The sequence below is a fragment of the Phytopseudomonas daroniae genome, assembly GCF_004327275.1.
Classification (GTDB): domain Bacteria; phylum Pseudomonadota; class Gammaproteobacteria; order Pseudomonadales; family Pseudomonadaceae; genus Aquipseudomonas; species Aquipseudomonas daroniae.
The window spans coordinates 616899-730443 of the sequence record NZ_QJUJ01000001.1 but is presented as its reverse complement, the minus strand read 5'-3'; the positions used below and the strand labels follow the sequence as shown (position 1 = coordinate 730443).

Sequence of the window (113545 nt, the reverse complement as noted above, 5' to 3'; positions counted from 1 at the left end):
CAATCTGCCCGAGCAATTCGTCGCGCAGTTTTTCGCAGCCACTGGCATCGCCCCACACCGCGCGCAGGTCGAAGTAGATGGTCGAGGCCAGGAGGTTTTCCGGCGAGGCTTCGCGCACGAAACCGGCGAAGCGTCGCGACCACTCCTGGCGCGACAGACACAGCTGCGGGTTGCCGGCCATGATGTTGCCCTTGCACAGGCTGAACCCGCAGTGTGCCAGGCGCTGATTGATTTCCATGGCCAGGGGTAGCAGGCGGCCACGAATCGCCGCCGCCTCTGCGCCGTCTGTCGCCTCGAAGAGAATGCCGTTGTCCTGGTCGGTATGCAGGGTCTGTTCGCGGCGCCCTTCGCTGCCGAAACACAGCCAGGTGAAGGGTATGCCTGGGTCGCCCAGCTCCTCGAGGGTCAGTTCGATCACCCGGCACACGGTGTGGTCGTTGAGCAGGGTGACGATATGGGTGATCTGGCTGGCACTGGCGCCGTGGGCGAGCATGCGGTCGACCAGTTGGCGTATGTCTTCACGCAGCGCGGCGAGGGTTTCCACGCGGCCGGCGTGGCGGATGGTACGCGCCAGGTGCACCAGATCGACACGCTGCAGGGAAAACAGATCGCGCTCGGAGACCACGCCACACAGCTGGCCCTGTTCCACCAGGCAGACGTGGGCGATATGCCGTTCGGTCATGGCGATGGCGGCATCGAAGGCGCTGGCGCTCGGCGGCAGATGGAACGGCGCCTGGGTCATCAGGCTGCTGATCGGCTGCTCCAGCGAACTGCCATCCGCCACCGCGCGGCGCAGGTCACGCAGGGTGAAGATGCCTTGTGGGCGCAGGCCAGGGTCTACGATGACGATGCTGCCGACCTGTTGCTCGTGCATCAGCCGCACGGCCTTGCGCAGTGGCATCTCCGGTGCGCAGGAAATCGGCTGGCGCATGGCCAGCTCGCCGAGGCGGGTATCGAGCGAATATTGCGAGCCGAGGGTTTCCACTGCGCGCATCTGCACCTGCTGGTTGACCTGATCGAGCAGGCTGCTGACGCCGCGCAGGGCGAAATCCCGCAGTGACGTGGACTGCGCGAACAGGCGGACGAAGGCCGCCTTGTCGAGCAACAGGCAGAAGGTGTCTTCGGCGGCCAGGTGAGCGGTACGTGTCGCCCGCTCGCCGATCAGCGCGGCCATGGGAAAGCACTCGCCGCTGGTGATCTCGAAGGTGGTTTCCGTGCCGCGCCGTGCCGAGTGAGGACGCTGGCCGTGCACACGCCCTTGTTTGACGATGTAGAGGTGCTGAACCGGGCCATCGTCCGGGTGGACGATGGTGTCGTCCTCGCCATAGAAGCGCAGCTGACAATGCTCGACCAGGTAGGCGAGGTGGGCGGTATCCATCTGGTTGAAGGGCGGAAACTTCTGCAGAAACTCCATGGTGCCGTGGATGTTCTGCCGCACCGCGGTCTTGCCGGCCTGGACGAAGTCGTCCGCTGGTTTCATCGCTCGTTTCCTTTTTGTTCTTGTGGCGACATGGTGGCGGCCTGGGGCAGGAATCGACATAGGACGTAAGTCTAGGGTCTGTTCCTGCCACCTGCTTTTTATCGATTGTCACGAGATTGCAGCGGCCTGTCGTGAACCTCTGCGGTTGTTTGGCGTCCTGTTTTGTCTGGGACGTATTTTTAGAGCATCCGGATGGTTTCATTTTCGTTCCGGATACAGAGGAGAAGCATCAATGAGTGGCAACCTTCCTGGCCGGGTTCTGGCCCTTGGGCTTGGCATCATCCTGAGTTGCAGCGCCAGCGCGCAGCAGAAGCCCATCGAGCTTATCGGCATCAACGTGGCCGGTGCGGCATTCGCCAGCTCGCACATTCCCGGCAAGCACGGTACCAACTTCTTCTTCCCGCCACCCGGTTACTACACCAAGTGGCAGCAGAAAGGCATCAGCTGGATACGCTTCTCCATCCAGTGGGAGCGTCTGCAGCCCGAGGCCAACGGTGAGTTCGACGAGAGCTATGCCAGGCTTATCGACAAGACCCTGGCCGAGGCTCACCAGAGCGGTATCGAGGTGATGCTCGATGTCCACAACTACGGGCGTTACTACGGCAAGGTGATCGGTACCGACGACGTGCCAATCTCCGCCTATCAGAACCTGATGGAGCGTATCGCCGCACGTTGGGGCGACAATCCCGCGGTGTATTCCTATGACCTGATGAACGAGCCCTACGGTGCGGCCAACACGTTCTGGCCAGCGGTGGCTCAGGCAGGCATCGATGGGGTGCGCAAGCACGATTCGCGCAATGCCGTGTACGTGGAGGGGGCGCAATACTCCTCGGCGACCCAGTGGCCCAAACTCAACGATGCCTTGCTGGATCTGAAGGATCCGGCAGACAACATCGTCTATTCCGCGCATATGTACATCGATCCTGACAGCAGTGGCAGTTACCAGCAGGCCCTGGCCGCCGACCTCGATCCGCAGATCGGCGTCAAGCGCATCGAGCCCTTCGTCAACTGGCTGATCAAGCACAACAAGAAGGGCCATATCGGCGAGTTCGGCGTGCCGGCCGAGGACGAGAGCGGCCTGGTAGCGCTGGATCACACGCTCGCCTACCTGCAGAAGCATTGCATTCCCTTCACTTACTGGGCGGCAGGGCCGTCGTGGGGCAAGCACAAGCTGTCGATCGAACCGATCAAGGGCGAGGATCGCCCGCAGTGGGCGGTGCTACAGAAGTACCTGGGCGGCGGTAACTGCGCCAGCATCGGCCCGGGAACCTGAGCCTCGGCTCGATGCTCTGATCGGCGTGGCGGCATTCGAGTCGCCGCCACCTTCCACGCTGGACTTCATCTCAAGGATGCACGCATGACAAACCGCAATCTGTGGGTGGATTACGCCAAGGCCGTCGGCATCCTGCTGGTGGTCTATGGCCATGTGGTGCGTGGCCTGCTCAACGGTGGAATCATCACCGAGAACGTGGCCTTCCATGAGCTGGTGGACAGCATCATCTACACCTTTCACATGCCGCTGTTCTTTTTTCTGTCCGGGCTGTTCTTCTGGCATTCGCTGAACAACCGCGGCAGCGGTGGGCTGTTCTGCAACAAGATCGATACCATCTTCTATCCCTTCGTGCTCTGGTCGCTGCTGCAAGGCAGCATCGAAGTGGTGCTGGCGCGCTATACCAACGGCGGTGTGGGGATGGGCGAAGTGCTCGCGCTGCTGTGGTCGCCACGGGCGCAGTTCTGGTTCCTGTATGCGCTGTTCGCCGCCTTCTGCCTGGCGATTCTGCTCTATCGCCGTTTTTCCACCCGGGCCTTCCTGCCGTTGTTGGTACTCAGCGCGCTGTTCTACCTGCTGCAACAGTGGACGCCACGTGTCGCGGCACTGGTGTTCCTGGCGCAGAACTTCGTGTTCTTCGCCCTGGGCATCTGGTTCAACCAGATCCGTGACGGCATCGAGGCGCGCGCCTCGGCATTCGCGCTGGGCAGCGGCCTGGCCTTCGTCGTGGCGCAGTATCTGTTCCACGGCCCGCTTGGCCTGACCTATGCGGATCGTGGTGCGGCCTCGCTGGTCGTGGCCTTCATCGGCATTCTGTTCAGTGTCAGCCTGTGCATGGTGCTGGCGCGTCGACCGATGGATTGGGTGCTGACCCTGGGTGCGCTGTCAATGCCGATCTTCCTCATGCATATCCTCGCTGGCAGCGGCATGCGTGTGATGCTGAGCAAGTTCCTGGGCATCAACGACGACACCCTGCATATCGTCGCAGGCTGTCTGGCCGGGGTGCTGCTGCCGATCATCGCGGCGAAGTTTCTCGAAGCGCTCAACATCAATTGGCTCTACGAGACACCCAAGCGTTTCTCCGTTTACCGCTGGCAGCAGCGCCGCGTTGCGGTACAACCGGCAGGGTGACGCGCACAGTTTCGTAGGATAACTTAGGCGCCTGTTGTATATGGGAGCGTGTGGTGATTTCCGTGGCGCCGTAACCCAACCATTGGCGCAACGCCGACTATCGTCTGGCGGGTTACACGACGCGTCGAGAGCTGTGTTGTTTGGACGTCATGGGACATTGCGTCGCTAACCTGCGCGGCCCGACCCACCCTACGGGTTGTGCGCGGTTCCGTAGGGTGGGTTAGGCGCCTGTTTATATGGGAAGCGTATGGTGATTTCCGCGGCGCCGTAACCCACCATTGGCGCAACACCGGCTGTCGCCTGGTGGGTTACGCGACGCTTCTAGAGCGGTGTTGTTTAAAGTCGCGAGGCATTGCGTCGCTCACCTGCGCGGCCCGACCCACCCTACGGGAGGGTCTTCTGATCTGGAAAAAGAAAACCGCCGAAAGGCGGTTTTCTCTTTTCGCGGACGTTTAACGCGCCAGGCTGGCTTTCAGCTCGCGGCGGCGGCGGTGCAGCACCGGTTCGGTATAGCCGTTGGGTTGTTTGCTGCCTTCGAGCACCAGCTCCAGGGCCGCCTGAAAGGCGATGTTGCCGTCGAAGTCTGGCGCCATCGGGCGGTACAGCGGGTCGCCTTCGTTCTGCCGGTCGACCACTGGAGCCATGCGCTTGAGGCTTTCCAGCACCTGCGCCTCGTTGACCACGCCATGGCGCAGCCAGTTGGCCAGCAACTGGCTGGAAATACGCAGGGTGGCGCGGTCTTCCATCAGGCCGACGTCGTTGATGTCCGGCACCTTGGAGCAGCCGACACCCTGGTCGATCCAGCGCACCACGTAACCGAGAATGCCCTGGGCGTTGTTGTCCAGCTCGTTGCGGATTTCGGAGGCAGACCAGTCGGTGCTTGGCGCCAGGGGAATGCTGAGGATTTCATCCAGCGAGGCCGGCGTGCGCTTGGCCAGTTCGGCCTGGCGCGCGAACACGTCGACCTTGTGGTAGTGCAGCGCGTGCAAGGTGGCGGCGGTCGGCGAGGGCACCCAGGCGGTGTTGGCACCGGCCAGCGGGTGGCCGATCTTCTGCTCCAGCATCGCGGCCATCAGGTCGGGCATGGCCCACATGCCCTTGCCGATCTGGGCGCGCCCCTGCAGGCCGGTGGCCAGGCCGACGTCGACGTTGTTGTTCTCGTAGGCGCTGATCCACTTCTCGCTTTTCATGGCCGCCTTGCGCACCACGGCGCCAGCTTCCATGGAGGTGTGGATTTCGTCACCGGTGCGGTCGAGGAACCCCGTGTTGATGAACACCACGCGCTCGCTGGCGGCGGCGATACAGGCCTTGAGATTGACCGTGGTGCGCCGCTCCTCGTCCATGATGCCGACCTTGAGCGTATTGCGTGGCAGGCCCAGCACCTCTTCGACACGGCCGAACAGTTCACTGGTGAAGGCGACTTCTTCCGGGCCATGCATCTTCGGTTTGACGATGTACACCGAGCCGGTGCGGGTGTTGGCGCGGCTGGTGTTGCCATTGAGGTTGTGCAGTGCGGCCAGGCTGGTGCACAGCGCATCGAGAATGCCTTCCGGCAGCTCGTTGTCATTTGCATCGAGCACCGCCGGGTTGGTCATCAGGTGACCAACGTTGCGCACGAACAGCAGACTGCGTCCGTGCAGGGTCAGCTCGCCGCCATCCGGACGGGTGTAGACGCGATCCGGGTTCATGGTGCGGGTGAAGGTACTGCCTCCCTTGCTCACCTGCTCGCTCAAATCGCCCTTCATCAGGCCCAGCCAGTTACGGTAGACCAGGGTCTTGTCGTCGGCGTCGACAGCGGCCACCGAGTCCTCGCAGTCCATGATGGTGGTCAGCGCCGACTCCATCAGCAGGTCTTTCACACCTGCGGCATCGGTGCTGCCGATCGGGCTGCCGGCGTCGATCTGGATTTCGAAATGCAGGCCGTTGTGCTGCAGCAGAATGGCGATGGGCGCGCTGGCATCGCCCTGGAAACCAACCAGTTGGCTGGCGTCATGCAGCCCACTGATTTCGCCTCCCGCGAGGCTGATCAACAACTTGTCGCCTTCGATGCGATAGCCGATGGCGTCGGCGTGGGAGCCGGTCGCCAGTGGCGCGCTCTCATCGAGAAAGGCGCGGGCGAAGGCGATGACCTTGTCGCCGCGGATCTTGTTATAGCCCTTACCCTTTTCGGCGCCGGCCTCGAAGCTGATCGCATCAGTGCCGTACAGGGCGTCGTACAACGAGCCCCAGCGTGCGTTGGAGGCGTTCAGGGCAAAGCGCGCATTCATCACCGGCACTACCAGTTGCGGGCCGGCGAGGCGGGCGATTTCGTCATCGACGTTTTCAGTGCTGGCCTGTACTTGAGCCGGCTGCGGCAGCAGGTAACCGATTTCTTCCAGGAAGGCTTTGTAGGCGGCCGAGTCGTGCGGCTTGCCGGCCCGGTCGCGGTGCCAGCCATCGATCTGCGCCTGCAACTGGTCGCGCTTGTCGAGCAGGGCGCGGTTCTTTGGTGCCAGGTCGCGGAATACGGCATCGGCACCGGCCCAGAAAGCATCGGCACTGACACCGCTGCCGGGAATGGCTTCGCTATTGATGAAATCGAACAGCACCTTGGCGACCTGCAGGCCACCGACTTGAACACGCTCAGTCATCTCTCGCCTCTCTGCTTCGCTTAGCCACTGTATCGGCAGGGAACCCTCGGTGCTGCGCAGACAGACCATTGTCGGGGGGCCGTTGTTGACGGCTGCCCGGGTCGATGCGGCTTGTCTGGAGATGCTTCGTGAGCGGGGTTTTCCACAACCAGCAGGACTGGGGTTGAATTCATGTAGTGGTTTTTAACAGATACTACATGAACGAATCGGGAAAAACAGTCCAGAAATGGTCGGCGCTACCTTGGTCGTACTCCGGTCGCAAAGCCGCCGTGACGGAACTGCCTATACTGCAGACCATCTGCGAGGAATCGAACATGTCGATACGCGTCGCCGCAACTGCCGATCTCGACGACCTGGTGCCGCTGTTCGTGGCCTACCTGGATTTCTATGCCGTGGACAAGGCCGCATCAGAGGTGCGCGACTTTCTGGCGACGCGCCTCGAGCGAGGCGATTCAACGCTGTTCATTGCCCGTGACGAGCAAGGTGGCGCGCAGGGGTTCGTGCAGCTCTATCCGCTGTACGCCTCGCTGGCATTGCGCCCGAGCCTGTTGCTGAGCGACTTGTACGTTGCCGATCAGGCGCGTCGGCAGGGCATTGGCGAGCAGTTGCTGGACGCCGCCCGGCAGTATGCACTGAGCACTGGCGCCTGCGGCTTGCAGCTGGAAACGGCAAAGACCAACCTGGCGGCACAATCCTTATACGAGCGCCTCGGCTATGTCCGGGATGCGGTTTACCTTACCTACTGGCTCGACCTGAGTTGAGCAGCAACGACGAGGACGTGAGCATGGATCATCTGATACTGACCGTTATCGCCCAGGATCAACCCGGCCTGGTCGAGCGTGTCGCCCAGTGCGTGGCGAAGCATGACGGCAACTGGCTGGAAAGCCGTATGTCGCGGATGGCGGGGCAATTCGCCGGCATCCTGCGGGTGGACGTTCCGGCGGCTTCCCACGGCGCGCTGATGGAGGCACTGAACGAGCTGAGTGCCCAGGGCATTCGTGTGCAACTCGCTTCGGCTGGTGCCGAGCCGGATTGCACCTGGAAGTCGATCCATCTCGATCTGCTGGGCAATGATCGACCGGGTATCGTGCGCGATATCACGCGGCTGCTGGCGGATAACGGTGTCAATCTGGAAAGCCTGATCACTGACGTGACGCCCGCGCCCATGAGCGGCGAACCGCTGTTTCACGCACAGGCTATTCTGGCGGTACCTGAAGGCCTGCCGCTGAGTGCGCTGCAGACATCGCTGGAAACCTTGGCGGACGATCTGATGGTGGAGCTGAAGTTGCGGATGGAGGAGTAGGCGACCCGCCATGCCCGTGCGAGCCGGACATGGGGGATCAGGTACTGCCTGCCTTAGAACTCCAACTGTGCCGAGAAGGTCAGGGTGCGCGGTGCTCCGAGATAATGGCGACTCAGCCAATAGTCCTTGTCCGTCAGGTTGCTGACGTTGGCGCGCAAGGTCAGGCTATTGTCGGCCACAGGGACGCGGTAGCGAGCGCCGGCATCGAAGGTGGTGAACGACGGCAGGCTGTGCTGGTTGGCTTCATCGGCGTATTGCTTGCCTGTGTAGTAGGCGCCGCCAGTCAGAACCAGCCCGGGTACCGCGCCGATTTCGTATTCGGCATAGAGCTTGGCCAGTTGCGAAGCGACACTCACCGGTTTCTTGCCATCATTGGCGGCATTACCCGTCTTCTTCACTTCCGGATCCAGCAGGGTCAGGCCGGTGATGAGGGTCAGGCTAGGTGTTACCTTGCCGGTCAGGCCGAGTTCCAGACCGGTGTTCTCCTGTTTGCCGTCCTGGACATAGATGTTCTGGTCATTGGTGAAACTGTTCGGTTTTTCGATGTTGAACAGCGCTGCGGTCAGGAGTGCTTCTCCCAGTGCGGCCTTCACCCCAATTTCATATTGTTCGCTGACTGCCGGTGCCATAACCTGACCCGCATTGGCCGATGTGCTAGGAGCAATTCCGCCTTCCTGCAATCCTTCAATGTACGTCGCATAGGTAGTGAGCCATGGCTGGGGCTTGTATATCAGGGATATGTTGGGTGAAGTCTTGCTCTCGCTGTAGCTTTCAATCTCGGGCGCAAATCCGAACGCTTCTACCCAGACAAAATTGTCGCTGAAGGTCTTGATGCGTGTACGTGTCACGCCCAGCACGGACGACCACTGCTCGTTGAATGTAATCACGTCGCCAATCAACACATTATCGGATTGTGTGCGTGCCGAGAGGTGCTGGTCGCCATGTCCGACGGAATAAGGTGGTTTGGGTACTTGTGGGCGCTCACTGATCGGGCGGTTTCCAATTACCGAGCCGTACTGGTAATTCAGATCGATGTAATCTGTGTAGTTGCGCTCACGGGCGGTATTGCCCTGATAGCCAAGGGTTACCTTGTGGCCAATGCCGCCAGTATCGAAAACCGAGTCGAGAAACAGATAGCCCGAGGTTTCTTCCCGCTCTACCGGTGCGAAAGCATAGAGTTCCTGCACATAGGTATCCGGGTTGTAGAAACTGGGGCCGGTGTAGGTGTACTGGGTTTCGTTCAGGTCGTATGCGAGCGCGCCGCGCAGACTGAAGATATCGCTGAGCCTCCAGTTGAAGCGGCTGCCGACCCGCTTGTGTTCGCTATCTGAGAACGCCCACCGCTGGCTGTACAGCTCATCGTTCTTCAGGTCATTCGCATCCGGGCGATAGGCTTGGTCATCGAAATACCAGTAACTGGTCAGGCCACGAGTCTGGTTTTCTTTGTAGGAAGCATCGAACTGGATCTGCAGATCGTCGCTAACATTCCAGTCGAGCGCCAAACTGACCATCTGGCGACGGCGCTTCTGCATATCAATGGCGGTCTCACCGTCCTGGGTAAGCAGGTTTACTCGGTAGGCGAGAACACCCTGATCGTCGATCTTGCCGCCAAAGTCGCCGTGCAAGTAATAGTTCTCGCCGCCGGCATTGCCCAGTGTCACGCTGTTATAGCGTTCATAAGTTGGTCGTTTAAGAACATAGTTGACCAGGCCTCCCGGAGCTGCAGGGCCATACAGAAAACCGCTCAGCCCGGTGATGATTTCCAGGCGATCCATTTCTTCCACGAAATTGCCGCTGTCAGAGGCGTTGCTAAAACGCAGCCCATCGTTGGCAATGTTCAGATTGCCCAGGTCGCTGAAACCTCGGACGCTGACCGAGCTCGCATAGCCAGCAGTGGATGGAGAGGTGAACTGGGTGGAGGGGTTGAGCTTGAAGACATCGTCTATCGACGTTGCCTGGATATTGCGCATCAGGTCGCTGGAAACCACGCTTATAGAGTAGGGAGCATCCTGCAGGTTCATGCCGCCAAGCGCTCCGATGTTTTTCGCGTTAGTGGCCCGGTATCCGGAAGTTTCGCCGCCATCTGCGGAGACTGAACTGGCGCTGATGTTGGTCTCGGGCAAAGCCAGTGCGGCGTTGTCCGCTACCGGCTGCACGCTGTAGGTTCCGGCAGCGCCGGGTACCAGCATCAGGCCGGTACCGGAAAGTGCCTGGCGCAGGGCGCTGGCGGTGTCGAATTCGCCCTGTACCGGCTGTGCGCTCTTGCCGGCGGTCAGGCTCGGGTCGATGCTCAGCACCACGCCGGCCTGGCTGGCGATCTGGTTGAGGGAGCTGGCCAGCGGTGCGGCGGGCAACTGGTAGGTGCGCACGGCGGATTCAGCCGATTGGGCCTGGCTGAGTGCTGGCAGGCTGGCCAGCGCCAGGGCGGCGACCAGTATGCTCGGGCGGAACGGGGTACGGCTGAACATCGGCATCGCGAGCTGCTCCTATAGGGAAATGAGTCTCGATCTCCTATTGCCGAAGCAGATGCAGAAAGTGATAGGGCAGCCGCGAAAATATTTTTACTACGGCTTTTCCGCCTGCGGCACGATCCGGATCCACCAATCGGTGTAGCGCTCCACCCGTACCGGCAAGCTGGCCGGTAGGGCGGTCAAAGCCAGATCGCGATTGCGCAGCGGGAAGCTACCGCTGATGCGCAGGTCGGCGATGCTGTCGTCGACACCCAGGTGGCCGCTCTGATACTCGCCGAGGCGTTCCAGCAGGTCGGCCAGGCGCACGTTCTCCACTACCAGCATGCCGTGCATCCAGGCGTCGGCGGCTGGTGGTGCGGCTTGGCTGGCACCCAGGTTGTAGCTGTTCATCAGTACCTGTTGGTTCTGTTCGATCACGCGCTCGTCCGGGGATTGCAGCGGGTGCGCGGCTACAGCTGATTGCAGCACGATCAGGCGGGTGCCCTGGTCTTCCTCGCGCACCAGAAAGCGGGTGCCCAGGGGGCGCAAGGTGCCGTGCCTGGTTTCGACCAGAAACGGACGCGGATCGCCATGGGCGGTTTCCACGAGGATTTCGCCGCTGCGCAGGAACAGTCGACGCTCTTTGGGATTGAAATCGATATCCAGGGCGCTGCGGCTGTTCAGGCGCACCCGGCTACGATCCACCAGTTGCAGTTCGCGTTGTTCGCCGCTGGCGGTTCTTTCATCGGCCAGCCAGTCACTGAGCGGGCGCTGATGATTGAGCAGGCCAAGGCCCAGGGCGCCGACCAGCAGCACGCCAAGCAGACCGCCGACGTTACGCCGTTGGCTGGTGCGTTCAGGTCGTCGCAACAGGGCCTTGCGCGCAGCAGGAGCAGCTGCGACACCGAGTTGTTGATCCAGCCCGGTCAGTTGTTTCCAGGCACGTGCGTGCTCGGGGTCGGTGGCCAGCCAGCGTTGAAATTCCACTTTCTTCCGTTCGCTGGTCATGCCTGAGTCGAGACAGAGCTGCCAGTGGATGGCGGCTTCCAGTACACGATTGCTGACCGGCGCAGATGCGGCAATCATGCGGTCGGCTCTCCATACCGCGCGATGTAACACTGCCGCGCCGCCTGGGCGAGGTATTGGCGCACGCGCGAGACGGACACCCCGAGGCGCTCGGCGATCTCGGCGTGGCCAAGGCCGTCCAGACGGTTGTAGAGGAAGGCACTGCGCGCCTTGAGCGACAGCGTGCCGAGCAAACGGTCGATCTCGCGCAGGGCTTCGAGCACCAGCGCCTGTTCTTCGGGGCTGGCGTGCACGGCTTCGGGGGTATGACTCAGCTCTTCCAGATAGGCACGTTCGACGGCGTTACGGCGGAAGTGGTCGATCAGCAGGCCGCGAGCGATGGTGCCGAGCAGGGCGCGAGGTTCACGCAACTGCTGCAGGTCGGGCTTACCGAGTACGCGAACGAAAGTGTCCTGGCTCAGGTCTTCGGCCCGTTGCGGGCAGCTCAGGCTTTTACGCAGCCAGCCGAGCAGCCAGTCGCGGTGATCGCGATAGAGCTGACCAGTCAGTTGCTGATGCGTGGATTCCCCGACCGACACAGGTGGCTCCGCGAAAATAAAGCAATAATTATTCGCATATGATTGCAGGATGCAACTACGCCCTGCAATCGCTTGTGGTCGGTTTTGTATGGACGGTTCGTTATCGGCAAGTCTGCGCAAGCAGATTCTTGCCGACGACGTGATGCGTTAGTTCTTGCGCAGGGTCAGCCAGGCATCGACGCTGTACACCGCCAGGCCAGCCCAGATGAACAGGAAAGCGACCATCTTGCCCGGATCGAAATGCTCGTCGAAAACGAACACTGCCAGCAGCAGCACCAGGGTCGGCGCCACGTACTGCAGGAAGCCCAGGGTGGTATAGGGCAGGTGGCGTGCGGCGGCGTTGAAGCACACCAGCGGAATCAGCGTGACTGGCCCGGCCGCCATCAGCCACAGCGCCTCGCTGGTCGTCCAGAATGCCAGCTGGTTGCTCATGGCGGTGGGGTGCAGAAGAATCCAGCCGATGGCCAGCGGCAGCAGCAACCAGGTTTCCACCACCAGCCCCGGCAGTGCGGCAACCGGCGCCTTCTTGCGGATCAGGCCGTACGCCGCGAAGCTCAGCGCCAACGCCAGCGACACCCAGGGCAGGCTGCCGACCTGCCAAAGCTGCTGGGCAACGCCCGCGGCCGCCAGCCCGACGGCGACCCATTGCAGGCGACGCAGCCGTTCACCGAGGATCAGCATGCCGAGCAGTACGTTGACCAGCGGGTTGATGTAATAACCCAGGCTGGCTTCGAGCATGCGTTCGTTGTTCACCGCCCACACGTATACCAGCCAGTTGCCAGCGATCAGCGAACCACTAATGGCCAGCACCGCGAAGCGCTTGGGATGGTCGAGCAGCTCGCGTAGCCAGCCCGGATGCTTCCACACCAGCAATAACAGCGCGCCGAATACGGCAGACCAGAGCGCCCGATGGACGATGATTTCCAGTGACGGAACAGTCTGGATCGCCTTGAAATAGAGCGGAAAAAGGCCCCAGATGACATAGGCTGAGAGGCCCAGAATGTAGCCGCGGCGCAGATCTGCGGTGGCCATGCAAGTCCTTAACAAGGCAGTGGAGAGATGCACCATTCTAGTGCGATATTTGTCCGATCGTTCAGCTTTTTATTGCGGGTGCGACGCGCTTAAAACAGCTTCAACGGTTCTTCATTCAAGGCGGAAATCTGCTCGCGCAACATCAGGATCTGCTCACCCCAGTAGCGCTCGCTGCCAAACCACGGGAAGCTCGGCGGAAAGGCCGGATCGTCCCAGCGGCGTGCCAGCCAGGCGCTGTAGTGCATCAGGCGCAGGGAGCGCAGGCCTTCGATCAGCGGCAGTTCGCGGGGATTGAAGTCGTGAAACTCCTGATAACCGTCGATCAGCTCGGCGATCTGGCCAAGTCGCTCATGACGCTCGCCGGCGAGCATCATCCACAGATCCTGAATAGCCGGGCCCATGCGGCAGTCATCCAGGTCGACCATGTGAAAGGTGTCGTCGCGGCACAGCAGGTTGCCTGGGTGGCAGTCGCCGTGCAGGCGGATCGCTTGCACCGGGTTCTCCGCGAACAGTTGATCCAGACGCCCCAGCAGATCACGGGCCACCGACTCGTAGGCGGGCAGCAGGCTGCGTGGTACGAAGTTGCCTTCCAGCAAGGTAGCCAGGGAAGCGTGGCCGAAGTTGCTCACCTGCAGGGTTTCCCGATGAACGAACGGGCGTAGCGAGCCAACCGCATGCAAGCGGCCGAGCAGTTGGCCGAGGCGATAGAGCTGATCCAGATTGCCGGGTTCCGGCGCACGTCCGCCACGGCGCGGGAACAGAGAAAAGCGAAAGCCGGCGTGCTCGAACAGGGTTTCACCATCGCGCTGCAGCGGTGCCACCACGGGCACATCGCATTCGGCCAGTTCGGCGCTGAAGGTATGTTCCTCGCGGATCGCCGCATCGCTCCAGCGCTGGGGCCGGTAGAACTTGGCGATCAGCGGGGTTTCCCCTTCGATGCCTACCTGGTAGACGCGGTTCTCATAGCTGTTCAGCGCCAGCACACGGGCGTCGCTGAGGTAGCCCAGGCTCTCGACGGCATCCAGAACCAGATCGGGGGTGAGGGCGGCGAAAGGATGAGACATGGGCAGCTCCGTCGGTTGGCCGGAGAGTGTAACGCCTGGGGCGTTCGGCACGGCCACTATTCGTGCTCGTATCCTGATAGGTACATATCAGGTGAACCGGGCGGTGATCCGTTTTAGTCCACCAGTTGCGCTAGACCTGCGTCCCCAGCAACACATGACTGGCGGCGAACTGTGCGCGCACCGGGCTACCTACCAGCAAACCCTGCTTGGCGAGCTGCTCGGCGGAAGCCAGGGCGCACAGCGTTTGCCCGTTGGGCAGGGCGATGCGCACTTCGCTGGGGCCATCGGCCTCGACCAGAATCTGCTCGATATGCCCCAGTAGCTCGTTGAGGTCTACATCGGCTGCCAGGCTGGGCGGGCTGAGCTGCAGCCAGCCGGCCTTGATCAACACCATCAAGGGCGCGCCGGGCTGCAGTTGCAGATGCTGGGTGCTGCTGCGGGTGATCTGCGCCTGGATCGGCGAGCCGCCGGGCAGTTCGATGTCGATCAGGTCATTGCAGCCCTGGGGCTGGATCGCCCGCACCCGGCCGCTCAGCTGGTTACGCGCACTGGTGCGCAGCATCAGGCGGCCGAGCACCTGTAGGTCGGCATCATCTTCGGCGGCCTGCAGCACTTCGGTCTGAATCGCCTGCAAGCGCTGGTGCAACTGCAGCAGGCGTTCGCCAGCAGGCGTCAGCCGCGCGCCGCCACCGCCCTTGCCGCCCACGCTACGCGCCACCAACGGTTGGTCGGCCAGGTTGTTCAATTCGTCGATGGCGTCCCAGGCGGCCTTGTAGCTCATGCCCGCCGCCTTGGCCGCACGGGTGATCGAGCCCTGCTCGGCGATCTGCTCGAGCAGGGCGATGCGTTGCGGGCGGCGAGTGACGTGCTGGGCGAGCAGGGAGAGGGTGGTCATGGGCTGAACGGTGGTAGTCACGACGGTCGGCCACTGTGCGTGACGCTTCTGCCCTCGTCAATGATCGCCCGGTGCGGGTGTGCGAGCCAGGCAATAGACATCCACGCGCGCCGCGCCAGCCCTGATGAGCAGGCGTGCCAGTTGCCGCGCCGTGGCGCCGGTGGTCAGTACGTCGTCGACCAGTGCCACATGCCGCGCTTTCACCTGTGCTTTGGGGCGTACCGTAAAGGCGCCACGCAGATTGCGCTGGCGGGCTGCCGCATCGAGCTGCTGTTGGGCCGGCGTATCGCCGATGCGCCGCAACCAGTCGCTGTGCTGGGGTATCTGCAATGCCTGACCGAGCACCTGAGCCAGCATCTGCGCCTGGTTGAAACCACGCTGCCGCTGACGTTTGGGCGACAGCGGCACGGGCAGTAACAGATCTGGCCTGGGCAGCCCTTCGCTGAATGCATGCGCCAAGTGACGAGCGAGCAGATCGCCAAGCAGTCGGCCCACGGGCCAACGAGCCTGATGCTTGAAACGATTGATCAGCGCGTCCACGGGAAAGCCATAGCGCCATGGCGCTTCGACACGGCTGAAAGCCGGTGGGCGTTTCAGGCAGCCGCCGCAGGTCAATCCATCGACGGCAAGGGGCAGGGCGCAGACCTGGCAATGCGGGCCGAGCCATGGGAGCTCGGTATCGCATTCCGCGCAGAGCGGCAGGCGCGTGTCGATAGGATCATCGCAGAGCAAACAGGTTTGTTTTATTTTTAGCCAGTTGTAAACCTTGATAAAAGCATATGGTTGACAGTGCATGGCGCTTCCTTAACTATGCCGCACATCCGTGTTGGGTCTGCTTTCGACTGTAGCAGGCCGCCTGTAGATAAGGACTTGCCCCCATGAGCGCTAGTACCGCCGCCACCCTGCGTCACGATTGGAGCCTGGCTGAAGTCCGGGCGCTGTTCGAGCAACCGTTCAACGACCTGCTGTTCCAGGCCCAGACCGTGCACCGTGCGCACTTCGATGCCAACCGTGTGCAGGTCTCGACCCTGTTGTCGATCAAGACCGGCGCTTGCCCCGAAGACTGCAAATATTGCCCGCAGTCCGGCCACTACAACACCGGCCTGGACAAGCAGAAGCTGATGGAAGTGCAGAAGGTGCTGGAGGCGGCCGCCGAGGCCAAAGCCATCGGCTCGACCCGGTTCTGCATGGGCGCGGCCTGGAAGCATCCGTCCGCCAAGGACATGCCCTACGTGCTGAAGATGGTCGAAGGGGTCAAGGCTCTGGGCCTGGAAACCTGCATGACCCTGGGGCGTCTCGATCAGGAGCAGACCCGCGCCCTGGCCGAGGCCGGCCTCGACTACTACAACCACAACCTCGACACCTCGCCGGAGTTCTACGGCAACATCATCACCACCCGCACCTACAGCGAGCGTTTGCAGACCCTGGCCTATGTGCGCGAGTCGGGCATGAAGATCTGTTCCGGCGGCATCCTTGGTATGGGCGAATCTCTGGATGATCGCGCGGGCCTGCTGATCCAGTTGGCCAACCTGCCGGAGCATCCGGAGTCGGTGCCGATCAACATGCTGGTCAAGGTCGAGGGCACGCCGCTGGCCAACGAAGAGGACGTGGATCCCTTCGACTTCATCCGCATGCTGGCCGTGGCGCGGATCATGATGCCGAAATCCCATGTGCGGCTGTCCGCCGGGCGCGAGGCGATGAACGAGCAGATGCAGGCCCTGGCCTTTTTCGCCGGTGCCAACTCGATCTTCTACGGCGAGAAGCTGCTGACCACGGCCAACCCCCAGGCCGACAAGGACATGCAACTGTTCGCCCGCCTCGGCATCCAGCCGGAAGCGCGTGAAGAGCACGCCGACGAGGTGCACCAGGCTGCCATCGAGCAGGCGCTGGTCGAGCAGCGCGACTCGCGGCTGTTCTACGACGCAGCTTCAGCCTGACGCCGATCCTGTAGGAGCGAGCTCGCTCGCGAAGCGTTTGTCGCTCCTGACAGATTCGCCAGCAAGCTGGCTCCTACGAAAAGCCGACCATCACATGCCCTTCGATCTATCCACTCGCCTGGCCGAGCGTCGTGCCGCCGATCTTTATCGCCAGCGCCCCCTGCTGGGCACCCCGCAACGGCCACTGGTCGAGGTGGACGGACGCCAACTGCTGGCCTTCTGTTCCAACGATTACCTCGGGTTGGCCAATCATCCGCAGGTGGTCGAAGCCTGGCGCGCCGGCGCGCAACGCTGGGGCGTCGGTGGTGGCGCCTCGCACCTGGTGATCGGCCACAGCACGCCGCACCATGAACTGGAAGAGGCCCTGGCCGACTTCACCGGGCGACCCCGTGCGCTGCTGTTTTCCACCGGTTATATGGCCAACCTGGGTGCCGTCACGGCGCTGGTCGGCAAGGGCGACACGGTGCTGGAAGATCGCCTCAACCATGCGTCGTTGCTGGATGCAGGCCTGCTCAGCGGCGCGCGGTTCTCGCGCTATCTGCACAACGACACCGGCAGCCTCGCCACGCGTCTGGACAAGGCCGAGGGCAATACTCTGGTGGTCTGCGACGGGGTGTTCAGCATGGACGGCGATATGGCCGACCTACCGGCACTGTGTGCCGAAGCGCGGCGCAAGGAGGCCTGGCTGATGGTCGATGACGCCCATGGTTTCGGCACGCTGGGAGCCACGGGCGGTGGGGTCGTCGAACATTTCGGCCTGGGTGTGGATGACGTGCAGGTGCTGGTCGGCACACTCGGCAAGGCATTCGGTACCGCTGGTGCCTTCGTCGCCGGCAGCGACGATTTGATCGACACCCTGGTGCAGTTCGCCCGCCCATATATCTACACCACCAGCCAGCCGCCAGCGTTGGCCTGCGCCACCCTGAAGAGCCTGGAGCTGCTGCGCAGCGAGCATTGGCGACGTGAGCATCTGGCCGCGCTGATCAGCCGTTTCCGGGAGGGCGCAACCAGCATCGGCCTGGAGCTGATGGACAGCGATACGCCCATTCAACCGATCCTGATTGGCGACAGTGGCCGTGCCGTTGCCTTGTCCCAGGCGCTACGCGAGCACGGCATCCTGGTCACGGCGATCCGTCCGCCGACCGTGCCTGCGGGCAGCGCGCGCCTGCGCGTCACCCTGTCTGCCGCCCATGATCTCGCTCAGGTCGATCGTCTGCTGGAGGCACTCGCCCAGTGCTGGGCGCAACTGCCGGGAGAGCCTGGGTGATGGCTGAACGACTGATCCTGCTGCCTGGCTGGGGATTTGGCAGTGCGCCGCTGGAGCCGTTGGCCGACGCGCTTGGCTCGCATCTGCAGGTGCGGATAGAACCGTTACCAGGGTTCGCTCATGCGCAGGTCGAACGCTGGCTCGATGCGCTGGATGAGCGCCTGCCTCGCGGTGTCTGGCTGGGAGGCTGGTCACTTGGCGGCATGCTTGCCAGTCTTCTGGCAGTGCGGCGCGGCAAGGATTGTCCTGGCCTGCTGACGCTGGCGAGCAATGCATCTTTCATCGCGAACGAAGCCTGGCCCGAGGCGATGCCGGCGACCACTTTCACAGCGTTTTGCGATGCTTACGGACAGAACCCTTCCGCCACCCTCAAACGCTTCGCCATGTTGTGCAGCCAGGGCGCCGCGGATGCACGGGGGCTGTCTCGGGCGTTGATGGCGCAAGCAGGCGGCGCTGATTCCATGGCCGGGCTCGACCTGCTCGCCACGCTCGATACGCGATCCGCCTTACGGCATTTCGAGGGGGCGCAATTGCATCTATTCGCCGATGCGGATGCACTGGTGCCGGTTAGTGCTGCGGCGGCTGTGCAGACATTGCAGCCTGCGGCCGAGGTGCGCAGCATCGAAGGTGCGAGCCATGCTTTCGTTCTGGAACAGGCCGTAGAGGTGGCTGCCACGCTGATCCGGTTCATGGAGGCGCAAACGTGAACGAGCGCCCCGACAAACGCCGCGTGGCTGCTTCCTTTTCCAGGGCTGCCAGCAGCTACGACAGTGTGGCGGGCTTGCAGCGTGAGGTCGGCCAGCGCCTGCTGGAGCAACTGTCGGCGAGCCTGTCGCCAGAGCTGTGGGTCGATCTCGGTTGCGGCACCGGCTATTTCAGCCGTGCACTGGCCGGTCGCTTTCCCCACACCCAAGGCATCGCCCTGGATATCGCCGAAGGCATGCTGCATCACGCCCGTCAGGCGGGCGGTGCTGGGCAATTCGTCGCCGGTGACGCCGAGCAGCTGCCGCTGCGCGATCAGAGTTGTGATCTGATCTTCTCTAGCCTGGCGCTGCAATGGTGCGAGGATTTCCAGGCCGTGCTCAGCGAGGTGCGCAGGGTATTGCGACCGGGCGGCGTACTGGCGTTCAGCAGTCTGTGCGTCGGCACCTTGCAGGAGCTGCGCGACAGTTGGCAGGCCGTGGACGGCTTCGTTCACGTCAACCGCTTTCGCCGCGCTGAGGATTACCAGATGCTGTGCGCCGCCAGCGGTTTGCAGATAAACAGGCTGCAGGTTCGTGCGCACTGCCTCCACTACCCGGATCTGCGCAGCCTCACTCACGGCCTCAAGGCATTGGGCGCACACAACCTCAATGACGGTCGCCCCGCCGGGCTGACAGGTCGCGCGCGACTACGCGCGCTTGGCGATGCCTACGAACAGCGGCGCCAGCCAGAGGGATTGCCCTGCACCTATCAGGTCATCTACGGCGTACTGCAAAAGGAGCAACGCCCATGAGCGCGGCCTATTTCGTTACGGGCACCGATACCGAAGTCGGCAAGACCACCATTGCTGCCGGCCTGCTGCATGCCGCTCGCCGCGCCGGGCTGTCGACGGCTGCGGCCAAGCCGGTCGCCTCCGGCTGCCAGCTCACCACAGACGGGCTGCGCAATGACGATGCCCTGGCTCTGCTCGCGCAATGCAGCCTGCCGTTGTGCTATGCAGAGGTGAACCCGAAGGCGTTCGCCGCGGCCATCGCGCCGCATCTGGCGGCCCGTGATGACGGTGTACTGCTCGAGGTACCTGAGTTGAGTGCAGCAGTTCGGACGATTCTGGATAAAGGCGCGGACTTCACCCTGGTCGAAGGTGCTGGTGGCTGGCGCGTGCCGCTGAGCGGCACTGCCAATTTGTCTGACCTGGCTCGGGCACTGCAATTGCCGGTGATTCTGGTGGTAGGCGTGCGTCTGGGTTGCATCAACCATGCTGTGCTGACCGCTGAGGCTATCCTGGGTGACGGCCTGCCGCTGGCGGGTTGGGTAGCCAATATCGTCGACCCGCATGTCGCACGGCTGCAGGACAATCTCGACACCCTGAGCGAGCGACTGCCGGCGCCCTGTATCGGTCAGGTGCCGCATTTGCCATCGGCCTCGCCGGAGCAGGTGGCGCAGCATCTCGATTTATCGAGATTGATGCGATAAGAAGCTGTTCATATGCTGCAAGGCGGAAGCAGACGGTCGGTGACCTGCGTTGAACCATGGATCACGGCCTTCGGCCCCGGATTACGCCTGCGGCTAATCCAGGCTACGTTCGGCCACGACCTGTAGCTTGGATTAGCCCGTAGGATGGGTGAAACCCATCAATTTCCGATGGGTTTCACCCATCCTACGACTGTCCGCTTGCGCCACATAGCGTCCTGTCAGGCGACCCTTGATTCTGGCCCGCGAGATCGTGAACAGCTTCTAAGAAGCTGATTTATCCTCGATTTTTGGTTGTACGTTTTTTAAGCGGCTTCTGCTTAAATACATGCCATGAAGTTCCTGCAGCAGGAGACGTCCCATGCAGATTGCCCCCAGCGCCTTCAATGCTGGCATCAATACCATCCAATCCGGCCAGCGTCGCGTCGAGCAGGCTGCCGGTGACATCGCCAGTGCCCCCGTGACTGCCGAACGCGTGCATGCCAATGAGCCGTCCGCCGCCCGCTCCGATATAGCGGACAAGATGGTCGAGATGCGTGTCGGGCAATACGAAGCCCAGGCCGGCGCTCGTGTCGTGGCAACCGCGGATAAGGTGTTAGGCACCTTGATCGACGTCACCGCCTAGTGTCGCGACAACGGTCATATGTCGGCCAGGGTGGTCGATGTGCCCGAGGCGGCAACGGGGTATCGTAATGTGGAATGGCAGCCATAAGGGGCGGACGGTCGTAAGATGGGTGCAACCCATCGGCATTGATGGGTTTCACCCATCCTACGGTTGCTTTCGCCCCTTTGAGTGACCACTCAGCCGATCGCTCGGATACGACATTGATGTGTGACCCTACACCTATACCCGTGGGCCGGACGGCAAGCGCTATGCCACTGGTGGCGAGGTAAGTATCGACGTCGGGGTGGTAGCCAATGATCCACAGGCGACGCTGAGCAAGATGCAGATCGTGATACGGGCTGCCCTGGCGCCTGCCGAGCCCTCGGCACAGGATCGCAGTGTGGCCAGCCAGGCCCAGGCACAAATGGCGGTGGCGCGCGCCGAACTCGCCGCGATGCAGCGCAGCGAAGCTGAGGTGTCGAAGGCTCCCGCCGACGAAGAGGGCAAGGAAAGCGACGACCCGTCAGTCAGCTCTGTCGGCCAGGAAACCCGCCCGGTGCCCGCAGGCATCGCTCTCTACGCCATGTCCGCAACTGATCAGGCATCCTCCGGCTTACTCGATCTGCACGCCTGAACGATCGAGGGCGGGCCTTGACAGTGATTGGGCGTAAACGTATGTTTCAAACATGTGTTTGAGTCGGCTGCGCTGACAGCCGATTCCATATATGACCATTCTGCTAACGACCGCCTATCGGTCATCCCAAACATAAGAGACCACCCGCAGAGGTACCCGCTATGCCTGAATACAAGGCCCCCTTGCGCGACATCCGTTTCGTTCGTGACGAACTGCTCGGCTATGAAGCGCATTACCAGAGCCTGCCCGGTTGCCAGGACGCCACGCCAGACATGGTCGACGCCATCCTCGAGGAAGGCGCCAAGTTCTGCGAGCAGGTGCTCTCTCCGCTGAATCGCGTGGGCGATACCGAAGGCTGCACCTGGAGCGAATCCGGTGTGACGACGCCGACAGGTTTCAAGGAAGCCTACAAGCAGTTCGTCGAAGGCGGCTGGCCGAGCCTGGCGCATGATGTCGAGCACGGTGGCCAAGGCCTGCCGGAGTCTCTGGGTCTGGCCGTCAGCGAAATGGTCGGCACCGCCAACTGGTCGTGGGGCATGTACCCGGGCCTGTCCCATGGCGCGATGAACACCATCTCCGCCCACGGCACTCCCGAGCAGCAGCACATCTACCTGACCAAGCTGGTGTCCGGCGAGTGGACGGGCACCATGTGCCTGACCGAATCGCATTGTGGCACCGACCTCGGCATGCTGCGTACCAAGGCCGAGCCTCAGGCTGACGGTTCCTACAAAGTCTCCGGCACCAAGATCTTCATCTCCGCTGGCGAGCACGACATGGCCGATAACATCGTGCATATCGTGCTGGCTCGCCTGCCAGACGCACCGGCTGGCACCAAGGGTATTTCCCTGTTCATCGTGCCGAAGTTCCTGCCCAATGCCGAAGGCGGCGTCGGTGAGCGCAACGCGGTGACCTGCGGCTCCCTCGAGCACAAGATGGGTATCCACGGTAACGCCACCTGCGTGATGAATTTCGACGCAGCCACCGGCTACCTGATCGGCCCGCCGAACAAGGGCCTGAACTGCATGTTCACCTTCATGAACACCGCGCGCCTGGGTACTGCGTTGCAGGGGCTGGCCCACGCCGAAGCCGGCTTCCAGGGCGGCATCAAGTACGCCCGTGAGCGCCTGCAAATGCGCTCGCTGACTGGCCCGAAAGCGCCGGAAAAAGCGGCCGACCCGATCATCGTGCACCCCGATGTACGTCGCATGCTGCTGACCATGAAGGCGTTCGCCGAGGGCAACCGGGCGATGGTCTACTTCACCGCCAAGCAGGTGGACATCCTCAAGCACAGCCAGGATGAAGAGCAGAAGAAAGCCGCAGATGGCCTGATGGCTTTCCTGACGCCGATCGCCAAGGCGTTCATGACCGAGGTGGGCTTCGAGTCGGCTTCCCACGGCATGCAGATCTACGGCGGTCACGGTTTCATCAGCGAGTGGGGCATGGAGCAGAACCTGCGCGACTGCCGCATCTCCATGATGTACGAAGGCACCACCGGCGTTCAGGCCCTCGACCTGCTGGGCCGCAAGGTACTGATGACCCAGGGCGAAGCACTCAAGGGCTTCACCAAGATCGTCCACAAGTTCTGCCAGGCCAACGAAGGCAACGAATCGATCAAGGCATTCGTCGAGCCGCTGGCCAAGTTGAACAAGGAGTGGGGCGAGCTGACCATGAAGATCGGCATGGCCGCCATGAAGGATCGCGAGGAAGTCGGTGCCGCGTCGGTGGATTACCTGATGTACTCCGGTTATGCCTGCCTGGCTTACTTCTGGGCCGACATGGCGCGTGTCGCGGCGGAGAAGATCGCCACGGGCGAGGGTGACCAGGCCTTCTACAAGGCCAAGCTGCAGACCGCCCAGTTCTACTATGCGCGCATCCTGCCGCGTACCCGCACCCACGTTGCAACCATGCTGTCCGGCGCAAGCAGCCTGATGGACATGAACGAGGAAGACTTCGCGCTGGGTTACTGATAGCCCAGGCGTTGAAAGAACCGCGGCCCATCGGGTCGCGGTTTTTTTATGGCCTGCGGCCACCCTTCGAGCCGTCCGTCGCAAGCGACGTTGAAAATGGCCCCCGGCCATTCTTTATGACTTCATTCATCTGGAACACAGCTGCCCGGCGTGCAGGTTTGCGAGCACGGCGAAAAAGAGAGATCACGATGTGAGCTGATCCCGTGCGCCGCCAACTAAACACAGGCAAAATGCCAGTCTCTTTTCGGTCATTGCGGAGCTCGCCTTGTCGCGCCTAGCCGCCCTGCGCTTGGGACACTTTCTGCCGGCGTTGTTGTTGCTCGGTGGTGGATGGCTGGCTGCGACTCTGCCGAGTCTGACCGACTTCTTCACTTCGCTCTTCAATGTCCTGCCGACCCTGTTGTTGCTTCTAGGCGGCACCTTTTGCGTGGTCTATGGCCGGCAGCGCGAACTGTTCCTGCTATTGGTGCTCTACTTGGGTTATTTCGTGCTCGATGAGCAGGCCGATCATTACCGCGATTTCGGTCAGGTACGCGATGACGCGGCGCTGGTCTTTCACCTCTGCAGCCTGTTGTTGCCAGCGCTCTACGGGTTGTTCGCGCTGTGGCACGAGCGCACGCACCTGATCCAGGATCTGGTTGCCCGTGTGGCGGTGCTGCTGGCTGCTTGCGCAGTGGCCGCGGCGCTTGCGCGGCGTTTTCCACAGGCACTGGAGCAGTGGTTGTCGGTGATCCGCTGGCCCGCGCTGCATGCCGAGTGGATGAGCCTGGTGCAGCTGGCTTATCCGCTATTTCTGCTGGTCATCGTCGCGCTGCTGGTGCAGTACCTGCGCACGCCGCGGCCGGTGCACGCCGTGCAGTGTGTTGGCGTGATCGCCCTGTTGTGGATGCTGCCCAATACCTTTATCCAGCCCCATGCGCTGCAGGTGATGTCCAGTGTGGTGATGTTGATGATCGTCGTCGGCGTGGCCCACGAGGCTTACCAGATGGCGTTCCGTGACGAGCTCACCGGCCTGCCGGGCCGTCGTGCGCTGAACGAGCGGTTGCAACGGCTGGGGCGCAATTACGTACTCGCCATGGCGGATGTCGATCACTTCAAGAAATTCAACGATACCCACGGCCACGATGTCGGTGATCAGGTGCTGCGTCTGGTCGCCAGCCAGCTGCGCAAGGTCGGCGGTGGGGGCAAGGTATATCGCTATGGCGGCGAGGAATTCACCCTGGTGTTTCCGGGCAAGACCATCGAGCAGTGCCTGCCGCACCTGGAGGCGATACGCCAGGCCGTGGAGCAGTATCAGATTCAGCTGCGTGATCGGCAAAAGCGTCCCGGTGATGATCAGCTCGGCCGCCAGCGCCGCACTGGCGCTGGCGCCACCCATGTGTCGGTAACGGTCAGCATCGGCGTGGCGCAACGCGGTGACGAACAGCGCAGCGTGGAGGAAGTGCTCAAGGCCGCCGACAAGGCGTTGTACGGTGCCAAGAGCGCCGGGCGCAACTGCGTGAGCAGCCAGGTGCAGCGGCGCGGCGCAGTCAAGCTGAAGACTGATCGGGCCTGAATGACAGCGTGATCGATCAGTGGCTGATCGGTCACGACACGACCCTATGTGTCTGAAAAGTTGTTGGGCTAGACTCGGGGTCTGAACGTGCTACCGAGGACTTCCCATGGCCGATTATCAAGCTCCCCTGCGTGACATGCGCTTCGTGCTCAACGAGGTTTTACAGGTCTCAAAACTGTGGGCGCAGCTGCCGGCCCTGGCCGAGGTCGTCGATGAGGAAACCGCCAATGCGATCCTCGAGGAAGCGGGCAAGATCACCGCAGGCATGATCGCGCCACTGAACCGGGCGAGCGATGAAGAAGGCTGTTCCTGGGCCAACGGCGTGGTCACCACGCCAGCCGGTTTCATCGAGGCCTACAAGGCGTATGCCGAAGGGGGCTGGGTCGGGGTGGGCGGCGATCCGCAGTTCGGCGGCATGGGCATGCCCAAGGTGATTTCCGCCCAGGTCGAGGAGATGGTCAACTCGTCCAGCCTGTCGTTCGGCCTCTATCCGATGCTGACTGCGGGGGCCTGCCTGTCGATCAACGCGCACGCCAGCGAAGAGCTGAAGCAGGCCTACCTGCCGAACATGTATGCCGGTGTCTGGGCCGGCTCCATGTGCCTGACCGAGCCGCATGCCGGTACCGATCTGGGCATCATCCGTACCAAGGCCGAGCCGCAGACCGACGGCAGCTACAAGGTCAGCGGCACCAAGATCTTCATCACTGGTGGCGAGCACGACCTGACCGAGAACATCATTCACCTGGTGTTGGCCAAACTGCCCGACGCACCCGCTGGGCCCAAGGGCATTTCGCTGTTTCTGGTGCCCAAGTTCCTGGTCAAGGCCGACGGTTCTCTGGGCGAGCGCAACGCGCTGTCCTGTGGCTCGATCGAGCACAAGATGGGCATCAAGGCGTCCAGCACCTGCGTGATGAACTTCGACGGTGCCACCGGTTACATCATCGATGCGCCGAACCGCGGTCTGGCGGCGATGTTCACCATGATGAACTATGAGCGCCTGGGCGTCGGTATCCAGGGCCTGTCGACCGGCGAGCGTTCCTACCAGAGTGCCATCGAGTACGCCCGCGAGCGCATCCAGAGCCGCGCCCCGGGTGGTGCGGTGGCCAAGGACAAGGTGGCCGACCCGATCATCGTGCATCCGGACGTGCGTCGCATGTTGCTGACCATGAAGGCGCTGAACGAAGGCGGGCGTGCCTTCTCCAGCTACGTCGCCATGCAGCTCGACACCGCCAAGTACAGCATCGATCCGACCACCCGCAAGCGTGCCGAAGAGCTGGTGGCGCTGCTGACGCCGGTGGCCAAGGCGTTCCTGACCGATCTCGGGCTGGAAACCACCATTCATGGTCAACAGGTTTTCGGTGGGCACGGTTACGTGCGTGAGTGGGGCCAGGAGCAACTGGTGCGCGACTGTCGCATCACGCAGATCTACGAAGGCACCAATGGTATCCAGGCACTGGATCTGGTCGGCCGCAAGATCGTGGGCAGCGGTGGCGCTTTCTCCCGGCATTTCACCGATGAGATTCGCGCCTTCGCCAGCGCCGCGGATGCACCGCCTGCCGAGTTCAGTGGGCCGTTGTTGGCGGCGGTCGCCAACCTGGAAGAGCAAACGACTGCATTGCTCGAGCGTGCGCGTAGCAATCCCAACGAGATAGGCGCGGCGTCGGTGGAGTATCTGCATCTGTTCGGTTACACCGCCTACGCCTATATGTGGGCACTGATGGCCAAGGCGGCACTGGGCAAGGAAGGGCAGGATGATTTTTATGCCAGTAAGCTGGGCACCGCGCGTTTCTACTTCGCCCGTCTGCTGCCGCGCATTCATTCGTTGAGCGCGTCGGTGAGCGCCGGCAGCGAGAGCCTGTACCTGCTCGATGCCGAGCAGTTCTAAAGGCTGTAAGCCACGGCTCTACTGGTGTGCTGCATGTAGGCTATCGCTTACATGCAGTTCTGCCTTTGACCACTGTTGGCAGTTGCATGCGAAGCATAATCTTCATTCAGGGACTTGGCGCAGGAAGCGCACTGGACAGACAGGGATACGTGGGATGCTGCCAGGATGGCAAGCTGACAAGGATGTCAGGATACAGTCTGCAAAACCCCGCCTCGGCGGGGTTTTCTTTGTGCGGCAAACAAAAACCGTGGCGCCTGGCGATCTCCTGCAGGTAAACGATGGATTACACCTCCCCGCGTTCACCGTAAACCGGTAGGGCGTATTAGCCGAAGGCGTAATCCGCCGCAAGAAATCGGCATCACCGCGCACGCCCCCAAACAACAATATGCCCCGCATTTACGAGGCTCACTGCGGCTTCTGAATGACCCCGTCGAGCACCGAGCGCAACAGCTCCAGCGTCGCCTGCTGGCGCTGCGCATCACGAAATACCAAGCCGACTTTCAGCGGTACGCGTGGCTCGCTCAATGGCTTCCATAGCAGGCCCTGGTTGGCGTGCATCTGCCGGGCGCGACCGGGCAGTACGGTGGCCAGCGGTGTATGCATCAGGCTGTCGAGAATACCGCCCATGTGGTTCAGTTCCGCCTGGACCCGTGGCCTGCGGCCGAGCAGGGCCAATTGCTCCTGCCAGATCTGGCGGATGCGAAACTCCTCACCGAGTAGCAGCATGGGCAGCTCAGCGGCCTGGGTCAGGGACACCTTCTTGAACTCGCGCAGCGAATGGTTCTGGGGTATCACCAGTTGCAGTTCGTCTTCGTAGAGCTCCAGGCTGTGTAATCCCGGCTGACGCGGCGGCAGGAAGCCGATGCCGATATCCAGGCTGCCGGTCAGCAGGCGTCGCTCGATATCGATCCCCGACAATTCATAGATACGCACGATAAGATGCGGTTGAGCCTGGTGCAGGCGCTCCAGCAGCAGCGGCACGAGGCTGGCATTGACCGTTTGCAGCACGCCGATGGCCAGTGTGCGCGGCCCTTGCCCACGGAAGCCACGCAGGGCTTCCTGGGCGCGCTCCAGGCCATCGAGCAGCGGCAGCGCGTGGTTGTACAAGGTGTGGGCGGCCAGGGTCGGTAGCAGGCGTTTGCCGGTGCGCTCGAACAGGGCGACCTCCTGCTGTCGCTCCAGCTGACTGACCTGCTGCGAGAGCGCGGGCTGGGAAATGCTCAGGCGCTCGGCGGCCCGGCCAACATGGCCTTCCTCATAGAGTGCGACGAAATAGCGAAGCTGTCTGAAATCCATAAGTAGAGCTTATAGATAAAACTGGAAAATCGAAATGGCTGGCTATTGGCCTAACCCCATAATCTAGGATCTCCTAAGTTTCAGGGCGGCGGATAAGGTAATGAGCAGGCTGAGCGTGGCTGGGGTTTTCATAGGTAAAGCCGAAGATATTGGCGGCGGGCTGCGTAGCGCCATCGACAAGCGTCCGATCAGTCACCGCTTATGGTTATGGCCGCAGGGGTTGGGCAACGATGAGCAGGGCGACACGCGTTTTCATGGCGGCCCGGAGCGGGCCCTGCACCACTATCCGGCCGAGCACTACGCCCATTGGCGCGAGCGCTACCCGCAGGTCAGCTGGCAGGCGCCGGGCTTTGGGGAGAATCTCTCCACCCTGGGAATGACCGAGAGGCAGGTGTGCATCGGCGATGTGTTTCGCTGGGGCGACGCGCTGCTGCAGGTCAGCCAGCCACGCTCACCTTGTTATCGCCTGAGTCGGCGCTGGTCGTTGCAGCAGTTGCCGCATGAAGTGCAGGACAGTGGCCGCTGTGGCTGGTTCTACCGCGTGCTCAAGTCGGGTTTTGTCAGCGTGGAAAATCCTCTCGAGCTTTCCGAGCGTCCCTATCCGTCGCTGAGCGTGGCCCAGGCGGTGGCGTACTTCTTCCACACACCTCTGGAGCGTGAGGGGTTGCAGCAGTTGCAGATGTGCCCGGCACTGTCGGCACGCTGGCGTGAGCAGGTCTCACAGCGGCTGGCTTCTGGCCGCCTGGAAGACTGGTCGGCGCGCCTGCTCGGCCGGCCGTTGGAGGGCATCAGCGCATGAGTGACTACCGTATCGTGCTGTCACGCAACGGCTTGTTGCTGACCGAGATGAGCGTCAGCAGCGTCCGTTACGTCGAGGTCTGCCGCGAGTTGCGCCTGCGCTTTCCGAGCGACGAAGGATTCGAGCTGTACATCGAACGGCGCCGCGAGCTGCGCCGTATCCTCGAGCAGAGTTCCCAGGGGTTGCGCTTGCTGGGTGTCGAGTACCGCCATGAAGAGGTACCGCAGTGATGCGCGACCCACTAGCGAGCCTGCGTCTGATGAATACCGTGGTACGTCCTGAACAGATTTTCGTGCGGGGGCAGGGCTCCTGGCTGTGGGATGCCGACGGGCGCGCCTACCTGGACTTCACTCAGGGTTGGGCGGTCAACAGCCTCGGTCATAGCCCGACCGTGCTGGTGGAGGCGCTCAAGCGTCAGGCCGAACAACTGATCAATCCCGGGCCGGCGTTCTACAACCGCGGCATGCTCGAACTGGCTTCTCGCCTTTGTCAGGCCAGCGGCAGTGACCAGGCGTATTTCCTCAACAGCGGCGCGGAAGCCAACGAAGGGGCGATCAAACTGGCGCGCAAGTGGGGGCGGATTCACCGCGCTGGCGCCTCGGGCATCGTCACCGCGCGCCACGCTTTCCATGGCCGCACACTGGCGACCATGGCGGCCTCCGGCAAGCCAGCTTTCGAAGGCTTGTTCGCGCCGGTGATGCCGGGCTTCAGCAAGGTGCCGTTCAACGATCTGCAGGCGTTGGCGGCGAGCATCGATGACAACACGGCGGCGGTGATGCTCGAGCCGGTGCAAGGCGAGGCGGGCGTTGTTCCGGCTACGCTGGAGTACCTGCAGGGCGCCGAACGGCTGTGTCGTGAGCAGGGCGTGCTGCTCATCCTCGACGAGGTGCAGACCGGCATTGGCCGTTGCGGCGCATTGTTGGCGGAGGAGCTATACGGCGTGCGCGCGGATGTCATCACGCTGGGCAAGGGGCTCGGTGGTGGCGTGCCGTTGGCAGCGCTATTGGCCCGCGGTAACGCCTGTTGTTTCGAGCCGGGCGAGCAGGGCGGAACCTACCATGGCAACGCCCTGATGACGGCGGCCGGGCTGGCGGTGCTCGACACCGTGCTGGAGGCGGGGTTTCTCGAGCAGGTGCGGCAGGTAGGCGAGCATCTACGTGATGGGCTGTCGCGCCTGGCCAGGCGTCATGGCCACGGCGCGGTGCGTGGGCAGGGCTTGCTGCTGGCTTTGCCACTGGTTGACCTCGATGCCGGCGTGGTGGCTCGTGTCGCCTTCGAGGAAGGCCTGCTGATCAACGCGCCCCAGGCCGACTGCCTGCGCTTTTCTCCGGCGCTGACGGTCAGCTCCGGTAATGTCGATGAAATGCTGCGGCGCCTGACCCGGGCTTTTTCCCGCGCCAAGTGCATAGGGTTTGTTGACGTTTCAGCACAAGCCGCGTTGCCGCGAGAAATCTCGCCAGGCCGGGCGGCGATCCGCTAGGCGGAGGACGCCGGTAATGGTTGTTCCCTTGCCAAGTCCTCCAACAACGCATGGCGAGATTTCCCGCGCAACCTAGGCGGCCCCACCCGAAGGGCCGGGCCTGTTTTGCCGCGATGCGGCGTTTCTCGCTGACTCATTTAGCCAGCTAAACTTCGCAGCTCGTGCCTTGCCTCGCGGCAAAACGGGCTCCGGCGCGGTCGTGCTGAAACGTCAACAAACCCTAAACGATGGAGGTGGTCTGACATGCGTGTCGCGATCATTCAGCACGTGCCCTTCGAGGGGCCGGCGGCGATCCTGGACTGGCTGGCGGGTTATGCGGTACGGCCCGAGGTCTTCCTGCCTTATGAGGACGGTCGTCTACCTACGGTCGAGTGCTTCGACCTGTTGATCCTGCTCGGTGGGCCGATGAGCGTGCACGATGAGGTTTCGTTGCCCTGGTTGTCTGCTGAAAAGCGCCTGATCCATCAGGCGCTGATGGCCGGCAAACGCCTGCTTGGTATCTGCCTGGGTGGCCAGTTGTTGGCCGAAGCCCTGGGCGCGCCGGTTACGCGCTGCGCAGGCGCGGAGATCGGCTGGTGGCCGCTGGAAAAGCACGTCGATTCCAGCCGCTCGCCATTGGGGCGAATGCTGCCGCAGCGGCTGATGGCGTTGCATTGGCACGGTGAGCAGTTCGCCATTCCCAAAGGCGCGATTGCGCTCTATGGGTCGGCAGCCTGCGCTAATCAGGGTTTTGTCTGGCGCGAGCGCGCCGTGGCGCTGCAATGCCATCTGGAGAGTACGGCCGAAAGTGTCGAAGCCCTGCTGGCGCACTGTGCCGATGAACTGTCCCGCCCTGGTGCGGTACAGGATCGCGCCGCGCTGCGCGATGGCATTTCCCATGGGCGCTCGGCCAACAGCACGCTGTTTCGCCTGCTCGACTACCTCACGGGCGGCCATGCCCATCTCACCTGATCTACCGTCGGATAGGCTTCCTGGACGACATCTCCGGCACTATCACAATTCTTGGTGAGTGCGCCGCATGGTTGAGCAGCGCCCTGCAGCAGGACGGGAAGATATTCAGCTTCTTGGCAGGGAGCCTTGTCAGGCTCCCTGTTGGACGCACTCAGCCCTTGGCGGTCTTCTCGACCCAGGCGGCGTAGGCATCGATGAACTTCTGCAGGAACGGCTTGATGCTGTCGCCCAGCTTGCCGCTCTCATCGAAGAAGTTGCCTGCGCCACCCAGATAGGCTTCCGGTTGTTGCAGCAGTGGCATGTCGAGAAATACCAGCGCCTGGCGCAATTGGTGGTTGGCACCGAAGCCACCGACGGCACCCGGTGAGGCACTGAGCACGCCGGCCGGCTTGCCGCTGAATACGCTCTGCCCGTAAGGGCGCGAGCCCACGTCCACGGCATTCTTCAAGGGCGCGGGGATCGAGCGGTTGTATTCCGGGGTGACGAACAGCACGGCGTCCGCTGCCTTCACTTGAGCGCGGAAACTGGTGTAGGCCGCCGGTGCAGGATCGACGTCGATGTCTTCGTTGTACAGCGGCAATTCGCCAATTTCGACGATTTTCAGACTAAGGTTCTGCGGAGCCAGATCGGCCAGCGCCAAGGCGAGTTTACGGTTGATCGACGCCTTGCGCAGGCTGCCAACCAGTACGGCCACGTTATAGGTCTTGCTCATAGGAATTCCCTTGCGGAGGAGTGGAGCGGTTATAGACAGGCCAGAACACTATAGACGCCTCCGATCATCGTGTGAAAGCCCGCCGAAGACGCGTCGCAGGGGCCATGCGCGGCATCGCAGGCGGCCCGATTTTCCTTGAACCGGATGCCAATGGCGGAAGTCGATTGTCAGGTATCGCCCAGCCGGGCCAACCTCAATAGGACATACATCATGGATCTGATCCGCATTCTGATCGCCATTATCCTCCCTCCGCTCGGTGTATTCCTGCAGGTCGGCTTTGCCGGTGCCTTCTGGCTGAACATCCTGCTGACACTGTGCGGGTATATCCCCGGCATCATTCATGCGGTGTACATCATCGCCAAGCGCTGAAGTCCCAGCTGCTGCAGAAATCGGCGCCCGGTAGGGCGCTCTCACTCAAGGGCGAATATTTCCCGCTCCCCCGACAAGGGAAGCACTGGTTGGAGGGAGGGTTTTGCGGGTGACTGCGAGTCTGAAGGGGGCCGAGGCAAAGCGACGGCCTGACGAGCCACTGCGGAGTGTCAGGCCCGGCGCTGAGCCTTGAGCAAGCGCTCACGGCAGGCGCCGAGCCTTTTTAGTTGGCGTTGGAATTGGTTTATTTCCAGCAGTCCTTCCAGTCCTTGCTGCCGGTAACATCTTTTACGCCTGTTGCGGTCAGAGTCAGGCTGCCGCAGGCAGTGTCGTTGAACTTCTGTTCTGCGGTGAGGGTGTAGCCGCCGTCACCAGCGACTTCGTCGATAGACAGCTCATATTTTCCTGTTTCCGATGTGCTGCCATTCTTCAGGTTGAGCTTGTCCACGTCATCGGTGTACTCGTTGTTCTGCGCATAGTAACGCTCCTGTCGGGCGGCGACCTCGTTGAGGAACGCCTGGCCTTCGGTGCGGTTGCCGCGCTTGACGAATTCCTGATAACTCGGATAAGCGATCGCCGCGAGTATGCCGATGATCACCACGGTGATCATCACTTCGATCAGGGTAAAGCCGTTCTGGCGAGGGTAGTGGCTGTTGAGCACTGGATCATTCCTCTGTAGGTAATTGTCGCCAGGTTTGGCGGCCTTCCGTCAGGCCGGCGTTCACGGCGTAATCCTCGACGCCACTGGAGCTGTCGCCTGCGTTCACATAGATGCTGCCGCTGGAAATGCTGAAGTCGCCGCCGTCGAAGACAAAACCGGAAATGTTCGGGTCATATTCTCCGTCACCATCCAGGTCGAAGGTTGAATAAAGGGTGGCGCCGCCTGTCGTCGAATTGATTCCGTAGGCGCTACCGGTCAGCCCTGACTCGCAAGGGTCTTCGCTTGGGGTGATGGTGGTCAGCAGTTGGGTATTGCCGAGCATGCGCATGTTGTAGATCAGGCGCTCGCCGTCCTCGGGGAAGTCGATATACCAGCCCCATTGGTCAACATTGTTATCGGCCATGCCCTGGCCATCGTACCAGTCAATGGTGTTTTGGCTGAGACTGTATGCCTTCCTGCCATTGAAGGTCGTTGCGGTGAACTCCTGTTCTTGCAGGTCACTACGGCTTTTACCATCGCTCAGCGAACTGCTGGTTGCCTGTCCGGCGGTTTTACGATCCCAGATGCCATATATGCTTTGCTGATCGGTATTGTTCTTGTCGAGGATGGTCAGATAGCGTCCGGTGCCGAAGGTCACGATATAACCCAGACCGCTCGGGTGCCTGGTCAGCAGTGGTGCCGCGGTGACCGGCTGGCGCTTGCCATTTGCATCTCGGGCCACGTAGAGCGGCTTTCCGCCGAAGGAGACCTCGAGGTCATCTTTAGTGGCATCGGCGGTGAATGGGCTATCCACGCCGGTCTTGAGCAGGTCGAAGCGCCACAGGTTGCCGAGCAGGTCGCCGGCATAGGCGTAATCGACGATGCCGTCGTTGTTGATGTCGAAGCCCATCACGCGCGACAAGCCATTGGCCAGGCTGTCTATTCTTTCGTTTTCTTCCAGCTCCGGGGTGGCGGTCAGCTTCTGGATGACTTCGCCGGTCTCGATGTTGAGCACGAACAGTACGGCAGCATTGCTGCCACTGTCGTAACCGTTGGGAACCAGTGCGGCCCATTCGCCGGTGTGAAGACGAAAGAGGCCCGGGGTGGGTATGCTGTAGCCCATGTCCGAGTCATCCTCGTGACTGAATTCCCAGAGCAGTTCGGGGTTGTTCGGGTCGGTGACATCCAGAGCGAAAACGGAGCGGCCGCCAGCCCCCAGGCTGCCGAGCAGCACCTTGTGCCAGCTCCCATTCTCGAAGTACACGTCGCGCGCTACAGGAGAACCATCGACGAAGTACTGGTGCGGGGTGCCGCCTTCCTCGCCGTAGTCATCGGCGGTGAGGATCGGCAGGTTCTTGATTACCGCGCTAGGAATGAAGGCAAAGCGCTCCGTGCCGGTTACGGCGTCGAAGGCATGCAGCATGCCGTCATTGGCACCGACGTAGATCGTGGAGTGTTCTGCCTGCTCCGCCCTGAACGTGGCGTAGTTGTTGCTGCCTTCCAGAGCGTTGGCATTGCTGGTGGAATAGTTGGCGCCAGCGACCAGCAGTGGGGAGGAGTTGACGATATCGCCTAGCTTGCTGCCACGGATCTGGCCCACGCGTGATTCGCCGAGGGTATCGGTCGTGCCATTCGGGGCGGTGTTGAGCAGCGCTTGCTGAGCTTCGCTCAGATTGCTCCAGTTGAACGACGCCAACGTGCCATTCCGGGCGAATATGATATTCCGGCCGGCACCGGTCAGCGTTGTGTCGGTAGTCCATTCCCCATTGCCCTGTCCCGGGGTATTGGTGTTGATCTTGCTCAGCGTGCCGCTCCAGGGATCAACATCGAAGCTGGTGGTATAGGCAAAGGTGCCATCAGCTGTACTGCTGCCTTCCGTGCTGATCGTGGGTGAGGTGACGCTGCTGTTGCGCTTCACGATGTCATTGAAGGCACTGGTCAACTGATCCTTCAGGGTCAGGGCATTGGTCACCAGGAAGTAGTTGTCGGGATCGCCGCTCACATCGGAGGGAGTGCGTGCCGGCATACCGTATTTGGCCGCATACCACAGCGGATTGTTGAGCAGGGTGGCGCCTGGAGTGTTGGAGGGGGTAAAAGCGCGGCTGGCATCGGGCGGTAGACCGTTACACTCTGCGCTACCGGTGCGATTCGCCTCAATGGCGCACCAGCCTGGGTCGCGGCCTGGCGGCGTGTTGAGCTTGTAACGCACCTGGGCGGCGCAGTTATTTGCCTTGTTGTTGGTACCGTCGTTGGCGCGATTGTCTTTCAGGTCGCATATCTCCAGATAGACGCCGTCCTTGGTCGTTCCGGAAATCGCATAGCCCATATACTGATGAATACCGCCCGCGGCGTATTCCGACTTCAGTGTTATATCGAGTTGCCCTGAGCTATTGACGGCCAGGGTATAGAGGGCAATGGCATCCATATCATGGTCGGCACCCTGCTCCACATCTTCGTAGTTGATGCGGAATTGGGCGTATGGGCGTCCGCCATTGACGGTGGCGTCCTGGTCACTGCCTTGGGGGTCGGTATTGGCTATCTGCGCAACGTAATAGTCGACGATCTGGTTGGTAGGTTGGAAGTTGCTGGTGTTGCTGATCCCGCTGCCTCCCACCGATTTGGCAAAAGGCACCACGGTCACCGTGTTGCCGCCTACCGGGAACTCGATCTTCGGCAGGGGGGACGCCAGAGCGACCGAGTAGGTCATCATCTCCTTGTCGCCGCCGATTTTGTTGTTGGCGCCGAAGCGCGCCACCCCTGCGGAGTAATAGGTGCCCTGCTTGCTGGGTTCTTCGGGCGCCAGGCCGCGAACGGTGGACAGATTGGAGACCGTTTTGGCCGTTGGTGCGCTGTCCGCCACATTATTGGACTCGCCGATGAAGACGTTGCGGCTGCCACCGCCTTCGCTAGTCCAAATGGCATCGACTTCGGTGGAGACGTTGAGCCCTGCGATGGAGGGCGTGTCCTGGGCGCTGAGGTTGCTCCAGTGGCTGCCGGGAAGTTTGAAGTCGTAGGATGGGTTGATGTCACTGACCACGGTCATGACCGGAATGGCGCAGGCAGGGTAGTCGCCACCGCCTTGAGCTGCGCTTTTGTACGGGGCGACCCAGTTGGGCCGGGGCAGGGCAAGCGTTGTGCTGTCCTTGGCATTGGCACCGATGTCATAAGTGCCATGCGGGCCATTGGCACCGGCGAAGTAGCGCATGGTTTCGTACATCATTTCGCCAATGGGGTTGCCCCACATCGAACACTGGCCATCACTGATCGGGCCGTCGGTAATCCAGCCGCAATTGACGTTGTACTGTCTGTTTGTATCGAACTCAATGGTCTTGAGATTGTTGATGGTGGCGACTATGCCATCGGTTTTTATGAATCGACCGTTCCCGTCGATTTCCTGCGAAAAGCTGGCCATATTGCTGCGCAGGGTGCCGCCAGCGGTATTCTTGGCGTAGGAGCCGGTGAGCAGGCCGAAGTACATGCGATCGGCTTCGCCGAAGTCATGCAGGATACCGGTCGGCTTGCTTTTTCCATTCGAGTAGGTCTTGCAATTGTCTTCGAGCTTACCGTCGACGCAGGCAGCAACCCTTACACGTAGGTCGGTGATGGTTCCGCATGATCTCCGGGAGTTATCGCTACCGCGAACACAATCCGATCCTGCGACCGGCTGTTCAATCGATACCCATTCCCAGATACGGAAGGTGCTGTTTTGGATATAGCGCAGCAGGGGATGCTCATTGTTGTCAGCGCGTAGGGTCGTATTGGCGAAGAGATGGCGTGTTGTGCCAGTGGGTTGTGCCAAAGGGGTGTAGTCACTGATTCGGTAACCGTCATGAGCTTCGGAGCGGTATTCCTTCCCCCAGCTATGGGCATCTTGCGGAATGTATGCGCGCTCGAGTACGGTTTCCGTGGTGCTGTCAGTGGAACGATAACCGCCGTAGAGCACTTTGCGCAGAGCGTCCATCCGTGAAGTAGTCAGATAGTTAAGGTAATCGCCGCTCCACTGCCCGGAACATTTCTTATTGCTGGCCGGTTCGGCAGGATTGAATCTGTTGCTGCTGTATGTATAGCAGCGGTTCGAGTCGAAGTAGCCGTAGTAGTCGATGGTTGGCTTGTAGCCGACGTCGATTACACCATCGCCATCCAGGTCGGAGGCGTCGTTGTAGGCTTCGTAGTAAAGCTTGTGATCGCGGCCCATGACCAGCATGTTCAGAGGGGGAACCGACTCGCTGACGAACAGCGGGGTTTGCGAAATTGAGTTGCTATCGGCCCAGGTCACGGGAAGGCCGATGGTCATGCCGAACAGGGAGCAGAAGGCGAAGGACGTTATCCGCTGGAACATGAAAGTCTCCTGGCGTCTCATTTCTTGATGAGCAAAGTGGTCGAAGTCAGGCAGAGGGTGCCGGAGGTGCAGGTGTCGCCCTTGTCGCTTTCCTTGTAGGCCTGGGCGTTGACTTCGTAGAAGAAGCTGCTTCCCGATTCTGCGGTATCTATGCCGGCCAGTGCACCGCCGGCGTTGCCGGCGTCATTGGTGCCGCCGCCCCCGGCATTAAAGGGGCCGCCAATGAAGCGGATGTACCAGCGGGCATCGCGCTCCAGTGCGGTTCCCCCATCGAGGCCTTTGTAGGTTGGCTTATCGGCAAAGTTGTAGATGTAGTCCTCGGCTTTGCCGTAGTAACAGGGAATGACGTTGCCTTCAGAGCAGTCTTCGATAGTTGCCGCCCCGGCGATACGCCTTTCCGCTTCGCGCTGGGAGGATTCTGCGGCGTTGCGCAGCTTTTTCTGTTCGATCAGGTTGCCGGTGATACGGCTTTCCAGTACGACCTCGCGCATGCTGCCGATGCCCAGCAGGGTGATAATCAGCAGCATGACCAGGGCGATGACCAGTACGGCGCCACGTTGGCGGTGATGGGGGAAGACAGTCATGGCATCAGGTTCCTCAGGGTCGAACTGCCGCTTACCATTTGGTAGAGCCGGCCGGCTTCACAGTCGAGCGGTTGGCCGGTGAGGTTTTCCCAGTCGCCGATTTCGTCATCGTTGTTCGGGTTGCTGCAGACCTTGCTGTCGACACCCTGGGTCAGGTTGCTTGGCGTGGCGGCCAGCAGCACGGAGTAGCGCAGGGCGCGGATAATGTCGCCGGCATCGGGGTTGGCGGTGTAGGAGTCGACTCTCAACGCATAGAGGTCATCGTTGATGCCGTAGTCGAAGTACAGATCCTCGATGTTGCTGACCAGCTCTTGGTTATTGCATTTGAGCGCGCCATCTTCCAGAACGATTTTCTCGACCATGATGTCGTCGCTGTTGAAGTGAGACAGAGTGGTGTCGCTGTCATAAGGTGTGCTGAGGTCGCTGGTGCCGCTGTAGGTATTGCCCAGGCAGTTGGTTTCGTTTTCATCTCTGGGTTGGTAGCGCAGACATAGGGTGGCGTCATCCACGCGAACGACTGCCTGCCCGGCGGTGAAGGCGCAGCCGTCAACGGTTCGGGCGGGAAAGGCTATATCCATGCCGAGGCTGGGGTTGCGCCGGTAGCCAGCCTTGCTCAGGCGCTCGCCGATCAGCATCAGGGCGAAGCGGCCGTTTTCCAGGTTCTCGCCCTGACCTTGCTGGTAGAGGTAGTTGCGCTTGTTGTCGAGGTAGATCTGGGTGATGCCCAGGATCAGGAAGCTGCTGATGGCCATGGCGACCATCAGCTCGACCAGGGACAGGCCGCGCTGGTTTCGGGAAGGTGTCGGGAACATGCTCAGAACTCCGCGCGCACGGCATAGGTACAGTATTCGTTGGTGTCGACCTCTTTGGTCAGACATTCTCCGCCCTTGACGGCCCAGGCGAGCTGGATCTCTATGGTGGAACCGTCTCCTGTGCAGGAGCCGGATGTCTTGGTGCGACAGATGTGGAATGCACTGCTCATAAGATCTTCCGCGCCCGGCAAGCTCGTTTTGACTTTTTCCGCCCAGCAGCCAAGCCGTTGTTGAGCGGTGGCGTTGGCGAGAGAGGTGCAGTCGTCCGCCGGGTCGGGGAAGTCGGCATCCTTGGCCTTGTAGTAGTCGGACGAGTCGCGTGGCAGGCCGTTGGCGATGACCTTGTCGAGGTCGGCACGCATCATTTCCTGCAGGTCGTCGGCGAGCATGGCAGCAGCGTTGCGCTGAGCCGAGTCCTGAGTGTAAGTGATGGTGCGCCCTTGCAGGGCGACAAGGCCCAATACGCCTATGCTGATCAGCAGAATGGTGACGAGGACTTCGATCATGCTGAAGCCGCGAATGTCGTGCGCTCTGTTCATGTTCAGTCCTGAACTTTCCTGATGAACCCAGCCGCCTGAGTCGAGACGGTGAAGGAGAGGCTTTCGTCGTTGTTTTTGAAGGTGGTGCTGGATGCCTCGGCCGTGCCGTTCGGCTTGAAGACGATGCTGGTTCCGCTGGGGGTGACGGTCACGCTGGGGGGGATTTCCACGCTGCGGTCGCCGCTGCTCCAGGCTGTGCCGCTCTGGGTCACGGTGATGCTGGTGCGCTTGGTGACGGAGTCGCTGCGAGCGGAGATCAGCAGTGCATGAAACTCGTTGGCTGTGGCTGTGACACGATTGTTTTCGATCAAGCGGCCGAACGACGGTACCGCGATGGATATGAATATGGCCAATACGGTGAGCGTGACCATCAGCTCGATCAGGGTAAAACCGCCTGCCCCTCTTTTTTGAGGAGCATGCGCAACAAGGTACTTGCTGTCCTTGGCATAAGGCATATCGATTGGCTCTGGATACTGTGGACAGCGGCATACTGCCTAGCCGACCTGCGCTTGTCTGCGGGAAGGGGGATGAGTGGTTCAAGTACCGGTATGGTTGGTCGGGCAACAGCCTTGGTGCGTTTCGGCGCTGGAGTCTCGCACTCGTCCCTGGCGATTGATCGTCAGTGCCCAGATCGTTTTTCCGTCTCGACATAGGCTGAAGCGGCCGTTGCTGACAGGGGTAGTACCGTTGGGATGGAAGCGGATGTTTCTGGTGAAACCACGCCAGCACAGGCCATTATCCGCAGGCAGTTGTTGCAGTTGATGAACATGGGGTGGGGTGGTGATCAGCCAGTGGCTCGCCCAGTCGCCATTGCAGGTGGTGCCATCGCTGGAGCCGCATAACCAATATTGGCGGTTGGTCATGACGGCTTGTGCCCGGGTATGCTGGAGCTGGCTGCGGAGCAGGTTGCGCAAGGCTTCGTCCCTGTTGTCTTGCAGGAGCTTGCCGAAGGTGGGGACTGCGAAAGTGAGGAGGATGCCGAGTAGAGACAGGACGACAAGCAACTCCACAAGGCTGAATGCCTTCTGTTGATTTCCATTCATGATGCAAATCCCTATGCGCGTATGATTGGCGGCCTTCCTGGCCTGCCTTTTCTGTTTAGACCCTGAGGTGTCGCTGTCAAGGCTTGCCGTTCACGCGATGGGGTGAGTTGTGCGTTCGGATGTGATCGTTATCGGCGGTGGGGTCATTGGGTTGTTGTCGGCGTATCAACTGGCGACGGCGGGCAAGCGCGTCACGCTAGTGGATCGTGGATCTGTCGGTGGCGAGGCTTCCTGGGCAGGGGGCGGGATCGTCTCGCCGCTGTATCCCTGGCGCTATAGCCAGGCAGTGACGGCGCTGGCCCATTGGTCTCAGGATTATTACCCGGGCCTCGGTCAGCAACTGCTGGCGTGTACCGGTCTGGATCCGGAGGTGCATGTCACCGGCTTGTACTGGCTGGATCTGGACGATCAGGCTGAGGCGCTGGCCTGGGCGCAGCGCGAAGGGCGGCCGCTGCATGAGGTGTCCGCTGAATCGGCTTACGCCGCGGTACCGCCGCTGGGCGCAGGGTTCCAACGGGCGATTCATATGTCTGGTGTGGCCAACGTGCGCAATCCGCGGCTGGTGAAATCGCTGCGGGCGGCGCTGCAGGGCATGCCTGCGGTCACTCTGCGCGAGCACGACCCCGTCGAGGGATTCGTCCGCGAGGGTGCTCGAATCGTCGGGGTGCGCACTGCCGATGGCGAGCTGTTGGCGGATCAGGTGGTGGTGGCGGCTGGAGCCTGGAGTGGCGAGGTGCTGCAGAGCCTGGGGCTGGCGCTTCCGGTGGAGCCGGTCAAGGGGCAGATGATCCTGTTCAAATGTGCCGAGGACTTCTTGCCAAGCATGGTGCTGGCCCGCGGGCGCTATGCGATCCCTCGTCGCGACGGCCATATCCTGGTAGGCAGCACCCTGGAGCATGCCGGGTTCGACAAGACGCCTACCGAGGATGCTCTGGCCAGCCTGCGCGCCTCGGCCGAAGCCTTGCTGCCGGCGCTGAAGGATGCCGAGGTCGTGGGGCATTGGGCGGGGTTGCGACCCGGGTCGCCTGAGGGGATTCCCTTCATTGGCGAGGTGCCCGGCCATGAGGGGCTGTGGCTGAACTGCGGGCATTACCGCAATGGCCTGGTATTGGCGCCGGCGTCGTGCCGGTTACTGGCTGACCTGATGCTGGGGCGTGAGCCGATTATCGATCCGGCGCCTTATGCACCGATATTACGTTTATAAGCGTTGGCGGAGGTCAGTGATGCAGTAGGCGGGATTTCACCCTACTGGCTGGCGGTATCTGAATCATCTCTACTATCGACAGTGAGCAACTGCTCGAGCAATTCCGGTAGCGCCGTTTGTACCGTTTCCCAAACGATGTCGAGATTAATATCAAAGTAGCCATGGGCAATGCGGTTGCGCATACCGCGCATGTTTCGCCATGGAATTTGGGGGTTCTCGTTCACGAACTGGATATGCCCATCCATTAACTTGGTTACAGCTTCACCGATAATAATGAGATTCATGATGACGGCTTGCTGCGTGCGTTTATCGGTATCGAAATCGTCTTTATCCAAACCCTCGACGAAGCTGCATGCATCCCTTGCGGCTTGTCTCATGTGGCTGAGATAGTCGTCCAGACGATACTTTTTCAAACCGATCGTGCCTCTGACAGCACTTGTTCGCGGAAGCTGGCGGGCAAGTCGCCGGGAGTGAGCAGATCTACCTGAACGCCGAGAATCTCTTCCAGCTCAGCCTGCAAACCACCGAGGTCGAATAGGGTTGCTCCAGGGAGGGCGTCCACTAGCAGGTCGAGATCACTGCCCTCTTGGTCAGTACCATGCAGTACTGAGCCGAATACACGTGGGTTGGCTGCGCGAAAGCGGCTGGTCGCTTCGCGGATGGCGGCTCGTTTTAGATCAAGTGCTAGCGACGGTTTCACGCTATTTCTCGATGAACTCAAGTGAGGGAATCCTAGCACAGGATCATTCGTGTAACGGCTAACGGGCAGCAGCCATTTTCACCGATGATCAGTCGATCCCCAGTTTCTTCAGCCTGTAGCGCATCGAACGGAAGCTCAGGCCCAGGCGCTGGGCTGCGGCGGTGCGGTTCCAGCGGGTTTCTTCGAGAGCCTGCATGATCAGTTTACGCTCGACGTCTTCCAGGTAGTCCTCGATGTTGTCGATCTGCGCCAGGCTGGCATCACCATTTTCACCAGCGGGTGACGCATCGACCAGGCGCAGGTCGTTGGCGCAGATCACGTCGCCTTCACACAGGGTGTAGGCGCGCTCCAGCATGTTCTCCAGTTCGCGTACGTTGCCGGGAAAGCGGTAGCTCTTGAGCTTGTCCAGGGCCGGCCCATCGAGTTTCACGGGCGGCAGGCCGATGCCTTCGTTCAGGCGCTTGAGCATTACGTCGGCCAGCAGCGGGATGTCTTCGCGGCGTTCGCGTAGTGGAGGCACGCGGAGTTCGATGACGTTGAGACGGTAGTACAGATCCTGACGGAAGCGCCCTGCGGCCACTTCGGCGGCCAGATCTTTGTGGGTAGCGCAGAGGATGCGGGTATCCACCACGACCTCTTGCTGGCCGCCGACGCTGCGAATGGCTTTCTCCTGGATCGCCCGCAGCAGTTTGACCTGCATGGTCAGCGGCAGGTCGGCTACTTCGTCGAGGAACAGGCTGCCGCCGTGGGCGGCCTGGAACAGGCCCTGCTTGTCTTCGATGGCGCCGGTGAAGCTGCCTTTCTTGTGACCGAAAAACTCGCTTTCCATCAGTTCCGACGGAATTGCGCCGCAGTTGACCGGCACGAAGGCGCGCTCTCGGCGCGGCCCCTGCTCGTGAATCAGTCGGGCGACCAGCTCCTTGCCGCTACCGGATTCGCCACTGATATATACCGGTGCCTGGCTGCGCGCCAGTTTCTGGATCTGCGCTCGCAGGGCGCGCATGGGGGGCGATTCGCCGAGCAGACGGCTGGCGCCTGGTGCTTCTTCATCCTGATCGGCCCCCAGGCGCAGGGCGGTGGCGACCAGCTCGCGCAGGCGACCGAGATCGACCGGTTTGGTAAGAAAGTCGAAGGCGCCGGCCTTGAGCGCGTTGATCGCGGTATCCAGGCTGCCAAAGGCGGTAATCATCGCCACGGGCGTTTGCGGATAGCGCTGCTGGATGTGCTGCACGATATCCAGGCCGGTGCCGTCGGGCAGGCGCATGTCGGTCAGGCACAGGTCGAATGGCTCCTTGGCCAGCCAGTCGCGCGCTTCCTTGACGTTGCGCGCGCTGCGCGTGTCGAGTTTCATGCGCCCGAGGGTAATCTCCAGCAGCTCGCGGATATCGGGTTCGTCGTCGACAATCAGGGCTCTCTGGTGGTTCATCGGTCGTTCAGCTCATTTTTCGCGGATGAGCGAAGGTAATACGGAAACATGCACCGCCGCCTTCGCGTGGTTTGTAGTGAAGATGAGCCTGATTGCTTTCACAGAGCTCGCGGGAAATATACAGGCCCAGGCCGGTGCCTTTGTTTTCCGTGGTGTAGAAAGGTTCGAAGATGTGATGCAGTTGTTCTGTCGTGATGCCCGGGCCGTCATCGAGCACCTCGAGCACCGGCAGATCACTGTGCGAATCGCGAAACAGTTTCAGCCACACCTGACCCCGGGGATTGAGCTGGGCACTGTAACGCAGGCCGTTCTGTACCAGGTTGGTGATCACCTGGGTCAGCTGGTTCGGATCCATGCGGGTCTGGATGTTGCTGCCCTCGATACTCAGGTGCAGGATTCTCGAGGCCGTGGCGGTGCTGCGAAATTCGGCAGCGTAGCGATGCAGCCAATACCTGAGATCCAGCAGTTGCGGCTCTGCCTGACGTCGCCTCGACAGTTGCAGGACGTTCTCGATGATCAGGTTCATGCGCCGGGAGTGATCCTGGATGATCTGCGCCAGGCGCTGATCTGGCCCGTGCAGGTCTTCGGACTCCTGCAGCAATTGTGCAGCATGGCTGATGGCGCCCAGCGGGTTGCGAATCTCGTGGGCGATGCCTGCGGTCAGCCGGCCCAGGGCGACCAGTTTGAGCTGCTGGGCCTGTTGGGCGATCTGCGAGATATCGTCGAGCAGGATCAGCGTGTGGCGCTGGCCGCCTCGCTGCAAGGAGATGAAGCTGGGCTGCAGGGTCGGGCCGTCGGCGCGGGCCTGCAAGTTGGTCGGACGCAGGCTGGTGTTTTCCAGCCAGTACTGCAGGCGTTTGACCAGTTCGGTGCAGTGCGGGTCGAGGATCTTGCCGGCCAGGTTCTCTCGGCCGAGCAAGCTCAAGGCGGACTGATTGGCCAGCAGCACGCGATGCTGTTCGTCCACCACCAGGATGCCGGTGCGCATGCGCTGCAGAATCAGGTTGTTCAAGGCTTCGAGGTCGGCGACATCGGCGGCCCGCTGCTCGGCGAGGATTTCACTGGCTTGCAGGCGCCGCGTCAGGCCCTGCACGAACAGCGCTGCAGTGAAGCAAAGAGCGCCCAGTGCGCCGGCCTGCACATACTGGCTGCTGGCCTGGGGGTGACTGAGGCTGAGGTAGAACGTCAGGTAGATCAGGCCGATCGTCGCACTCGCTGCGATCAGCACGCCGACCCTGCCGCGCAGCAGGATATTGGCGATCGCCACCGCAACGATCAGCAGGTTGCCGATACCGCTGGGTGTGCCGCCGCCGGCATAGAACAGAGTCGACAGCAGGATCACGTCGACCAGGGCCACGCCGAACACCTGAACCAGGCTGCGCGGGTTTTGAATGATCAGCGCGACGAAGATATTGAGGATCAGATACAGCCAACTGGTGCTGCGGAACAGCGGCACGTGTGCCAGTTCGAGCAGTTCACCATCCAGGTCGGCGGAGATCAGCAGAACCAGCAGGACACCGATGAGCAATCGGTAAAGGTGGTACAGCCTGAAAATACGGCGACCCTGCTGGCCGCTTAGAGCGAGACCTTCAGCGATCACCGGGCTTGGGGCCTTGTTCGAGATGGGCCTGGCTGCAATACCAGCGCTGTGCCAGTTGCACGGCGTGCTCTTGTGGCGTGTGCACGCCGCAATGGGCACAGCGCACCATCGGTGTTGGGGTTTCCGCTGGCGGCGGCGCCTGGCGTCGACGCGCCGCACCGAAGTAGCGGCGCCAAACCCAGATGGCTGCAAAAATGATGGCAATCCAGAACAGCAGGCGGAACAGGCCCATGGCGCTCTCTTCACATAGATGAATGCACCAGTTTAGCTAAGGAAGGGGTGGGCGGACAGCCGCTTGGTCAGCGTTTTTGCAGTGCAGAAACGCAAGATGCCAGTCGGTTGACTGGCATCTTGGTTAACGCGGTGCTGCCAGGATCAGTCGAACAGGCCGAAGGTCATGTAACTGAACCAGGAGCGCTTGCTGCCTTGCGGCTCTTCGCTTTGCTCACTCTGGTTTTCCGGTTTCAGTTCAGCCGGGATCTGATCCGAGGCTTCTTCGTACTGACGAATCACGTCCTGGCTCGCCTGGGTCTGGCTTGGCGGTGGCGGTACGTCGCTTTCGATCAGACCCAGCGTGGCCCTGGCCAGCCACGAACGATTATCGGCGTCTTCCTCGCGAGGCACGAATTCGCCGTTGACCAGGTTCGGGTGATCCGGATAGTTGAGCTTGAGCGTTTCCAGGCTGGTGGCTGCCAGGTCGTCCAGGGTCAGGCGCTGATAAGCCTCGACCATCACGGCCAGGCCATCGCCGACGGATGGCGTTTCCTGGAAGTTTTCCACCACGTAGCGGCCACGGTTGGCGGCGGCGACATAGGCCTGACGGGTCAGGTAGTAGTGGGCAACGTGGATTTCGTAGGAGGCCAGCAGGTTGCGCAGGTAGATCATGCGCTGCTTGGCATCCGGCGCGTAGCGGCTGTTCGGGTAGCGGCTGGTGAGCTGGGCGAACTCGTTGTAGGAGTCGCGGGCCGCGCCCGGGTCACGCTTGGTCATGTCCAGCGGCAGGAAGCGCGCAACGATGCCGCGATCCTGATCGAACGACGCCAGGCCCTTCAGGTAATAGGCGTAGTCGACGTTCGGGTGCTGCGGGTGCAGGCGGATGAAACGCTCGGCGGAGGAGCGCGCAGCTTCCGGCTCGGCGTTCTTGTAGTTGGCGTAGATCAGCTCGAGCTGCGACTGTTCGGCATAGCGGCCGAACGGATAGCGGGACTCCAGGGCCTTGAGCTTGGTGACGGCGCTGGTGTAGCTGCCGTTGTCCAGATCTGTCTGAGCCTGCTGGTAGAGTTCGGCCTCGCTGAGGTTTTCATCCAGGACTTCCTTGGACGAACAGGCGGCGGTGAGTGCGAGGATGGCGATCAGCAGCAGGTGTTTCACTTGCATGGCGGCTTGCGTCCCTGGGACGGCGGCTGTCTTGGGCAGGGCCGTCCTGTTATGATGAGCGCCCCCGGTACCCCTGGGGCAAAGACGCCGTATTTAACCACAAGCGTGTAGCTGAAACCAAAGGCTATGCCCCCGCCGTTGCCGAGCATGTCATCTATTAATAAGCAGGCCATTCAGTTATCCGCCGAGGTGCCCTACGATCTGGGCGGTCAACGCCTCGACCAAGTCGCCGCCCAGCTGTTCGCCGAGCACTCGCGCTCGCGCCTTTCCGGCTGGATCAAGGAGGGCAATCTGACCGTCGATGGTCAGGTGCTGCGCCCCCGTGACATCGTTCACGGCGGCTCCGTGCTGGCCCTTTCCGCCGAGCAGGAAGCCCAGGGTGAATGGATCGCCCAGGACATCGAGCTCAATATCGTCTACGAGGACGAACAGATTCTGGTGATCGACAAGCCCGCTGGCCTGGTCGTGCATCCGGCTGCCGGGCACGCCGACGGCACCTTGCTCAATGCGCTGCTGCACCACGTGCCGGACATCGTCAACGTGCCGCGGGCCGGCATCGTGCATCGCCTGGACAAGGACACTACCGGCCTGATGGTGGTGGCCAAGACCATCGAAGCGCAGACCCGCCTGGTCGATCAGTTGCAGAAGCGTACGGTCAGCCGTATCTATGAATGCATCGTGATTGGCGTGATCACCGCTGGCGGCAAGATCAATGCCCCCATCGGCCGCAGCTCCTCGCAGCGTCAGCGCATGGCCGTTACCGATGGCGGCAAGCCGGCGGTCAGCCATTACCGCGTGCTCGAACGTTTCCGCTCGCACACCCACACGCGGGTCAAGCTGGAGACCGGGCGCACGCACCAGATCCGTGTGCACATGAGTCACGTCGGCTATCCGCTGGTCGGCGATCCGGTCTATGGCGGGCGCTTCCGCATTCCGCCGGCCGCCAGCCCGACCATGGTGCAGAGCCTCAAGGAGTTTCCGCGTCAGGCCCTGCACGCCCGCTTCCTCGAATTGGATCATCCGATTACCGGTGAGCGTATGAAGTGGCAGTCGCCGTTGCCCGATGATTTCGTCTGGTTGCTGACGCTGCTGCGTCAGGATCGCGAGGCGTTCATCGGATGAGCGACAAGGCCCATGACTGGCTGACACCCCATTGGCCCGCTCCCGAGTGGGTACGTACCTGCGTGACCACTCGCGCCGGTGGTGTGAGTGCGGCGCCCTACGACAGCTTCAACCTCGCCGCGCATGTCGAGGATGACCCGGTGGCTGTTGCCAAGAACCGTCAGCGGCTCCTGAGTCAGCTGGGTTGCCGCCCGGCCTGGCTGCAGCAGGTGCACGGCATCGCCGTCGCTCAGGCTGACCCGGAAAGCGTCATCGAGGCCGATGCCAGTTGGACGGCCACACCGGGCGTTGCCTGTGCGGTGATGACCGCCGACTGCCTGCCCGCGCTGTTCTGCGACCGTACGGGTACCCGTGTGGCGGCAGCTCATGCCGGATGGCGTGGGTTGGCGAACGGCGTGCTGGAGGCCACGCTGGATGCACTGGCCGCGGAGCCCGAGGACACTCTGGTCTGGCTGGGCCCGGCTATCGGCCCACAGACGTTTGAAGTCGGTGCCGAGGTGCGCGAGGCGTTCGTCAGCCAGCATGACCAGGCAGCCAGTGCCTTCATACCCAGCGCCAACGCCGGGCGCTTTATGGCGGATATCTACCAGTTGGCGCGCATCCGTCTGGCCGCACGCGGTATAAACGCAGTGTATGGCGGCGGTTTTTGCACTTTCAGCGATTCGCGCTTCTATTCCTACCGGCGCGCCGCCCAGACCGGCCGCTTCGCCTCGTTGATCTGGCTGGCGGATCGCTAAGGTTTTCGTAGGAGCCCGCAAGCGGGCTCCTACCGATCTGAGGTCTGTTCAGGTCGTAGGATGGGTGAAACCCATCGGCAATTTATGGGTTTCACCCATCCTACGGGCTGTTCACGATTTTTCGATGAGACCCCATGTGCAATGGCTGCTCAAAGGCGGAAGCGGACGCTTACCCCGTAGGGTGGATGACGCTCTTTTCATCCACCATTGCGATCGCTAGGTTGGTGGACGGATCGGGCCGCGTAGGCAAGCGTCGTCCACCCGACCGGCCGCATCCGCCTTTTACCGTCGATCCATAGGGATACGGTTCCTGTTTGCCAAGTACACAGATCGTGAACAGGTTCTGAGGTCTGCTCAGCCATTCGGCGCTGCTTGACCGTGATCAACACCGCCACGCTTGAAACCCGCACAATCGGCCTCATCTATGCTTCATCTCGGCAGGTTTTGATTTCAGGCGCATGCACCGCGCCGGCCTGCCTTTAAAGGAAGGATGACGCCATGCGAATCGACCGTTTGACCAGCAAGTTGCAGCTTGCCCTTTCCGACGCCCAGTCCCTGGCCGTCGGCCACGACCATTCCGCCATCGAGCCGCTGCACCTGATGCAGGCGCTGCTCGACCAGCAGGGCGGCTCCATTCGCCCGCTGCTGATGCAGGTGGGCTTCGATGTGAACAGCCTGCGCCAGGCCCTGAGCAAAGAGCTCGACCACCTGGGCAAGATCCAGAACCCTACCGGCGATGTGAGCCTGTCCCAGGATCTGGCGCGTCTGCTCAATCAGGCCGATCGTCTGTCGCAGCAGAAGGGCGACCAGTTCATCTCCAGCGAACTGGTGCTGCTCGCCGCCATGGACGAGAACACCAAGCTGGGCAAGCTCCTGCTGGGACAGGGCGTGAGCCGCAAGGCCCTGGAGAACGCCGTCGCCAACCTGCGTGGCGGTGATGCGGTGAACGACCCGAATATCGAGGAGTCCCGCCAGGCTCTGGACAAGTACACCGTTGACCTGACCAAGCGTGCCGAAGAGGGCAAGCTCGATCCGGTGATCGGCCGTGACGACGAAATCCGCCGCACCATCCAGGTGCTGCAACGCCGCACCAAGAACAACCCGGTATTGATCGGCGAACCCGGCGTGGGCAAGACGGCCATCGCCGAAGGTCTGGCCCAGCGCATCGTCAACGGTGAGGTGCCCGATGGACTCAAGGACAAGCGCCTGCTGTCCCTGGATATGGGATCGTTGATCGCCGGCGCCAAGTTTCGCGGTGAGTTCGAAGAACGCCTCAAGGCGGTGCTCAACGAGCTGTCCAAGCAGGAAGGCCGCATCATCCTGTTCATCGACGAGCTGCACACCATGGTCGGCGCCGGCAAGGCCGAGGGCGCCATGGACGCCGGCAACATGCTCAAGCCGTCCCTGGCCCGTGGTGAGCTGCACTGCGTTGGCGCCACCACCCTGAATGAGTACCGCCAGTACATCGAGAAGGATGCCGCCCTGGAGCGTCGCTTCCAGAAAGTACTGGTCGATGAACCGAGTGAAGAAGACACCATCGCCATTCTGCGGGGCCTCAAGGAGCGTTACGAGGTGCACCACAAGGTGGCTATCACCGACGGCGCGATCATTGCCGCGGCCAAGCTCAGCCACCGCTACATCACCGATCGTCAATTGCCGGACAAGGCCATCGACCTGATCGACGAAGCGGCCAGCCGTATCCGCATGGAGATCGACTCCAAGCCGGAGGTGCTCGACCGCCTGGATCGCCGTCTGATCCAGCTCAAGGTGGAGGCCCAGGCGCTGAAGAAGGAAGAGGACGAGGCGGCCAAGAAGCGCTTCGTCAAGCTGCAGGAAGACATCGCCAAGCTCGAGAAGGAGTACTCCGACCTCGATGAAATCTGGAAGTCGGAAAAGGCCGAAGTCCAGGGCTCGGCGCAGATCCAGCAGAAGATCGAGCAGTCCCGTACCGAGCTGGAAGCGGCGCGTCGCAAGGGTGATCTGAACCGCATGGCCGAGCTGCAGTACGGTGTGATTCCCGATCTGGAGCGCAGCCTGCAGATGGTCGACCAGCACGGCAAGACCGAAAACCAGTTGCTGCGCAGCAAGGTGACCGAGGAAGAGATTGCCGAGGTCGTCTCCAAATGGACGGGGATTCCGGTGTCGAAGATGCTCGAAGGTGAGCGCGACAAGCTGCTGAAGATGGAAGGGTTGCTGCACCAGCGCGTCATCGGTCAGGACGAGGCCGTGGTCGCGGTGTCCAATGCCGTGCGCCGCTCGCGCGCCGGCTTGGCGGATCCGAATCGGCCCAGCGGCTCGTTCCTGTTCCTCGGCCCGACCGGCGTCGGCAAGACCGAGCTGTGCAAGGCGCTGGCCGAATTCCTCTTCGATACCGAGGACGCACTGGTGCGTATCGACATGTCCGAGTTCATGGAGAAACACTCCGTGGCTCGTCTGATCGGCGCGCCGCCCGGCTACGTCGGTTACGAGGAGGGCGGTTACCTGACCGAGGCGGTGCGCCGCAAACCATACTCGGTGGTGCTCCTGGACGAGGTCGAGAAGGCTCACCCGGATGTCTTCAACGTGCTGCTGCAGGTGCTCGAAGACGGCCGCCTGACCGACAGCCACGGCCGTACCGTGGACTTCAAGAATACGGTGATCGTGATGACCTCCAACCTGGGTTCGGCGCAGATCCAGGAACTGGTCGGTGACCGTGAGGCGCAGCGCGCGGCGGTGATGGATGCGGTGGGCAACCACTTCCGTCCCGAGTTCGTCAACCGTATCGACGAGGTGGTGGTGTTCGAGCCTCTGGCTCGCGAGCAGATCGCCGGCATCGCCCGCATTCAGCTGTCGCGCCTGTTGCAGCGCCTGGCCGAGCGCGAGCTGAGCCTGGAGCTGTCCGACGAGGCGATGGACAAGCTGATCGCCGTTGGTTACGACCCGGTGTACGGTGCACGGCCATTGAAACGGGCGATCCAGCGCTGGATCGAGAACCCGCTGGCGCAGATGATCCTGGCCGGCAAGTTCAACCCGGGCAGCACCGTGACCGGCAAGGTCGAAGGCGAGGAGATCGTCTTCGCCTGACGCCCTGCGGTAGCGGCAAAACAAACGGCCGGTGTGAGCGATCACACCGGCCGTTTCGTTATTGCGATGTAGGTGAGGCGGATCGATAGTTTGTGTTGAGCGATGTGGTGTTGGAAGGCGATAGCCGCCTGTCGTAGGGTGGACGACGCTTCACCTACGCGGCCCGACCCGTCCACCGCTCTGCGATCGCAATGGTGGATGAAAAGAGCGTCGGCTACGCGCCCCGATCCACCCTACGTCTGCTTACGCCTCTTTGCAGCCCGTAGGATGGGTGAAACCCATCAATTGCTGCGCCGCCCGCCCCATCACAGCCGTCATACATTTTCGCTGTTCAAGGCTTGTTGGTATTCGGCGCGTTACGCTGGCCTTGTTCCACCACCCAATCGATCAACTGGCGCGAGAGTTGGTCATTGGCTGCGCCGAATGTCTTCACGACCGATTCCACGGCGGTGTCTCCGGCGATCTGGCGTACCTCGAAACGGCGGCTGGCGAGAATGCGCTGATTACCGGCCTGTACCAGGCGAGCATCGAGCAGGATATGCACTTCCGGTCGGCCGTTGCGGTATTCGCTCTGGAAGGCGCGCAGGTCGCTGCTCAGCTCCAGGTCGGCCTGCAGGCGACTGTCATCGCTGCTGACGGCGCCGACGCGGCCGTCATCGAGAAAGGCGCCGATCAGTCGATCACGAAACAGCGCGGGAGCCCGGTCGCTCCAGCGTGCGCCTTGATACGCGCTGATCAGATCACCTTCCGGTAGTACGGCAATGCGTGGGCTGTCGAGCAGTTGGCTGCTCTGTGGCCGGTTGACCCGTAGCGACCAGTCCTCACGAGGCGCCTCGGTCGCGCGTACCGGCAAGTTGCTGGGCAGCAGATAAACGTTCAACGTTTCACCAGCGGGCAGAATCGAGCAGGCACTGAGCACGCTCGTCAGCAGCAGGGCGCCGAGGGTGGCGAATGCTTTCATGGTTGGAACTCCTTGATGCTGTCGCTGCGCAGCAGGTAGCCGGCGGGATCTTCTTCCAGTCGCCGGGAGAACGAGCGCAGGGAGCCGAGCGTGTCACGCAGTTCATTGATGGCCGGCCCCAGTTCGCCTATGCCTTGCATGCCGCCATCGAGGGCGGCGCGATTGTCCTGCAGCAGTTGTTCGATGTTGTTGCTGGTGCGTTCCAGCGAGGACACCAGGCGCTCGGCGCTGTCCAGGGTGTTCCGGGCGGGGCCGGAGAATAGCTGGTTGGCGTTGTTCATCAGGGCCGCCGCTTCACGCCCGGCGACGCTCATCTGGGCCAGTGCTTCGCGCAGCTCGTCGCGTTGTTCGGAGACGCTGGCGGTGATCTGCTCCAGGTTGCGCAGGGTCTTGGCGATATTCTGGGTGTTCTCGCGGGAGAACATGGCGTTGGCGCGGTCGAGCAGGCGAGTGACGCTGATCATCAGATCTTCGCCGTTGGCCATCAGCCGTGACAGCGGCGAGCGGTCGGCGATGATCACGGGTATGCCACCATTGCTGGCCTTCAGGAACGGGCTTTCGGGTGAGCCGCCGTGCAGCTGGATCACCGCGCCACCGGTGATGTTGGTGATGGTCAGGCGGGCGCGGGTGTCTTCCTTGATCGGCGTGGCGCTGGTGATGCGGATGTTCGCATGCACCTTGCGCGGATCCTGCGGGTCGAGGGTCAGGCTGGTGACGTCGCCAACGCGGATGCCGCTGTACTGCACGGCGCTGCCCTGAGACAAGCCGCTGACCGCTTCGGTGAAGATCACTTCGTAATAATTGAACTGCTTGTCCGCGCTGGACTTGCCCAGCCACAGGGCGAACAGCAGGATGGCGCTGACGATCGCTACCGTGAACATGCCTATCAATACGTGGTGGGCGCGTGGTTCCATTCAACTAATCCTCGCTGAAGCCTGTTCGGCAGCGCGTCCGCGCGGGCCGTGAAAATAGTCGTGAATCCAGGGATCGTCGGTCGCGGCGACCACTTCGAGTTTGTCGGCCACCAACACGCGCTTCTGCGATAGCACCGCCACTCGGTCGCACAGGGTATAGAGCGTATCCAGGTCGTGGGTGACCAGGAAAACGCTGAGATCCAGGGCGTCGCGCAGGGTGCGGATCAACTGATCGAAAGCCGCGGCGCCAATCGGATCGAGGCCTGCCGTCGGCTCATCGAGAAACAGGATGTCCGGCTCCAGCGCCAGGGCGCGGGCCAGGGCCGCACGCTTGATCATGCCGCCGGACAGCTCGGTCGGGTACTTGTCGCCAGCATGATTGGGTAGGCCGACCAGTGCCACCTTGGATTCGGCCAGGCGCTCGGCGCTGGCGCGGTTGAGCCCGGCATGTTCGATCAGTGGCAGGGCGATGTTTTCCAGCACGGTGAGCGAGGAGAACAGCGCGCCACGCTGATAGAGCACGCCGAAGCGCCGTTCCAGTTCGGAGCGGCGTTGCGCCGAAAGCGCCAGCAGGTCTTCGCCGAACACCCGCACCGTGCCCGCGTTGGGTTGGCGCAGGCCGACGATGGTGCGCAGCAGCACGGATTTACCGGTGCCCGAACCGCCCACCACACCGAGTACTTCGCCGCGGTACAGATCCAGATCCAGGTGTTGGTGTACGACCTGCGGGCCGAACTGATTGGTCAGGTCGCGTACCTGGATGATCGCTTCGTCACTCACCAGCCCATCTCCATCAGGAACAGCGCGGCCACGGCGTCCACCACGATCACCACGAAGATCGACTGCACCACGCTGGAAGTGGTGCGCTCACCCACTGATTGTGCGCTGCCGGTGACCTTGAAGCCTTCGAGGCAGCCGATCACGGCGATCAGGAAGGCGAAGATCGGTGCCTTGAGCATGCCCACCAGAAAGTGATTGATCGGGATATTTTCCTGCAGCAGGTTAATGAACATCGCCGACGAGATATCCAGCGTCAGCATGCATACCATGGCACCGCCGACCATGCCGCAGACCATGGCGATGAAGGTCAGCAGCGGCAGGGCGATCAGCATGGCGAACACGCGCGGCAGCACCAGCAGCTCCATGGGGTTTAGGCCCAGGGTGCGGATCGCGTCGATTTCCTCGTTGGCCTTCATCGAGCCGATCTGTGCGGTGAAGGCGCTGGCAGTACGGCCGGCCATGAGAATGGCGGTGAGCAGCACGCCGAACTCACGCAGGAACGAATACGCTACGAGGTCGACGGTATAGATGGTCGCCCCGAAGTCGGCAAGGATGGTCGCGCCGAGGAAGGCCACCACGGCGCCGACCAGAAAGGTCAGCAAGGCGATGATGGGCACCGCATTGAGGCCGACCTGTTCCAGGTGCGAAGCGAACGACGTCAGCCTCCAGCGGCGCGGGTTGAGCAGAATCAGCAGCATGGTGCTGAGCGTAAGACCGACGAAACCCAGCAACCCGACAGCCTTGTGCCAAACGCCTTCTACCACCTCACCGATATGACCGAAAAACTCGCGGTAGGTCGAGTGGCTGGGATGTTCCGGTGCTTGCTGCGCTTCCTGCATGGCCGTGGCGACGGTCTGCAGCAAGGCGCGGCGCTCTTCGCTGAGGTTCGCGCTTGGCAGTAACTGGTTCAGGCGTTCGGTGCCAAGCAACTCCACCAGCAGGCTGGCGCCGGCGGTATCCAGCGCGTTCAGTTCGCTGATATCTGCAGGCAGGTCATCCGTCCGCTCGCGGCTGATCGCGTCTACCTGAGCGAGCAGTGCGCCGTAGTGGGCGAGCGTCCAGTCTCCACCCACCTTCAGCGCAGCGGCTTCGGCAGTGGGTGGGGAGATGTAGGGCGGGTTGGTCATGGTCGACAGCTTAACGCTCGAACGTTCGTATGGAACAGTCGTAATAGAGCCTTGAGGCTACCTTGTAAACACCTGTTGTTGTGGATGAGATTCAGGGCGCGAAGGTAGGCACGGGCTGCAGGTTATGGGTAATCGACTGGCGAAGCTGGGCGGGGGTTCGAATAAATCGTTACAGGCGATGAATCGGATCGCAAAAGCCCGATGGTTTTGCCTCGCTGTGTTGCCTAGCATTGCAGAGCATTTTTTCCATCACCGTTTCCGGAGTTATCCCATGCATATCGATGAAGCCATCCGTAGCCGCCGCGCCATCAAGGGTTACGACGCAGGGTTCACCCTCAGCAGCGAAGAGAAGAACGAGCTGCTGCAGCTGGCGCTGCTCGCCCCGTCAGCGTTCAACCTGCAGCATGTACGGTTGGTCGAAGTCAGTGATCCGGCGCTGCGTCAGCAAATCCGCGAAGCCGGTTGGGGGCAGGCGCAGATGACCGATGCCTCGATGCTCGTGGTGATCTGCGCTCAGGTCGATAGCTGGGAGAAGAACGTCGGCCGAGTGTGGGACGGCGCGCCGGTGGAGGTGCAGCAATACATGGCAGGCGCCATCGACACCTACTACCGCGACAAGCCCCAGGTGCAGCGTGATGAAACCATGCGCAGTTGTGGCCTGATGGCGCAGACCCTGATGCTGGCGGCGCGCGGCAAAGGGCTGGACTCCTGCCCCATGGACGGTTTTGATTTCGACGCAGTGGGCAAGCTGATCAACCTGCCGGAAAACCACGTGATCGGCCTGATGGTCGCCGTTGGCAAGAAAGCCATCGATGCCAAACCGCGTATCGGCAAGCTGCCGTTCGATGAGGTGGTGATCCGCGACCGTTTCTGAAGCGGCCGGTCGATGATCCGCGTTGAACGAAAGGATCAGGCCTTCGGCCCCGGATTACGCCTGCGGCTAATCCAGGCTACGTTCGGGCCACGACCTGTAGGTTGGATCGGGGCGCAGCCTAGCGAAGCGTAATCCGACATTTGGCTGGCACATCCAATACAGCCTGTAGGATGGGTGAAACCCATCAATTGCCGATGGGTTGCACCTGCGCGGCCCGACCCATCCTACGACCTGCCACGATTGTCAGATGTAGGGTGGATGACGCTCTTTTCATCCACCATTGCGATTGCAGAGTGGTGGACGGATCGGGCCGCGTAGGCAAGCGTCGTTCACGCTACGACAGGCCGCTTCCGTCTTATTGCTGTCGATCCATAGGGATACGGGTTCCCAAGTACACAAAGATCATGAACAGGCGCTTATGCTCGAGGGGCAAACAGCAGGAACCTAGTTCCGGCCCATCGTCTCCAAGGTGATAGACCCGTCAAAGCGAGGAATACCATGCAAGTTCAAGTGAACAGCAACCATATCGAAGGTAGTGCGCGGCTCCAGGAATGGGGCGGTGCATCGGTGGCGGATCGACTGGAGCGTTACGAGGAGTTTCTATCGCGGGTGGAAGTACATATCAGCGATGAGAATGGTGGCAAGGGCGGAGCTGACGACAAGCGCTGCCAGATCGAAGCCAGGCCCAAGGGCCATCAGCCGCTTTCGGTCACTCACAAAGCTGAATCGCTGGAGCAGGCTGTGGAAGGCGCTGCCGAGAAGATGCGCCATGCGCTGGAACATCTGGTTGGCAAGCTGGAAATCAAGGCGGTCGGCACCGGGCATCTCGAACAGAAGCTGGACACCAGCGAGCCTGAAAACTCCGATGCCCTGTTGCAGGAAGAATTCCTGGATCGTCAGGAGGCTCTCGGCAGAGAGTGATCTCCTTGCGCGTCTGTTCTGGTGAATAGGCGCGCAGATCTACCTGAAAACACACAAACCGAGCCCTCTGTGCCGTCGTCGATAATGACGATACAGAGGGCTCGATGCGTTTTATGACTACGACCGATTCGATCCGACTTCACCGCCAGGCACGGGATGACTTGCTGATGGTGTGGTTTCCAGCTGCGCGTGTTGTTACGCCAGGTTTCCGTCGATAGCGAACGGGTCGAGATTCCCCCACACGCTGTTTCTGAATGGTTCCGGACGCTATTCACTTAGCTGCTCAGCGAGCGCTTCGGGCACTTGCGTGGAGTCGAGGAACGGCGCCGGGCTTCGGTTTTTCCGGGCAGATGGTGTTTCCCGACCTACTATGAATAGCAGGAGGCCGTTGTCTGGTTGTCGTGATCCGGCAGCCTGATACACAGGGCATGGCTCCACGCGCAACCACCTGCGTGCCATCACAAGAAGAGGAAAGCGTCATGCAGCCATTCAGCTTCGCTACAGCCGCCCATCTCATCTGCGAACCCGGAGCCGTACAACGGCTTGTGCCCTTGTGCACGGCATGGGGGGCGCGCTCAGTCGTGCTGGTGACCGATGCCGGGGTCGCGCGGCTCGATTTCTTCGAAGAGGTGCGGGCCGCCTTTGCGGGCAGCGATGTGGCCTTGCATGTGTTCGACGGTGTGACCGCCGGCGCGCCGGAGAACGTGATAACCAGCGCCGCGCAGTTCGCAAAAAACGTGCAGGCGAATCTGGTCGTAGGCTTCGGTGGCGGCAGTTCGCTGGACGTGGCCAAGCTGGTCGCGCTGTTGGCTCATCCCGATTGTCGGCAGTCGCTCGACGATCTGTATGGTGTCGACAAGGCTGTAGGGCAACGCCTGCCGTTGATCCAGGTGCCGACTACCGCTGGCAGCGGCTCCGAGGTGACGCCCATTGCCGTGGTTACCACGGCGCATTCCACGCGTATCGCGGTGGTCTCGGCTCGCCTGTTGCCGGATCTGGCATTGCTGGACGCGGAGCTGACCCTGCAGTTGCCGGCACCCGTTACCGCGGCCTGCGGCATCCTGGCCATGGGACATGCAGTCGAGGCGTATACCGGGGCTCGGCGCAAGAATCCGCTGTCCGACATGCTCGCCCGGGAAGCCCTGCGACTGCTCGGCGCCAATCTCGACGAAGCGGTACACAACGGCAGCAATCGCGAGGCACGGCAGGCGATGCTGCTGGGCTCCTGCCTCGCCGGGCAGGCGTATGCCAATGCGCCATTGGCGGCCGTGCATGCCCTGGCTTATCCCCTCGGCGGGCATTGTCAGGTACCGCACGGAGTGAGTACGGCGGTGCTGTTGCCGCATGTGCTGGGCTTCAACGCATCCGTCGCCGCGCCGCTCTATGAAGAGCTGGCACCGCTGCTGCTGGGCGAGCGCCTTCGCGGGGGCGATGCCACGGATCACACCGAACAGTTCATCATCGAGTTGGCCGACCTCAGCGAGCGCAGCGGCCTTCCCGCGCGTCTGCGTGATGTGGGCGTCGATCAGGCGCTACTGCCTCGCCTGGCCACGGACGCCATGCTGCATGAACGTCTGCTGACCAATAACCCTCGTGAAATGACCCAGGCCCATGCGTTGGCCATTTACCAGGTCGCCTACTGATCGGCTCGCCAGAGCCCGGTTATCCACGGGTTGTCAGCGTTGATGGAGGCCGGCACCATGCCGGCTTCTCTCTTTGCAAGGTGTCGCCCCCATGCAGCAGCCGCAGCATCTGCGCGAGCACTACCGCCACTTTCAGCCGATCACCACGCGCTGGCATGACAACGACCTGTATGGGCACGTCAACAACGTCACCTACTACAGCTATTTCGACAGCGCGGTGAATACCTACCTGATCGAGGTGGGCGGCCTGGACATCCATCAGGGTGAGGCCGTTGGTTTCGTGGTGAGTTCGAGCTGCGACTACTTTGCGTCGATCGCCTTTCCCGAGCGTATCGAGATCGGTATGCGAGTCGGCAACCTGGGCAATAGCTCGGTGCAGTACGAGCTGGCGGTATTCAAGGAAGGAGAAGAGCAGGCCTGCGCCGCCGGGCGCTTCGTACACGTGTTCGTGGACAGGGCCAGCACCCGGCCGGTTGCTATCCCGGAGATGCTGCGTTTGGCGATGGAGCAGTTGCAGGTGACCTGAAAGACCGAGGGCGCTAAAAAGCGCCCCGGTTGTGTATCGATCAACGATGACGATGCTTGTAATGGCGCTTATGGTGCTTCTTGCCATGGCGATGGCCGTTATCGCGGTAGCGGGATTCATTGCGGTTGCTGTCGGCCATTTCATTGGCCAGTGCCCCGCCCGCAGCGCCACCCAGGCCGGCGCCGATGGTCGAAGCCGTGCCGCCGCCGAACTGGTTGCCAAGCACGGAGCCCGCGGAAGCGCCCAGGCCACCGCCCAGCGCGGCTTCGGTCTTGTTGCGTGAGCTGATGGCGCCGCCGGCTGCACCACCAAGACCCGCACCAATCGCGGCGCCTGTGCTGCCGCCCAGATGCTGGCCGACGATATTACCGAGCGCGCCGCCGACACCACTGCCGATCGCGGTCTTGGTGGTATCGGCGTTGGCCAGGGGAGAAACCAGTGCACTGAAAGCCAATGCGGTAAGGAATGTACGCATTGCGCAACCCTCGAAAAATACCCTTGCGGGCGTAACCATGGCATCGCCACGGATTCAGGCGGTCAGCCGTGCAGTTGCCGGCGACACAAGCTTAGAGCCTGATCTGCAAGGAAATTCCCGAAGGTGCGATTAAAGATACATGAATGAATGTATCTGAATGTGTGTGATGCTGGGCTCGCCCAGGCGGTACGCGTCTGGACATGTATCTAGAACAGCGAGCGGGAGGCCTTGATGGAGAACCAGCCTTCGCACTCGGTGTTATGGCCCGAATACGCCGAGCATGCATCGCCACTCAGGTTGGAGTCTGAATAGGAAAAGTCGAAGTCGATGCCTTTCCAGGGTCGTGACAGGCTCAGCGACCAGTCGTTGAACGAGCTGATCTGCTGGCCATCGCTAACCGTCGCCGGATTGTCGAGCAGGTGATTGCCATAGCGCACCGTCACCGCCATGCCCAAGGCGTTGATACGACCGAAGTCCGCCAGCAGTGTGCTGTTGATCCGCGTCGGGTCGTTGCTCAGGGAAAGACCGAAGCGGCGCGTGTCGTAGGTCAGGCCGGCGTACAGATCCTGGCTGTCGAGGTGGCTGAAGCCGGGATGACTGTAGCGCATGGTGCCGAGTTCGTAGCCGAGCGTATCGGCGAAATGCTGGCGGTAACCGACATAGCTGTTCAGTTCCATGCGACTGCCTGGGCTGATGCCCAGGTTGGGTGCCCATTGGCCGAGGTACCAGCCACTTGGGTGGCTCAGATCCAGCCCGCCGTGAAAGGCGCTGCCACTCTGCGGCTTGACCAGCCCTTGAGCCATGCTACGGCTTGGCGTGGTACCGAGGTTGAGGGCGTAGTCGCCCAGTTCCCGCTCCAGGATCGCCGCCTGGGCATGGATACTCAGCAGAGCCACCCCTAGCAGAGCAGCAGATGGAAAACGCATGGAACTCCCTCCCGTTGCAGGCGAATGACGCCATATGCAGAGCGGCTCTGTTGCGCGGCTCGGCAGGTCATTCACAGGGTGTTGCTCGTCTGGCAGAAGCCCGAAGGGCCACATCGTGGCTTGGGCAGGCAAAGCTACGCGCTTCGATTGAGCACTTGGCTCGGCACGTTAACTGACGCGGGTGACGGCAAAGGGACATCAGTAGGCGTTTTTGCGGACATGCCTGGCAGATTCCGACGAACTGCAATCCGTAGGGGGGCTAGGTGCCGCCCCTCGAACGCATGAACGATCCACTCTACGTGGCACCGTAAACCTACCATGGGCGCAACATCGGTGAATTACGCGTCGCTGATGGGCGGTCGAGATGCGCGATTTCCTGGGTATCGTCGCTGCGCTCCTCGACCCAGGCTACGGGTTGCCGATCCGTAAATCCGTAGGGCGTATTAGCCGAAGGCGTAATCCGCCGCAAGAAAGCGGCATCATCGCGTTCCCAAACAGCAGAACACCCCGTACGAGACGAGGTGTTCAGGCATATCGCATATCAGCGGATACAGCGGGTGCGCGGTAACCGACGGATTACGCTTCGCTCCCCAATCCATCACAGGTGCGTGTGCGCCTTTATGCCACCGACAGAATGCGCGCCGTCTCCTGGGCGGCGTGCAGACGGATGGCCACGAACTTGGACGTCGGCGTATGGCTGCCCAGCCCCACGCTTTCCAGCGGCACCAGCGGGTTGGCTTCCGGGTAGTAGGCCGCCGCCTGGCCCGCAGGAATGTCGAACGCCAGCAGCGTGAAGCCTACGACCTTGCGCTCGATACCGTCGTCCCACAGAGAGGTGATGTCGACTTTTTGCCCAGGCTTGTAGCCCAGGCGAGTGATGTCGGCCTCGTTGACGAAGAGTACGTCACGTTGGCCGCGGACGCCGCGGTAGCGGTCGTCGAGGCCATAGATGGTGGTGTTGTACTGATCGTGGGAGCGCATGGTCTGCAGGATCAGATCCGGCGTCTGGCCGCTGTTGCGCACCTGTGCGGGCATCAGATCGGCGAGCAGGGCGTTGGGTTTGAAGTTGGCCTTGCCGGTGGTGGTTTTCCACTGGCGGGCACCGGCCGAGTTGCCCAGATAGAAACCGCCCGGATGCTGCACGCGGGTGTTGAAATCCTGGAAGCCGGGGATGGTGTCGGCGATCAGCTCACGGATGCGGTCGTAGTCGGCGATCATGGCATCCCAGTCCACCGGGTGGTTGCCCAGGGTGGCCTTGGCGATGCCGGCGACGATCGCAGGCTCCGAGCGCATTTCCCTAGACAGCGGCTCCAGTTGGCCATTGGAGGCGTGGATCATGCTGAACGAGTCTTCCACGGTCACCGCCTGCGGGCCGGTGGCCTGGTGGTCGATATCGGTACGACCCAGGCACGGCAGGATCAGCGCATCGGTACCTGTGGTCAGGTGACTGCGGTTGAGTTTGGTGCTGATTTGCACGGTCAACTCGCATTTCTGCAGCGCCAGATGGGTGCGCGGGCTGTCCGGCGTCGCCTGGGCGAAGTTGCCTCCGAGGGCGATGAATACCTTGGCCTGACCGTCGACCATCGCGTTGATCGCTTCAACGGTGTTGTGACCGTTATCGCGCGGCACCTTGAACTGGAAGCGCTTCTCTATATTGTCGAGCAGCACCACTGGCGGGCGATCGTTGATGCCCATGGTGCGGTCACCCTGCACATTGCTGTGGCCACGTACCGGGCACAGACCCGCGCCGGGGCGGCCGAGGTTGCCGCGCAGCAGTTGCAGGTTGACGATTTCCTGGATGGTCGCCACCGAGTGCAGGTGTTGGGTGATGCCCATCGCCCAGCACATGATCACTTTCTCGGCGCGGCGATACATCAGCGCAGCCTGCTCGATGTCCGCGAGGGATAGGCCGGACTGCTCGACCAGCGAGTCCCATGAGGTTTCATCGAGCACTGCCAGGTAGGCGTCGACGCCATCGGTATGTTCGGCGATGAAGGCATGGTCGAACACCGGCTTGTCGCCCTTGGCGACCGCCTCGCGCTCCCATTGCAGCAGGAACTTGGCGATGCCACGCAGTGCCGCCATATCGCCGCCCAGCGCAGGGCGGAAGAAGGCGGTATTGAGCGGTTCTGAGCCGTTGGTGAGCATTTCCAGAGCATGTTGCGGGTGCTGGAAACGCTCCAGGCCACGCTCCTTCAATGGGTTGAAGGCCACCACCTGGGCGCCACGCTTCACTGCTTCACGCAGTGGTTCGAGCATGCGCGGGTGGTTGGTGCCCGGGTTCTGGCCGAGCACGAAAATGGCATCGGCGTGCTCGAAGTCAGCGAAAGTCACGCTGCCCTTGCCGATGCCGACGCTCTGGATCAGCGCGACGCCGCTGGCCTCGTGGCACATGTTCGAGCAGTCGGGAAAGTTGTTGGTGCCGAACGCGCGGACGAACAGCTGATAAAGGAAGGCTGCCTCGTTGCTGGCCCGCCCCGAGGTATAGAACTCGGCCTGGTTGGGGGTGTCGAGGTTTTTCAGGTGCTTGGCGATCAGGCTGAAAGCGTCGTCCCAGGACGTGGGCACATAGCGGTCGGTGGCTGCGTCGTAACGCATCGGCTCGGTCAGGCGGCCCTGATACTCGAGCCAGTAGTCGCTTTGCTCACGCAGTTGGCTGACGGTGTACTTGGCGAAGAATTTTGCGTCGACACGACGCTTGGTCGCTTCCCAGTTGACCGCCTTGGCGCCGTTCTCGCAGAACTTGATGCGGCCGTCTTCCGGGGAATCGCCCCAGGCACAGCCGGGGCAGTCGAAGCCACCGTTCTGGTTGGTCTTGAGCAGCGCGCGCAGGTTCTTGAACGGCTGTTTGCTGTCCAGCCAGAACTGGGTGACGCTGATCAGCGCGCCCCAACCAGCGGCAGCGCCTTTGTAGGGTTTGTAACGCGGGTTAACGGGTTGCAGGCTCATGGTTATTCTTCTCTTGCAGACGGCGCGGGGCTGTAGACCCGGGGCGCGCTGTGGTGGGGCAAATGGATCAGGTTGAGGTTGTGCCGGCGCGCCCATTGCACGGTAAGGGCGGTCGGGGCCGAAAGGCTGACCAGATTGCCGATACCGGCTCTGACCGCCTTGTGAATCAGTTCCAGGCTGCAGCGGCTGGTCACCACCGCGAAGCCTTGGCGAACATCATGGTTTTCGCGCAACAGGGCGCCGATCAGCTTGTCCAGGGCGTTGTGCCGGCCGATGTCTTCACGGCAGGCGCGTATCTCGCCGTTGCCATCGACATACAACGCAGCATGCAAGGCACCACTGCGACGGGCCAGATCCTGCACGGCGGCGATTCGCTCGCGTAGGCCGATCAGGTGCGCGGCCACAGGCAGTTCAGCCTTGGCCAGCGTCGCCAATTGCGGAAGTGCCTGGTCAAGGGCTTCCACACCGCACAGGCCACAACCGCTGGTACCGGCCAGTTGCCGACGCTGTTGTTTCATCGCCCAGAAGGCGCGGCTGCTGATCTCGACCTCGGCATTGATTGCCGGGCCAAGGTGACGCACACGGATGTCATAAATATCGTCGATGGAGTCGACCACCGCGCTGCTGAGGCTGAAGCCGGCGACGAAGTCTTCCACGGCCGTGGGCGAAACCATCATCACGGCATGGCTGATGCCGTTGTAGCTGATGGCCAGCGCGCTTTCCTGGGCCAGGACGGCGGAGTCAGTGGCTTGCGGGTTGCCAAGCTCCGCATAGACGTAGCCCTCCGGCTGCGGGGCAGCGGACTCGTTGAAATCAGGAACGGTTGATATCTCGGCTGACCGGGGCACGGCAAGCTCCCCTGCGACGGATTGACACAGAGAAGCCTAGGCGCTTGGGCTATCGGCGTCTAATCGCTGTTGCCAATACGATGATCGACGCCATCTATCGATAGGCTCGATCAGGCTCTAAAATCAGGCTTCTGGGCTGGTCTCATGAGGTTAGGAAGATGCCTGGAAGTGCCGTAACAGTGCGTGCAGCGCTTGCGTATTGTGCTGATCGATATCGATGATGCGATAGCCCGCCCAGCATTGCTGATCCGGTTCACCCTCGCGGCTCCACAGGCAATCGCCGATAAAACGTAGCTCACCGACACCATTGAGCGGCGTCGAGCAAACCAGTCGGCATTCAACCAACGTATCCTCAGGCTGAGGCGTCGGGCTGCAGAGCATAAGACCATCACTGGAGATATCAGCGACGCGTCCGAGATAGCGCCCGCTGTGCTGCTCGAACACTTCGAGCAGCGAGGTGGCCTGGTAACGGCTGTGCTGACGACGATCATCCATAGGTGGATCTCATTGAGTGCGACCGGTGAGCTGCTGTAGAACACGATAAACGGCGGTCAGCGCGCGATCGACCAGGGGCGCGGCGCGATCCGGTTTGCTGAGCCGGGCTGTGCCCAGCTCCATTTCCTGGGCCAGTTGGCTGATCGATCTGACCGCGGCACGCTGACCATTCGGGTCGACGAACATGTAGTTGTGGGTCGTCGGGCTGTACCAGGACAACTTCAGCGTCTGGCGTTTATCACCGTTGATGAATTCGAACCAGGTGCCGAACTCGACCTTCTCCAGTTCATGCATCAGGCGCTGGCCATTCTGCGAAAGCGGGGTGCTGGCCAGGAGCGGATCGAGCAGTGCGGCATCATCTCCCAGCATGGCGCCCAGCTGGCTGGGGCTAGGCGGTAATGTCAGGCCGGAGGCGAGCGCGGGTTGCCCCGCCTGCACGGCGTGCTGGCAGGCGACCAGATCCTGGAGCAGGCGGCGGATGTCGTCCTCGTGATAGCCGCCCAGCAGCATCAGGCCTTTGCGCAGCTCTTCGAGCATCTCGGTGCGCTGGTGCTGCAGCCGATCACGTTGCGCGGCGTCGAGCCGTGTTCCGCTCCAGGCCAGTTGCTCGGCTGCTTCGCTGGCGCGCTGCCATTCGTTGCTGGATGAACCATGGCGCAATTGGATGAACACCAGTACATCGATCCAGGTGCGCTCGAGGAAGTGGCGAATGAGTGGTGGTGGCGAGCGCTCGGCCAGGCTTTGAGCGATCACCTGGGCTGACATATGCCGGGCGCTGAGCAGTTTGTCGCGGCCTTTGGCAGTTTCCACGGCCCGACGTTCCTGGAGATCCACCCGCTGCTTGAGTGGGCCGGTGAACTCGTCGAATTCGTTGAGCAGCTCGTCGAACAGGCGCAGGTCGCCCGTGAAGTTCTGAATCACCTGTTTCACGACCCAGCGCACCTTGGCCAGCAGGCCATGGGCTTCATCCTGCGCGCCATAGAGAACACCGGCCTTGGCCATGGCGTTGATCAGTTTGCGCGCCGGATGGTGCCGGCGGGTGAACAGGGCTTTGTCCTGCAGTGCCACTTTCAGATAGGGCGTGTGCAGATGGGAGAGGGCTATCTTGTAGGGCTGCGGCAGGTTGTCGTCATCGAGGATGAAGTCGAACAGCATGCCCACGAGGTCGATGACATCGATTTCTCGGTTGCCCAGGCGATGCTGTTGGGGCTCTTTGCTGTGGCTGGCCAGCTGTCGCTGCAGATCGGCCTTCAGCCCGGCGACCTGCTGCGGTTGTTCCAGGCGCTGGGCCAGCTCGATGGCGGATGCTTGCTGCATGCGGTTCAGGGCTGCCAGCAGGTCGGCAGCATCATAGGTGCGTCTGGCGCCTTCGGGCGCGAAACTGGCCATGCTTGGCGTGCCGCTGAACAGTCTGATTGCGGTCTGTTGCTTGCGGTATTCGACGAGGAGGGTGCTGAGGCCGTCGACCAGTTGATCCAGATCGGCCGGCGGAGCTGCATCGAGATCGAGCAGCGGGGACTCGTCCTGCATTTCGCTCGGCGGGCTGCTGGCAGATTGCGGCATCGTCTCGGTTTGCGAGGGCGAGCGTAGCGGTTCCGGTGTGCGTGCGGCGGTGTATTTGAGATTGGGCAGCACACCGGCATCTATCAGCCGCTGATTGAGCGCGTCATAGAGTTTGTCCAGCTCGTGCATGAGTTGTCGATCGAAGAGGCTGTACAGCACCAGCTTGATGCGTAGCGGTAATCCACTGGGGCCAAGTGCCGTGAGAAATGCCTGGGCAATGGCTTTCGGGGCGATCGGGTTACTGCCTTCCGGCAGCGGCTGGCCGTTATTGAGCAAGGCAAGACGCTGCTCAAGTGCGAACAGAGCCTGGGCACAGCGGGCCTGAACGCGGCTGGCCATATTGGTCACCTGAAGGATTTCTTCGTAGTCCTCGTTCTGCACCAGTGCCAGATCCTCGGCATTCATATCCGTAGGCGATACCAGGGGGGCAACGAGCTTGCCGTCGAGGAAGTCGGCAATGCCCTGGGAGATGCTCAGGTGATAGTGGCGCTCGATCTGCGGGCGCAATTTGCGGATGCTGCGCATGTTGTCGAAGAACAGCGTCTGAACCTGATTGTTCTCCGCTTTCTCTGCGCATTGGAAAAGGGTGTCGTCGACCTGGGCGAACGTGCGCTCCAGGTTGTCCGCCAGATGATTGAGTACCAGCTTGCGGCAGCTCTGCCCCAATTCACTGAAGCGCGGCTGAATGCCTCGGCTTGCCAGTGTGCGCGAACCGTTTTGGGAAGTCGGCGGCGTGCCCTGAGTGGTCATCTGTGATCCTGGGGTGAACCTCACTGTAGTGCCTAAAACAGCGCAGGCATGGGATGAAGGTATAGCAAATGGCCATTGGTTCGCAAAGCATTGTCATAAAAGCAATTTAGGGGGTTGACAGCCGCTCGCGGAACCGTAAAATGGCGCGCCTCTGCAGCGGCAAACGGCGAGAGCCGGAAGCTAGTAACAGAGACTGAAAGAAGCATAGTTCCGCGATAGCTCAGTCGGTAGAGCAAATGACTGTTAATCATTGGGTCCCTGGTTCGAGTCCAGGTCGCGGAGCCAATCTTTCTTCGGGGTGTAGCGCAGTCCGGTAGCGCGCCTGCTTTGGGAGCAGGATGTCAGGAGTTCGAATCCCCTCACCCCGACCATTTTTGGGTCGTTAGCTCAGTTGGTAGAGCAGTTGGCTTTTAACCAATTGGTCGTAGGTTCGAATCCTACACGACCCACCATTTCAAGCCCTGCTTGAGTAAGAAACCCGCCTAGAGCGGGTTTTTTGCTTTCTGGGGATAGGCAGGCTGACGCTTCAAAGGCGTAAGCGGCCGTAGGGTGGATGACGCTCTTTTCATCCACCATTGCGATTGCGGAGCGGTGGACGGATCGGGCCGCGCAGGTGAAGCGTCGTCCACCCTACGACTGGCCGCTCTCAGGATTAATGCAGCCGTAGGATGGGTGAAACCCATCAATTGCCGATGGGTTTCACCGCGTGGCCCGACCTATCCTGCGATCTACGAGAGGCCGCTCCCGCCTTCATGACGCCGAGCATACTGCCCGGCGCCCCCTCAGGATCAATGCAGCTTGAGCCGTGGATCGGTGCTGCGGCCGATGCGGTCGCTGAGCATCAGCAGCAAGGTGCGGAAGCTCCCATAGAGCGCCATCTGGTGCATGCGATACAGCGATATGTAGAACATGCGGGCAAGCCAGCCTTCCAGTTTCACGCTGCCCATCAGATTGCCCATCAGATTGCCAACGGCGCTAAAGCTCGATAGCGAGATCAGCGAACCGTAGTCCTTGTAGGTGTATGTGGGCAGCGGCTGGTTCTGCAGGCGTAGCGCGAGCGATTTGACCAGCAGCGAGGCTTGCTGGTGAGCGGCCTGCGCGCGTGGCGGTACGTTGCGCTCGCTGCCATCGCCGAGTGGGCAGGCGGCGCAGTCACCGAAGGCGAAAATGTTCTCGTCGCGGGTCGTTTGCAGGGTCGGTGTGACCACCAACTGATTGATGCGATTGTTTTCCAGGCCATCCAGATCCTTGAGAAACGCTGGTGCGCGGATACCGGCCGCCCACACCTTGAGGCTCGCCGGAATTTGTTCGCCGCTGGCGGTCAGCAAGCCGTCGGCAGTGACTTCCTTCACCGCAGCGTTGGTCATCACGTTCACGCCCAGCTTCTGCAGGGTTTTATGCACCGGTGCGCTGATGCGTTCCGGCAATGCCGGCAGTACACGCGGCCCTGCTTCGATCAGGGTGATGCGCATGTTCTCGGGGCGAATGCGATCCAGCCCGTAGGCCGCCAGCTGATGGGCCGCGTGGTGCAGTTCGGCGGCCAGCTCCACGCCTGTGGCGCCCGCGCCGACGATGGCGACACTGATCTGGTCGTTGTCGCCGTTACCTGCATGGGCGCGCAGGTAATGGCTGAGCATCTTGCGGTGGAAGCGCTCGGCCTGTTCGCGGGTATCGAGGAAGATACAATGGTTGGCCGCGCCTTCGGTGCCGAAGTCATTGGTGGTACTGCCGACGGCGATGACCAGAGTGTCGTAGGCGAGTTCGCGTGCTGGCACCAGTTCGCGGTTGTCCTCATCCAGCGTCGCGGCGAGCTGGATGGTCTTGCGTTCGCGATCCAGCCCACTCATGCGGCCGAGCTGGAATTCAAAGTGGTTCCATTTCGCCTGAGCAACGTAGTTCAGCTCGTTCTCCGTAGAGTTCAGTGAGCCGGCCGCCACTTCATGTAGCAGTGGCTTCCAGATGTGGGTCAGGTTGGCATCGGCGAGGGTGATATGGGCCTTGCCGCGCTTGCCCAGTGTTCTTCCCAGGCGGGTAGCGAGTTCCAGGCCGCCGGCACCGCCGCCGACGATTACGATTCGATGGGTCATGGATGCTTCTCACAAGGCTAAAAAATCTGTGGTGAGTCCGGGCGAGCAGAGGCTCATAGCACCAGGCGACTCAGGAGTCATCAATCAGCACAGGCCCATTGCCTGAGCGCAGACGATCTGTGGTGGTCGCGTACCGGATGAGCTCCGGTTCCTGTGTGTGGGCATTCTAGATAGGTAGGGTAGATTAGCGAAGCGTAATCCGCCGTTCACCGCGAGCCCATGCAGCTACTGCATACATCCGTGCCTCGCCCTCGGGAGGGGCGTTTTGCTGTTTGGGGACGCGGTGATGCCGCCTTCTTGCGGCGGATTACGTCTTCGGCTAATACGCCCTACGGGTATCGCGGATACGCAGGATGGATCGAGCGCGCAACCTGGCCCATCGTTCGATTCGATCAGTGCTGGCGAGGTGGCAGATCATCGGAAAACAGATCGTCTTCCAGCGGGTTTCCCGGGATCGCGTGTTCTTCCGAGGCCCAGGCGCCGAGATCGATCAGCTTGCAACGCTCGGAGCAGAAGGGGCGGCTCGGGCTTTGCGGGCCCCATTCCACCGGGGCGTTGCAGGTTGGGCAGGGGACGAGGGTGGGGGTGCTCATGGTTGGCCTCCGTTCAAGGTCAGGTAAAAGGCATGCAGGCGCTCGACTTCGCTTTTCATCCAGGTCAGATCGCGGTCGTTGGTCAACACATCATCGGCATGACGCAAGCGTTCCGTGCGTGTTGCCTGGACAGCCAGAATGGCCTGCACCTGTTCAACCGACAACTGGTCGCGGCGCATGGTGCGTTCGATTTGCAACTGCTCGGGCACATCGACCACCAGCACGCGTTGCGTCAATTTGTATTGCCCGGATTCGATCAGCAGGGGCGATACCAGAATCGCATAGGGCGATTGTGCGCGAGCCAGGAACTGCGCAACCTCCTGAGCGATCAGCGGGTGCAGCAGGTTTTCCAGCCAGCGTCTTTGTGCGGGGTCTGCAAAGATCCGCTCACGCAGTGCCGAGCGATTCAACTGGCCATCGGCCTGCAAAACCTGCTCGCCAAAATGCTCGGCAATAGCCGCCAACGCAGGGCGACCAGGCTCCACGACCCAGCGAGCCGCCTGATCGGCATCGATCAGATCCACACCCAGTTCGACGAAGTGCTCGGCAACGGCACTCTTGCCGCTGCCGATACCGCCGGTAAGGCCGAGCGTCCAGGGTTTCATGGTGTGCGCGTGCCCCTTATGGAAAATCAGGGGCGGATTGTAAAGGAGCCACCCAGCGTGTGGCTAATCAGGGTCATGGCAGTGAACTGCCGCTCTCATATAGGAGCGCCGCCCCCGGCGCGAAGCGATTGCAGCCTTACCGCAACATCGGCGTCGTCCATGCCAATCGCCGGCAAGGGCTAGGCGCCCCCCGGCTCCTACAGAGTCGCGTGAAACCTTCAACCACCGCGGGATAAGAGGCTCAGTTAAAGCCAGCGAACTGCAGGTATGTATCAGTGATCTGCTTGCCCCAGAGCAGCGCGATAAACCCAGCGATGGCCAGGTAAGGGCCGAAGGGGATCGGGGTGCTGGTGTTCGCATCGCGCAAGCGCAGCATGATCACACCCAGCACGGCACCGACCAGGGAAGAGAGCAGAATGGTCAGCGGCAGAATCTGCCAGCCACCCCAGGCGCCAAGCATGGCCAGCAGCTTGAAATCGCCATAACCCATACCTTCCTTGCCAGTGACCAGCTTGAACAGCCAGAACACCGACCACAGGCTGAGGTAGCCAGCGACCGTGCCCCACAAGGCATCCTCAAGGCTGGTAAACAGACCGAAGTGGTTGGCGATCAAGCCCAGCCACAAAAGTGGCAGCACCAGGGCGTCCGGTAATAGCTGGTGGTCGGCATCGATCAGGCTCATGGCCAGCAGCCCCCAGGCCAGCACCAGCATGCCTGCAGCCTGCCAGCCGAAACCGAAATGCCAGGCGATATAGGCCGACAGCAGCCCGCAACTTAGCTCGACCAGCGGGTAGCGCAGGCTGATCTTCGCTTTGCAGCCAGAGCATTTGCCGCGCAGAAAGAGGTAGCTGATAACCGGGATATTTTCCCAGGGGCGAATCTCGTGCTTGCAGTGGGGGCAGCTGGAGTGAGGCAGTACGAGGTTGTAGGGTTCGCCCTCGGTTTCAGCCGGCAGTTCCAGTACTTCCCGCGCCTGAGTGCGCCAGTCGCGATGCATCATTTTGGGTAGGCGATGGATCACGACGTTAAGGAAACTGCCGACCAGTAAGCCAAGTACCAAGGTGCAGAAAACAAAGGCCGGCGTATTGCCGGCCAGAAAGTCGATTACGGTCATATTTAAACGACGTTGCCCAGCTGGAAGATTGGCAGGTACATGGCGATGATCAGGCCGCCAACCAGTACGCCGAGTACGGACATGATCAATGGCTCCATCAAGGCAGTAAGACCATCGACGGCATTGTCTACTTCCGCTTCGTAGTAGCTGGCAACCTTGTCGAGCATGGTATCCAGTGCGCCAGATTCTTCACCGATGGCAGTCATCTGTACGGCCATTGCCGGAAAGGTATTGGTGGAGCGCATGGAGAAGTTCAATTGCATACCGCTGGTAACGTCCTGCTTGACCTTGTTCACGGCATTGCGGAACACCACGTTGCCTGTCGCGCCTGCGACCGAATCCAGTGCCTCGACCAAGGGCACCCCGGCGGCAAAAGTGGTAGACAGCGTACGGGCGTAGCGTGCGACCGATGATTTGTAGACGATATTGCCAACAATCGGCGCTTTGAGTATCGCGCGATCCAGTCCGTCCCGGAATTTTTCGGAACGCTGTTTCGCCTGTACAAATGCATAGCCCGAGGCCACGAGCGTAATCAGGAAGATAAACCACCATTCCTGAAGACCTTCAGATATACCGATCACGAATAGGGTAAACGCAGGCAGATCTGCGCCAAAGCTCGAGAAGACACTCTGAAACTGTGGTACCACTTTTATTAGCAGAATACAGGAAACTATTATTGCGACAGTAACCACCGCAATAGGGTAGTTCATTGCCTTTTTGATCTTGGCCTTCAGAGCCTCGGTTTTTTCCTTATAGGTCGCCACCCTATCCAGCAGCGTCTCCAGAGCCCCCGACTGTTCGCCCGCTTCAACCAGGTTGCAGAACAGATCATCGAAATACTGAGGCTTGGTGCGCAGCGCCGCGGCGAAACTGTTACCTGCCGCCACATGCTGCTTAATGTCATCGACCAGCTTACGCATATTCGGGTTTTCCAAACCGTCAGCGATGATATCGAAGGACTGCAACAACGGTACGCCGGCCTTCATCATCGTCGCCATTTGCCGAGCGAACAGGGCGATATCCAGGGGCTTGATCTTCTTGCCCCCGCCGAACAGCGACATGCCCTTCTTGCGTACTTTGGTCGGGTTGATGCCCTGTTTGCGCAGATGTGCCTTGACCAGCGCAGGGTTCTGCCCGTTGAGCTCGCCCTTGACCACGGAGCCTTTTCGATCCTTGCCTTCCCAGACGAACGTGCTGGTCTTCGCTGCTTTTGCTGCTGCCATGGTTAATCCTTGGTCACGCGGTTGACTTCCTCGAGGCTGGTCACGCCTTGCATGGCCTTCAGCAGGGCCGAGGTACGCAGGTCGTTGAAGCCGTCTTTACGCATTTGCGTGGCAATATCGATGGAGTTGCCTTCCTCCATGATAATCCGCTGCAGGTTCGGCGTGTTTTTAACCACTTCATAAATACCGACACGGCCTTTGTAACCGCCTTTGCAATTTTCGCAGCCAACCGGGCCGTAAAGCTTGAAGGTGCCAAGCCTGTTTTCGGGAAAACCTTCTTCCAGCAACGCCTCGTTAGGAATTGCTACTTCCTTCTTGCAGCTATTACAAAGCTTGCGCGCCAGGCGCTGGGCGATGATCAGGTTGACCGAGGTGGCGATATTGAAGGAAGGCACACCCATATTGCGCAAACGCGTCAGCGTTTCTGCCGCGCTGTTGGTGTGCAGGGTGGACATCACCATATGCCCGGTTTGCGCCGCCTTGATCGCGATGGAGGCCGTGTCCAGGTCGCGAATCTCACCCACCATGATGATATCCGGATCCTGACGCAGGAACGCGCGCAAGGCCTGGGTGAAATCCATGCCCTGCTTGGGGTTGACGTTGACCTGGTTGATGCCCTCCAGATTGATCTCCACCGGGTCTTCCGCCGTGGAAATATTCACATCCGCGGTATTGAGAATATTCAGGCCGGTATAAAGAGATACGGTTTTGCCCGACCCTGTCGGGCCGGTTACCAGGATCATCCCTTGTGGTTGTTTGAGCGCAGCGAGGTAAAGATCCTTCTGGCTTTCCTCGTAACCCAGTGCATCGATACCCATTTGCGCGCTGGCGGAGTCGAGAATTCGCATCACGATCTTCTCGCCCCATAGGGTCGGCAGGGTATTGACCCGGAAGTCGATGGCCTTGCTCTTGGAAATTTTCATCTTGATACGGCCATCCTGCGGCTTGCGCCGCTCGGAGATATCCAGCCCAGCCATCACCTTCAGGCGTGCAGCGATACGCGGCGCCAATTGGATGGGCGGGCGCGCCGTCTCGTGCAGGATGCCGTCGGTACGAAAGCGCACCCGGTAGGCTTTTTCATAGGGTTCGAAGTGCAGGTCGGACGAGCCGCCCTTGATCGCATCGAGCAGCATCTTGTTGACGAAGCGCACCACCGGGGCGTCGTCGGCATCCTGGCCGCTGCCATCATTGATTTTCTTGTCATCATCGGCGGATTCGGTTTCCAGGCCATCCAGGTCGACATCGCCCATATCTTCCAGGCCGCTATGGCCGTTATCGAAGAATTTGTCGATGGCCTCGCCCAGCTTGTTGTCTTCTACCAGCAGCGCTTCGGTGGATAGGCCGGTGCTGAACTGAATATCCGTAACCGCCTGGTGATTGGAGGGGTCGGAGATACCCACGAACAGCTTGTTGCCACGCCGCCACAAAGGCAGCGTCCGGTGTTGGCGCACCAGCTTTTCGCTGACCAGATCCTTGGGCTGACTTTCCTTGTCCAGGGCGCTGAGGTCGAAATAGGCGACGCCGAACTGCTCCGCTGCCAGTTCCACCAGAGCGCGACTCTTTACCAGTTTGTTCTGTGCCAGATAGGTGACCAGCGACAACTTATTGCGCTTGGCCTGCGCTTGCGCTTGCTGAGCGGCCTTTTCGTCCAGCAGCTCAGCCAGTACCACCTGCTTGGCCAGGCCGGAAAGGGGAATATAGTCGCTCATGCACACCTCACGTATATCGAATGGGTGCGTTATAGCGCAGATGACAGGGGCTGCCAAACGACCAGTATCGAGGTGACGAAAAACGTCACAAGATGCGGAGAAGCGCGGTCTGGTTGTTTCGCATTACTGGCGTACGAGGCTTCATTTTGTGAGGTGGCTTGCAGTTTTCATTGTATTTACAAGGTTGGGCTGTATTGGCACGCCTCCTGCTTAATCTCCAGCAGGCTTGTCTGCCTGACACTTAAATTAAAATGGAGAGTTGCATGAAAGCTCAAATGCAAAAGGGTTTTACCCTGATTGAATTGATGATCGTTGTGGCGATCATCGGTATTCTGGCAGCTATCGCTATTCCGCAATACCAAGACTACACCGCTCGTACACAGGTTACACGTGTCGTTAGCGAAATCAGCGGCTTGAAAACTGCTGCAGAGTCGGCGCTTCTGGAAGGCAATACCATTGTTTCTGACGCAGCGCCTGGGGCAGGTGAAGTTGATTTGGGCTTTACTGAGTCCAACTTGCTGGCTGGTGATGGCAAAGCGCAAATCGAAGTTACTGACGGTGATGGTGATACGCCGAGTATTGCTGGCACATTGGGTCGTAATGCTGGCGCTTCGGTAACTGGCGCCGTTGTTACCGTGACGCGTGACGCCACTGGTATCTGGACTTGTGAAGTTAGTGCCTCGGGCAGCGACGGTTGGAAAGATAGCTATGCGCCGAATGGCTGCCCTGTAGCTGCAGCACCGTAACTTAACGCGATAAGACGGATTCATATCCGTAAACACGGTAAGGCGGATTAACTCCGTATCGCGGTACGGCGACCGTAGCCTGGATTAGCCGCAGGCGTAATCCGGGGGCGAAGCCCGAAGGCGTAATCCGTCGTTTACCGCGAACCGGCTGCATCCGCTGATATACCAGAACGCCTCGCCTTCGTGCGGGGCGTTTTGCTGTCCGGGGTTTGCATTGTTGCGAATCTTGCGGCGGATTACGCCTTCGGCTAATACGCCCTACGGGTTTGCGTCGCCGGGGGGATGTTTGGATCGCTGGTCTATGCTTCGCTTTTTCCTGGGAAAAGGTGGCATGGATGCCAAACTATCGTCGTGTCTTTGTGCCTGGGGCAACTTGGTTCTTTACGGTCAACTTGCTGGAGCGCCGGGGTAACGATTTGCTGGTGAAGCATATCGACCTGCTCCGTGATTCGGTGCGTAAGGTTCATCATCAGCATCCATTCGTGATCGATGCGTGGGTGGTATTGCCGGATCATATGCACTGCGTATGGACGTTGCCGCCTGGTGATACGGATTACCCGCTGCGCTGGCGACTGATCAAAACCTTCTTCTGCCGTGGCTTACCGGTGAGCGAGCACCGATCCTTGGTTCGTTTCCGGCGTGGCGAGCGAGGTATCTGGCAGCGGCGCTACTGGGAACATCAGATTCGTGACGATGAAGATTTTCGTCGGCATGTCGATTACGTCTATGTGAACCCACTCAAGCATGGCTTGGCGCAGCGAGTACGAGACTGGCCCTATTCGAGCTTTCATCGCGACGTGGGTGCAGGGCTCTACCCGCTGGATTGGGCGGGCGATGCCGAATTGGTGAGTGCGACAGGGCGGTAAGACGGATCAACTGCGTTGGATGGATCGCATCGCGGTATGACGGATAACCGTAGCCTGGATTAGCCGCAGGCGTAATCCGGGGGCGAAGCCCGAAGGCGTAATCCGTCGTTTACCGCGAACCTGCACATCTGCTGGCATATCAGAGCGCCTCGCCTTGTGCGGGGCGTTTTGCTGTCTGGGGTTTGCATTGTTGCGAATCTTGCGGCGGATTACGCCTTCGGCTAATACGCCCTACGAACCTGAAAATTCTCGGCGAAGATCTCCTGACGATCCTAGGCTGGTAGATAAAGCTGAACCAAAGGTATTTCCCCCTCTCAACTGGCTGCTGTTGAGCCTTTGTTTCTGAAGGTTTTGTCGGCACTTGTTGTGAAATGAATCGACCGGAGAGTGCCACATGAGCATCGAATATGGCCGTCGGCCCCTACGGATCACCCTGACCGCGGTGGCGATATTGGTGCTGGGCGTGGTGATGGCCGTAGGCGGTGGTTATCTCGCGATACTGGGGGGCTCCTGGTATTACCTTGTGGCAGGCATTGGGCTGTTGGTGGTGGCCGGCTTGTTGATCGCGCGGCGCCGGGCGGCTATTGGGTTGTACGGCGGGCTGCTGCTTGGAACCTTGATCTGGACGGTTTATGAAGTCCGCTTCGACTGGTGGCAGTTGGCGCCGCGGATCGATCTCTGGTGCATTCTGGGCCTTTGGCTGATTCTGCCTTTCGTCAATCGTCATGTAAGTGATCAGCGAGTCTGGCGTGATGGCGCCAGCGGGATTCTGGGGCTTGGTGTGTTGGCCGGTGCGTTGATGGCGGGTTACTCGCTGACTCAGGATTACCACTCCATCAAGGGCGAATTCAGCGACGCGCAGATGCAGGGCTCGGATCTGCAAGGGCAGGCCGAACGATCGCAGAGCGAATGGCCTGCCTACGGCGGTTCCAGGCAGGGTGATCGTTACTCGACGGCTGATCTGATCACCCCAGATAACGCCGGTAAGCTGGAAAAAGCCTGGGAATTCCACACGGGGGATCTGCCGGGGCCGGGCGATCCCAGTGAGCTGACCAATCAGGTCACCCCGCTGAAAGTCGGCGACAACCTGTTTATCTGTACGCCCCATAGCATGGCGATCGCCCTGGATGCGGACACGGGTGAAGAGCGCTGGCGCTTCGATCCCAGCATCAATCGCGATGCCGAGTATTACCAGCACATGACCTGCCGCGGCCTTGCCTATCATGATGGCGGCCGATCCGCCGCGACGGCCACTGCGGCGGATCAACCAGCGGCGCGCTGCGAGCGTCGCCTGTTCCTGCCAACCAACGACGGCACCCTGGTCGCGCTGGATGTCGGGGATGGCAAACCGTGCGAGGACTTCGGCGATGGTGGCACGGTCGATCTTAAGGTCGGTCTGGGTGATGATGCGCTGGGCGTCTACCTGCCTACCTCGCCGCCAGTGGTCACCGACAAGCTGGTGATCGTGGGGGGCTCCATTACCGATAACGGTTCGGTGGATTCCCCCGGCGGCGTAATTCGTGCCTACGATGTGCGAACCGGCGAGCTGGTATGGAATTTCGATCCGGGTAACCCCGACGCCACAGAGCCGCTTGCGCCGGGAGACACCTACGTGCGCAGCACGCCCAACTCCTGGACGATCGCCACGGCTGACGAAGCGCTGGGTCTGGTCTACATCCCCACTGGCAATCAGACTCCGGATCAATGGTCGATCCCGCGTACCGAGTTGGCTGAGCGCTTCACCGCCGCCCTGGTCGCGCTGGATCTGGCGACCGGCAAGGTGCGCTGGGAATTCAGAACCGTGCACCATGACCTCTGGGATCGCGACTTGCCGTCTCAGCCGACGCTGGTCGATATCGACGGGGCGCAGGGCAAGGTGCCGGCGATCATCCAGCCGACCAAGCGCGGCGATCTCTATGTGCTCGACCGCCGCACCGGCGAGCCCATCGTGCCGGTAAATGAATTCCCAGTTCCCCAGGGCACCGACTATGGCGACACCACGGCGCCCACTCAACCGGCCTCGGCGCTCAGCTATGCGCCTGAGGAGCCGCTGCACGAGCGGGACATGTGGGGTGGCACGCCGCTGGATCAGATGATGTGCCGTATCCAGTTCCGCAAGCTGCGTTACGAAGGTGATTTCACGCCGCCTTCGCAGCAGGGCTCGCTGATCTATCCGGGCAACGTCGGCACGTTCAACTGGCCGTCGGTGGCGGTCGACCCGAGCCGGCAACTGCTGTTCGGGGCGCCGAACTATCTGGCGTTCATCTCGCAGATGGTCAAGCGTAGCGACGACGCCTCCGAGGGCCCCAGTGGCGGCGGTGAAATGGGTCTGCAGCCCAATCTCGGCGCGCCGTATATGGTGCGCCTGGAGCCTTTCCTGTCGGTACTCGGCCTGCCATGCCAGGCACCGCCATGGGGCTATGTGACGGCTGTCGATCTGCGCACCATGAAGAAAGTCTGGATGCACAAGAACGGTACCAGTCGCGACAGCGCGCCGCTGGGGCTTCCGTTCCCGGTGGGCACGCCAGCGCTGGGTGGCCCGATCGTCACCGCGGGTGGCGTGGCATTCATGAGCGGCTCTCTGGACTATTACCTGCGCGCCTATGACCTGCAGACCGGCAAGGAGCTCTGGAAGGGGCGTCTGCCAGCTGGCGGACAGGCCACGCCCATGACCTATGTCTCGGAGAAGTCCGGCAAGCAGTTCGTCGTGCAGATGGCCGGCGGGCATGGCTCGTTCGGCACCAGAATCGGTGACTCGGTAACGGCCTGGACGTTGGCCGAGGATAAGCAGTAAGCGATGGCGAGGTTTGCAGGAACCGTGCGTACCGCTGGTGCTCCTTTCCCATATCGCGGCCCAAAGGTGGATGGATAAAGCGCCATCCACCCTACGCTCTGGCTCGTGAGATCAAAGGGCGCCTGACAGGACGCTACAAGGCGGTAGCGGACGAAGGATGGGTGAAAACCACCAATTGCCATGGGTTTCACCCATCCTACGGGCTATCAGATAGAGATTTCCTAGTGGGCAGTAAGGCAGAAGCGGCCGTTCGTGGACGACGCTTGCCTACGCGGCCCGACCCGTCCACCTCTCCGCAATCGCAATGGTGGATGAAAAGCGCGGAGGTTGCGTCCGCTCAGTGCTCTGCCAACAATCTCAGGTGATGTGGGGCGGCGCTCCTGGGCTGAGTTACACTGCCCGTCCACCAGGAGGGATTATGTACCAACAGGCCGTGATCGATTTGCTACGCGCCCGGCTCCCGGGGGTACTGGGCATCTATGCATTCGGCAGCCGCATTCAGGGCACGGCCAATGAACGGAGCGACCTGGATCTCGCCGTATTGGTGGAGGGGTATGCGGAGCCTCTGGCGTTATGGGCACTGGCAGGGGAGCTTGAAGACGTGGTGGGCTGCCCGGTGGATCTGTTGGATTTGCGCCAGGCATCAACGGTGATGCAGCAGCAGGTAATCGCGTATGGCGAGCGGTGGTGGGCTGCTGACGAGCGCGCCGGGTTGTTCGAATGTGCCATGCTCAGCGAAAAGCTGGCTCTGGATGCTGCCAGGGCGCCGCTCCTGCGTATTATCGAGCGAGAAGGGCGGGTTTATGGTCGATGATGTTTTACTCAACAAAGCGGCAAGTATCGAGCGTTGTGTCAGGCGGGCTCGTGAGGAGTACGACCGTGATCCGGCGACGTTCGGTGAAGATTTCACCCGTCAGGATGCCGCCATTCTGAACATCCAGCGTGCCTGTGAAGCCGCGCTGGATATGGGCCAGCATTTGATTCGCCGTGAACGTATGGGGATTCCGCAAAGTGCCCGTGATGTGTTCGCTCTGTTGGCCGAACATGGTTGGATTACGACGAATCTGGCCGATGCGCTCAAGCGGATGGTTGGGTATCGCAATATTGCGGTACATGAATACCAGGCGTTGCAACTGCCGATCACCATCGCGGTGATTACCGGGCATCTGGATGAATTTCTGGAGTATTCGAAGTCGATTTTGCAAGGCGGTAAGGCGGTAAGGCGGATAGGCGTCCGTAATTTACCGTGAACTTGCTGCATCCGCTGAGATGCCAGAACGCCTCGCCTTCGTGCGGGGCGTTCTGCTGTTTGAGGGGGCGGTGGTGCCGCTTTCTTGCGGCGGATTACGCCTTCGGCTAATACGCCCTACGGTTTTGGGTATCAATGATGCTCGCGAGTCGCGCGGAATTTCACGTCCGGCCAGCGCTCTTCCATCAGGCTCAGGTTGACGCGGGTCGGAGCCAGGTAGGTGAGGTGGCCGCCGCCATCCAGAGCGAGGTTTTCCACGGCTTTGTTGGAGAATTCTTCCAGCTTCTTCTTGTCGCTGCATTCGATCCAGCGAGCTGACCAGACGGTGATCGGCTCGTAGCCGCACTCGACCTTGTATTCCTCTTTCAGGCGGCTGGCGACCACATCGAACTGCAGCACACCGACGGCGCCGAGGATGATGTCGTTGCTGCGCTCGGGGAAGAACACCTGGGTGGCGCCTTCTTCGGCGAGCTGCTGCAGGCCCTGGCGCAGTTGCTTGGATTTGAGTGGATCCTTCAGGCGCACGCGGCGGAACAGTTCCGGGGCGAAGTGCGGGATGCCGGTGAAGCCCAGCGCTTCGCCTTCGGTGAAGGTGTCGCCGATCTGGATGGTGCCGTGGTTATGCAGGCCGATAATGTCGCCAGCCCAGGCTTCTTCCAACTGCTCACGTTCGCTGGAGAAGAAGGTCAGGGCATCGCCGATGCGTATGTCCTTGCCGGTGCGCACGTGGCGCATCTTCATGCCTTTCTCGTACTTGCCCGAGCAGATGCGCATGAAGGCGATGCGGTCGCGGTGCTTGGGATCCATGTTCGCCTGGATCTTGAACACGAAGCCGGTGAACTTCTCTTCCACCGGTTGCACGGTACGTTCGTTGGCGACACGGGCCAGCGGGCGAGGTGCCCAGTCGACCACGGCATCGAGCACATGGTCGACACCGAAGTTGCCCAGTGCGGTGCCGAAGAACACCGGGGTCAGTTGACCGCTGAGGAACTCTTCCTGGTCGAACGCGTGGCAGGCGCCCTGCACCAGCTCCAGTTGCTCGACGAATCGATCGTATTCGTCACCCAGGTGGGCGCGAGCCTCAAAGGAATCGAGTTTCTCGATGATCTTGGTTGCGGTGCGCTCGTGGCCATGGCCCGGCGTGTAGACGATGATGGTGTCGTCGGCCAGGTGGTAAACGCCTTTGAAGTCGCGGTAGCAACCGATCGGCCAGGTGATCGGCGCAGCCTTGATCTTCAGTACGGCCTCGATTTCGTCGAGCAGTTCGATCGGGTCGCGGATGTCGCGATCCAGCTTGTTGATGAAGCTGACGATCGGCGTGTCGCGCAGGCGGCAGACGTCCATCAGGGCGATGGTACGCGGCTCGACGCCTTTACCACCGTCGAGCACCATCAATGCCGAGTCCACCGCGGTCAGGGTGCGGTAGGTGTCTTCGGAGAAGTCTTCGTGACCGGGGGTGTCGAGCAGGTTGACCATGTGCTCGCGGTAGGGGAACTGCATCACCGAGGTGGTGATGGAAATCCCGCGCTGCTTCTCCATTTCCATCCAGTCGGAGGTCGCGTGGCGATCCGATTTACGCGACTTGACCGTACCGGCCACGGCAATTGCCTGCCCCATCAGCAGCAGCTTTTCGGTGATGGTGGTTTTACCGGCGTCGGGGTGCGAGATGATGGCGAAAGTACGGCGCTTGGCGACTTCGGCGGCCTGAATGGTCATGGATGCGTGCCTGCTTGAAAGCGTTGGCGGGCCTGTGAGCCCGGAAAAATGCGCGATTATAGCGGTAAATGCAGGGACGCTGGGGCGTCTCCTGTCAGGCGCTGATCGTATCGGCAGTGCCGAAAACGGGCGCTTGTCGGTAGGATCACCTTTTTTCTCAGGTTCGAGGTTACCCATGGCACCTTGGGTTCTGCGCTGCATCCTGGTCGGCGGCCTGGGGCTCGCTTCCTCTGCAGCCCTGGCGCAATTGTCCGAGTGCAGGGTCGGCTTTCCCAATGGCGAGACATTGGATCTGCCGCTCGCCGCCAGCGCCGAGGCGCGTGCGGTGGGGTTGTCCGGGCGGGACGATATCGGCAGCGGCATGCTCTTCGCCTGGCCGGAGGAGGGGATGCGCGAGCTGTGGATGAAGAATACGCGTGTGGCGCTTTCGGCAGCTTTTATCGATGCTGGCGGCGTGGTGCGCAAGGTGGTCGATATGCAGCCCTACAGCCTGCAGCGACACGGCTCGAAGGAGCCGGTGCGTTACATCATCGAGGTGGGGAAAGGCGATTTCGGCGCACTTGGCGTGGCGGTTGGAAGCCGTGTCGGGATCGATTGCGCTGCGCGCCGATAATTCGCTGTCAGGCTAGTGTAGCGTCACACATCAAATGTCGTATCCGAGCGATTGGGCTGGGTGGTCGCTCAAAGGCGGGAGCGGACGCTCACCCCGTAGGGTGGATGACGCTCTTTTCATCCACCATTGCGATTGCAGAGCGGTGGACGGGTGAAGCGTCGTCCACCCTACGACAGGCCGCTTGCGCCACATAGCTGCCATCCCACATTACGATACCCCGTTCGCCGCCTCGGGCACATCGACCACCCTGGCCGACATATGACCGTTGTCGCGACACTAGGGTCTGTTGCCGTTTCACGCATGGCCGGCCCTGCTGGTTGCGCGGGAAATCTCGCCATGCGTCGTTGGAGGACTTGGCAAGGGAAAACGCGGACGGCTAGTCCATTCCCTGCGTCCTCCGCCTAGCGGATCGCCGCCCGGCCTGGCGAGATTTCTCGCTGCAACGCGGCTCGCGTTGAAACGGCAACAGACCCTAGGCAGCGCATGAGCCGGACGCTCGATCCTTTTGATCGGTAATTCGGCTGACGCGGGTATTGGCGCTGCTGTTACACTATCACCCCTCGCAAATCCGCATCCTTTCCGATACCAGGAGCATCCGGTGCCTGTCGTGTTCGTCGCCGCCTCCCAACTGCCGACCCCGTTCGGCGTGTTCACCATGCATGGCTTTCTCGAGGAGGCCACCGGCAAAGAGCATGTCGCTCTGACCTTCGGTAACGTGGCTGATGGCGAGCCGGTGCTGGGTCGCTTGCATTCCGAATGCCTGACCGGCGATGCGTTGTTCAGCCTGCGCTGTGATTGCGGCTTCCAGCTTGAAGGCGCGCTACGGGCCATCTCCGAAGCCGGCCGGGGCGTGTTGCTCTACCTGCGTCAGGAAGGTCGCGGCATCGGCCTGCTCAACAAGATCCGTGCGTACGAACTGCAGGATGGTGGCGCCGATACCGTCGAAGCCAACGAGCGCCTGGGCTTCGGTGCGGACATGCGCGACTACGCGATCTGTCTACCAATGCTGCAGCATCTGGGTATCTCTTCGCTCAAGCTGATGACCAACAACCCGCGCAAGGTCAAGGCGCTGGGCGACATGGGCATCCCCGTGGCCAATCGTGTGCCGCTGCAGCTTGGGCAGAACCCGCACAACAGCAAATACCTGGCGACCAAAGCCGGCAAGCTCGGGCATATGCTCGGCAAGCTGCACCAGGGCGAGGTCGAGCGGCCTTGACCCGCGCCGCGGTCAAGCGCCGGTTGGCCCTGCTCTGGTGGCGGCAACTGGCACTGACCCTGGCTCCGCTGCTGCTGATCAACTTCGTTTTCGGGGCTGGTCGCCAACCTGGCGTGCTGGCCATGCCGCTGTTCGTCGCAGGGCTGGCCTCGCTGTTCGTCAGCCTGCCGCTATTCGGCGCTTACAAGCGTGCGCTGTTTGCCACCGTCAAGGCGCTGGATACGGCTGACGAGCCTGCTGCCTGGCTGACGTTGGCCGAGCGCCGACGTGCGGCCTTTCTTGGCGCCGGGCTGCCGGCCTGGATCGCCGCCCTGGCGGTATTCGCAGGTCTGGAAGCCGTGCCGCTGGTGTTGCTGGCGCTCGCCAGTGTCGTGCTGCTTTACCTCTATCGAATTCCCAGGCAGCTCTGATGCTGCGCGCTTTACTCGCGTTATTGATGTTGCAGGTGACGGTGTTGTCGGCCGCCGAGCGTGTGGTCAGCCTCGCGCCTTCGTTGAGCGAAATCGTCCTCGAGCTGGATTCCGCCGACCTCCTGGTCGGTGTGCTCGACGGCGGCGAACGCCCAGCAGCACTGGCTCATCTACCTTCAGTCGGGCGTTACGGGCAGTTGGAGATGGAAACCCTGCTGGCCCTGCAACCTGACCTTGTGCTGCTGTGGCCGGGCAGTGTCAGTGCCACTCAGCGCGAGCAACTGCAACGCTTCGGTATTCCTCTGCTGGTGCTGGAACCCCATTCGCTGCACGAACTGGCTCACCAGTTCGTGCAGATCGGCGAGCATCTTGGCCGGGCAGAGGTGGGGCAGCGCCTGCATGAGCGTTTCGTGGCCGGGCTGGATGAGCTGCGTGATCGTTATCGCCGCGAGCGGCCCGTGCCGGTGTTCTATCAGGTGTGGGATGCGCCGTTGTATACCGTGGGTGGCGGGCAGATCATCAGCGATGCCTTGCAGGTTTGCGGTGCGCGCAATGTATTTGCCGATCTGCATTTGCCGGCCCCGCAGGTGAGTGTCGAGGCCGTACTGCAGCGCGACCCTGCGGTGATCATCGCAGGCGACATCAGGCAACTGCAGGCCTGGCGCCGCTGGCCACAGCTCACGGCGGTGCAGCGCGAGCAATTGTGGGGGTTACCGGACAAAGGCCTGGAGCGCGCGAGCTTCCAGATGCTCGATGCGACCGCCAAACTCTGCGAGCTGTTGGCACCCGCTCGGTGATGGCGGTCGCACCGCCTACTGCCGACATGCGATGACGCTGGTAAAGCGCGCTGGCAACTGGCAGATTGGATGCCTTCCCGTTTGTTGCAGATGTTATGAAAGCCCCTGTCTCCCCTTGGTTTTCCCCCGCCAGCGCATTGATCGTTGGCGCCGCGCTACTATTGGTCTTCCCGTTGAAACTGCTGCCGAGTCTGCTGGCCGGTTTGCTGGTGTTCGAACTGGTCAACCGTCTGGCTCGCCCGATGCAACGGATGTTCGCCGGGCATCTCGGGCGCTTGCTGGCTGTCGGTCTGCTCAGCGTGCTGGTGATCGCCGTGCTCGGTCTGGTGTTCGCCGGTAGCTTCTCGCTGGTGATACACGAGCTGAACAACCCGGGGCGGCTGATGGGCAAGTTGTTCGAGGTGATCGACCGTGCCCGCGCCCAGTTGCCGGAGGTGCTGGTGGCCTACCTGCCGGCCAGCGTCGACGACATCCGCATCGCACTGCACGATTGGCTGCGCGGCCATATCAGCGAGCTGCAACTGCTGGGCAAGGGGGCCGTGCACATGTTCGTCACGGTGCTGATCGGCATGATCCTCGGTGCGGTCATTGCCCTGCAGAACGTGCCGGAACCGGGTGAGCTCAAGCCATTGGCCGGTGCCTTGTTGACGCGTGTCGGGCATTTCGTCGAGGCCTTCCGCAACGTGGTGTTCGCGCAGATCAAGATTTCCCTGCTCAATACCGCCTTTACCAGCATTTTCCTGATTGGCGTGTTGCCGCTGTTCGGTGTGCACTTGCCACTGACCAAGACGCTGATCCTGATCACTTTCGTGGCGGGGCTGCTGCCAGTGGTTGGCAACCTGATCTCCAATACGGCGATCTTCGTGGTGGGGTTGTCGATGTCGATCTGGGTGGCGATCGGTGCGCTGGCCTATCTGATCGTCATCCACAAGGTCGAATACTTCCTCAACGCACGCATCGTCGGTGGGCAGATCAAGGCGCGTGCCTGGGAGCTGTTGCTGGTCATGCTGGTGTTCGAAGCGGCGTTCGGCATCGCCGGGCTGGTCGCTGCGCCGGTGTACTACGCCTACCTCAAGAGCGAGCTCAAAGCCCAGGGCTGGGTGTGAGCATGTCGATTGCCTGACTCAGAGCCTGTTCACGATCTTTCGACGAGATTCCACGTGCAAGGACAGCAAAAAGACGCAAGCGGACGCTCACCCCGTAGGGTGGATCGGGGCGCGTAGCTGACGCTCTTTTCATCCACCATTACGATTGCAGAGCGGTGGACGGGTAAAGCGTCGTCCACCCTACGACAGGCCGCTTGCGCCTTATTGCCGCCGATCTATAGGGATACGGGTTCCTGTTTGCCAGGTGCACAAAGATCGTGAACAGACTCTCAGAACGCTGGCGTCCAGGTCAGCGATAGCAGGGCTGTACGGCCCTCCTCACGATACTCGCTGTAATTCGTCACCGGCCAGCTTCCATAACTGTACTGCGTACGGCTGTAACGCTTGTCCAGCAGGTTATCCACCTTCAGGCCGAGTGCCAGTTCTGGCGTGGCCTGCCAACTGCTGCGCAGGCCGAGCAGGCCGTGGCCGGCGATCTCACGCTCATTGGCGGCATCGTCGTAAGTACGGCTGACTGCCTGCCAGGTCGCGCCGAACGACCAGTCGCCAAACTGGCGATCCACATCCAGGCTCAGGGTACGTTTGGCGCGGCGATCGAGTTGCTTGCCCGTGGTGCGATCACGTGGGTCGATCACGCTCAGGCCGAGAGCCGTCTGCCAGCCGAGCAGCTCGTGTTGCAGGCTGCTCTCGAAGCCGTTGATGCGCGCCTTGTCTACGTTTTCGGCAGGCCAGCCATTGATCGCATCGCGCAGGTCGGTGCGGTAGACCGAGGCCTGCAACGTAGTGCGCTCGGCCAGTTGGCTGCGCCACTGCAGTTCGTAGGACTTGGACGTCTCCGGCTGCAGATCCGGATTGCCGCCGTCCGGCCAGTACAGGTCATTGAAGGTTGGCGCGCGAAAGCCTTCGGCGTAGGAGAGGATCAGTTCGTTGCGCGCATCCAGCTTGTAGCCCAGCGCGCCGCTGAAGGTATTGGCGCTGCCGAACTGCTGGTTCTTCTCGTGGCGCAGGCCGAGCTCGGTGAAGAACACTTCGCCGCGGTAGCTGTGCTGAGCGAGCAGCGCATGGTTCCAGCGGCTGTCCTGCGCATGGTCAGTGTTGCTGTTGAGTTGTTCCTGATAGCTTTCTGCACCGACGAGCAGGCTGTTGCCATTGCCCAAATCGAGTGTGTTGAGCCAGGCCAGGCTGTCACGGTAGGTGCTGAACGGGCTGCTGTCGGGAACATCGTCAAAACGCTCGGCGGAGCGGTTCTCGCTGTGGCCCAGTTCCACGCGGCTTTTCCAGTTCGGCAGCAACTGGGCGCTGACGAAGCCCGAGTAGCTGGTGAGCTGGTAGTCGGCATAGGGGTAGGCGCCATCCCAACCCAGGTCATATTCGCTCTCGCCACGTTGATCCAGCACACTGAAACCGGCCTCCAGCTCGTTGCTGAAACGATGGCTGAGGCTGGCGCTGAAAGCGTTGTTGCGATAGGCGTCGCGGTCATGATCCGGCGCCACTCGGGCATAGGTGCGGTTGATGCCGCGCGTGTCATCGGCACTCATGCTGAGGTTGAAGCGGGTGTCTGCGTTGCCGCCGGAGAGGCCGAGACTGCGCTCCCAGGTGTGGTTCGTGCCATAACCGATACGCAGGCGCGGATTGAGCCCCTCGCCAGTGGCCCGACGGGTGAAGATCTGCACCACGCCGCCGATCGCGTCGGCACCATGGATCGCCGAGCGTGAACCGCGTAGTACCTCGACGCGCTCGATCTGTTCGATATTCAGGTATTCCAGTGGGGAGATACCGGCGGACGCCGAGCCGATGCGCTGACCGTCGACCAGTACCAGGCTCTGCGCCGATTTGGTGCCACGGATGTACAGGCCGCTGTTGCTGCCTCTGCCACCGCTACGGGTGACCTGTACGCCGGGAGCGCGGGCCAGCAGATCGAGCACGCTGCTGGGCTGCAAGCGGTCGATATCTTCGCGGGTGAATACCGTGCTGGCGGTACTGCTCTGCTCGCGTGGCTGTACCTCGCGATTGCTGGTGATGACGGTTTCCGAGAGCTTCAGGGCGTCGTCGTAACTGGTGGCCTGGGCCAAAGCCAGGCCGGGAGCCAGAGACGTCGCAAGGATCAGGCGGGACAATTTCACATGTATTTCCTCAAAGGTCGGCAGACTTTCGAGGAGGGCAGAAGCAAGCGCGGCGCAGAAGGCCGTCGCTTGACGGTGATGCCCTCCGCAACACCAGTCGAATCCTGCGAGGCCGGTCTCCGGGCTCTCGACTCAGTCACTCGCCTTCCCGGGAAACCCAGTGGCTGTTGAGCGGCTGTGCAGTACTGCAGTCGATTACCGTTGCGGGGGCAGCGCCGGGATGACTCGCTGGGCGAGGGCACCGGCTTCCCGTTTAACGCCCGACGGCTGATCGTCAGGGCGCACCTTGCAGGATATGAACGCCGCGTACCTTAGTGTGCGCCTGAGTGAATTACAAGCAAGCACCTCAGTCTTTGCTTGAATTTTTCTCAAGAATAGCGAGGCGTTTACGCACGGCCGCTTCGATCCCCGCTTCATCCAGGCCACACTCGGCGAGCATCTGTTCGGGCCTGGCGTGCTCGACATAATTGTCGGGCAGGCCCAGGTGCAGCATCGGTTTGAGCGCGCCACTCTGGGCGAGGAATTCGCTGACGGCGCTGCCGGCGCCGCCCATCACGCTGTTTTCCTCGATGCTCACCAGCAGCTCATGGCTGGCGGCCAGTTCGCTGATCAGGGCTTCGTCCAGGGGCTTGACGAAGCGCATGTCGACCACCGTGGCGTTCAGCGTTTCGCCGACGCGCAGGGCCTCGGCCAGTTGCACGCCGAACACCAGCAGGGCGACGCCGCTGCCCTGGCGACGGATCACGCCTTTACCAATCGGCAGAGCGCTCAGTGCGCGGTCAATCGGCGCATTCGGGCCGCTGCCACGCGGGTAGCGCACCGCTGCCGGGCCGGCGAACTGGTAGCCGGTGGTGAGCATGTGGTGCAGTTCGTTCTCGTCGCTCGGCGTCATGATCAGCATGCCGGGAATGCAACGCAGGTAGGAGAGGTCGAAGCTGCCGGCGTGAGTGGGGCCGTCTTCACCGACCAGGCCGGCGCGGTCGATGGCGAACAGCACGTCGAGGTTCTGCACGGCCACGTCGTGGATCAGTTGATCATAGGCGCGCTGCAGAAACGTCGAGTAGATCGCCACCACCGGCTTGGCGCCTTCACAGGCCATGCCGGCGGCGAGCGTCACCGCGTGTTGTTCGGCGATGGCCACGTCGAAGTAGCGATCCCCGTGGCGCTCGCTGAAGGTCACCAGGTCGGAGCCCTCCTTCATGGCCGGGGTGATGGCCATCAGGCGCTCGTCGCTCGCCGCCATATCGCACAGCCACTGACCGAACACGCTGGAGTACTTCGGCCCGGACGGCTTTTTCGCTTTGGCTGGTGCGTTGATCGGCTCCAGTTTGGTGATCGCGTGGTAGACGATCGGGTCGACCTCGGCGGGCGCGAAGCCCTTGCCCTTCTTGGTGACCACGTGGAGGAACTGCAGGCCTTCCAGGTCGCGCATGTTGCGCAGGGTGGCCAGCAGGGTCGGCAGATCATGGCCGTCGATGGGGCCGATGTAGTTCCAGCCCAGCTCTTCGAACAGCGTGCCGGAGACCAGCATACCTTTGGCGTGCTCTTCGGTCTTGCGGGCGATTTCCCAGGCGCCGGGCAGCTTGGACAGCACTTTCTTGCTGCCTTCGCGCATGTTGGCGTAGGTGCGGCTGGAGAGGATCTTGGCCAGGTAGTTGGACAGGCCGCCGACATTCTTGGAGATCGACATGTCGTTGTCGTTGAGCACCACCAGCATGTTGGCCTTGACGTCTGCCGCATGGTTGAGCGCTTCGAACGCCATGCCGGCAGTCAGGGCGCCGTCGCCGATCACGGCAACCGATTTGCGCTTGCTGCCCTGGCGCTGGGCAGCGATGGCCATGCCCAGTGCGGCGCTGATCGAGGTGCTGGAGTGACCGACGCCAAAGGTGTCGTACTCACTTTCCGAACGACGCGGAAAGGCGGCGATGCCGTCCTTCTGGCGCAGGCTGCTCATGCGCTCGCGGCGGCCGGTGAGGATCTTGTGCGGATAGGCCTGATGGCCGACGTCCCACACCAGGCGGTCGTCCGGGGTATCGAAGACGTAGTGCAGGGCGATGGTCAGTTCGATCACCCCGAGGCCTGCGCCGAAATGCCCGCCGGTCTGACCGACCGTGTAGAGCAGGTACTGGCGCAATTCGTCCGCCAGGGTCTCCAGCTCGGCCTCGCCGAGGCGGCGCAGCTCATCCGGCGTGTTGGCGCGGTCGAGCAGCGGCGTCAGCGGGCGTTCGCGGGGAATCTCGTGGAAAGTCGTCGGCATCAGGCGAGTCGTTATAAGAATTCAAAGAATGGGGCAGTTTACCTGATGCGACGATCCGAGCCCAAGCAGGGCAAGAGCGCGGATCGCCGCAGCGGTCGTGGCAGATGAGACAGCGAGGGCGTGACTTCAGTTGCGCCTTTCGACGATATAGCGAGCCAGTTCGCGCAGTGGCTCGGCGGCGCTGTCGAACGGGTGCAGCGCCTGCAGGGCCTGGTCGCGCAGTTCGCAGGCATAGTGCTTCGCCGCCTCCAGGCCGAGCAGGGCCGGGTAGGTGGGTTTGTCGTTCGCCTGATCCTTGCCCTGGGTCTTGCCCAGGGTGGCGGTATCGCTTTCGACGTCGAGGATGTCGTCCTGCACCTGGAAGGCCAGGCCGATGACGCGAGCGTAGGTGCTCAGGGCCGTCAGCGTGCGTTCATCGGCCCGGCCGCTGGCCAGGGCGCCGAGGCACACGCTGGCTTCGATCAGCGCACCGGTCTTGTGACGGTGCATGACCTCCAGGGCTTGCTGTTGCAGTTGCTGGCCGACCGAGCCGAGGTCGATGGCCTGACCGCCAACCATGCCCGCCGGGCCTGCGGCGTTGGCCAATGCGCTGAACATGGCCAGGCGAACATCGGCGCTCTGCGGGTTGCGCTGCTCGTCGGCCAGCACCGCGAAAGCCAGGCTCTGCAGGCCGTCGCCGGCGAGGATCGCCGTCGCCTCGTCGAAGGCCTTGTGGGTGGTCGGCTGCCCGCGGCGCAGGTCGTCATCGTCCATGGCCGGCAGGTCGTCGTGTACCAGGGAGTAAGCGTGGATCAGCTCCACCGCGCAGGCCGCACCATCGGCTTGCCGGATATCCCCACCCAGGGCTTCGCAGGCGGCGTAGGCGAGTAGCGGGCGAATGCGTTTGCCGCCGTTGAACACGCTGTAGCGCATGGCCGCATAGAGGCGCTCGAGCTCGGTACGCGGTGCTGCGAACAGCAGCTCCAGAGCCGCGTCGACCTGCTTCTGGCAGCGGGCCTGGTACGTGGTGATCATATCGGTTCGTCCGTTTCGAACGGCGCCGCTTCCAGTTCGCCATCGCGCTCCAGGAGGATCTGTACTTTCTGCTCGGCCTGGGTCAGCGACGCCTGGCAGTCACGGGTCAGGCGGATGCCCTGTTCGAAGGCGCTCAGCGACTCCTCCAGCGACAGTTCGCCGTTCTCCAGGCGTTCGACCAGGGTTTGCAGGTCGGTGAGGGACTGCTCGAAATCGAGCGAGGCTTTCTTACGGGCCATGGCGGGAATTCTCAGGCGGGGTTCGCGGTTCGGCGCGACATTAGGATTTGTTCTCGATTCAGCACCAGCCGCGTTGCGGCGAAAAAACTCGCCAACACGGCAGGCAGGCCAAGAGCAGTGCGTGGCGAGATTTTACGCGCAACCCTCCGGGTCGGGCTCATTTTGTCGCGAATGCCGCGTTGCTCGCCACTCATTTGGCGCAACCAGACTTCGCGGCTCGCGATAAAGCGCGCTCTGGCATCGTCATGCTCAATCGGGAGCAGACCCTAGCAGAGCCCCTGCCTATGGGCAAATCAGTGCGGGCGTAGCTGGATTGTATGGATATACAGTATTCTGGCGCCTGTTCATTCGAGCGTGCCGATGTCTCATGCGTCTGTTTCTCTGCGAAAAGCCCTCTCAAGCCAAGGATATCGCCAGTGTGCTCGGTGCCACACGGCGTGGCGATGGCTGCTGGCTGGGCAACGGGGTGACGGTTACCTGGTGCATCGGCCATCTCCTGGAAACCGCGCCGCCGGATGCCTACGACGCGCGCTACAAACGCTGGGTGCTGGACGACCTGCCCATCGTGCCGCAGCAGTGGAAGATGCGCGTAAAACCCAAGACCGCCGCGCAGTTCAAGGCGGTCAAGCGGCTGCTGGGTGAGGCCGCGGAGTTGGTGATCGCCACCGACGCGGATCGTGAGGGCGAGATGATCGCTCGCGAGTTGCTCGACCACTGCCGCTACCGCGGGCCCATCCAGCGCCTGTGGCTGTCGGCGCTGGACGATACCTCGATCCGCAAGGCACTGGCTGCGCTCAAGCCGGGCGCGATGACCTACAACCTCTATCAGTCGGCGCTCGGTCGTTCGCGGGCCGACTGGTTGATCGGTATGAACATGAGCCGGCTGTTCACCCTGCTTGGCCGCAAGTCCGGTTATCAGGGCGTGCTGCCGGTCGGGCGCGTGCAGACGCCGACCCTGCGCCTGGTGGTGGATCGTGATCGTAGTATCGCGGCCTTCGTGCCGGTGCCGTTCTGGGCCATCGACGTAGGACTCGACGGCAACGGCACGCGATTCACCGCGCAATGGCGAGCGCCCGAAGCGCAGTGCGACGAGCAGGGCCGTTGCCTGCGTCAGGAGGTGGCGCAACGCGCCGCCGAAGATATTCAGGGCGCCGAGCAGGCCCTGCTACAGCACTTGAAGACCGAGCGCATGCGCGAAGCGCCGCCCTTGCTGTTCGATCTCGGCACCTTGCAGCAGGTCTGTTCGAAGAAGCTTGGCCTCGGCGCCCAGGAAACCCTGGATATCGCCCAGAAGCTCTACGAGACCGACAAACTGATCACCTACCCGCGCAGCGATTGCGGTTACCTGCCGCTGAGCCAGCATGCCGAGGCACCGGCGATCCTGTCGGCTTTGGGGCAGGCTGACCCGGGGCTGCGCGAGGTGCTCGGACATACTCAGGCGCAGCGCCGCTCGCGGGCCTGGAACGATGCCAAGGTCAGTGCGCACCACGGCATTATCCCAACCCTGGCCGCAGGCGGGCTGGCGCGCCTGAGTGGTCGGCCGCGAGCGGTTTACGAGCTGATTCGCGCCCGCTATCTGGCGCAGTTTCTGCCCAACCACGAATACGACCGCACCCAGGCCGATTTCGACTGCGCCGGCCATAGCCTGCGCGCGGTCGGCAAACAGATCGTCGAGCCCGGCTGGAAGCGCGCCCTGCCGGAAGCCCTGGCGCCCGCCAAGGGGCGCGAAGCCCCAGCGCCCCAGGCACTACCGGCTCTGCACGAAGGGCAGCAGTGTCCGGTGCGTGAGGTGACCCTCAAGGATCTGCACACCCAGCCGCCCAAGCCATTCACCGAAGGCGACCTGATCCAGGCCATGAAGAACGTGGCGCGGCTGGTCGAGGATCCACGCCTGAAGCAGAAGCTCAAGGACACCACCGGGATCGGTACCGAAGCCACCCGCGCCGGCATCATCCAGGGGCTGCTCGACCGCGGCTACCTGATCAAGCAGGGCAAGACCCTGGCCGCCACCCCGGCGGCTTTCGGCCTGATCGATGCGGTGCCGCGGGCCATCGCCGATCCTGGCACCACGGCGATCTGGGAACAGGCGCTGGATATGGTGCAGAGCGGCGAGATGCCGCTGGAGGAGTTCGTCGCCAAGCAATCGGCCTGGATGGGCAAGCAGATCGAGCGCTGTCTCGGCCTGCAACTGACCATCAGCGGCCCCGCACCAGCAGGGCGTGCACCCTGGAAAGGCAAGCGCAAGGCGACAGCCCGCAAGGGCACGGCTGGCAAGCGTGGCCGCAAAACCCCGGCGAAGAGCTGAGTCGCGCTACAAGGCGGGAGTGGACGGTCGGTGACCCGCGTTGAACCATGGATCACGGCCTTCGGCCCCGGATTACGCCTGCGGCTAATCCAGGCTACGTTCGGCCACGACCTGTAGGTTGGATTAGCCCGTAGGATGGGTGAAACCCATCAATTTCCGATGGGTTTCACCCATCCTACGACCTACAAGGCGGGAGTGGACGTAGGGTGGATGACGCTCTTTTCATCCACCATTGCGATTGCAGAGCGGTGGACGGATCGGGCCGCGTAGGCAAGCGTCAGCTACGCGCCCCGATCCACCCTACGACCGGCCGCTTACGCTTTTTTGCGGTCGTAAATAATGAGGAGGTGTCCGCAGGGCCTGGGGCCATGAATCGTGAACCGATTCCAGGCCTCTCTGTTCAACGTGCGGCACTGTTGCCGTGTTCCTGGTTTGCAGGCCAGGCCGTTGGTCAATAGAACAGTCATCTGACGCTGTTTCCCTCGCTGCAATATCCACTGTTCGTCTCCACCTTTGGTCGATGCTTCGGCCCGAGGTCTTCCCAAAACTCATTTTTCCGTTACCATCCGGCGCGTTTGATTTTATGAACAGGTTTCATTCGCCTGCTCCGCGCTTGGGCTTACCCTTCCAGTCGTCGGATTTTCTAGTGGTAATCCCTCTAGAACGGTGCATAAGGCCTTATTGAAAATATGGGTTCAGCTCTCCTCGGGCTGAGCTGGTTGTGGAGTAAAACGAACATTCAAGCCGGTGTGCCTGGTGTTTCCCTGGCTACACCGCCGCTGCGGTAATGGCTCAGAACGTCACGCGAGTGATGCTGGGTCGTCCTCTGATTCAACCGGATGGATTTCGGCAAGGACTGTTGCCCGAGACCGGCCAGGGCGGATCCGGAAACGCTCATATGGCAAGCAGTCACGACAACGCCTGCGTGTGGCAGACCCGTTGCCGCGTTTCGTGCGTCGATCAGTCCGAGGACGGCCTGGCTTCAACTGTTTCCAGCAAGATCGATAAGAGGTAGTCCATCCATGGATGCTGTAGCAACCGACAAGGCAAAGCAGGAGCACGAGAGCAAGCTCAGTGCGTCATTGAAGTCCCGGCACCTGACCATGATGTCGATCGCCGGCGTGATCGGTGGCGCTCTGTTCGTCGGTTCCGGCAGCGTGATCCATAGCGCCGGCCCGGCAGCTGTACTGGCCTACCTGGCCGGCGGCATTCTGGTGGTGCTGATCATGCGCATGCTCGGCGAGATGGCGACTTCTTCGCCGGATACCGGCTCCTTTTCCACCTACGCCGAGCGCGCCATCGGCCGCTGGGCCGGCTTCACCATCGGCTGGCTGTACTGGTGGTTCTGGGTGATTCTCATGGCCTGGGAGGCCTACGTGGCGGGCACCATCCTCAATAGCTGGTTCCCCGAAGTCAGCGTCAACGTCTTCGTGCTGGCCACCACGCTGCTGCTGATCAGCATCAACTTCTTCAACGTCAAACACTACGGGGAGTTCGAGTTCTGGTTCGCGCTGATCAAGGTGGTGGCGATCATCTGCTTCCTGGTGGTCTGCAGCATGGCCGTGCTCAGCCTGTGGCCGACCGGCGAAGTGCGTGGCTTCGGCAACCTGACTGCTCAGGGCTTCATGCCCAATGGCATCGAAGCCGTGGTGGTGGCCATCCTCGGGGTGATGTTCGCCTTCCTCGGCGCCGAAATCGTCACCATTGCTGCCTCGGAAGCCAAGGATCCGTCGACGCAGATCGTCAAGGCGACCAATTCGGTGGTCTGGCGCGTGTGCCTGTTCTATATCGGCTCGATCTTTCTGATCGTCTGCCTGGTGCCGTGGAACGACCCGCTGATGGCTCAGTCGGGCTATGGCTCCTACCGCCGCACCCTGGAACTGCTGGGCATTCCGGGCGCCGAGCTGCTGATGAACTTCGTGGTGCTGACCTCGGTGAGCAGCTGCATGATCTCGGCGCACTACACCGCTTCGCGCATGCTGTTCTCGCTGTCCACCCGTGGTGATGCGCCGTCGTTCCTGAAAATCACTCGTGCGGGTACCGGTGTGCCGGTGTTCGCGATCATCGCCTCCTGCTCGGTGGCCATCTTCGTGGCGCTGATCAACTTCAGCGAAACCCTGCGCCCGAAAGACGTGCTCGACACGCTGATGAACACCACCGGCATGATCGCCCTGCTGGTCTACCTGGTGATCGCCTTCTCGCAACTGAAGATGCGCCGCAAGCTGGAAGCCGAGGGCAAGGACATCCGCCTGAAAATGTGGCTGTTCCCCTGGCTGACCTACCTGGTGATCGTCTTCATCGTCGGTTGCCTGGTGACCATGGCATTCGTCGAGGAGTACCAGGTACTGGTCATCTCCACCGGCGCGGCAGCGGCCGTCGTCGTGGCGTTGGGTCTCTGGGTTCACATGCGCGCGGCAAAGAGGCTGACACGCTGATTACTTCGGTGTGATCGGCAAGAGGACGCACTCGCAAGTGTTGAACACCGGCGGCTGACCTTCACGGGGCTTGGCAGCGGCTCTTGTAGCAGCTGCCAAGTGGGGGGCTTACAGGATATTGATCGGGTAGTTGATCAGGATCCGGTGCTCGTCCGCGTCACGCTGATTGCCCACGGTGGAGCGCAGTTGTGCATGACGAAGCTGGATGTTCAGGTTCTTCGCCGGGCCGGACTGTACGGTATAGGCGAGGGTCACGTTGCGCTCCCACTCCTTCTTGTCACCATCGACCGCCTTGATGTGCGAACCACTTTCGTACATGCCGACGAAGGTCAGGCCAGGCACGCCGACGTTAGCGAAGTCATAACCGTAGCGCACCTGCCAGGTGCGTTCACCGGCACGCTGGAACTTGCCGATCATCGACTCCGTCATGAAGTAGGCCGAAGAGCCGTCACCCTGGTTCAGCCACACGGCATCGCTGTCGCCGCTGACTACCTGGTAGCCGGCCGCAAAGGTGTGGCCCTGGATCAGGTAGGAGAACAGGGCGCTGCTCATGCGGCTGTCGACCTTGCCCTTGGTCACTCCATTGCCGTAATAGCCATTGGTGTAGAAGGCCGAGTCATGGCCGTTGGCACCATCGGAGCGGTTGTTGAAGTGGCGCAGGTCGCTACGCAGCGTGCCTTCGCCCAGTTTCAGATCGTACAGCAGGCCGACGAAGTGCTGTTTGTAGAAGTCTTCGAGGTTGCCGTAGTAGTACTGCAGGGTGAGGTTGTCGAGCGCCTTGTAGTCGACCCCGGCGTAATAGAACGTGTTGACGAACTCACCGGTTAGCGGATTGTTCGCGCCGGGAATCGACATGCCCATCTGATCGGTCGAGCCACGGCCCATGACATGCTCGAGCTGGCCGGCGGTGAAGGTGAATCCATCCAGATCCCTGGACTGGATCTGGCCGCCGCGGAAGGTCTGCTGCAGCATGCGATCAGTGGAGACCACCACTGGCAGCTTGGGGATCAGTGTGCCGTAGCGCAGTTCGGTTTCGGCGAAGCGCGCCTTCAGTGTGCCGCCCAGGCTGCCGAACTGATCGACCGCACGGCCGTCGCTGTCGGTGGGGAATACATTGCCGTTGAAGTTGATGCTGTCGGGGTTGTAGTGGCGGCCTTTGCCCGAGTCGAGGCGGATGCCCCATTGGCCGATGAGATCCACGCCGAAGCCGAGCGTGCCCTCGGTGAAGCCTGACTGCACGTTGAGCATGAAGCCCTGGCCCCACTCCTGGGTGTAGCTCGGATCTGCGCTGCCACTGCGGTTGTCCGCATTACTGAAGAAGTTACGGGCCAGGATGCTGGCCTTGGTGTCCTCCACGAAACCTGCCGCATGGCCCTGTTGCGCGATGAGCAGGCCACAAAGGCCTGTCGCTAGAATGGGGGTGCGATTGAAACGCTCCATCGTGTTCATCCTCTGGTTGTCATTGGGTGTTGTGAGAGGCAGTCAAATGTCGGCAGTCAAGGTTGTTGTTTTTCTGGAGCAACGGGAGGTCGCACGCGCGGTAACACCACCGGCGGCAAACGGTAAAGAATGAGCAGGGCCAGAACACCGAGGGCGGCGCAGAGCAGCAGGCCGACGCCGATCGACTGGGCAAGGGCGCTGCGCGCCAACATCAGCAATGGTGTCTGTGTGTCGCTGGCCGCGTGTTGCAACAGCACTTGAGGATTGGCGAATTGCGCCAGGGCATCCCCTTCACCTGCGGCGATCAGGCTGCGCTGCAAGGTACTGGCGTAGAGCAGCTTGACCAGCACGGCCATCATCGCTGTGCCGAGCAGGCCGCCGACCAGGCGCAATGACTGGGTAAGGGCGGTAGCGATGCCGAGGAACTGGTGTGCGGCGAGGGTCTGGGTGAACACCGTGAGGTTGAGCAGGATGAAACCCAGCCCCAGGCCGGCCAGCAGGATCAAGCCAAGCAGCAGGTTGAAACTGGCCGACAGGCCGACCCAGGCGAGCCCCAGGCACGCCACCAGCAGCGCGCAGAAACCAGCGAGCGGCAACAGGTTGGGATTGGCCATGCGGGTGACGATGCGACCGTTGATGATCGCTCCGAGGGTGATGCTCAGGGCCAGTGGTGTGATCAACAGGCCGGCGTCCTGTGGCGAGTAGCCATAACTGCCTTGCAGCAGTAGCGGCAGGTAATACAGCAGGGTGAACATGATCGCGCCGGCCAGCATCGACAGCACGAACAGCAGGCGCAGGCTCGGTTGTATGAAGAGTTCTTTCGGTAGCAGGGCGAAGCGACAGCGCCGTTCCCAGCGCCACAGGGCGAACGCGGCGCTGCAGAACAGCGCGCCGAGCAGCGAGCACAGCAGCAGGTCGGCCTGTTCCAGACGCTCGACGAACAGCTGCAGGCTGCCCAGCACCAGCACGATCAGCAGTGCACCGACCCAGTCGAGGTTCATCGCCCCGGCAGACTGCGGGCGATACCAGGGCAGAAAGCGCCAGGCGAAGAACAGCGCCAGAACCCCCAGGGGGATGTTCAGCCAGAACACCGAGCGCCAGCCGAACGCGCCGGTAAGGTAGCCGCCCAGACCCGGCCCGATGGCGTTGACCACACTGAACATGGCGCTGAGCAGGATCTGCCAGCGCAGGCGTTGGCGGGTATCGGGGAACAGCTCGGGCACGCAGGCGAACGCCGTGCCGATCAGCATGCCGCCGCCGATACCCTGCAGGATACGACCGATGACCAGTACCAGCATGCTGTCGGTCAGGGCGCAGACCAGCGAGGCCAGGGTGAAGATCAGGGTGGCGGCGAGCACGAAGGGCTTGCGGCCATAGTAGTCGCCAAGACGACCGAAGATCGGGATGGTGACGATGGAGGCGAGCAGATAGCCTGTGGCGACCCAGGCATAGAGGTCGAAGCCCTGCAGCTCGTTGACGATGCTTGGCAGCGCGTTACCGATCACGGTCTGATCGAGCGCCGACAGCATCAGCACCAGCGAGACACCGAGCATCGCCAGCAGCGCCTGCTTGAAGGTCATCGAAGGCTGGCTCGACATCGTCATGGCGCTGCGCTCAGCGCAACTCGGCCACGGCCGCCGCGATCCGCGCGCAGCCGGTTTCCAGGGTTTCGATGGCTGTGGCGGTGGACATGCGGAAGAACGGCGCCAGGCCATAGGCGGTACCGGCGACCACGGCGACGCCCTGGCTTTCCAGCAGGTACAGCACCACGTCGGTGTCGGCCTCCAGCACCTTGCCATCGGGCGTGCGCTTGCCGAGCAGGGCGCCGCAGTTGACGTAGAGGTAGAAGGCGCCCTCCGGCTTGATGCAGCTCAGGCCGTCGATGGCGTTGATCAATTCCAGGCAGTGATCGCGGCGTTGCTGATAGACCTTCACGCTTTCAGCGACGAAGCTCTGCTCGCCTTGCAGCGCGGCCACGGCGGCGGCCTGGCTGACCGAACAGGCATTGCTGGTGGACTGCGACTGCAGGGTAGCCATGGCACTGATGATGTCGGCCGGGCCGGCGGCGTAGCCGATGCGCCAGCCGGTCATGGCGTAGGTCTTGGAGACGCCGTTGATGATCAGTACCCGCTCGCGCAGGGCTGGCTCTACGCTGAGCAGGTGGCTGATGGGGCGCTCGTCGTAGCGGATGTGCTCGTAGATGTCGTCGGTCATCACCAGCACGTCGGGGTAGTCCAACAGCACATCGGCCAGCGCACGGTATTGCTCGGCACTGTAGGTGGCGCCGGTCGGGTTGCTCGGCGAGTTGAGCAGCAGCCAGCGGGTGCGTGGGGTGATCGCGTCGCGCAGTTGTGCAGCGGTGAGCTTGAACTGGTTTTCTTCCGGGCAGGGTAGCGTTACCGGCCGGCCGTCGCAGGCCAGAACCATGTCGGGATAGGAGACCCAGTAGGGCGCCGGGATCAGCACCTCGTCATCGACGCCCAGGGTCGCGGCCAGGGCGTTGAAGATCGCCGCCTTGGCGCCACTGGTCACCACCACCTGGCTGGCCGGATAGCTCAGGCCGTTCTCGCGCTGCAGCTTGGCGACGATGGCCTCGCGCAGGGCCGCGGTACCGGCGTTAAGCGTATAGCGCGTCTCGCCGTTTTCGATGGCCAGGCAGGCGGCCTGGCGAATGTGCTCGGGGGTGTCGAAGTCCGGCTCGCCGACCACCAGGTTGATGATGGATTTGCCCGCACGGCGCAGCTCGTTGGCGCGATCTGCGGCAGCGCTGCTGGGGGACGGTTTGATACGAAGCACGCGGGCAGCGATGCGGGATGCGGTCACGGGAATGATCCTCGGTTAGGGCCTTGACGAGGATTACGTTACGGCTCGGCCGCATGGGCACCATAAGATGAGTTCGTTCTGGTTTGATAGGAAGTGCTTATGGATAGAGCTCGATATGTTGCGCACCAATGTTGTGCGACAGCAAAGGCGTAGGCTCCAGAACAGGGATCGCCAGTCGCCGATGTGTAGTCATATGAAACGCTTATGTATCCAGGCGCAGCTTTCCATATGCGTTGGCCCGCCTATTGCTCTGCCAGGGAGTATTCATCTGTACAGAGCAGCGCACCGTGAACCTCCGTCGCCTCAAATATTTCGTCAAGATCGTCGACATCGGCAGCCTGACCCAGGCCGCCGATGTATTGCATATCGCCCAGCCTGCGTTGAGCCAGCAACTCAGCACTTTGGAGTCCGAACTGCAGCAGCAACTGCTGATCCGCACCAAGCGCGGGGTGACGCCGACCGAAGCCGGCAAGGTGCTGTACGGCCACGCTCAGGTGATCCTGCGCCAGTGCGAGCAGGCGCAGAGCGACGTGAATGCCAGTGGCCTCGCGCTGTCCGGGCCGGTGTCGGTGGGGCTGGCGCCGGGCACCGCGGCGTCGACCCTGTCGTTGCCGTTGCTCAAACGGGTGCGCGAGAAGCATCCGGGTATCCTGCTGTACCTCAACGAGAATTTCGGCACCACCCTCAGCGAGTTGATCATGAACGGCCGCATGGACATGGCGGTGCTCTACGGTGGGCGCGAGGTGCATGGCCTGAGCTTTATCCAGCTGATGCGCGAGCCGCTCTACCTGGTCAGCGCCGAACCGGCATTGCAGGGGCGCGAACGGATTGCCCTGAGTGAAGTGGCCAGCTACCAGTTGCTGTTGCCACGCACCTACAACGTCATGCGTCGCCTGGTCGATGAGGCCTTTCTGCGTATCGAGATGAGCGCTCAGGTGGTCGCGGAAATCGAGTCGTCCACCACCCTGGCCGCCGCCGTGGCCGATCATTTCGGCTCGACGATTCTCCCGGAGTCGGCTGCCCGGGTGCTGGCGGATGCCCATGGCCTGCACCTGAGTCGCGTCGTCGAACCGGATATCGAGGCGCCGCTGGCGCTGTGCCTGTCCGGCCACTTGCCGCTTTCGGTACCGGCGCAGGCGGTCAAGGCGATTCTGCTGGAACTGGTCGCCGAGATGCGCACGAGCCGCCCGCCAGCAGAGGGCGAGGGGTCATAAGGAGGCCTTATTACCCCACAGCCAAACCGTCTTGGCCGCTCCGAGATGGCCTCGATACATTGCCCTCAGCCAATTTTTCATCGGCAGGGGCCGTAGATGAAACCCGAACGCATAAAAGCATTGATCGACCTGATGGCCGAATCCGACCTGAGCGAGCTGAGCCTGAGCGAGGAGGGCGCGCAGCTGCGTCTGCTGCGTGAGCACGGCCAGGTTGTGTGCACCTCAGTCGCTGCGCCGGCAGCGGTTTCTCAGCCTGCCACGCCCGAGTCGCAGGCGGTAAGCGAGAAGGTCAGCGGTTACCAGGCCAAGGCCCCGCTGCACGGCATCGTGCACTTCACCCCGGCGCCGGATCAGCCGCCGTTCATCGAAGTCGGCTCTCAGGTTAGCGCCGGGCAGACCCTGGCGGTGCTCGAGGCGATGAAGATGTTTCACCCGCTCAAGGCCCAGGCCGATGGTGTGGTCGAGGCGATTCTGGTGGCGGGTGGTAGCGAGGTCGAAGCGGGCCAGGTGCTGGTGCGCATCGCGTGAGCAAGGGCGGAGAATTCTGATGTTCGACAAAGTTCTGATCGCCAACCGTGGTGACCAGCCGCAACGCGGCGCAGCGGCGCAGCCAAAGTGCCCGGCGGGCGCAGCCCGTGTGGGCGATCTCGCCACGGAGAAGCACGATGTTTGACAAGGTATTGATCGCCAACCGTGGGGAGATCGCCCTGCGTATCCAGCGCGCCTGCAGGGGCCTGGGGCTGAAGACCGTTGCGGTCTATTCCGAGGCCGATCGCGATGCCCGTTATGTGCAGCTGGCCGATGACGCGCTGTGCATCGGCCCGGCTGCGCCCGGGCAGAGCTACCTGAAGCAGATGGCCCTGCTGGACGCGGCGCGTGTGACGGGGGCTCAGGCCATTCATCCGGGCTATGGCTTTCTCTCCGAGAACGCGACCTTCGCCGAGCGTATCGAGAATGCCGGGATGACCTTTATCGGCCCCAGCGCCGAATGCATTCGCAGCATGGGCGACAAGGTCGCGGCCAAGCGCGCCATGCGCCTGGCCGGGGTGCCCTGCGTGCCGGGCCCGGACTCCAGCCTGCCGGCCGAGCCATCGGCGATTCTGGCGATTGCCGAGGCAATCGGCTACCCGGTGATCGTCAAGGCCGCCGGCGGCGGTGGCGGTCGCGGCATGCGTGTGGTGCAGGAGGCCGCGCAGTTGCTCGATGCCGTCGCGGTAACGGGCGAGGAAGCACGGCGGGCGTTCGGCAACCCCGAGCTGTATATCGAGAAGTTCCTCGGCAAACCGCGCCATGTGGAAATCCAGGTGCTCTGCGATGCCTACGGCAACGCCCTGTGGCTGGGTTCGCGGGACTGCTCGATGCAGCGCCGCCACCAGAAGGTACTCGAGGAGGCGCCAGCCCCCGGCATCGACCCGGCGTTGATCGCCCAGGTCGGCGAACGCTGCGCCGAGGCCTGCCGGCAGATCGGCTATCGCGGGGTCGGCACCTTCGAGTTCCTGTTCGAGAACGACGCTTTCTACTTCATCGAGATGAACACGCGGCTGCAGGTCGAGCACCCGGTGACGGAAGTGACCACCGGTATCGACATCGTCCAGCAGCAGATTCGCATGGCCCTGGGCGAGCGTCTGAGTCTGACCCAGGCGGACATTCGCACGCTCGGCCATTCGCTGGAATGCCGCATCAACGCCGAAGATCCGCAGACCTTCATGCCCACGCCGGGCCTGGTCAGCGAGTGGCTATTGCCCGGTGGCATTGGTGTGCGCGTCGACTCCCACGTCAGCCAGGGTTATCGGGTGCCGCCGTACTACGACTCGATGATCGCCAAGGTCATCACCCAGGGCGCGACCCGCGACGAAGCGCTGGCGCGCATGCGCCTGGCCCTCAGCGAGATGGCCATCGGCGGCATCTCCAGCAACCTCGCGCTGCACCGCGAGATCCTCCAGGATCCGGCGTTCTGCGCCGGCGCGGTGGACATTCACCATCTCGAACGCTGGCTGCAGCAGAGGGCTTCGTCATGACCGCGCATATCAGTCTGCTGGGCAGCACGGCCCTGCTGTTCGAAGCGCCCGGTGACTTGCAACTGGTCACCCAGCAGCGCATCTGGGCCCTGGCCCGGCTGGCGCAGCAGTGGCCGGCGGTACATGAGGCGGTGCCGGGGATGAACAACCTGATGCTGACCTTCAAGACGCCGCCGCGCGATATCGCCGGGCTGAGCACGCAACTGCTCGAAGGCTGGGAGCAGTGTCAGCCGTTGCCGATCGAGGGACGCATCGTCGAGCTGCCGGTGGTCTACGGCGGCGAAGACGGCCCGCACATGGCCGATGTCATCGCCCATACCGGCCTGGATATCGAGACCATCGCCAACCTGCATTGCGAACCGCTGTACCCGGTCTACGCCCTGGGCAGCCATCCGGGCTACTGCTACCTCGGCGGCATGGATCCGCGCCTGGCCACGCCACGGCGCCAGGTGCCGGTGCTCAGCATCGGCGCCGGCGCGGTGTCCATCGGCGGCGTGCAGACCGGTATTTCCGCATCGGCCGGCCCCAGCGGCTGGAACACCATCGGCCGTACCTCGATGGTGTTCTTCGATGCCCAACGAAACCCGCCGGCGATTCTGCAGCCGGGCGATCGACTGCGTCTGCGTATCGAGAGGATCATCCGATGATCGAGATCATCAGCGCCACGGCGCTGGCCACCGTGCAGGATCTTGGCCGCCACGGCAGCCTGGGTTACGGCGTCGGCACCTCCGGGGCGATGGACGCGCTGTCCCTGCAGCTCGGCAACCTGCTGCTGGGCAACGACCTCGATGCGGCGGCCATCGAGATTCCGTTGTTCCCCTTCGAGGCACGCTTCGTCGAGGACTGCACCTTCGCCGTCAGCGGCGCCGCCTGCGCTGTGCGCCTCGATGGCCAGCGCCTGCCGCCCAACTGGGTAGCTCAAGGGCGCAAGGGTCAGGTATTGACGCTGACGTATCCGACCTCGGGCAGCCGTGCCTACCTGTGCCTGGCGGGCGGCGTCGACGTTCCCGAGGTGTTGGGGTCGCGCAGTACCCAGTTGCGCGGCGAGTTCGGCGGCTGGCAGGGCCGCGCCCTGGAGCGCGGCGACCGCATTTCCGCAGCGCGTCCCGGTCTCGACCAGCCCGCCGACTTCGGGGTCGAGTCGGTGTTCGCCGCACTGCCGCTGACGCTGGAGGGGCGCCCGGCGATACGGGTGCTGCCGGCGGCGGAGTTCGAGTGTTTCAACTCCCAGGCGCGGGATGCGTTCTTCGCCGGCGAGTGGAAGATCACCCCGCAGAGCAATCGCTATGGCTATCGCCTGGAAGGCACGCCGCTGTTGCCGGAGCGGCCGCTGGAAATCCGCTCCCACGGCATCGTGCCGGGCGTGATCCAGGTGCCCCACGGCGGCCAGCCGATCGTGCAGATGCGCGATGCGCAACCCAGTGGCGGCTATCCGAAGTTCGCCACGGTGATCGAGGCGGATATCTGGCGGCTGGGCCAGGCCGCCATCGGCAGCAAGGTGCGCTTCGTCGCCTGCAGTTATGACCAGGCCCTGGATGCGCTCGAGGCCAACCAGGCATTTATCGAACGCACCCGCCAGCAGCTGGCGCTGCGCAGTTGAGGAAACTCCTGATGAAGATTGACGAGATTCGCCAGTTGGCGATTTGGCTTGGCGAGGCCGGGTTGACCGCCATCGAATTGAAGAGGGGCGACGAGAGCGTACTGCTGCGGCGTACGGCGCGAATCAATCCGAGCGCTTCGCTACCGGCTAGCGTAACGCCTGCGCGCGGCAGCGAACGTCTCGCGTGTACGGTGAAGGCCAGCGGCCCTGGTGTGTTCTTCTCCACCCATCCGGACGAGGCGGCGCCCTACGTGCAAGGCGGCGATGTGCTCAGCCAGGGTCAACTGGTTGGCGTACTGCGGGTCGGCAGCGTGTTCCTGCCGGTGCGCGCCGCGGTGGCAGGGCGGGTACGCCAGGTATCGGTGGCAGATGGCCAAACCGTCGGCTATGGCCAGACATTGATCGAACTCGAGGAGCTGGCATCGTGAAGATCGACCTGAACGCCGACCTGGGCGAGGGCTTCGGCCCCTGGAAAATGGGTGAGGACGAAGCGCTGATGGCGCTGATTTCCTCGGCCAACGTGGCCTGTGGTTTCCATGCCGGCGACCCGCTGATCATGGATGCCACGGTGCGCAGGGCCAAGGCTCAGAGCATCGATCTTGGCGCCCATGTCGGCTTTCCCGACCTGCAGGGCTTCGGTCGGCGGCGGATGAACATCGAGATCAGAGAGTTGTGCTGCATGGTGGTCTACCAGCTCGGCGCGCTCAGCGGCATCGCCAGGGCAGCCGGCCACCAGGTCAGCCATATGAGCTTCCACGGTGCCCTGGGCAATATGGCCGCGGCCGATGCCGAGCTGGCCGGGCCGCTGATACGGGCGGTGGCCAGCTTCGATCCGAACATCATCATCAGCTCGTCGACCAGTCAGGCCATCGAGCGTGCGGCGGACAAATGCGGCCTGCGCGTCGCCACCACCTTCCTGGCCGACCGTGCCTACGACGACGATTGCCTGCTGGTGCCGCGCGGTACGCCGGGGGCAGTGATCGATGATCACCAGCAGGTGATGGCACGCATTGCCCAACTGCTCGACGACGGCTCGGTGACCACCATCACCGGCAAGCGCGTGGCGGTGAATGCCTGCTCGATCCTGCTGCACGGCGACACGCCGGGAGCGGTCAGTTTCGCGCGCAGCATCCGCGCCAGCATCGAGCGCCAGGGCGGGCTGATCACCCCGATTACACAGCTGCTGGCTGGGTCATAAGCGCAGCTTATTGCCACACAATCATTGCGTCTTGGTCGACCCGAACAGCAGTGGTTACAGTCCAGTGAAAGGCAATCGCCCCCTCATGGCCGGCGATCGCAGAGGAATCAGAGGAACACGTCATGCCATTTTCCGACTACCAAACCGCGCTGGTTACCGGCGCTTCCTCCGGGATCGGCGCTGCCGTCGTCGAGCGCCTGTGTGCCGAGGGCCTGCAGGTTCATGCCCTGGCCCGCAGCGCCGACAAGCTGGCCGAGTTGGCCGAGCGCACCGGCTGCATCGCTCACGCCATCGACGTCACCGACCTGGCCGGGCTGACCGAGTTGTTCCGCACCAATGTCTTCGATGTAGTGATCAACAATGCCGGGGTCGACCGTCCCGGCTCGCTGCTCAAGGCCGACGCCGAAGGCATCGACCTGCTGGTCGACGTCAACCTGCGCGCGGTGTTGCAGATCGCCCGCCTGGCCTTGCCGGGCATGGTCGAGCGCGACCGTGGGCACATCGTCAATATCAGCTCCATCGCCGCCGCCTACAACTTTGGTGGCAACGCGACTTATCACGCGACCAAGGCCGCAGTGAGCATGCTCTCCAAACAGCTGCGCGTGGATGCCTTCGGCAAGCGCGTACGGGTCACCGAAATCTGCCCGGGGCGTGTCGCCACCGACATCTTCGCCCACGTGCACGGCGACTCCGAAGAAGTGCGCAAGCGCTTCCTGGAAGGCTTCGAATTGCCTGAGGCGAAGGACATCGCCGCTGCCATCGCCTTCGCCATCGCCGCCCCCGTCGCGGTGAACATCGGCCATATGGAAATCACCCCGACCCTGCAAGTACCCGGCGGACTTTCCACCGCGCGCCCCGGCGAAATTTGAGGCTGAAACACCGTCAGGCTCCCCAATAGAACGGCTCAAGCCGTCGTGCATCACCTGCGCCAGCCCACCTGGCGCCTTGCTCCTGCCCCAAGCTGAAGTCACTGGAACCTGACCATGACGACTGATTTCGATCTTTCCGCGATCCTGCAGGGCGAGTACGCCGAGCTGATCCTGAAGGGCATCGGCATGACACTGCAGCTGGCCTTCTTCGCCTGGTGTCTGGCCATGGCGCTGGCCCTGGTGCTGGTGTCGATCCGCCTGACCGGCAACCGCTATGCCGAAGGCGCGGTCGCCGCCTACGTGTCCTATCACCGTAACGTACCGACCCTGGTGCAGTTGATGCTCTGGTACTTCGGCATCCCGACCCTGCTGTCGGAATCCACGCAGATCTGGCTGGCCAATTACAGTACCGAATTCATCTTCTCGCTGATCGCCCTGGGCCTGTGCCAGGCCGCCTATTTCAGCGAAGACATCCGTGGCGGCCTGCGCGCCATTCCCACGGGGCAGACCGAGGCCGCGCGGGCCATGGGCCTGGGCTATATCCGCTCGATGCGCTATGTGATCCTGCCGCAAGGCATCCGTAACAGCCTGCCATCGCTGATCAACCACACGGTGCTGTTGTTCAAGAACACCAGCCTGGTCATGGCCATTGGCGTAGTGGAACTGACCTACGCCACGCGGGAAGTAGAGAACTACACCTTCCGTACTTTCGAGGCCTACCTGGTCGCCACCCTGGTGTACCTGGGTTTCTCCCTGGCACTCATGGGGCTCGGCGCCTTGCTGGCTCGTCATTTCAACAAAGCGATGGCGAGGTAAGCGGCGATGTTCGATATTTTCACGATCCTGCGTGATAACTGGACGCTGTTCCTGGTCGGCCAGTATCCCCATGGCGCCCTGGGCGGCCTCGCCACCACGCTGATTCTCGCTGCGCTGGCATTGATCCTGGCTTTTCCGCTGGGGGTGCTGATGGCCCTGGCGCGGGTATCTCCGTGGCGCTGGCTGCGCTACCCGGCCACGGTCTGGGTCTACGTGATGCGCGGTATCCCACTGCTGATGGTGATCTTCTGGACCTACTTCCTGGTGCCTCTGATCATCGGTCACAACATCACCGGTTTCACCACCATGCTCTGCACCCTGGTTCTGTACCAGAGCGCCTATCTGTGCGAGATCGTGCGTGGTGGCATCCAGGCGTTGCCGCCGGGGCAGTACGAGGCCTCGCGGGCTCTGGGCCTGGGTTATATGCGCACCACGGCATGGGTAATCCTGCCGCAGGCGCTGTACAACTCGCTGCCGAGCCTGATCAGCCAGTTCATCTCGATCATCAAGGAGACGTCCCTGGGCTACGTGATCAACGTCCAGGAAGTCACCTTCGCCGCCAACCAGGTCAATAACCAGCTGCTGACCAAACCCTTCCAGGTGTTCTTCATCCTGGCGATCACTTACTACGTGCTGTGCTACGGCCTGACCCGAGTGGCCAACGCAGTCGAGCGCCGTATCGCCCGCAAGCGTCTGGGCACCACGGTGCTCGTGGCGAACAAGAGCCCCGTACTGACTACCGATAATTGAGGGCGCGCCCATGCATCCGATGATCATGTTTTCCCAGGTCAACAAGTGGTACGGCGAGTACCAGGCGCTGACCAATATCAGTGCCGACGTGAAGCGCGGCGAAGTGGTGGTGCTGTGCGGGCCTTCAGGCTCCGGCAAGTCGACCCTGATCCGTACGGTCAATCGCCTGGAGAACATCCAGCAAGGCCAGATCCTGTTCGACGGCCACGACGTCAATGGTACCGATGCCAACGTCAACCGCCTGCGCAGCCGGGTAGGGTTCGTGTTCCAGAGCTTCAACCTGTTCCCGCACCTGTCGGTACTGGACAACATCATTCTTACCCCGACCAAAGTACGGGGCCTCAAGGCCTCCGAAGCCAAGACGCGGGCCATGCAGTTGCTCGACCGCGTAGGTCTCTCGCACAAGGCCGGTGCTTACCCGGCCCAGCTCTCGGGCGGTCAGCAGCAGCGTGTGGCGATTGCCCGTGCCCTGGCAATGGAGCCACCGGTGATGCTGTTCGACGAGCCCACCAGCGCCCTTGACCCGGAAATGGTCGGCGAGGTGCTCAGCGTCATGAAGGGCCTGGCGAAGGAGGGGATGACCATGATGTGCGTGACCCACGAGATGAACTTCGCCCGGGAAGTGGCCGACACCATCTGGTTCATGGACGCCGGCCAGATCCTGGAAAAGTCCAAACCCGAGGCGTTTTTCCAACAGCCTGAACACCCGCGTGCTCAGCGCTTCATTTCCGACCTGCGTAGCCACTGAGGCCGCAAGTCACCACCGATTCAATCACGAGTCCAGGAGTAATCCCATGAGCTTGAAGCGTTTGTTGGCTGTGTTCGCGCTGTCCCCGCTGGCGATTTCGCTGGCCCAGGCCGATCAGCTGAGTGATGTGCTGAGCAAGAAGAGTCTGAGCTGCGGCGTCTACGCCGACGTGCCGCCGTTCTCGGCGCCGGATCCGAAAACCCGCGAACTGGTGGGCATGGACGTGGATCTGTGCAAGGCACTGGCCAAGCACCTGGACGTGGAACTGGAACTCAAGCCACTGTCCGTCGAGGCACGTATTCCGGAAGTGAAGATGGGCCGCGTCGATGTGATTTTCGCCAATCTGGCCTACACCAAGAGCCGCGCCGACCAGATCCAGTTCAGCGACCCGTACTACATCGCCAAGGAAACCCTGGTGGTGCGCGCCGCCAATGCCGATCAGCCCAAGGACTTCTTCAAGGGCAAACGCATCAGCTCGACCAAGGGCTCCACCTCCGAGCAATCCATTCGACTGGCTGATGCCACGCCCGTGACTTTCCAGGACACCGGTTCGGCCTACATGGCCCTGCAGCAGAACAAGGTGATCGGCCTGGTGACTAACACCATGACCGCCATCAAGCTGGTCGGGCAGGCCAAGCAAAGCGGCATCGAGCTGGCCATCGCCAAGGAGCCCATGGCCCTGGAACCCGTCGGCGCAGGTATGCGCAAGGGCGAACCGGCCTTCCTCGCCAAGGTCAACGAGACCCTCTACGCGATGGAGGAGGCAGGTGAAATCGACGCCATCTGGGAGCGCTGGATCGGCCCGAACACCGAGTACAAGATGGTACGTGAAGACAAGGTACAGAGCCTGAGCGAGCTCAAGTTCGAACCGCTGCCTTAGGATCTGTGGCGCGTTTCGTCAGACTCGCATGAAGCAAAGCATGCAAACTCTCGACGGCCTTTCGGGCCGTCGGGCGTTTTGTCATCAGGTCAGGGCTTGCCTCCGTTGGGAGTCCTGCGACGCTTGAAGTGGATCATGCCGCTTGGCTTCTTCACTCACCACTTATGAATGACGCGCGAGTACCGCTCGAAGAAGATGAAGGATGACGGCTTTCTCGATGGTTGAGCGAGTGCCGTAAACGAAGACGCGGGCCTTGGCCCGCGTCTTCGTATCTGCTGCCAATCAATTGATCAGCGCGCAGCCCAGGCGTTGAAGCGCTCTTCGAGCTCTTCGCCGTGGTCGATCCAGAACTCGGCGTTCACCAGTTGTGCGCCGGCCATGTTGGCCTCGGCGGTCGGCAGTTGCGCCTGAACCTCTGCCGGCAGCTCGGCCAGGGCCTGCTTGTGTACCGGACCATAAGGGATCTGGCTGGAGAACACCTTCTGGGTATCCGCCTGGCTGGCGAACTTGATGAACTGCTCGGCCACGGCCTTGTTCGGGCTGCCGCTCACGATGGCCCAGTGATCCGGGTCGTACAGGCTGCCGTTCCAGACGATAGCCAGGTTGGCACCTTCCTTCTGCGCAACACCGACACGGCCGTTGTAGGCCGCGGACATGGCGACGTCTCCGGCCAGCAGCCACTGCGGTGGCTGGGCACCGGCTTCCCACCACTGGATGGACGGTTTGATCTCGTCGAGTTTCTTGAAGGCGCGGTTGACGCCTTCAGGCGTGGCCAGCACCTTGTACAGCTCTTCGCGGCTCACGCCATCGGCCAGCAGGGCGGCTTCCAGGGTGTATTTGGCGCCTTTGCGCAGGCCGCGTTTGCCGGGGAATTGCTTGAGATCCCAGAAGTCCTGCCAGGATTTCGGGGCGGTTTTCAGCTTGTCGCCGTTATAGGCCAGCACCATCGACCAGACGTAGCTGGCCACGCCGCATTCGCTGACCGTGCCGGGAATGAAGTTGGCGGTGTCGCCGAGAATGGCCGGGTCGAGGCGCTCGAACAGGCCCTCCTCGCAGCCGCGCTGCAATTCCGGGCTTTCCACTTCGACCACGTCCCAGGTGACCTGGCCGACATCGACCATGGCTTTCACCCTGGACAATTCGCCGTTGTATTCGCCGGCGATCACCTTGGCGGCACCGCTCTGCTCGAAGGGTTTGAAGTAGGCGGCGGTCTGCGCGACCTTGGTGGCGCCGCCGAAGGAAATCACCGTCAGGCTGGAAGAATCGGCCAGGGCCGAGGTGCTGGCGCCGGCCAGAATGGACAGGCCGATGGCGGCCCGGATGCATGGACGCAAGTGCTTGAACATGGAAACTCCCTCGCTGTTTTTTACGTTGTAGTCAGGTCTGAGGCAGTAATGGCCGAATCGGCGAACCTGCGCGTCGTACCACGCGTCAGGGGGATGGTTCTTGTTATGGGCGTCCGCTCGGTTGGTGAGCGTGAACGGCAATCCGTTCAGGTCGTCGTCGCGACCCGTGCGTTGTTCGAGTGAGGGACATGGTGCGTCAGTCTGGCGAGGAGGAAAATTAGTAAAAATATGCTCGAGACATACGAAAAAACTTTGCAAGCGGTTGCCCCGTAGCAAGGCATTACTGGAGTAAGGTGCAGACAGTAATGGTGGTGAGATCGACACGTGGCTACCTACACCCTCAGGCAACTCAAGTACTTCGTCACCACCGTGGAAGCAGGCAGCGTGGCCGAGGCCTCGCGGCAGCTGTACATCGCCCAGCCGTCCATCTCCACGGCGATCAAGGGCCTGGAAGAAAGCTTCGGCGTGCAGCTGTTCATTCGCCACCACGCCCAGGGCGTATCGCTGACACCCAGCGGTGCGCGCTTCTACGAGAAGGCCCAACAACTGCTGCGCATGGCGCGGGAGTTCGAGCAGAACGCGCTGGCCGACAACGACATCGTCGCCGGACAGATCGACATCGGTTGTTTCGAAACGGTGGCACCGCTCTATCTGCCGCAGCTGATCGCCGGCTTTCGCGAGCGCTATCCGGGTGTAGACATCCGCATTCGCGATGGCGAGCAGCAGGAGCTGGTGCAAGGCCTGACCGCCGGCTCCTTCGACCTGGCCTTTCTCTACGAACACGACCTCGATGGCACCATCGCCACCGAGCCGTTGATGCCACCGCAGAAGCCCTACGTGCTGTTGCCCGAACACCATCGTTTCGCCGGCCAGGCCCAGGTGTCGCTGCGTGACCTGTGCCTGGAACCGATGATCCTGCTCGACGTGCAGCCCAGTCGTACCTATTTCGTCAGCCTGTTCCACGAGCTGGGGCTGACGCCCAACATCGTGTTCAGCTCGCCATCGATCGAGATGGTGCGCGGCATGGTTGGCCAGGGCTTCGGCTTCTCGCTACTGGTCACCCGCCCCCATTCGGAATGCACCTACGACGGCAAGCGTGTGGTGACCGTGGACATCAGCGAACCCGTTGCCACTTCCGGGCTGGTGGCGGCACGCCTCAAACGTGGCCAGCTCACCAAACCGGCGCAATTGTTCGTGGACT

102 protein-coding genes, 3 tRNA genes and 1 riboswitch (2 of these 106 only partly in view) are annotated in these 113545 nt (G+C 61.8%); of the genes, 56 read left to right on the top strand and 49 right to left on the bottom strand.

Annotated elements, in window-relative coordinates; all coding sequences use genetic code 11:
- Positions 1-1480: the 5' portion of a putative nucleotidyltransferase substrate binding domain-containing protein gene (locus DNK10_RS03485; RefSeq protein ID WP_131190588.1), read on the bottom strand. It extends 452 nt beyond the left edge of the window; only the first 1480 of its 1932 coding nucleotides appear in the window; its start codon is at positions 1478-1480; its stop codon lies off the left edge, out of view.
- A 232-nt stretch (positions 1481-1712) separates the two neighbouring features.
- On the opposite strand from DNK10_RS03485, the gene DNK10_RS03480 reads away from it, so the two are divergent.
- Positions 1713-2753, top strand: coding sequence for a glycoside hydrolase family 5 protein (locus DNK10_RS03480; RefSeq protein ID WP_131190587.1), 1041 nt, complete (start codon positions 1713-1715; stop codon positions 2751-2753).
- Between the two features lie 84 nt (positions 2754-2837).
- Positions 2838-3881 carry an acyltransferase family protein gene (locus tag DNK10_RS03475; protein WP_131190586.1) on the top strand — a complete coding sequence of 348 codons (1044 nt, stop codon included), beginning with the start codon at positions 2838-2840 and terminating at the stop codon, positions 3879-3881.
- 452 nt (positions 3882-4333) lie between these two features.
- Here the strand turns inward: DNK10_RS03475 and DNK10_RS03470 are convergent, their stop codons facing one another.
- Positions 4334-6511, bottom strand: coding sequence for a malate synthase G (locus DNK10_RS03470; protein ID WP_131190585.1), 2178 nt, complete (start codon positions 6509-6511; stop codon positions 4334-4336).
- A 314-nt stretch (positions 6512-6825) separates the two neighbouring features.
- Here DNK10_RS03470 and DNK10_RS03465 point away from each other — a divergent pair, with 314 nt between their 5' ends.
- A complete protein-coding gene (locus tag DNK10_RS03465) occupies positions 6826-7272 on the top strand; it encodes a GNAT family N-acetyltransferase (protein ID WP_131190584.1) in 447 nt (148 codons plus the stop codon).
- Between the two features lie 23 nt (positions 7273-7295).
- Positions 7296-7814: a glycine cleavage system transcriptional repressor gene (locus DNK10_RS03460; RefSeq protein ID WP_131179579.1), complete on the top strand. Its 519-nt coding sequence runs from the start codon at positions 7296-7298 to the stop codon at positions 7812-7814.
- 53 nt (positions 7815-7867) lie between these two features.
- Here DNK10_RS03460 and DNK10_RS03455 read toward each other — a convergent pair whose 3' ends face one another.
- From DNK10_RS03455 to DNK10_RS03425, 7 genes are all read right to left on the bottom strand, one after another.
- Positions 7868-10288 (bottom strand): TonB-dependent receptor, encoded by a 2421-nt coding sequence (locus DNK10_RS03455; protein WP_131190583.1) that lies wholly within the window; start codon positions 10286-10288, stop codon positions 7868-7870.
- 90 nt (positions 10289-10378) lie between these two features.
- On the bottom strand, positions 10379-11350 hold the full coding sequence (locus DNK10_RS03450) for a FecR domain-containing protein (protein WP_131190582.1): 972 nt from the start codon (positions 11348-11350) through the stop codon (positions 10379-10381).
- Positions 11347-11868: an RNA polymerase sigma factor gene (locus tag DNK10_RS03445; RefSeq protein WP_131179577.1), complete on the bottom strand. Its 522-nt coding sequence runs from the start codon at positions 11866-11868 to the stop codon at positions 11347-11349. Before DNK10_RS03445 ends, DNK10_RS03450 begins: the two co-directional genes overlap by 4 nt.
- 147 nt (positions 11869-12015) lie before the next feature.
- Entirely contained in the window at positions 12016-12900 is an 885-nt protein-coding gene (gene rarD, locus DNK10_RS03440) for an EamA family transporter RarD (RefSeq protein ID WP_131190581.1), read from the bottom strand.
- 89 nt (positions 12901-12989) lie between these two features.
- Positions 12990-13964 carry a serine/threonine protein kinase gene (locus DNK10_RS03435; RefSeq protein WP_131179575.1) on the bottom strand — a complete coding sequence of 325 codons (975 nt, stop codon included), beginning with the start codon at positions 13962-13964 and terminating at the stop codon, positions 12990-12992.
- Between the two features lie 130 nt (positions 13965-14094).
- Complete coding sequence (locus DNK10_RS03430; RefSeq protein WP_131190580.1) at positions 14095-14859, bottom strand: TOBE domain-containing protein; 765 nt, start codon at positions 14857-14859, stop codon at positions 14095-14097.
- A 57-nt stretch (positions 14860-14916) separates the two neighbouring features.
- A complete protein-coding gene (locus DNK10_RS03425) occupies positions 14917-15654 on the bottom strand; it encodes a ComF family protein (RefSeq protein WP_131190579.1) in 738 nt (245 codons plus the stop codon).
- 83 nt (positions 15655-15737) lie between these two features.
- On the opposite strand from DNK10_RS03425, the gene bioB reads away from it, so the two are divergent.
- The 10 genes from bioB to DNK10_RS03375 all read left to right on the top strand — a co-directional run bounded on the left by bioB (position 15738) and on the right by DNK10_RS03375 (position 26880).
- Complete coding sequence (gene bioB, locus DNK10_RS03420) at positions 15738-16796, top strand: biotin synthase BioB (protein WP_131179572.1); 1059 nt, start codon at positions 15738-15740, stop codon at positions 16794-16796.
- Between the two features lie 94 nt (positions 16797-16890).
- On the top strand, positions 16891-18063 hold the full coding sequence (bioF, locus tag DNK10_RS03415) for an 8-amino-7-oxononanoate synthase (RefSeq protein ID WP_131190578.1): 1173 nt from the start codon (positions 16891-16893) through the stop codon (positions 18061-18063).
- Complete coding sequence (locus DNK10_RS03410; RefSeq protein WP_131190577.1) at positions 18063-18770, top strand: alpha/beta fold hydrolase; 708 nt, start codon at positions 18063-18065, stop codon at positions 18768-18770. Before bioF ends, DNK10_RS03410 begins: the two co-directional genes overlap by 1 nt.
- Positions 18767-19558 carry a malonyl-ACP O-methyltransferase BioC gene (bioC, locus tag DNK10_RS03405; RefSeq protein WP_131190576.1) on the top strand — a complete coding sequence of 264 codons (792 nt, stop codon included), beginning with the start codon at positions 18767-18769 and terminating at the stop codon, positions 19556-19558. The genes DNK10_RS03410 and bioC overlap by 4 nt, the downstream gene beginning before the upstream one ends.
- Positions 19555-20238: a dethiobiotin synthase gene (gene bioD, locus DNK10_RS03400; RefSeq protein ID WP_131190575.1), complete on the top strand. Its 684-nt coding sequence runs from the start codon at positions 19555-19557 to the stop codon at positions 20236-20238. Before bioC ends, bioD begins: the two co-directional genes overlap by 4 nt.
- Before the next feature lie 358 nt (positions 20239-20596).
- Positions 20597-20860 (top strand): hypothetical protein, encoded by a 264-nt coding sequence (locus DNK10_RS03395; RefSeq protein ID WP_131179567.1) that lies wholly within the window; start codon positions 20597-20599, stop codon positions 20858-20860.
- Between the two features lie 271 nt (positions 20861-21131).
- Entirely contained in the window at positions 21132-21473 is a 342-nt protein-coding gene (locus DNK10_RS03390; protein WP_244216204.1) for a putative metalloprotease CJM1_0395 family protein, read from the top strand.
- A gap of 161 nt (positions 21474-21634) precedes the next feature.
- Positions 21635-23440 (top strand): phenylacyl-CoA dehydrogenase, encoded by a 1806-nt coding sequence (locus tag DNK10_RS03385; protein ID WP_131190574.1) that lies wholly within the window; start codon positions 21635-21637, stop codon positions 23438-23440.
- A gap of 265 nt (positions 23441-23705) precedes the next feature.
- A complete protein-coding gene (locus DNK10_RS03380) occupies positions 23706-24995 on the top strand; it encodes a GGDEF domain-containing protein (protein WP_131190573.1) in 1290 nt (429 codons plus the stop codon).
- 106 nt (positions 24996-25101) lie between these two features.
- Positions 25102-26880 (top strand): acyl-CoA dehydrogenase C-terminal domain-containing protein, encoded by a 1779-nt coding sequence (locus DNK10_RS03375; RefSeq protein WP_131190572.1) that lies wholly within the window; start codon positions 25102-25104, stop codon positions 26878-26880.
- A 405-nt stretch (positions 26881-27285) separates the two neighbouring features.
- Here the strand turns inward: DNK10_RS03375 and DNK10_RS03370 are convergent, their stop codons facing one another.
- On the bottom strand, positions 27286-28176 hold the full coding sequence (locus tag DNK10_RS03370; protein ID WP_131190571.1) for a LysR family transcriptional regulator: 891 nt from the start codon (positions 28174-28176) through the stop codon (positions 27286-27288).
- Positions 28177-28276: 100 nt separating this feature from the next.
- On the opposite strand from DNK10_RS03370, the gene DNK10_RS03365 reads away from it, so the two are divergent.
- The 4 genes from DNK10_RS03365 (at position 28277) to DNK10_RS03350 (ending at position 31406) form a co-directional block, all read left to right on the top strand.
- The gene (locus DNK10_RS03365) at positions 28277-28975 is read left to right on the top strand and encodes an MOSC domain-containing protein (RefSeq protein ID WP_131190570.1); all 699 of its coding nucleotides are present in this window, start codon (positions 28277-28279) and stop codon (positions 28973-28975) included.
- The gene (locus DNK10_RS03360; protein WP_131190569.1) at positions 28972-29205 is read left to right on the top strand and encodes a hypothetical protein; all 234 of its coding nucleotides are present in this window, start codon (positions 28972-28974) and stop codon (positions 29203-29205) included. The genes DNK10_RS03365 and DNK10_RS03360 overlap by 4 nt, the downstream gene beginning before the upstream one ends.
- Positions 29205-30455 carry an aminotransferase class III-fold pyridoxal phosphate-dependent enzyme gene (locus tag DNK10_RS03355; RefSeq protein ID WP_131190568.1) on the top strand — a complete coding sequence of 417 codons (1251 nt, stop codon included), beginning with the start codon at positions 29205-29207 and terminating at the stop codon, positions 30453-30455. The genes DNK10_RS03360 and DNK10_RS03355 overlap by 1 nt, the downstream gene beginning before the upstream one ends.
- 243 nt (positions 30456-30698) lie before the next feature.
- Entirely contained in the window at positions 30699-31406 is a 708-nt protein-coding gene (locus DNK10_RS03350) for a type 1 glutamine amidotransferase (protein WP_131190567.1), read from the top strand.
- A gap of 151 nt (positions 31407-31557) precedes the next feature.
- Here the strand turns inward: DNK10_RS03350 and DNK10_RS03345 are convergent, their stop codons facing one another.
- Complete coding sequence (locus tag DNK10_RS03345; protein WP_131179558.1) at positions 31558-32118, bottom strand: NADPH-dependent FMN reductase; 561 nt, start codon at positions 32116-32118, stop codon at positions 31558-31560.
- 210 nt (positions 32119-32328) lie between these two features.
- Between DNK10_RS03345 and DNK10_RS03340 the strand changes: the two genes are divergently transcribed.
- Positions 32329-32487 carry a YqaE/Pmp3 family membrane protein gene (locus DNK10_RS03340; RefSeq protein WP_131179557.1) on the top strand — a complete coding sequence of 53 codons (159 nt, stop codon included), beginning with the start codon at positions 32329-32331 and terminating at the stop codon, positions 32485-32487.
- A 244-nt stretch (positions 32488-32731) separates the two neighbouring features.
- On the opposite strand, the gene DNK10_RS03335 is transcribed toward DNK10_RS03340, so the two are convergent.
- From DNK10_RS03335 to DNK10_RS03305, 7 genes are all read right to left on the bottom strand, one after another.
- Positions 32732-33148, bottom strand: coding sequence for a type IV pilin protein (locus DNK10_RS03335; RefSeq protein WP_279635813.1), 417 nt, complete (start codon positions 33146-33148; stop codon positions 32732-32734).
- A 4-nt stretch (positions 33149-33152) separates the two neighbouring features.
- On the bottom strand, positions 33153-37421 hold the full coding sequence (locus DNK10_RS03330) for a pilus assembly protein (RefSeq protein WP_244216193.1): 4269 nt from the start codon (positions 37419-37421) through the stop codon (positions 33153-33155).
- 62 nt (positions 37422-37483) lie between these two features.
- A complete protein-coding gene (locus DNK10_RS26295) occupies positions 37484-38050 on the bottom strand; it encodes a pilus assembly PilX family protein (protein WP_131190565.1) in 567 nt (188 codons plus the stop codon).
- Positions 38047-38862, bottom strand: a complete 816-nt coding sequence (locus DNK10_RS03320) for a PilW family protein (protein WP_131190564.1) — start codon at positions 38860-38862, stop codon at positions 38047-38049. Before DNK10_RS03320 ends, DNK10_RS26295 begins: the two co-directional genes overlap by 4 nt.
- A 2-nt stretch (positions 38863-38864) precedes the next feature.
- Complete coding sequence (gene pilV / locus DNK10_RS03315; protein WP_131190563.1) at positions 38865-39401, bottom strand: type IV pilus modification protein PilV; 537 nt, start codon at positions 39399-39401, stop codon at positions 38865-38867.
- A gap of 2 nt (positions 39402-39403) precedes the next feature.
- Positions 39404-39856, bottom strand: a complete 453-nt coding sequence (locus DNK10_RS03310) for a GspH/FimT family pseudopilin (protein ID WP_131190562.1) — start codon at positions 39854-39856, stop codon at positions 39404-39406.
- 81 nt (positions 39857-39937) lie between these two features.
- Positions 39938-40444, bottom strand: a complete 507-nt coding sequence (locus DNK10_RS03305; RefSeq protein ID WP_131190561.1) for a GspH/FimT family protein — start codon at positions 40442-40444, stop codon at positions 39938-39940.
- A gap of 109 nt (positions 40445-40553) precedes the next feature.
- Between DNK10_RS03305 and thiO the strand changes: the two genes are divergently transcribed.
- Positions 40554-41648 carry a glycine oxidase ThiO gene (gene thiO / locus DNK10_RS03300; protein ID WP_131190560.1) on the top strand — a complete coding sequence of 365 codons (1095 nt, stop codon included), beginning with the start codon at positions 40554-40556 and terminating at the stop codon, positions 41646-41648.
- 41 nt (positions 41649-41689) lie between these two features.
- Here thiO and DNK10_RS03295 read toward each other — a convergent pair whose 3' ends face one another.
- The 6 genes from DNK10_RS03295 to DNK10_RS03270 form a co-directional block, all read right to left on the bottom strand.
- A complete protein-coding gene (locus DNK10_RS03295; protein ID WP_131190559.1) occupies positions 41690-42061 on the bottom strand; it encodes a HepT-like ribonuclease domain-containing protein in 372 nt (123 codons plus the stop codon).
- Positions 42058-42348 carry a nucleotidyltransferase family protein gene (locus tag DNK10_RS03290; protein ID WP_131179550.1) on the bottom strand — a complete coding sequence of 97 codons (291 nt, stop codon included), beginning with the start codon at positions 42346-42348 and terminating at the stop codon, positions 42058-42060. The genes DNK10_RS03295 and DNK10_RS03290 overlap by 4 nt, the downstream gene beginning before the upstream one ends.
- 88 nt (positions 42349-42436) lie before the next feature.
- Entirely contained in the window at positions 42437-43774 is a 1338-nt protein-coding gene (locus DNK10_RS03285; RefSeq protein WP_131179549.1) for a sigma-54-dependent transcriptional regulator, read from the bottom strand.
- 7 nt (positions 43775-43781) lie between these two features.
- Positions 43782-45374 carry a sensor histidine kinase gene (locus DNK10_RS03280; protein ID WP_131190558.1) on the bottom strand — a complete coding sequence of 531 codons (1593 nt, stop codon included), beginning with the start codon at positions 45372-45374 and terminating at the stop codon, positions 43782-43784.
- The gene (locus DNK10_RS03275; protein ID WP_131190557.1) at positions 45364-45606 is read right to left on the bottom strand and encodes a PP0621 family protein; all 243 of its coding nucleotides are present in this window, start codon (positions 45604-45606) and stop codon (positions 45364-45366) included. The genes DNK10_RS03280 and DNK10_RS03275 overlap by 11 nt, the downstream gene beginning before the upstream one ends.
- A gap of 143 nt (positions 45607-45749) precedes the next feature.
- On the bottom strand, positions 45750-46751 hold the full coding sequence (locus DNK10_RS03270) for an outer membrane protein assembly factor BamD (protein WP_131179546.1): 1002 nt from the start codon (positions 46749-46751) through the stop codon (positions 45750-45752).
- A gap of 147 nt (positions 46752-46898) precedes the next feature.
- On the opposite strand from DNK10_RS03270, the gene rluD reads away from it, so the two are divergent.
- The 3 genes from rluD (at position 46899) to clpB (ending at position 51673) form a co-directional block, all read left to right on the top strand.
- Positions 46899-47873, top strand: a complete 975-nt coding sequence (gene rluD, locus DNK10_RS03260; RefSeq protein ID WP_131179544.1) for a 23S rRNA pseudouridine(1911/1915/1917) synthase RluD — start codon at positions 46899-46901, stop codon at positions 47871-47873.
- Positions 47870-48610 carry a peptidoglycan editing factor PgeF gene (pgeF, locus tag DNK10_RS03255; protein ID WP_131190556.1) on the top strand — a complete coding sequence of 247 codons (741 nt, stop codon included), beginning with the start codon at positions 47870-47872 and terminating at the stop codon, positions 48608-48610. Before rluD ends, pgeF begins: the two co-directional genes overlap by 4 nt.
- A 498-nt stretch (positions 48611-49108) precedes the next feature.
- Positions 49109-51673, top strand: coding sequence for an ATP-dependent chaperone ClpB (gene clpB / locus DNK10_RS03250; RefSeq protein WP_131190555.1), 2565 nt, complete (start codon positions 49109-49111; stop codon positions 51671-51673).
- Between the two features lie 331 nt (positions 51674-52004).
- Here clpB and DNK10_RS03245 read toward each other — a convergent pair whose 3' ends face one another.
- Genes DNK10_RS03245 through DNK10_RS03230 form a run of 4 tightly spaced genes read right to left on the bottom strand, consistent with a single transcriptional unit; the run spans position 52005 to position 55455 of the window.
- Positions 52005-52634, bottom strand: a complete 630-nt coding sequence (locus tag DNK10_RS03245; RefSeq protein ID WP_131190554.1) for an ABC-type transport auxiliary lipoprotein family protein — start codon at positions 52632-52634, stop codon at positions 52005-52007.
- Positions 52631-53548 (bottom strand): MlaD family protein, encoded by a 918-nt coding sequence (locus tag DNK10_RS03240; RefSeq protein WP_131179540.1) that lies wholly within the window; start codon positions 53546-53548, stop codon positions 52631-52633. The genes DNK10_RS03245 and DNK10_RS03240 overlap by 4 nt, the downstream gene beginning before the upstream one ends.
- Positions 53549-54328, bottom strand: a complete 780-nt coding sequence (locus DNK10_RS03235) for an ABC transporter ATP-binding protein (RefSeq protein ID WP_131179539.1) — start codon at positions 54326-54328, stop codon at positions 53549-53551.
- Positions 54325-55455: an MlaE family ABC transporter permease gene (locus tag DNK10_RS03230; protein WP_131190553.1), complete on the bottom strand. Its 1131-nt coding sequence runs from the start codon at positions 55453-55455 to the stop codon at positions 54325-54327. Before DNK10_RS03230 ends, DNK10_RS03235 begins: the two co-directional genes overlap by 4 nt.
- Before the next feature lie 271 nt (positions 55456-55726).
- Here DNK10_RS03230 and DNK10_RS03225 point away from each other — a divergent pair, with 271 nt between their 5' ends.
- The 4 genes from DNK10_RS03225 to DNK10_RS03210 all read left to right on the top strand — a co-directional run bounded on the left by DNK10_RS03225 (position 55727) and on the right by DNK10_RS03210 (position 59419).
- Positions 55727-56329: a nitroreductase family protein gene (locus DNK10_RS03225; protein WP_131190552.1), complete on the top strand. Its 603-nt coding sequence runs from the start codon at positions 55727-55729 to the stop codon at positions 56327-56329.
- 498 nt (positions 56330-56827) lie between these two features.
- Positions 56828-57250 carry an HPF/RaiA family ribosome-associated protein gene (locus tag DNK10_RS03220; RefSeq protein ID WP_131190551.1) on the top strand — a complete coding sequence of 141 codons (423 nt, stop codon included), beginning with the start codon at positions 56828-56830 and terminating at the stop codon, positions 57248-57250.
- A gap of 479 nt (positions 57251-57729) precedes the next feature.
- Positions 57730-58893, top strand: coding sequence for an iron-containing alcohol dehydrogenase (locus DNK10_RS03215; RefSeq protein WP_131179535.1), 1164 nt, complete (start codon positions 57730-57732; stop codon positions 58891-58893).
- A gap of 91 nt (positions 58894-58984) precedes the next feature.
- The gene (locus DNK10_RS03210) at positions 58985-59419 is read left to right on the top strand and encodes an acyl-CoA thioesterase (RefSeq protein WP_131190550.1); all 435 of its coding nucleotides are present in this window, start codon (positions 58985-58987) and stop codon (positions 59417-59419) included.
- 40 nt (positions 59420-59459) lie between these two features.
- Here the strand turns inward: DNK10_RS03210 and DNK10_RS03205 are convergent, their stop codons facing one another.
- The 6 genes from DNK10_RS03205 to DNK10_RS03180 form a co-directional block, all read right to left on the bottom strand.
- Positions 59460-59894: a glycine zipper domain-containing protein gene (locus DNK10_RS03205; protein ID WP_131179533.1), complete on the bottom strand. Its 435-nt coding sequence runs from the start codon at positions 59892-59894 to the stop codon at positions 59460-59462.
- 206 nt (positions 59895-60100) lie between these two features.
- A complete protein-coding gene (locus tag DNK10_RS03200; RefSeq protein WP_131190549.1) occupies positions 60101-60820 on the bottom strand; it encodes a TorF family putative porin in 720 nt (239 codons plus the stop codon).
- 618 nt (positions 60821-61438) lie between these two features.
- Entirely contained in the window at positions 61439-63769 is a 2331-nt protein-coding gene (locus tag DNK10_RS03195) for an FdhF/YdeP family oxidoreductase (protein WP_131190548.1), read from the bottom strand.
- Between the two features lie 2 nt (positions 63770-63771).
- The gene (gene fdhD / locus DNK10_RS03190; RefSeq protein ID WP_131190547.1) at positions 63772-64617 is read right to left on the bottom strand and encodes a formate dehydrogenase accessory sulfurtransferase FdhD; all 846 of its coding nucleotides are present in this window, start codon (positions 64615-64617) and stop codon (positions 63772-63774) included.
- 150 nt (positions 64618-64767) lie between these two features.
- Positions 64768-65112: a PilZ domain-containing protein gene (locus DNK10_RS03185; protein WP_131190546.1), complete on the bottom strand. Its 345-nt coding sequence runs from the start codon at positions 65110-65112 to the stop codon at positions 64768-64770.
- 9 nt (positions 65113-65121) lie between these two features.
- A complete protein-coding gene (locus tag DNK10_RS03180; RefSeq protein WP_131190545.1) occupies positions 65122-67425 on the bottom strand; it encodes a DUF1631 domain-containing protein in 2304 nt (767 codons plus the stop codon).
- A gap of 209 nt (positions 67426-67634) precedes the next feature.
- On the opposite strand from DNK10_RS03180, the gene DNK10_RS03175 reads away from it, so the two are divergent.
- The 3 genes from DNK10_RS03175 (at position 67635) to DNK10_RS03165 (ending at position 67877) form a co-directional block, all read left to right on the top strand.
- Positions 67635-67710: transfer RNA gene (locus tag DNK10_RS03175), tRNA-Asn, on the top strand.
- Between the two features lie 9 nt (positions 67711-67719).
- Positions 67720-67796 (top strand) — tRNA-Pro (locus DNK10_RS03170).
- Between the two features lie 5 nt (positions 67797-67801).
- Positions 67802-67877, top strand: a tRNA-Lys gene (locus DNK10_RS03165).
- Between the two features lie 336 nt (positions 67878-68213).
- On the opposite strand, the gene DNK10_RS03160 is transcribed toward DNK10_RS03165, so the two are convergent.
- The 6 genes from DNK10_RS03160 to pilB all read right to left on the bottom strand — a co-directional run bounded on the left by DNK10_RS03160 (position 68214) and on the right by pilB (position 74756).
- Positions 68214-69512 (bottom strand): NAD(P)/FAD-dependent oxidoreductase, encoded by a 1299-nt coding sequence (locus tag DNK10_RS03160; RefSeq protein ID WP_131190544.1) that lies wholly within the window; start codon positions 69510-69512, stop codon positions 68214-68216.
- Positions 69513-69904: 392 nt separating this feature from the next.
- Positions 69905-70105, bottom strand: coding sequence for a DNA gyrase inhibitor YacG (gene yacG, locus DNK10_RS03155; protein WP_131179526.1), 201 nt, complete (start codon positions 70103-70105; stop codon positions 69905-69907).
- Positions 70102-70710, bottom strand: a complete 609-nt coding sequence (gene coaE / locus DNK10_RS03150) for a dephospho-CoA kinase (protein ID WP_131190543.1) — start codon at positions 70708-70710, stop codon at positions 70102-70104. Before coaE ends, yacG begins: the two co-directional genes overlap by 4 nt.
- 241 nt (positions 70711-70951) lie before the next feature.
- Positions 70952-71824 carry a prepilin peptidase gene (locus tag DNK10_RS03145; protein ID WP_131190542.1) on the bottom strand — a complete coding sequence of 291 codons (873 nt, stop codon included), beginning with the start codon at positions 71822-71824 and terminating at the stop codon, positions 70952-70954.
- 2 nt (positions 71825-71826) lie between these two features.
- Positions 71827-73047: a type II secretion system F family protein gene (locus tag DNK10_RS03140; protein ID WP_131190541.1), complete on the bottom strand. Its 1221-nt coding sequence runs from the start codon at positions 73045-73047 to the stop codon at positions 71827-71829.
- Positions 73048-73049: 2 nt separating this feature from the next.
- Positions 73050-74756: a type IV-A pilus assembly ATPase PilB gene (pilB, locus tag DNK10_RS03135; RefSeq protein WP_131190540.1), complete on the bottom strand. Its 1707-nt coding sequence runs from the start codon at positions 74754-74756 to the stop codon at positions 73050-73052.
- Positions 74757-75019: 263 nt separating this feature from the next.
- On the opposite strand from pilB, the gene DNK10_RS03130 reads away from it, so the two are divergent.
- From DNK10_RS03130 to hepT, 5 genes are all read left to right on the top strand, one after another.
- Complete coding sequence (locus DNK10_RS03130) at positions 75020-75502, top strand: pilin (RefSeq protein WP_131190539.1); 483 nt, start codon at positions 75020-75022, stop codon at positions 75500-75502.
- A gap of 335 nt (positions 75503-75837) precedes the next feature.
- Complete coding sequence (locus tag DNK10_RS03125; protein WP_131190538.1) at positions 75838-76368, top strand: REP-associated tyrosine transposase; 531 nt, start codon at positions 75838-75840, stop codon at positions 76366-76368.
- A gap of 394 nt (positions 76369-76762) precedes the next feature.
- Positions 76763-79162 carry a membrane-bound PQQ-dependent dehydrogenase, glucose/quinate/shikimate family gene (locus tag DNK10_RS03120; RefSeq protein ID WP_131190537.1) on the top strand — a complete coding sequence of 800 codons (2400 nt, stop codon included), beginning with the start codon at positions 76763-76765 and terminating at the stop codon, positions 79160-79162.
- 418 nt (positions 79163-79580) lie between these two features.
- The gene (gene mntA, locus DNK10_RS03115) at positions 79581-79976 is read left to right on the top strand and encodes a type VII toxin-antitoxin system MntA family adenylyltransferase antitoxin (protein ID WP_131190536.1); all 396 of its coding nucleotides are present in this window, start codon (positions 79581-79583) and stop codon (positions 79974-79976) included.
- Positions 79966-80412, top strand: a complete 447-nt coding sequence (hepT, locus tag DNK10_RS03110) for a type VII toxin-antitoxin system HepT family RNase toxin (RefSeq protein WP_131190535.1) — start codon at positions 79966-79968, stop codon at positions 80410-80412. Before mntA ends, hepT begins: the two co-directional genes overlap by 11 nt.
- A 131-nt stretch (positions 80413-80543) precedes the next feature.
- Here hepT and DNK10_RS03105 read toward each other — a convergent pair whose 3' ends face one another.
- Positions 80544-82127 carry a peptide chain release factor 3 gene (locus DNK10_RS03105; RefSeq protein ID WP_131190534.1) on the bottom strand — a complete coding sequence of 528 codons (1584 nt, stop codon included), beginning with the start codon at positions 82125-82127 and terminating at the stop codon, positions 80544-80546.
- A 175-nt stretch (positions 82128-82302) separates the two neighbouring features.
- On the opposite strand from DNK10_RS03105, the gene DNK10_RS03100 reads away from it, so the two are divergent.
- The 5 genes from DNK10_RS03100 (at position 82303) to DNK10_RS03080 (ending at position 86269) form a co-directional block, all read left to right on the top strand.
- The gene (locus DNK10_RS03100) at positions 82303-82740 is read left to right on the top strand and encodes a DUF192 domain-containing protein (RefSeq protein WP_165495937.1); all 438 of its coding nucleotides are present in this window, start codon (positions 82303-82305) and stop codon (positions 82738-82740) included.
- Between the two features lie 598 nt (positions 82741-83338).
- Positions 83339-83956, top strand: coding sequence for a GTP cyclohydrolase II (gene ribA, locus DNK10_RS03095; protein WP_131190532.1), 618 nt, complete (start codon positions 83339-83341; stop codon positions 83954-83956).
- A complete protein-coding gene (locus DNK10_RS03090; RefSeq protein ID WP_131179509.1) occupies positions 83953-84366 on the top strand; it encodes an MFS transporter in 414 nt (137 codons plus the stop codon). Before ribA ends, DNK10_RS03090 begins: the two co-directional genes overlap by 4 nt.
- Positions 84366-85163: a cobalamin-binding protein gene (locus tag DNK10_RS03085; RefSeq protein ID WP_131190531.1), complete on the top strand. Its 798-nt coding sequence runs from the start codon at positions 84366-84368 to the stop codon at positions 85161-85163. Before DNK10_RS03090 ends, DNK10_RS03085 begins: the two co-directional genes overlap by 1 nt.
- 95 nt (positions 85164-85258) lie before the next feature.
- The gene (locus DNK10_RS03080; protein ID WP_131179507.1) at positions 85259-86269 is read left to right on the top strand and encodes an AI-2E family transporter; all 1011 of its coding nucleotides are present in this window, start codon (positions 85259-85261) and stop codon (positions 86267-86269) included.
- 269 nt (positions 86270-86538) lie between these two features.
- Here DNK10_RS03080 and DNK10_RS03075 read toward each other — a convergent pair whose 3' ends face one another.
- From DNK10_RS03075 to DNK10_RS03060, 4 genes are all read right to left on the bottom strand, one after another.
- Positions 86539-88392, bottom strand: coding sequence for a TonB-dependent receptor domain-containing protein (locus DNK10_RS03075; protein ID WP_131190530.1), 1854 nt, complete (start codon positions 88390-88392; stop codon positions 86539-86541).
- Positions 88393-88485: 93 nt separating this feature from the next.
- Positions 88486-88696: riboswitch (cobalamin riboswitch) on the bottom strand.
- A 42-nt stretch (positions 88697-88738) separates the two neighbouring features.
- Entirely contained in the window at positions 88739-90649 is a 1911-nt protein-coding gene (gene dxs, locus DNK10_RS03070; protein ID WP_131190529.1) for a 1-deoxy-D-xylulose-5-phosphate synthase, read from the bottom strand.
- A 126-nt stretch (positions 90650-90775) separates the two neighbouring features.
- On the bottom strand, positions 90776-91663 hold the full coding sequence (gene ispA, locus DNK10_RS03065) for a (2E,6E)-farnesyl diphosphate synthase (protein ID WP_131179504.1): 888 nt from the start codon (positions 91661-91663) through the stop codon (positions 90776-90778).
- Positions 91660-91902 carry an exodeoxyribonuclease VII small subunit gene (locus DNK10_RS03060; protein WP_131179503.1) on the bottom strand — a complete coding sequence of 81 codons (243 nt, stop codon included), beginning with the start codon at positions 91900-91902 and terminating at the stop codon, positions 91660-91662. Before DNK10_RS03060 ends, ispA begins: the two co-directional genes overlap by 4 nt.
- Before the next feature lie 367 nt (positions 91903-92269).
- Between DNK10_RS03060 and DNK10_RS03055 the strand changes: the two genes are divergently transcribed.
- Together DNK10_RS03055 and DNK10_RS03050 are read left to right on the top strand one after the other, a co-directional pair.
- The gene (locus DNK10_RS03055; RefSeq protein ID WP_131190528.1) at positions 92270-94207 is read left to right on the top strand and encodes a DNA topoisomerase III; all 1938 of its coding nucleotides are present in this window, start codon (positions 92270-92272) and stop codon (positions 94205-94207) included.
- Between the two features lie 1022 nt (positions 94208-95229).
- Positions 95230-96642, top strand: a complete 1413-nt coding sequence (locus tag DNK10_RS03050; protein ID WP_131190527.1) for an amino acid permease — start codon at positions 95230-95232, stop codon at positions 96640-96642.
- A 108-nt stretch (positions 96643-96750) separates the two neighbouring features.
- On the opposite strand, the gene DNK10_RS03045 is transcribed toward DNK10_RS03050, so the two are convergent.
- Genes DNK10_RS03045 through DNK10_RS03035 form a run of 3 tightly spaced genes read right to left on the bottom strand, consistent with a single transcriptional unit; the run spans position 96751 to position 100905 of the window.
- Positions 96751-98082 (bottom strand): OprD family porin, encoded by a 1332-nt coding sequence (locus DNK10_RS03045; protein WP_131190526.1) that lies wholly within the window; start codon positions 98080-98082, stop codon positions 96751-96753.
- 56 nt (positions 98083-98138) lie between these two features.
- Complete coding sequence (locus DNK10_RS03040; protein ID WP_131190525.1) at positions 98139-99686, bottom strand: MFS transporter; 1548 nt, start codon at positions 99684-99686, stop codon at positions 98139-98141.
- A 10-nt stretch (positions 99687-99696) separates the two neighbouring features.
- Entirely contained in the window at positions 99697-100905 is a 1209-nt protein-coding gene (locus tag DNK10_RS03035; protein ID WP_131190524.1) for an aspartate transaminase, read from the bottom strand.
- A gap of 287 nt (positions 100906-101192) precedes the next feature.
- On the opposite strand from DNK10_RS03035, the gene nac reads away from it, so the two are divergent.
- From nac to DNK10_RS02975, 13 genes are all read left to right on the top strand, one after another.
- A complete protein-coding gene (gene nac, locus DNK10_RS03030; protein WP_131190523.1) occupies positions 101193-102119 on the top strand; it encodes a nitrogen assimilation transcriptional regulator NAC in 927 nt (308 codons plus the stop codon).
- Between the two features lie 96 nt (positions 102120-102215).
- On the top strand, positions 102216-102647 hold the full coding sequence (locus DNK10_RS03025; RefSeq protein ID WP_131190522.1) for an acetyl-CoA carboxylase biotin carboxyl carrier protein: 432 nt from the start codon (positions 102216-102218) through the stop codon (positions 102645-102647).
- Between the two features lie 19 nt (positions 102648-102666).
- Entirely contained in the window at positions 102667-102792 is a 126-nt protein-coding gene (locus DNK10_RS26290) for a hypothetical protein (protein WP_279635812.1), read from the top strand.
- Positions 102785-104137, top strand: coding sequence for an acetyl-CoA carboxylase biotin carboxylase subunit (gene accC / locus DNK10_RS03020; protein ID WP_131190521.1), 1353 nt, complete (start codon positions 102785-102787; stop codon positions 104135-104137). Before DNK10_RS26290 ends, accC begins: the two co-directional genes overlap by 8 nt.
- Complete coding sequence (gene pxpB / locus DNK10_RS03015; protein ID WP_131190520.1) at positions 104134-104784, top strand: 5-oxoprolinase subunit PxpB; 651 nt, start codon at positions 104134-104136, stop codon at positions 104782-104784. Before accC ends, pxpB begins: the two co-directional genes overlap by 4 nt.
- Entirely contained in the window at positions 104781-105737 is a 957-nt protein-coding gene (locus tag DNK10_RS03010) for a 5-oxoprolinase subunit C family protein (protein WP_131190519.1), read from the top strand. Before pxpB ends, DNK10_RS03010 begins: the two co-directional genes overlap by 4 nt.
- Before the next feature lie 11 nt (positions 105738-105748).
- Positions 105749-106165, top strand: coding sequence for an acetyl-CoA carboxylase biotin carboxyl carrier protein (locus DNK10_RS03005; RefSeq protein WP_131190518.1), 417 nt, complete (start codon positions 105749-105751; stop codon positions 106163-106165).
- A complete protein-coding gene (locus DNK10_RS03000) occupies positions 106162-106935 on the top strand; it encodes a LamB/YcsF family protein (RefSeq protein WP_131190517.1) in 774 nt (257 codons plus the stop codon). Before DNK10_RS03005 ends, DNK10_RS03000 begins: the two co-directional genes overlap by 4 nt.
- A gap of 122 nt (positions 106936-107057) precedes the next feature.
- Complete coding sequence (locus DNK10_RS02995; RefSeq protein ID WP_131190516.1) at positions 107058-107804, top strand: SDR family oxidoreductase; 747 nt, start codon at positions 107058-107060, stop codon at positions 107802-107804.
- 114 nt (positions 107805-107918) lie between these two features.
- On the top strand, positions 107919-108620 hold the full coding sequence (locus DNK10_RS02990; protein WP_131179489.1) for an amino acid ABC transporter permease: 702 nt from the start codon (positions 107919-107921) through the stop codon (positions 108618-108620).
- Positions 108621-108626: 6 nt separating this feature from the next.
- Positions 108627-109370 (top strand): amino acid ABC transporter permease, encoded by a 744-nt coding sequence (locus DNK10_RS02985; protein ID WP_131190515.1) that lies wholly within the window; start codon positions 108627-108629, stop codon positions 109368-109370.
- Between the two features lie 19 nt (positions 109371-109389).
- A complete protein-coding gene (locus DNK10_RS02980) occupies positions 109390-110118 on the top strand; it encodes an amino acid ABC transporter ATP-binding protein (RefSeq protein ID WP_208738786.1) in 729 nt (242 codons plus the stop codon).
- A 46-nt stretch (positions 110119-110164) separates the two neighbouring features.
- On the top strand, positions 110165-110998 hold the full coding sequence (locus DNK10_RS02975) for an ABC transporter substrate-binding protein (protein WP_131190513.1): 834 nt from the start codon (positions 110165-110167) through the stop codon (positions 110996-110998).
- A 290-nt stretch (positions 110999-111288) separates the two neighbouring features.
- Here DNK10_RS02975 and DNK10_RS02970 read toward each other — a convergent pair whose 3' ends face one another.
- Positions 111289-112344: an ABC transporter substrate-binding protein gene (locus tag DNK10_RS02970; RefSeq protein WP_131190512.1), complete on the bottom strand. Its 1056-nt coding sequence runs from the start codon at positions 112342-112344 to the stop codon at positions 111289-111291.
- Positions 112345-112668: 324 nt separating this feature from the next.
- Between DNK10_RS02970 and DNK10_RS02965 the strand changes: the two genes are divergently transcribed.
- Positions 112669-113545, top strand: the 5' portion of a protein-coding gene (locus tag DNK10_RS02965) for a LysR family transcriptional regulator (protein ID WP_131190511.1). Its footprint extends 62 nt past the window's final position; only the first 877 of its 939 coding nucleotides appear in the window; the start codon lies at positions 112669-112671; its stop codon lies beyond the right edge, outside the window.

Bases quoted from the DNA above. Each gene is read 5' to 3' on its own strand.
- DNK10_RS03480 (WP_131190587.1), top strand. From the start codon at position 1,713: ATGAGTGGCAACCTTCCTGGCCGGGTTCTGGCCCTTGGGCTTGGCATC.
- DNK10_RS03475 (WP_131190586.1), top strand. From the start codon at position 2,838: ATGACAAACCGCAATCTGTGGGTGGATTACGCCAAGGCCGTCGGCATC.
- DNK10_RS03470 (WP_131190585.1), bottom strand. From the start codon at position 6,511: ATGACTGAGCGTGTTCAAGTCGGTGGCCTGCAGGTCGCCAAGGTGCTG.
- DNK10_RS03465 (WP_131190584.1), top strand. From the start codon at position 6,826: ATGTCGATACGCGTCGCCGCAACTGCCGATCTCGACGACCTGGTGCCG.
- DNK10_RS03460 (WP_131179579.1), top strand. From the start codon at position 7,296: ATGGATCATCTGATACTGACCGTTATCGCCCAGGATCAACCCGGCCTG.
- DNK10_RS03455 (WP_131190583.1), bottom strand. From the start codon at position 10,288: ATGCCGATGTTCAGCCGTACCCCGTTCCGCCCGAGCATACTGGTCGCC.
- DNK10_RS03450 (WP_131190582.1), bottom strand. From the start codon at position 11,350: ATGATTGCCGCATCTGCGCCGGTCAGCAATCGTGTACTGGAAGCCGCC.
- rarD (WP_131190581.1), bottom strand. From the start codon at position 12,900: ATGGCCACCGCAGATCTGCGCCGCGGCTACATTCTGGGCCTCTCAGCC.
- DNK10_RS03435 (WP_131179575.1), bottom strand. From the start codon at position 13,964: ATGTCTCATCCTTTCGCCGCCCTCACCCCCGATCTGGTTCTGGATGCC.
- DNK10_RS03430 (WP_131190580.1), bottom strand. From the start codon at position 14,859: ATGACCACCCTCTCCCTGCTCGCCCAGCACGTCACTCGCCGCCCGCAA.
- DNK10_RS03425 (WP_131190579.1), bottom strand. From the start codon at position 15,654: ATGCACTGTCAACCATATGCTTTTATCAAGGTTTACAACTGGCTAAAA.
- bioB (WP_131179572.1), top strand. From the start codon at position 15,738: ATGAGCGCTAGTACCGCCGCCACCCTGCGTCACGATTGGAGCCTGGCT.
- bioF (WP_131190578.1), top strand. From the start codon at position 16,891: ATGCCCTTCGATCTATCCACTCGCCTGGCCGAGCGTCGTGCCGCCGAT.
- DNK10_RS03410 (WP_131190577.1), top strand. From the start codon at position 18,063: ATGGCTGAACGACTGATCCTGCTGCCTGGCTGGGGATTTGGCAGTGCG.
- bioD (WP_131190575.1), top strand. From the start codon at position 19,555: ATGAGCGCGGCCTATTTCGTTACGGGCACCGATACCGAAGTCGGCAAG.
- DNK10_RS03395 (WP_131179567.1), top strand. From the start codon at position 20,597: ATGCAGATTGCCCCCAGCGCCTTCAATGCTGGCATCAATACCATCCAA.
- DNK10_RS03385 (WP_131190574.1), top strand. From the start codon at position 21,635: ATGCCTGAATACAAGGCCCCCTTGCGCGACATCCGTTTCGTTCGTGAC.
- DNK10_RS03375 (WP_131190572.1), top strand. From the start codon at position 25,102: ATGGCCGATTATCAAGCTCCCCTGCGTGACATGCGCTTCGTGCTCAAC.
- DNK10_RS03370 (WP_131190571.1), bottom strand. From the start codon at position 28,176: ATGGATTTCAGACAGCTTCGCTATTTCGTCGCACTCTATGAGGAAGGC.
- DNK10_RS03365 (WP_131190570.1), top strand. From the start codon at position 28,277: ATGAGCAGGCTGAGCGTGGCTGGGGTTTTCATAGGTAAAGCCGAAGAT.
- DNK10_RS03360 (WP_131190569.1), top strand. From the start codon at position 28,972: ATGAGTGACTACCGTATCGTGCTGTCACGCAACGGCTTGTTGCTGACC.
- DNK10_RS03355 (WP_131190568.1), top strand. From the start codon at position 29,205: ATGCGCGACCCACTAGCGAGCCTGCGTCTGATGAATACCGTGGTACGT.
- DNK10_RS03350 (WP_131190567.1), top strand. From the start codon at position 30,699: ATGCGTGTCGCGATCATTCAGCACGTGCCCTTCGAGGGGCCGGCGGCG.
- DNK10_RS03345 (WP_131179558.1), bottom strand. From the start codon at position 32,118: ATGAGCAAGACCTATAACGTGGCCGTACTGGTTGGCAGCCTGCGCAAG.
- DNK10_RS03340 (WP_131179557.1), top strand. From the start codon at position 32,329: ATGGATCTGATCCGCATTCTGATCGCCATTATCCTCCCTCCGCTCGGT.
- DNK10_RS03330 (WP_244216193.1), bottom strand. From the start codon at position 37,421: ATGACCATCGGCCTTCCCGTGACCTGGGCCGATAGCAACTCAATTTCG.
- DNK10_RS26295 (WP_131190565.1), bottom strand. From the start codon at position 38,050: ATGACTGTCTTCCCCCATCACCGCCAACGTGGCGCCGTACTGGTCATC.
- DNK10_RS03320 (WP_131190564.1), bottom strand. From the start codon at position 38,862: ATGTTCCCGACACCTTCCCGAAACCAGCGCGGCCTGTCCCTGGTCGAG.
- pilV (WP_131190563.1), bottom strand. From the start codon at position 39,401: ATGAACAGAGCGCACGACATTCGCGGCTTCAGCATGATCGAAGTCCTC.
- DNK10_RS03310 (WP_131190562.1), bottom strand. From the start codon at position 39,856: ATGCCTTATGCCAAGGACAGCAAGTACCTTGTTGCGCATGCTCCTCAA.
- DNK10_RS03305 (WP_131190561.1), bottom strand. From the start codon at position 40,444: ATGAATGGAAATCAACAGAAGGCATTCAGCCTTGTGGAGTTGCTTGTC.
- DNK10_RS03285 (WP_131179549.1), bottom strand. From the start codon at position 43,774: ATGAACCACCAGAGAGCCCTGATTGTCGACGACGAACCCGATATCCGC.
- DNK10_RS03275 (WP_131190557.1), bottom strand. From the start codon at position 45,606: ATGGGCCTGTTCCGCCTGCTGTTCTGGATTGCCATCATTTTTGCAGCC.
- DNK10_RS03270 (WP_131179546.1), bottom strand. From the start codon at position 46,751: ATGCAAGTGAAACACCTGCTGCTGATCGCCATCCTCGCACTCACCGCC.
- rluD (WP_131179544.1), top strand. From the start codon at position 46,899: ATGTCATCTATTAATAAGCAGGCCATTCAGTTATCCGCCGAGGTGCCC.
- pgeF (WP_131190556.1), top strand. From the start codon at position 47,870: ATGAGCGACAAGGCCCATGACTGGCTGACACCCCATTGGCCCGCTCCC.
- clpB (WP_131190555.1), top strand. From the start codon at position 49,109: ATGCGAATCGACCGTTTGACCAGCAAGTTGCAGCTTGCCCTTTCCGAC.
- DNK10_RS03245 (WP_131190554.1), bottom strand. From the start codon at position 52,634: ATGAAAGCATTCGCCACCCTCGGCGCCCTGCTGCTGACGAGCGTGCTC.
- DNK10_RS03240 (WP_131179540.1), bottom strand. From the start codon at position 53,548: ATGGAACCACGCGCCCACCACGTATTGATAGGCATGTTCACGGTAGCG.
- DNK10_RS03230 (WP_131190553.1), bottom strand. From the start codon at position 55,455: ATGACCAACCCGCCCTACATCTCCCCACCCACTGCCGAAGCCGCTGCG.
- DNK10_RS03225 (WP_131190552.1), top strand. From the start codon at position 55,727: ATGCATATCGATGAAGCCATCCGTAGCCGCCGCGCCATCAAGGGTTAC.
- DNK10_RS03220 (WP_131190551.1), top strand. From the start codon at position 56,828: ATGCAAGTTCAAGTGAACAGCAACCATATCGAAGGTAGTGCGCGGCTC.
- DNK10_RS03215 (WP_131179535.1), top strand. From the start codon at position 57,730: ATGCAGCCATTCAGCTTCGCTACAGCCGCCCATCTCATCTGCGAACCC.
- DNK10_RS03210 (WP_131190550.1), top strand. From the start codon at position 58,985: ATGCAGCAGCCGCAGCATCTGCGCGAGCACTACCGCCACTTTCAGCCG.
- DNK10_RS03205 (WP_131179533.1), bottom strand. From the start codon at position 59,894: ATGCGTACATTCCTTACCGCATTGGCTTTCAGTGCACTGGTTTCTCCC.
- DNK10_RS03200 (WP_131190549.1), bottom strand. From the start codon at position 60,820: ATGCGTTTTCCATCTGCTGCTCTGCTAGGGGTGGCTCTGCTGAGTATC.
- DNK10_RS03195 (WP_131190548.1), bottom strand. From the start codon at position 63,769: ATGAGCCTGCAACCCGTTAACCCGCGTTACAAACCCTACAAAGGCGCT.
- DNK10_RS03185 (WP_131190546.1), bottom strand. From the start codon at position 65,112: ATGGATGATCGTCGTCAGCACAGCCGTTACCAGGCCACCTCGCTGCTC.
- DNK10_RS03180 (WP_131190545.1), bottom strand. From the start codon at position 67,425: ATGACCACTCAGGGCACGCCGCCGACTTCCCAAAACGGTTCGCGCACA.
- DNK10_RS03160 (WP_131190544.1), bottom strand. From the start codon at position 69,512: ATGACCCATCGAATCGTAATCGTCGGCGGCGGTGCCGGCGGCCTGGAA.
- yacG (WP_131179526.1), bottom strand. From the start codon at position 70,105: ATGAGCACCCCCACCCTCGTCCCCTGCCCAACCTGCAACGCCCCGGTG.
- coaE (WP_131190543.1), bottom strand. From the start codon at position 70,710: ATGAAACCCTGGACGCTCGGCCTTACCGGCGGTATCGGCAGCGGCAAG.
- DNK10_RS03145 (WP_131190542.1), bottom strand. From the start codon at position 71,824: ATGACCGTAATCGACTTTCTGGCCGGCAATACGCCGGCCTTTGTTTTC.
- DNK10_RS03140 (WP_131190541.1), bottom strand. From the start codon at position 73,047: ATGGCAGCAGCAAAAGCAGCGAAGACCAGCACGTTCGTCTGGGAAGGC.
- pilB (WP_131190540.1), bottom strand. From the start codon at position 74,756: ATGAGCGACTATATTCCCCTTTCCGGCCTGGCCAAGCAGGTGGTACTG.
- DNK10_RS03130 (WP_131190539.1), top strand. From the start codon at position 75,020: ATGAAAGCTCAAATGCAAAAGGGTTTTACCCTGATTGAATTGATGATC.
- DNK10_RS03125 (WP_131190538.1), top strand. From the start codon at position 75,838: ATGCCAAACTATCGTCGTGTCTTTGTGCCTGGGGCAACTTGGTTCTTT.
- DNK10_RS03120 (WP_131190537.1), top strand. From the start codon at position 76,763: ATGAGCATCGAATATGGCCGTCGGCCCCTACGGATCACCCTGACCGCG.
- mntA (WP_131190536.1), top strand. From the start codon at position 79,581: ATGTACCAACAGGCCGTGATCGATTTGCTACGCGCCCGGCTCCCGGGG.
- hepT (WP_131190535.1), top strand. From the start codon at position 79,966: ATGGTCGATGATGTTTTACTCAACAAAGCGGCAAGTATCGAGCGTTGT.
- DNK10_RS03105 (WP_131190534.1), bottom strand. From the start codon at position 82,127: ATGACCATTCAGGCCGCCGAAGTCGCCAAGCGCCGTACTTTCGCCATC.
- DNK10_RS03100 (WP_165495937.1), top strand. From the start codon at position 82,303: ATGGCACCTTGGGTTCTGCGCTGCATCCTGGTCGGCGGCCTGGGGCTC.
- DNK10_RS03085 (WP_131190531.1), top strand. From the start codon at position 84,366: ATGCTGCGCGCTTTACTCGCGTTATTGATGTTGCAGGTGACGGTGTTG.
- DNK10_RS03080 (WP_131179507.1), top strand. From the start codon at position 85,259: ATGAAAGCCCCTGTCTCCCCTTGGTTTTCCCCCGCCAGCGCATTGATC.
- dxs (WP_131190529.1), bottom strand. From the start codon at position 90,649: ATGCCGACGACTTTCCACGAGATTCCCCGCGAACGCCCGCTGACGCCG.
- ispA (WP_131179504.1), bottom strand. From the start codon at position 91,663: ATGATCACCACGTACCAGGCCCGCTGCCAGAAGCAGGTCGACGCGGCT.
- DNK10_RS03060 (WP_131179503.1), bottom strand. From the start codon at position 91,902: ATGGCCCGTAAGAAAGCCTCGCTCGATTTCGAGCAGTCCCTCACCGAC.
- DNK10_RS03055 (WP_131190528.1), top strand. From the start codon at position 92,270: ATGCGTCTGTTTCTCTGCGAAAAGCCCTCTCAAGCCAAGGATATCGCC.
- DNK10_RS03050 (WP_131190527.1), top strand. From the start codon at position 95,230: ATGGATGCTGTAGCAACCGACAAGGCAAAGCAGGAGCACGAGAGCAAG.
- DNK10_RS03045 (WP_131190526.1), bottom strand. From the start codon at position 98,082: ATGGAGCGTTTCAATCGCACCCCCATTCTAGCGACAGGCCTTTGTGGC.
- DNK10_RS03040 (WP_131190525.1), bottom strand. From the start codon at position 99,686: ATGACGATGTCGAGCCAGCCTTCGATGACCTTCAAGCAGGCGCTGCTG.
- DNK10_RS03025 (WP_131190522.1), top strand. From the start codon at position 102,216: ATGAAACCCGAACGCATAAAAGCATTGATCGACCTGATGGCCGAATCC.
- DNK10_RS26290 (WP_279635812.1), top strand. From the start codon at position 102,667: ATGTTCGACAAAGTTCTGATCGCCAACCGTGGTGACCAGCCGCAACGC.
- accC (WP_131190521.1), top strand. From the start codon at position 102,785: ATGTTTGACAAGGTATTGATCGCCAACCGTGGGGAGATCGCCCTGCGT.
- pxpB (WP_131190520.1), top strand. From the start codon at position 104,134: ATGACCGCGCATATCAGTCTGCTGGGCAGCACGGCCCTGCTGTTCGAA.
- DNK10_RS03010 (WP_131190519.1), top strand. From the start codon at position 104,781: ATGATCGAGATCATCAGCGCCACGGCGCTGGCCACCGTGCAGGATCTT.
- DNK10_RS03005 (WP_131190518.1), top strand. From the start codon at position 105,749: ATGAAGATTGACGAGATTCGCCAGTTGGCGATTTGGCTTGGCGAGGCC.
- DNK10_RS02995 (WP_131190516.1), top strand. From the start codon at position 107,058: ATGCCATTTTCCGACTACCAAACCGCGCTGGTTACCGGCGCTTCCTCC.
- DNK10_RS02990 (WP_131179489.1), top strand. From the start codon at position 107,919: ATGACGACTGATTTCGATCTTTCCGCGATCCTGCAGGGCGAGTACGCC.
- DNK10_RS02985 (WP_131190515.1), top strand. From the start codon at position 108,627: ATGTTCGATATTTTCACGATCCTGCGTGATAACTGGACGCTGTTCCTG.
- DNK10_RS02980 (WP_208738786.1), top strand. From the start codon at position 109,390: ATGATCATGTTTTCCCAGGTCAACAAGTGGTACGGCGAGTACCAGGCG.
- DNK10_RS02975 (WP_131190513.1), top strand. From the start codon at position 110,165: ATGAGCTTGAAGCGTTTGTTGGCTGTGTTCGCGCTGTCCCCGCTGGCG.
- DNK10_RS02970 (WP_131190512.1), bottom strand. From the start codon at position 112,344: ATGTTCAAGCACTTGCGTCCATGCATCCGGGCCGCCATCGGCCTGTCC.